We start from the raw sequence: 115,343 nt of genomic DNA, 5'->3' as shown, positions 1-115,343 counted from the left end.
TGAACCGGCGCGCCCGGCAGATGGGCGCCCACCACATCAGCACGGACACCTCCCGGGTGCGCCGCTGGCTCGACGGCGAACAGCCCCGCGAGCCCGTGCCGCGCATCCTGTCCGAGCTGTTCTCCGAACGGTTCGGCTCGGTCGTCGCCATCGAGCAGCTCGGCCTGCGCACCGCCCACCAGACCCCGTCCGTCTCCGGCGTGGACCTGCCCTGGGCCGGCCCGCAGACCGTCGAACTGCTCGGCGAGTTCTCCCGCAGCGACCTCATGCTCGCCCGCCGCGGCTTCCTCGGGACCTCCCTGACCCTCTCCGCGGGCCCCGCCCTGATCGAGCCGATGCAGCGCTGGCTGGTCCCGGTCCCGGCCGCCGAACCCGCCGTCCGCGAGCCCGGCCCCGGCGGCGCGCTGAGCGGCCACCGCCCGCCGCGGCTCTCCGAACCGGAACTGGACCTCCTCGAATCCACCACCGTGATGTTCCGCCAGTGGGACGCCCAGTGCGGCGGCGGACTGCGCCGCAAGGCCGTCGTGGGCCAGCTGCACGAGGTCACGGACCTGCTCCAGGAGACCCACCCGGCGCCCGTCATGAAGCGGCTGTTCAAGGTCGCCGCCGAACTCGCCGAACTCGCCGGCTGGATGAGCTACGACGTCGGGCTGCACCCCACCGCGCAGAAGTACTTCGTCCTCGCGCTGCACGCCGCCAAGGAGGCCGGCGACAAGCCGCTCGGCTCGTACATCCTCTCCAACATGAGCCGCCAGATGATCCACCTCGGCCGCCCCGAGGACGCCCTGGAGCTCATCCACCTCGCCCAGTACGGCAGCCGCGACTGCGCCGGCCCCCGCACCCAGGCCATGCTGTATGCGATGGAGGCCCGCGCCTACGCCAACATGGGCCAGCCCAGCCGCTGCAAGCGGGCCGTCCGCATGGCCGAGGACACCTTCAGCGACATCGCATTCGGCGACGAGCCCGAGCCCGACTGGATCCGCTTCTTCACCGAGGCCGAGCTCAACGGCGAGAACTCCCACTCCTACCGCGACCTCGCCTACGTCGCCGGCCGCAGCCCCATGTACGCCTCCCTCGCCGAACCCGTCATGGAACGGGCCGTCGAACTCTTCGGCAAGGACGAGGTCCACCAGCGCTCCTACGCCCTCAACCTCGTCGGCATGGCCACCGTGCACCTGCTCCAGCGCCAGCCCGAGCAGGCCGTCGCCTTCGTCGACCGCGCTCTCGAAGTGGCCGGAAAGATCCGGTCCGAAAGGGTGAACACCCGGCTGCGGAAGACCGTCGACACCGCCGCCCGTGAGTACGGCGACGTCTCCGAGGTCGTCCAGCTCACCGACCACCTCGCCGCCCGGCTCCCCGAGGCCGCGGAGGCCGTCTGACGGCCCCGCCCGGCCGCCCCCGAGGCCCCGGCCGCGGCAGACACCCCGTGAAGCCCGATCAGGCTCCCCCAGCCAGGACTCCCGGGTGCTGCCGCGGCCGGCCCCCCTGAACCGTTCCGTTCATGGACGCGTAACACGTCCGACCTCTTCGTCACGGTCGCGAAACATCGAGCGGCGCCGCCGGAAACCGGCCTGCGCGAATCTCATGGGCATTAACCGGCCAGCCCAGGTCCCGGGCCCACCCCGGCCCGCACCCTGCGCCGCTGAACGTTCAACGATCGCCCGCACGCGAACGTACCGACGACGAGGAGACGCCGATGGCATCAGCCATCACGACCCTCGCGGCAGACGCCCCGACGCTCTCCGCCGCGAACACCGGGTTCATGCTCATCTGCTCCGCCCTGGTCATGCTGATGACCCCGGGACTCGCCTTCTTCTACGGCGGCATGGTCCGCGTCAAGAGCAGCCTCAACATGCTGATGATGAGCTTCATCAGCCTCGGGATCGTCACGGTCCTGTGGGTGCTCTACGGCTTCAGCATCGCCTTCGGCGCCGACACCGGCGGAGTCGTCGGCTGGTCCCCCGACTACCTCGGCCTCAGCGGCATCGGCATCACCGAGCTCTGGGACGGCTACACCATCCCGGTCTACGTCTTCGCCGTCTTCCAGCTCATGTTCGCCGTCATCACCCCGGCCCTGATCAGCGGCGCCCTCGCCGACCGCGTCAAGTTCAGCGCGTGGGCCCTGTTCACGGCCCTGTGGGTGACCGTCGTCTACTTCCCCGTCGCCCACTGGGTCTGGGCCCCCGGCGGATGGCTCTTCGACCTCGGCGTGATCGACTTCGCGGGCGGCACCGCCGTCCACATCAACGCGGGCGCCGCCGCCTTCGCCGTCATCCTCGTCATCGGCAAGCGCGTCGGCTTCAAGCGGGACCCGATGCGCCCGCACAGCCTCCCCCTCGTCATGCTCGGCGCCGGCCTGCTGTGGTTCGGCTGGTTCGGCTTCAACGCCGGCTCCTGGCTCGGCAACGACGACGGCGTCGGCGCCGTGATGTTCCTCAACACCCAGGTCGCCACCGCAGCCGCCATGCTCGCCTGGCTCGGCTACGAGAAGCTGCGCCACGGCTCCTTCACCACCCTCGGCGCCGCCTCCGGCGCGGTCGCCGGCCTCGTCGCCATCACCCCCGCCGGCGGCTCCTGCTCCCCGCTCGGCGCGCTCGCCATCGGCGCCATCGCCGGCCTGCTGTGCGCCATGGCCGTCGGCCTCAAGTACAAGTTCGGCTACGACGACTCCCTCGACGTCGTCGGCGTCCACCTCGTCGGCGGCATCGTCGGCTCCCTCCTCGTCGGCTTCTTCGCCACCGGCGGGGTCCAGTCCGACGCGGCCGGCCTCTTCTACGGCGGCGGCCTGGAACAGCTCGGCAAGCAGGCAGTGGGCGTCTTCTCCGTCCTCGCCTACTCTCTCGTCGCATCCGCCGTGCTCGCCCTCCTCCTCGACAAGACGATGGGGATGCGGGTCACCGAGGACGACGAGGTCTCCGGCATCGATCAGGTCGAGCACGCCGAGACCGCCTACGACTTCAGCGGGGCCGGCGGCGGCACCTCCGCCCGGAGCACCGCCCCCGCCGCCGCCCCCGCTGCCGCCGCGAGCAAGAAGGTTGACGCATGAAGCTGATCACCGCGATCGTCAAGCCGCACCGGCTGGACGAGATCAAGGACGCCCTCCAGCGGTACGGAGTGCAGGGCCTGACCGTCTCCGAAGCCAGCGGCTACGGCCGCCAGCGCGGCCACACCGAGGTCTACCGCGGTGCCGAGTACACCGTGGACCTCGTGCCCAAGATCCGCATCGAGGTCGTCGTCGAGGACGACGACGCCGAGCCGGTCATGGAAATCCTGGTGAAGGGCGCCCGTACCGGCAAGATCGGTGACGGCAAGGTGTGGAGCGTCCCGGTGGACGCCCTGATCCGCGTCCGCACCGGCGAGCGCGGCGCCGAAGCGCTCTAGCGACGGGAGACCCTGGGTGACGAGCGTCGACGAGACCACGGACACCTCCGACCCGGGACCCAGCGGCTACGCCGCGGCCCGGCTGCGACTCCTCCAGCAGGAGTCGCGGTCCGGGCCCTCGCGGCGTTCCGCGCTGGCCGGGCTGACCGACGACTGGCTGAACGCCCTGTTCACCACCGCCGCGCGGGAGACCGGCGTACGCGGCGCCGCCCTCGTCGCCGTCGGCGGCTACGGGCGCGGCGAACTCTCCCCGCGCAGCGACCTCGACCTGCTCCTCCTCCACGACGGCAAGGCCGCCCCCGCCGACCTGGCCCGCCTCGCCGACCGCATCTGGTACCCCGTCTGGGACCTCGGCCTCGCCCTGGACCACTCCGTGCGCACCCCCGGCGAGGCCCGCCGGACCGCCGCCGAGGACCTCAAGGTCCACCTCGGACTGCTCGACGCCCGCGCCGTCGCCGGCGACCTCGGCCTCCTCACCGGCCTGCGTGCCTCCGTCCTCGCCGACTGGCGCAACCACGCCCCCAAGCGCCTGCCCCGCCTGCACGCCATGTGCCGCGAACGCGCCGACCAGGCCGGCGAACTCCGCTTCCTTCTCGAACCCGACCTCAAGGAGGCCCGCGGCGGCCTCCGGGACATCACCGCCCTGCGCGCCGTCGCCGCCTCCTGGGTCGCCGACGCACCCCGCGAGGGCCTCGCCGAGGCCCGCCGCCGACTCCTCGACGCCCGCGACGCCCTCCACCTCGTCACCGGGCGCGCCGGTGACCGGCTCGCCCTCCAGGAACAGGACCAGGTCGCCGCCCGGCTCGGCCTGCTCGACGCGGACGCGTTGCTCCGCGAGGTCTACGAGGCCGCCCGGACCGTCGCCTACGCCACCGACGTCACCTGGCGCGAGGTCGGCCGCGTCCTGCGCGCCCGCGCCGCCCGGCCCCGGCTGCGCGGACTCCTCGGCAGCCGCGGCCCCGCCGCCGAACGCGCCCCGCTCGCCGAGGGCGTCGTCGAGTCCGACGGCGAGGCCGTCCTCGCCCGCGCCGCCCGGCCCGAACGCGACCCCGTCCTCGCCCTGCGCCTCGGCGCCGCCGCCGCCCAGGCCGGGCTGCCCGTCTCGCCGCACGCCGTGCGCCGCGTCGCCGCCCAGAGCCGGCCGCTGCCGGTGCCCTGGCCCGCCGAGGCCCGCGAACAGCTCCTCACCCTGCTCGGGGCGGGGGAGCCGACCGTCGGGGTCTGGGAGGCCCTGGAGGCCGAGGGCATCGTCTCCGCGCTCCTGCCCGACTGGGAGCGGGTCCGCTGCCGCCCGCAGCGCAACCCCGTCCACACCTGGACCGTCGACCGGCACCTGGTGGAGACCGCCGTCCGGGCCTCCGCCATGACCCGCCGCGTCGGCCGCCCCGACCTGCTGCTGATGGCCGCCCTGCTGCACGACGTCGGCAAGGGCTGGCCCGGCGACCACTCCGTCGTCGGCGAGACCATCGCCCGCGACACGGCCCTACGCCTCGGCTTCGACGCCGCCGACGCCGACGTCCTGGCCACCCTGGTCCGCCACCACCTGCTGCTGGCCGAGACCGCCACCCGGCGCGACCTCGACGACCCCGCGACGGTCCGCTCCGTCGCCGAAGCCGTCGGCACCCCCGGCACGCTGGAACTCCTGCACGCCCTCACCGAGGCCGACGCGCTCGCCACCGGGCCCGCCGCCTGGTCGGCCTGGCGGGCCTCCCTGGTCGCCGACCTGGTCCGGCGGGTCGCCGCCGTCCTCGGCGGGGCCCCCGTCCCCGGACAGCCCGACCCGGCGCCCTCCGCCGAGGAGGAACGGCTCGCGGTGGAGGCCCTGCGGACCGGGGAACCCGTCCTGGCCCTGCACACCCGGCACGAGGAGGACGCCGTCGGGGTGGAACTCGCCGTCGCCGTCCCCGACCAGCCGGGCGTGCTCCCCGCGGTGGCCGGGGTCCTCGCCCTGCACCGGCTCACCGTCCGCGCCGCCGACCTGCGCGCGCTGGAACTCCCCGACCCGCTCGGCGAGGTCCTCGTGCTCCGGTGGCGGGTGGCCGCCGAGTACGGGCGCCTGCCCGAGGCCGCCCGGCTCCGCGCCGACCTCGTCCGGGCCCTGGACGGCTCCCTCGACGTCTCCGCGAAGCTCGCCGACCGGGAGGCGGCGTACCCGCGCCGGCGCGGGGTGGTCCCGCCGCCGCCCCGGGTCACCGTGGTCCCGGACGTGTCCTCGCTCGCCACCGTCCTGGAGGTGCGGGCGCCCGACGGGGTGGGGCTGCTGCACCGGATCGGGCGGGCGCTGGAGGGGGCGGGCGTCCGGGTCCGCAGCGCGCACGTCTCGACGCTGGGCGCGAACGCCGTGGACTCGCTGTACGTCACCACGGTCGAGGGCAAGCCCCTCGACCCCGGCGGCGCGGCCGCCGCGGCCGAGGCCCTCGCCACCGCCCTGTCCTAGCCGCGCCGCCGCCCGCCGCTGCGCGGAGCCGTTTCCCCGGCTTCGCCCCTTCCCGAAACCGGGGACCCGGCCCCGGCCCCGGCGCCTCAACTGCCGGCGGGCCCCAAACTCGGGGCTCCGCCCCGGACCGCGCCCGAAACGCCGGCAAGGCTGGAACGACACCGGAACCGCCGCGCAGCGGCACGATCCAGCCCGCGCGGCGTTTGAGCGCACCCGGCGCGAAGCGCCCGGAACGGCGTCCAGGGCGGAACCCCGGTTTCGGGAAGGGGCGGGGCGGTGACGAAAGTCGCCCGCAGGGCCGGGTAGGCGGCCGGGACCGATACCCTGGGGTACGACCACCACCGCCCCCGACCCGAGGAATCGCGACCACCGTGTTCGATACGCTTTCCGACCGCCTCAGCGCGACTTTCAAGAGCCTTCGCGGCAAGGGCCGCCTGAGCGAGGCCGACATCGACGCGGCGGCCCGGGAAATCCGTATCGCCCTCCTCGAGGCCGACGTCGCTCTCCCGGTCGTCCGCTCCTTCATCGCGAACGTCAAGGAGCGCGCCCGCGGTGCGGAGGTCTCCAAGGCGCTCAACCCGGGCCAGCAGGTCCTCAAGATCGTCAACGACGAGCTGGTCTCGATCCTCGGTGGCGAGACCCGCCGCCTGCGGTTCGCCAAGACCGCCCCCACCGTGATCATGCTCGCCGGTCTCCAGGGTGCCGGTAAGACCACCCTCGCCGGGAAGCTCGGCTTCTGGCTGAAGGGCCAGGGCCACACCCCGCTGCTCGTCGCCTGCGACCTCCAGCGCCCCAACGCGGTCAACCAGCTGGGCATCGTCGCCGAGCGCGCCGGCGTCGGCTTCTACGGCCCGCAGCCCGGCAACGGCGTGGGCGACCCGATCCAGGTCGCGAAGGACTCCATCGAGTACGCGCGCACCAAGCAGCACGACATCGTCATCGTCGACACCGCCGGCCGCCTCGGCATCGACGCCGAGATGATGCAGCAGGCCGCGGACATCCGGGACGCGGTCTCGCCCGACGAGATCCTCTTCGTCGTCGACGCGATGATCGGCCAGGACGCGGTCAACACCGCCGAGGCCTTCCGCGACGGCGTCGGCTTCGACGGCGTCGTGCTCTCCAAGCTCGACGGCGACGCCCGCGGTGGTGCCGCGCTCTCCATCGCGCACGTCACCGGCAAGCAGATCATGTTCGCCTCGAACGGCGAGAAGCTCGACGACTTCGACGCGTTCCACCCGGACCGCATGGCGGGCCGGATCCTCGACATGGGTGACATGCTCACCCTCATCGAGCAGGCCGAGAAGACCTTCTCGCAGGCCGAGGCCGAGAAGATGGCGGCCAAGCTCGCCAAGGGCCCCAAGGAGTTCACGCTCGACGACTTCCTGGCCCAGATGGAGCAGGTCCGCAAGATGGGCTCCATCTCCAAGCTCCTCGGCATGCTGCCCGGCATGGGCCAGATCAAGGACCAGATCAACAACATCGACGAGCGCGACGTCGACCGCACCGCCGCGATCATCAAGTCGATGACCCCGGCCGAGCGCCAGGACCCGACGATCATCAACGGCTCGCGCCGCGCCCGTATCGCCAAGGGCTCCGGTGTCGAGGTGAGCGCGGTCAAGAACCTGGTGGAGCGGTTCTTCGACGCCCGCAAGATGATGTCCCGCATGGCCCAGGGCGGCGGCATGCCCGGTATGCCGGGCATCCCCGGGATGGGCGGCGGCCCCGGCCGCCAGAAGAAGCAGCCCAAGCAGGCCAAGGGCAAGCGCAAGAGCGGCAACCCGATGAAGCGCAAGCAGGAGGAGCTGGAGGCGGCCACGCGGCGCGAGCAGGCCGCGCAGGGCGGTGTGCCCGGTGCCGCCGGCAGCCCGTTCGGCCTGCCGGCCGGGGGCCAGTCGGTCCAGGACTTCGACCTGCCGGACGAGTTCAAGAAGTTCATGAAGTAGCGCGACGAGCAGCCCGACGACCGGTCGAGCGCTGCTGTACGGGCCCCGTCCGCGAGATGCGGCCGGGGCCCGTCCGCGTCCGCGTGCGGTCCCGTGGACGTCCGGAAGCCGCCGTCCGGAATATCCCTTATGGTCGGCCGGGAGGACGGCAGTAAGGAGGCCACGGTGCCCAGCCCCACTCCCGCACCGCCCCGCGACCGGGCCGACACCCCCTGGCGGTCGGAGGGTGCGCCGCCCGGCCCGCAGCCGAGGAAGCGCATGCCCGGCGGTGGCTGGCGCGGGCTGGTGCTGGCCGCCCTCGTCGTGTTCCTGGTGACCAACCTGGTGCTGTCGTTCTTCAACGAGCCCGACGAGCCGACGATCTCCTACACCGAGTTCAGCAAGCAGGTCGCCGCCGGGAACGTCTCGAAGATCTACTCCAAGGGCGACGCCATCCAGGGCGAGCTGAAGGCGAAGCAGCCGCTGCCGCAGGGCGGCGAGGAGAAGGGCGACTACACCAAGTTCGTCACCCAGCGGCCGGCCTTCGCCGAGGACGACCTGTGGGCCGATCTCACCAAGCAGAACGTGACCGTGACGGCCTCCCCGGTCGTCGTCCAGCGCAGCTTCCTGGCCAACCTGCTGCTCTCGCTCGCCCCCATGCTGCTGCTGATCCTGCTGTGGGTGTTCATCGCCCGCCGGATGGGCTCGGCGATGGGCGGCGGCCTCGGCGCGCTGGGCCGCAAGGCGCCGCCCCGGCCCGTGGAGCTGGAGCAGGGCGCGAAGCGCACCACCTTCGAGGACGTGGCGGGCATCGACGAGGTCGCGGGCGAGCTGAGCGACGTCGTCGACTTCCTGAAGGACCCCCAGCGCTACCGGAGGATGGGCGCCCGGATGCCCGGCGGCGTCCTCCTCTCGGGCCTGCCCGGCACGGGCAAGACCCTGCTGGCCCGCGCGGTCGCCGGCGAGGCGGGCGTGCCGTTCTTCTCCGCGTCGGCCTCCGAGTTCATCGAGATGATCGTCGGCGTCGGCGCCTCCCGGGTCCGGGAGCTGTTCGCGGAGGCGCGCAAGGTCGCGCCCGCGATCATCTTCATCGACGAGATCGACACCATCGGCCGGGCCCGCGGCGCCGGGGGCGGCATCGGCGGCCACGACGAACGCGAGCAGACCCTCAACCAGATCCTGACCGAGATGGACGGCTTCTCCGGCTCCGAGGGCGTCGTCGTGATCGCCGCGACCAACCGGGCCGACGTCCTGGACCCGGCCCTCACCCGCCCCGGCCGCTTCGACCGCACGGTCACCGTCTCCCCGCCCGACAAGAGCGGCCGGGAGGCGATCCTGCGGATCCACACCCGCGAGATCCCGCTCGCCCCCGACGTGGACCTGGAGCACGTGGCCGCCACCACCCCCGGCATGACCGGCGCCGAGCTCGCCAACCTCGCCAACGAGGGCGCGCTGCTGGCGGTCAAGCGGGGGCGGGACGCGGTCACCCGGGCCGACCTGTCCGAGGCCCTGGAGAAGGTGCAGCTCGGCGCGGAACGGCCGCTCGTCATGCCGCAGGAGGAGCGCCGCCGCACCGCGTACCACGAGAGCGGGCACGCCCTGCTCGGCATGCTCCAGCCGGGCGCCGACCCGGTCCGCAAGGTCACGATCGTGCCGCGCGGGCGGGCCCTCGGCGTCACCCTGTCCACACCGGAGGCGGACCGGTACGCCTACACCGAGGAGTACCTGCGCGGCCGGATCATCGGGGCGCTGGGCGGCATGGCGGCCGAGCACACCGTGTACGACGTGATCACCACCGGGTCCGAAAACGACCTGGAGCAGGTCACCGGCATCGTCCGCGGCATGGTCGGCCGGTGGGGCATGAGCGAGCGCATCGGCCGGCTCACCGCGATCCCGTCCGACCCGCAGAGCCCGTACGGGCTGGTCGCGGCCCCGTCCACGCTCGACGCGGTGGACGTGGAGATGCGCCGGATCGTGGACGAGTGCTACATGGAGGCCTGCCGCCTGCTGCGCGAACACCGGCCGAAACTGGACGCCCTCGCCGAGGCCCTGCTGGAGCACGAGACCCTGGACGAGGCCGCCGCGTACGCCGCGGCCGGCGTCCCGCGCCTGGCGAAGTGACCCCCGGGGCCCCGTCGCCGGGGCCGTCCGAGCGGCCGCGCCCGCTCCCGGGCCCGTTCCCCCGTCAGGGCACCCGGGCGATCACGTAGCGGAAGATGTTCGGCAGCCAGACGGCGCCGTCCGCCCGCTCGTACGGGTGAAGTGCCTCGGTGAGCTCCTTCTCCACCTGCGCCGGGTCGCACGAGCGGTCGTACAGGCCGGTCGAGAGCAGACCCCGCACCGCACTGTCCGCATCGGCGTACCCGAAGGGGCAGAACACGCGGCCCGACCCGTCGGGCACCAGCCCGGCCTCCGCCACCAGCGCGTCCAGGTCCTGCGGGACCGGGCCGCAGCCCTGCACGGCCGGCACGGTGCACCGCTCCGCCGGGCCCCAGCCGGCCAGGACGACCGCCCCGCCGCGCCGGACCGCAGGCAGGGCCGCGGCCAGGGTCGCCGCCGACGTCGAGAAGCCGAGCAGTACGTCGTACGGCCGGACGGCCGCCGCCGGCGGGGCCGCCGCCACCTCCAGCAGCCGTTCGCGCGCCAGTGCCCGCCGGGCCGGATCCGCCTCCACGCCCGTGGTGGCCGCTCCCCGCCCCTCGGCCAGCAGCAGGGCCAGCCCGGCTCCGCAGTCCAGGCCGAGCAGCCGGTCGCCCGGCCCGATCTCCAGCCGGTCGAAGACCGCCTCGTACAGCGGTACGAGCATCCGCTCCTGGATCTCCGCCCAGTCCCGGGCGGCGAGTGTCGGCGTCGGCGTCGGTGTCATCGAAAGAGCGCTCCTGATTCCTTGTCGCCCCCTTGCCCCCGTTGCCAGAGAACTCCCCATTCGCCCCCGCGTCCAGAGGAGTGCGCCACCCGATTCACGGATCGAGCACCCGGCGCCGTACCATTCGCGCCATGGCAAAGGCTCCCGTTCTCACCCCCCAGGCGGAGGATTTCCCCCGCTGGTACCAGGATCTGATCAACAAGGCCGAACTGGCCGACAACGGCCCAGTGCGCGGCACGATGGTCATCCGACCGTACGGCTACGGGCTGTGGGAGCGGATGCAGCAGGAGATGGACGCCCGGATCAAGGAATCGGGCGCCCAGAACGCGTACTTCCCGATGTTCATCCCGCAGGCCTACCTGACCAAGGAGGCCGAGCACGTCGAGGGCTTCGCCCCCGAGCTCGCCGTCGTCACCCACGGCGGTGGCAAGGAGCTGGAGGAGCCGGTCGTCGTCCGCCCGACCTCCGAGACGATCATCAACGACTACTTCTCGAAGTGGGTGCAGAGCTACCGCGACCTGCCCCTGCTGATCAACCAGTGGGCCAACGTGGTCCGCTGGGAGATGCGCCCCCGCGTGTTCCTCCGTACGAGTGAGTTCCTCTGGCAGGAGGGCCACACCGCCCACGCCACGTACGAGGACGCCCGCGACTACGCCGCGCACATCCACCGGAACGTGTACGGCGACTTCATGACGAACGTGCTCGGCATCGACGTCGTGCTCGGCCGCAAGACCCCCAAGGAGCGCTTCGCCGGCGCCATCAACACCCTCACCCTCGAGGGCATGATGGGCGACGGCAAGGCCCTCCAGATGGGAACCAGCCACGAGCTCGGCCAGAACTTCGCCAAGGCGTTCAACACCTCCTACCTGTCCAAGGAGGGCAAGCAGGAGCTGGTCTGGCAGACCTCGTGGGGCGTCTCCACCCGCATGGTCGGCGGTCTGATCATGTCGCACGGCGACGACAACGGCCTGCGGGTCCCGCCGCGCCTGGCCCACGTCCAGGTCGTCGTCATGGCGATCAAGGGCGACGAGGCCGTGGCCAAGGTGCGCGAGCTCGGCGACCGCCTGAAGGCCGTCGGCCTGCGGGTCCAGGTCGACGACCGCGTCGACGTCCCGTTCGGCCGCCGCGCCGTGGACTGGGAGCTCAAGGGCGTCCCGGTGCGCATCGAGATCGGCCCCCGCGACCTGGAGGCCGGCACGGCGATGCTGGCCCGCCGGATCCCGGGCGGCAAGGAGCCGGTGCAGATCGACGCCCTGACGGACCTGCTGCCCAAGGTGCTGGAGGAGGACCAGGCGCAGCTGCTGCGGGAGTCCCGCGAGCGCCGGGAGTCCCGTACGACCGACGTGGCCACCATCGAGGAGGCCGCCGAGGCCGCGGTCGCCGGCGGCTGGGCGCGGATCCCGTGGGACGTGCTGGGCCCGGAGGGCGAGGCCAAGCTGGGCGAGCAGGCCGTGACCGTGCGCTGCCTGATCGCCGAGGACGGGTCGGTTCCGGAGTCGGACGACGCCCCCGGTACGCTCGCCATCGTCGCGCGGTCGTACTGATCGTCGACCGGTGATCGACGCAGGGTGACACTTGACGCGCCCCGGCGTGCGGCACGAGCCGCGCGCCGGGGCTGACGTCTTTCGGTCGTCGTTACGTACCGACTCCTCCTGGGATCGACGCACCCGTCCTCGTCGGGACGCATCAGGCTGAACTGACTGGTACGTGCAAAAAATTTGGAATGGCCCGGAATCGGAACACCGGGGCCCCTCGGCTCGTTGTCACGACGTGAGCACGACACCACCTGTTCTCGCCGCAGAGCTGGCGCAGGCGTGGGCCGACATTCAGCGGCACCACCCCGAGCTGCCCGATCTTGCCGCCCCCGAGTCCCTGATCGGAGAGTCCTCGTCCGCCTGCGGCGCCGAACTCTCCTTCGAGCGACTGCTGCACGAGGCAGTCCACGGCATCGCCGCCGCCCGCGGAGTGCGCGACACCTCCCGGGCCGGCCGCTACCACAACCGCAGATTCCTCGCGATCGCCGAGGAGATGGGGCTGGACCACTCCGACGAGCCGCACCCGAGCAGCGGCTTCTCCCTGGTCACGCTCAACGCCGAGGCGAAGAAGCGCTACCGGCCGACCATCGAGCGGCTGCAGCGCGCGCTCAAGGCGCATACGGTCGCGACGGCCGCGGACACCAAGCGCAGCTTCCGCGGGCCGGCCGCGCGGCACGGCTCCTCGGGCGGCGGCGTGCGTGTCAAGGCGGTCTGCGACTGCGGGCGCAACGTGCGGGTGGTCCCTTCCGTGCTGGCCCAGGCGCCGATCGTGTGCGGCGGCTGCATGAAGCCCTTCCGCATCCCCGAGGTCGCCGTCACCGCCGCCGCGTCCTGATCCGGCGGCGTACGGCGCCGCGGGCCGGTGCCACTGATCACCGGCCCCGGGGAGGAGGCGCCGTCGGCATGTGGCACAATGGCAAGCTGTACTCGACAGTCGCACAGGACCCCTCTCTCCTCCGGCTGACGCGTCCATCGGGCATCCGAGTACCGCAACCCCACGTGGCATCTCAAGTGCCCAACCACGTCAAGTTCAGGAGACACCACTCCAGTGGCAGTCAAGATCAAGCTCAAGCGCCTCGGCAAGATTCGCTCTCCGCACTACCGCATCGTCGTCGCCGACGCCCGCACCCGCCGGGACGGCCGCGCGATCGAGGAGATCGGCATCTACCAGCCGACCTACAACCCCTCGCGCATCGAGGTCAACGCCGAGCGCGCGCAGTACTGGCTGTCCGTCGGCGCCCAGCCGACCGACGCCGTGCTCGCCATCCTGAAGCTGACCGGCGACTGGCAGAAGCACAAGGGCCTGCCGGCCCCGGCGCCGCTGCTGCAGCCGGCCACCAAGGAAGACAAGCGCCGCTCCTTCGAGGAGTTCGCCAAGGCCCTCGAGGGCATCGGCGAGACCAAGGGCGAGGCCATCACGCAGAAGAAGAAGGCCGACAAGAAGGCGGACGAGGCTGAGGCCGCCGCCGAGTCGACCGAGGCCTGAGCATGCTCGAGGAGGCTCTTGAGCACCTCGTAAAGGGCATTGTGGACAACCCCGACGACGTGCAGGTCGCCTCGCGCAACCTGCGGCGCGGGCAGGTGCTCGAGGTCCGGGTCCACCCGGACGACCTCGGCAAGGTGATCGGCCGCAACGGCCGCACCGCACGTGCCCTGCGCACCGTCGTGGGCGCCATCGGCGGCCGCGGCATCCGCGTCGACCTCGTCGACGTGGACCACGTCCGCTGAGCAGTTGAATCACCGGCACGGGCCGGGGAGGGCATGCGTGCCCGCCCCGGCCCGTCGTCGTCTGGACAGGAGAGACAGACAGTGCAGCTGGTAGTCGCGCGGATCGGCCGCGCCCACGGGATCAAGGGTGAGGTCACCGTCGAGGTGCGGACCGACGAGCCGGAGCTCCGGCTCGCCCCCGGTGCCGTGCTGCTGACGGAGCCGGCCTCCACGGGCCCGCTCACCATCGAGACGGGCCGGGTGCACAGCGGGCGCCTCCTGCTGCGCTTCGAGGGAGTCAAGGACCGCAACGGCGCCGAGGCGCTGCGCAACACGCTGCTGATCGCCGAGGTGGACCCGACGGAGCTCCCCGAGGAGCCCGACGAGTACTACGACCACCAGCTGATGGACCTGGACGTCGTCCTGGAGGACGGCACCGAGATCGGTCGGATCACCGAGATCAGCCACCTGCCCTCGCAGGACCTCTTCATCGTCGAGCGGCCGGACGGCTCCGAGGTGATGATCCCCTTCGTCGAGGAGATCGTGGCCGAGATCGACCTGGAGGAGCAGCGCTGCGTCATCACCCCGCCGCCCGGGCTGATCGACGACCGCGCCGAGATCGTCTCCTCGCGCGACAACGGGGAAGAAGCCTGATGCGGCTCGACGTCGTCACGATCTTCCCCGAGTACCTGGAGCCGCTGGACGTCTCCCTCGTCGGCAAGGCGCGGGCCCGCGGGCAGCTCGACGTACACGTCCACGACCTGCGTGACTGGACCTACGACCGGCACAACACCGTCGACGACACCCCGTACGGCGGCGGCCCCGGCATGGTCATGAAGACCGGGCCGTGGGGCGAGGCCCTGGACGAGGCGCTGGCCGACGGGTACGAGGCCGGAGCCCACGGGCCGGTCATCGTCGTCCCCACGCCCAGCGGCCGCCCGTTCACGCAGGAACTGGCCGTCGAGCTCTCCGAGCGGCCCTGGCTGATCTTCACCCCCGCCCGCTACGAGGGCATCGACCGCCGCGTCATGGACGAGTACGCCACGCGCATGCCGGTCTACGAGGTCTCCATCGGCGACTACGTCCTGGCGGGCGGCGAGGCCGCGGTGCTCGTGATCACCGAGGCCGTGGCCCGGCTGCTGCCCGGCGTCCTCGGCAACGCCGAATCGCACCGCGACGACTCCTTCGCCCCCGGCGAGATGGAGAACCTGCTGGAAGGGCCGGTCTACACCAAGCCGCCCGAGTGGCGCGGCCGCGGCATCCCGGACGTGCTCCTCAGCGGCCACCACGGGAAGATCGCCCGCTGGCGGCGCGACGAGGCGCTGCGCAGGACCGCGCAGAACCGCCCGGACCTGATCGAGCGCTGCGAGGCGTCCGCGTACGACAAGAAGGACCGGGAGCTGCTCGGCGCCCTGGGCTGGAAGCCGACCGGGGACGGCCGATTTTGGCGCAGGCCCCGGAGCGTGGAAGAATAAGCGGCTGCTGTGTGCTCGCGTGCGCCCCTGCCACAGGGGGACAGTCGTGCGGCGAGTGGCGCAGCTCCCGAATTCTCTACGAAAACCCGCACCGGCGACCTGTGGCGTCGTGCGAAGAAAGCAGACGAAGAACATGTCTCACCTGCTCGACGGCGTCAACGCCGCCACGCTGCGCTCGGACGTCCCGGCCTTCCGCCCGGGTGACACCGTCAACGTCCACGTCCGCGTCATCGAGGGCAACCGCTCCCGTATCCAGCAGTTCAAGGGTGTCGTCATCCGCCGCCAGGGCGCCGGTGTCTCCGAGACCTTCACCGTTCGCAAGGTCTCCTTCAGCGTCGGTGTCGAGCGCACCTTCCCGGTGAACTCCCCGATCTTCGAGAAGATCGAGGTCGTCACCCGCGGTGACGTGCGTCGCGCCAAGCTGTACTACCTCCGTGAGCTCCGCGGCAAGGCCGCGAAGATCAAGGAGAAGCGCGACCGCTGATCTCCTCTCCGGATCCGGGGGGCGGCCGGATAGGCTCCCCCCAATGGACACCGAAGCAGAGCTCACTCGACGCGGCCACTCTTCCCCCGGTACGGGGGAGGGGCGGCCGCGTTCTGCTTTTCGGCGTTCCGCACGCGGACTCGCCGGGCGCGGCCTGCGGGCCCTGCCGACCTGGCGCGGGGCCGTGGTGCTCGGTGTGCTGTGCACGGTGTTCCTGCTGCTGCTCAGCAACTTCGTGGTGCAGCCCTTCCTCATCCCGAGCAAGTCGATGGAGCCGACGCTCCGGGTCGGGGACCGGGTGCTGGTCAACAAGCTGGCGTACCGTTTCGGCCATCAGCCGCGGCGCGGGGAGGTGGTCGTCTTCGACGGCACCGGTTCCTTCGTGCGGGCGCCGGCCGCGGTCGACCCGGTCGCGGGGCTCGTCCGCGGGGCGGCCTCCGCCCTCGGCATCGGCGAGCCGTCGGAGACGGACTTCGTGAAGCGGGTCATCGGGGTCGGTGGCGACGCCGTGGTGTGCTGCGACGCCGAGGGGCGGATCGAGGTCAACGGGGCGCCGGTGGACGAGCCCTACCTTTACCCCGGCGACACGCCTTCGAAGGTACCGTTCCGGATCGTGGTGCCGCTGGGCACCCTGTGGGTCATGGGCGACCACCGCTCCCAGTCCCGGGACTCGCGGGACCACCTGGGTGAGCCCGGCGGAGGGATGGTGCCTGTGGAGAAGGTGATCGGGCGGGCCGACTGGATCGGTTGGCCGGTTTCGCGCTGGGGTGCGACGGGCCCACCCGGGGGCGGTACGGCGGGCGGCGGTCATGGGTAGCCGCGGCCGGGCCCGCGGCGGGCGGGGTCGCGCGGACCGGGTCACCGCCGCCGACCTGCTGCGCGACGACGCCCTACGCGCCGAGCAGGAGCGCGCCGAGTGGGAACGCGCCGAGCGGGAGCGGGCCGAGTGGGAGCGGGCCGAGCGGCAGCGCGGTGAAGGAGCACGCGCTGAAGGGGCGCGTGGTGAAGGGGCGCGCAGCGGCGGCCGTGCCGAGCAGCGTCGTGCCGAGCGGCCGCGCCGTGGCCGTGGCCGTGCACCGGAGGCGGAGCCGGAGCCGAAGACGCGGGCCCGCAAGGCATCCCGCGCGCCGGCCGGCGGGCCGGAGGGCGGTGGCCGGGCCGAGCGGCGGCGGCTGGCGCGCAGGATCCGCAGGCGCCGGCGCACCCGCCGGGCGGGCGAGGTGCCGCTGCTGGTCATCGCGGCGCTGTGCATCGCGCTCCTCCTGAAGACCTTCCTGGTCCAGGCGTTCTTCATCCCGTCCGGGTCCATGGAGCAGACCATCCGGATCGGCGACCGGGTCCTCGTCGACAAGCTGACCCCGTGGTTCGGCTCCCCGATCGAGCGCGGCGACGTCGTCGTGTTCAAGGACCCGGGGGGCTGGCTCAAGGGCGAGGCGGCGCGCCCGCCCAAGGACCCCGTCGGCGTCAAGCAGATCAAGCAGGGCCTGACGTTCATCGGCCTGCTGCCGTCGGCCGACGAGCAGGACCTGATCAAGCGGGTCATCGGCGTCGGCGGGGACACCGTCGTGTGCTGCGACGTCAAGGGCCGCGTCACCGTCAACGGCGCGCCGCTGGACGAGCCGTACGTGAACCCCGGGAACGCCCCGTCGGAGATCCGCTTCGAGGTGCAGGTGCCGCCCGGACGACTGTTCGTCATGGGCGACCACCGTGCGAATTCGGCCGATTCCCGTTTCCACCTCGACGAGGACTTCCAGGGCACCATCGACGAGAAGGGCGTCGTGGGGGAGGCCGTGGTCATCGCATGGCCGTTCGACCACTGGCGCAAGCTGGAACAGCCCGCGACCTTCAACACGGTGCCCGATCAGCAACGCAGCGGGCGACGCGGCCGCCGCGGGCACCGCGGACGCCCACCCGTCGCATAGTGTGTCCTCGGTCTCCCGCGCCCTTGGGAACTCCCGCTCGTTAGGGGAGGGGAGGGCCCGTGCCGTATCCGGCGCGGGCGGCAATTCCGAGTGAGGAGTGGATGTGGGGGACGTGGCGGTAGGCGCGCGGTCCGGACGCGACGAGGGCGAGGAGCGGCCGGACGGCATCAAGCGCGATGCCGAGCGCGAGGCCCGCGAGGCCGAGGACGGCGAGGACGGTGCCGAGGAGCGCCCGCAGCGCTCGTTCTGGAAGGAGCTCCCGCTCCTCGTCGGCATCGCACTGCTGCTCGCCCTGCTGATCAAGACCTTCCTGGTGCAGGCGTTCTCGATCCCGTCCGACTCGATGCAGAACACCCTGCAGCGCGGCGACCGGGTGCTCGTGGACAAGCTCACCCCGTGGTTCGGCTCGGAGCCCGAGCGCGGCGAGGTCGTGGTCTTCCACGACCCGGCGAACTGGCTGGCCGGGGAGCCCACCCCGGAGCCCAACTTCCTGCAGACGATCCTCAGCAAGATCGGCCTGATGCCGTCCGCGGACGAGAAGGACCTGATCAAGCGGGTCATCGCCATCGGCGGGGACACGGTCGAGTGCAAGAAGGGCGGACCGGTCGTCGTCAACGGCAAGCCGCTGGACGAGCCGTACATCTTCCCCGGGAACACCCCGTGCGACGACGCCCCGTTCGGCCCGCTGACCGTACCCAAGGGCAAGATCTGGGTGATGGGAGACCACCGCCAGAACTCGCAGGACTCCCGCTACCACATGCAGGACTCCACCCAGGGCTTCGTGCCGGTCGACAAGGTCGTCGGACGGGCCGTGGTCGTCGCGTGGCCGGTCACCCGCTGGGCGACCCTGCCGGTTCCGGACACCTTCGACCAGCCGGGCCTCGGGGACCAGGCCGCGGCCAAGGCGATCGGCGCCGGCCCGGCCGCGCTGGGGCTCGTCGGAGCCGTGCCCGTGGTGGTGTGGCGCCGACGGAGGCTGACCAGCGGGACTACCGGCAGGTAGGGTGCCGCCCAGGTCGTCGATCCCGGATGTGGGGGCGCTGCTATGGGCGGAACGCAAACGAGCAGTACGCAGGGAATACGCAGTGGCAAGGACGGCCGCGGCGGTGTCGGCAACGTGTTGTCCGGGATCGCCGTGGCCGTCGGCTTCGTGCTCTTCCTCGGGGGGTTCGTGTGGGCCGCGCTGCTCTACCAGCCGTACACGGTGCCGACGGACTCGATGATGCCGACGGTGAAACCCGGTGACCGGGTGCTCGCACAGCGGATCGACGGCGGCGAGGTGCGCCGCGGGGACGTCGTCGTCTTCACTGATGCCATGTGGAGCGACTCCCCCATGGTCAAGCGGGTCGTCGGCATCGGCGGCGACACCGTGAAGTGCTGCGGGGAGGGCGGCCGGCTCACCGTGAACGGCAAGGAGCTCGACGAGCCCTACCTCGACCGCAGCCGGCCGGTGATGCTGGACGGCACGGCTCCCGGCGCGGGCTTCCCGGCCGGCACCCCGTTCGAGGTGACCGTGCCCCAGGGCAACCTCTTCCTGCTCGGCGACAAGCGCTCCAACTCGCTCGACTCCCGGGCCCACCTCCAGGAGGCCGGCCAGGGGACCGTGGCCCGCTCGACCGTCCGCGGCCGCGTCGACGCCCTCGCCTGGCCCTCCATGTCCATGGTCGGCCGGCCTGCGGCCTACGCCGACCTGCCCGGCGGGACCTCGGAGCCGGGGCCGCTGCGGCTCCAGGTCGCCGCCATCGCCGCCGGCGCCGCCCTGGTGGTGCTGGGAGCCGCGTACGGGCCGCTCGTCCGGGTCCTCGGGCGCGGACGCAGGCAGGAGCCCGCCGGTGCCCGCTGACCGGGCCGCGGACGGCCCCCGCAGGGTGTCCCGGGTGATCCTGCTGGACCCCGCGGACCGGATCCTGCTGCTGCACGGCTTCGAGCCGGACGACCCGGCGGTCGACTGGTGGTTCACGCCGGGCGGCGGGCTGGAGGGCGGCGAGAGCCGGGAGCAGGCCGCGCTGCGGGAACTCGCCGAGGAGACCGGGATCACCGAGGTGGAACTGGGGCCGGTGCTGTGGCACCGGTACTGCTCCTTCCCGTTCGCCGGGCGGCGCTGGGAGCAGGACGAGTGGTACTACCTGGCTCGGACCACGCAGACGCGGACCGAGCCGCGCGGGCTCACCGAGCTTGAACGGCGCAGTGTCTCCGGAGCCAGGTGGTGGCGGCCGGAGGAGCTCCTGGGGGCCCGCGAGACGGTGTACCCGACCAGGCTGGCGGAGCTGCTGAGGGCGCTGCTCGACGACGGCCCCCCGGCCACGCCGGTGCAGCTGGCGCCGGAAATCGTCTAGGGCCGCGCCGGCCTGCCGCACAATAGGGAGACGCACGGCTGAAGGGGAACATGCCATGAGCGCCGAGGACCTCGAGAAGTACGAGACCGAGATGGAGCTGAAGCTCTATCGGGAGTACCGCGACGTCGTCGGGCTGTTCAAGTACGTGATCGAGACGGAACGCCGCTTCTACCTCACGAACGACTACGAGATGCAGGTGCACTCGGTCCAGGGCGAGGTGTTCTTCGAGGTCACGATGGCCGACGCCTGGGTGTGGGACATGTACCGGCCGGCCCGCTTCGTCAAGCAGGTCAGGGTGCTGACCTTCAAGGACGTGAACATCGAGGAGCTGAACAAGACCGACCTCGAACTCCCGGGCAGCTGATCCTTCACTCCTGCGGGTGAGCGCGTCGTCCACAACGCCCCCGCCGTCCACCAAGATCCACAGGGTGGGTCGGTCCGCGGGATCGTCGGGGCCGGAGGTGGTGCCCGATGGACGCGAAGGACGTGGCGCGGCAGGCGCTGGGGCGGTACGGGGAGGATCTGGCGGCGCGGCGGCTGGCCGAGGCCGGCATGACGGTCATCGCGCGGAACTGGCGGTGCCGCGGCGGGGAGATCGACATCGTCGCGCGGGACGGTGACGCCCTCGTCGTGTGCGAGGTCAAGACGCGCCGGGCGGGGCGCTTCGAGCATCCCATGGCCGCGCTCCGGCCGGGCAAGGCCGAGCGGTTGCGCCGGCTCGCCGGGCGCTGGCTCGCCGACCACGGCGGGCCGCCCCCGGGCGGGGTGCGCATCGACCTGGTGGGGGTCGTGCTGCCGCGGCGCGGCGCGCCGGTGGTGGAGCACGTCCGGGGGGTGGCGTGATGGGCTTCGCACGGGCCTGCTCGGTCGCCCTGGTGGGCGTCGAGGGCGTGGTGGTGGAGGTCCAGGCCGACCTGGAGCCGGGCGTCGCGGCGTTCACGCTGGTGGGCCTGCCCGACAAGACCCTCGTCGAGAGCCGGGACCGGGTCCGGGCCGCCGTCGTCAACTCGGGCGCCGCCTGGCCGCAGAAGAAGCTCACGGTCGGGCTCAGCCCCGCCTCGGTGCCGAAGTCGGGCGCCGGTTTCGACCTGGCCGTGGCGGCGGCGGTGCTGGGCGCCGCCGAGGTGGTCGATCCCGCTGTCATCGCCGACCTGGTGCTCGTCGGGGAGCTGGGCCTGGACGGCCGGGTCCGCCCGGTGCCGGGCGTGCTGCCGGCGGTCCTCGCCGCGGCGGAGGCCGGGTACCGCAGCGTGGTCGTGCCGCACGCGTGCGCCCCCGAGGCGCGGCTGGTCCCGGACGTCTCGGTGCTCGGCGTACGCAGCCTGCGCGGCCTGATCGCGGTCCTCACCGGCGGGGCGGCCGCCGAGGACGAACCGCCGGAGGGGGCCGGGCCGCCGGGTCCCGGGCCGGGGCCGGCCGGCCTGCTGGTGCCGGGAGCCGGGCTGGGCACCGGGGTCGTGCCGGGCGGGGGAGCGGCGGGGCAGCCCCCCGACTTCCCCGACCTGTCCGACGTGGCCGGGCAGCACACGGCGCGCCGCGCCCTGGAGGTGGCCGCCTCCGGGGGCCACCACCTCTTCCTCAGCGGCCCCCCGGGGGCCGGCAAGACGATGCTGGCCGAGCGGCTCCCGTGGATCTTGCCGCCGCTCACCCGGCAGGACTCACTGGAGGTCACCGCCGTCCACTCGGTGGCGGGGATCCTGCCGCCCGGCGACCCGCTGGTCAGCAGGCCGCCGTACTGCGCGCCGCACCACTCGGCGACCATGCAGTCGCTGGTCGGCGGCGGGGCGGGCGTCCCCCGGCCCGGGGCGGTCTCGCTGGCCCACCGGGGCGTTCTCTTCCTCGACGAGGCCGCGGAGTTCGGCACCAAGGCGCTGGACGCGCTGCGCCAACCGCTGGAATCGGGGCGGGTGGTCATCGCCCGGGCCGCCGGGGTGGTGCAGCTGCCGGCCAGGTTCCTCATGGTGCTCGCGGCGAACCCCTGCCCGTGCGGGCGGCACGGCCTCCAGGGCGCCGGATGCGAATGCCCGGCCTCGGCCGTGCGGCGCTACCAGGCGCGGCTGTCCGGGCCGCTGCTGGACCGGGTGGACCTGCGCGTCGGGGTCGAGCCGGTCAGCCGCGCCGAGCTGCTCGGTGGCGGCGGCCGCGGGGAGGCCACGGCGGCGGTCGCCGCCCGGGTCCGGCAGGCCCGGGACCGCGCCGCGGCCCGGCTGGCCGGCACCCCGTGGCGGCTCAACGCCGAGATCCCCGGGCACGAGCTGCGGACCCGCTGGCCGGCGACGCCCGGGGCGCTGGCGCAGGCCGAGCGGGACCTGGAGCGCGGCCTGCTCACGGCCCGCGGGCTGGACCGGGTGCTGCGGGTCGCCTGGACCGTGGCCGACCTGCGGGGCAACGACCGGCCCGACGCGCTGGACGTGGCCGTCGCGCTGGAGCTGCGGACCGGGATCGGCCGCGGGGCCGTCCTGGCCGCGGGAGCCGGGCCGTGACCGCGGCGGGCGGTCCCGCACCGGGGCGGGGCGAGGTCCCGGGGGCGGAGCCGGACGGTGCGTCGACGGCGGACGTGGGGGACGCGCGGGAGGCACGGGACGCGTGGGAGGGCCCCGGGTCCGAGGTGGCGGCCCGCGCCGCGCTGACCCGGGTGCTGGAGCCCGGGGACGAGCACGGCGGGCGCTGGCTGCGCGAGCACGGCGCCGTCGGGCTGATGCGGCTGTTGACGGGCCCGGACCCGGAGCCGGCGGCCCTCGGCGGCGTCGGGTCCCGGCGGCTCGCCGGATACCGCGCCCGGGCCGCGGTCGCCGACCCCCGCCGGGACCTGGCGGCCGCCGCCGCGGCGGGCTGCCGGTTCGTCTGCCCCGGGACGGCGCAGTGGCCGACCCAGCTCGACGACCTCGGCGACGCCCGGCCCGTCGGCCTGTGGGTGCGGGGCACCCCCGACCTGCGGACCTGGGCGCTGCGCTCGGTCGCCCTGGTCGGTGCCCGCGCCTGCACCCCGTACGGCGCGCACATGGCCCACGCCCTGGCCGCCGGGCTCGCCGAGCGGGGCTGGGTGGTGGTGTCCGGGGCCGCGTACGGGATCGACGGCGCGGCCCACCGCGGGGCCCTCGGCAGCGGCGGGGCCACGGCCGCGGTGCTCGCCTGCGGGGTGGACGTCGCCTATCCGCGCGGACACGCGGGGCTGCTCGGGGCCATCGCCGGCCAGGGGTTGGTGCTGGGGGAGCTGCCGCCCGGCAGCCACCCCACACCCGCCCGGTTCGTGCTGCGCAACCGGGTCATCGCGGCCCTCACCCGGGGCACCGTGGTGGTCGAGGCCGCCCTCCGCAGCGGCTCCCTGGTCACCGCGCGCCGGGCCCGGGAACTGGGGCGGTTCACCATGGGCGTCCCCGGCCCCGCCACCAGCGGCCTCTCGGCCGGGGTGCACGAGCTGCTGCGGGGCGAGGCGGTGCTCGTCACCGACGCCGCCGAGGTCGTCGAACTCGTCGGCGGGATCGGGGAGCTCGCCCCCGAACGGCGCGGGCCCGTCCTGCCCCGGGACCTGCTGCACCCGGAGACGGCCCGGGTGCTCGAAGCGCTCCCCGCCGGCCGCCCCGCCCGGGTGGAGGAGCTCGCCCTCGCCGCGGCCACCGGAACCGATGAAGTCATCGGCAGACTGTACGAACTTCACTCCCTGGGGTTCGTCGAACGGCTGGGCGATGCCTGGCGGTTGACGCCGCAGACACGCCGATGAGCCACACGAACCGGTGGCACCCGGCGAGGCGTTCGCTGACCTGGGGCGTTCCGGTGAAAGAGTGAAGCCGATGAAAGACGCGGTCCTTCCGTCGGCAGCAGCCGGGACCGAGCGCCAGGCGCCGGTCCCGGGTCACCCGTGCGGGCCGGGTCACCCGTGCGGCCCGGGACGCGCCTGGGGCCTTATACGATCCCGTACTCTTCGCGCACCGCGACAATCCCGTCACGCTACGCTCCCAAGGAATCCCGCTCCGGCAAAGGCGAAGCATGCCCCAGCACATCTCAGGGTCCGACCGCGCCGCCGCGCCCCCCGCTGCCCGCGGCAGCGTGCGCGCCACCGCGCCCTCGTCCCTGGACGCGCTGTGGCGCTCGTACAAGGAGACGGGTGACGAACGCCTGCGGGAGCAGCTGATCCTGCACTACTCGCCCCTGGTGAAGTACGTCGCCGGCCGGGTCAGCGTGGGCCTCCCGCCCAACGTGGAGCAGGCCGACTTCGTCTCCTCGGGGGTCTTCGGGCTGATCGACGCGATCGAGAAGTTCGACCTCGACCGCTCCATCAAGTTCGAGACGTACGCGATCACCCGGATCCGCGGCGCGATGATCGACGAGCTGCGGGCGCTGGACTGGATCCCCCGCTCCGTACGGCAGAAGGCGCGGGCGGTCGAGCGGGCCTACGCCACGCTGGAGGCCCAGCTGCGCCGTACCCCGACCGAGCAGGAGGTCGCGGGCGAGATGGGCATCGCGGTGGAGGAACTCCACACGGTCTTCAGCCAGTTGTCGCTGGCGAACGTGGTCGCCCTGGAGGAGTTGCTGCACGTCGGCGGGGAGGGCGGCGACCGCCTCTCGCTGATGGACACCCTGGAGGACACCGCCGCCGACGACCCGGTGGAGGTGGCCGAGGACCGCGAGCTGCGCAGGCTGCTGGCCCGCGCCATCAACACGCTGCCCGAACGCGAGAAGACCGTGGTCACCCTGTACTACTACGAGGGCCTCACGCTCGCCGAGATCGGCAACGTGCTCGGGGTGACCGAGAGCCGGGTCAGCCAGATCCACACCAAGTCCGTGCTGCAACTGCGCGCCAAGCTTGCGGATGTGGGCCGCTGAGCCACCCCTGCCTCCGTACAGTGGGCGGGTGCCCAGGATTCGAGCGGCCTCCGTGGCCGAGCACCGGTCGATGCAGCGCCGCGCCCTGCTGGACGCGGCACGCTCCCTGCTGTCCGAGGGCGGGACGGAGGCGCTGACCTTCCCCGCCCTGGCGCAGCGCACCGGGCTCGCCCGGTCCTCCGTGTACGAGTACTTCCGGTCCCGCGCCGCCGTCGTCGAGGAGCTGTGCGCGGTCGACTTCCCCGTGTGGGCCGCCGAGATCGAGGCCGCCATGGAGCAGGCGCCGACCCCCGAGGCGAAGATCGAGGCGTACGTGCGCAGCCAGCTGGGCCTGGTCGGCGACCGCCGGCACCGGGCCGTGGTCGCGATCTCGGCGAGCGAGTTGGACGCGGGCGCCCGCGACAAGATCCGCGCGGCGCACGGCGGCCTCGTCGCGATGATCGTGGAGGCCCTCTCGGCCCTGGGTCAGGAGCAGCCCAGACTGGCGGCCATGCTGCTCCAGGGCGTGGTCGACGCGGCGGTGCGGCGAATCGAGCTCGGCGCCGCCGAGGACCCCGCCGTGGTGACGGAGACGGCCGTCGCGATGGCCCTGCGGGGCGTGCGCGGCTGACCCGCGGCGCAGCCCCCGCCGTCGCCCCGGCCCGGGGGTCCCCGGGCGGTCCGGCCGCCTCCGGCGGGCCGTCGGGCGTGTCCGCCGCGGGCAGCAGCCGCGGCGCGGGGCGCGGCAGCAGCGACAGCGGGTTGACGTACGTGTCGCCCGACAGCGCGCCCCAGTGCAGGCAGGGGCCGGCGCAGTGGCTCCCTTCCGTCAGGACCGCGACGACCTGGCCGGCGGTGACCGGCTCACCCTCGGCGACGAGCGGGCGCACCGGTTCGTAGGTGGTGCGCAGTCCGCCGGGCAGGGTCAGGGACAGCACCCCGCGCCCGGCCACCGGGCCCGCGAAGTGGACCCGTCCGGGCCCCACGGCCCGCACCCGCGTCCCGGCCGGGGCGGCGAGGTCCACCCCGCGGTGCCCCGCCGCGTACGGCGTCGGCGGTGGGTCCCACCAGCGGACCACCGCGAGCGGCGCGGGCAGCGGCCGCGAGACGTGCGGGACCGTGGCGGCGGGCCGGGCGGCCACCGCGGGCCGGGCGCCCACCGCGGGCCGGGCGCCCACCGCGGGCAGGGCGCGCACCGCGGGCGCGGCGGCCCCCGCGGGCATGGTGGCCGGCGCTGGCGGCGCGCCCGTCCGGGCCACCGCCAGCAGCAGCGCGAGCAGCAGTGTCGTCATGCCCGCAGCGTCCCGCACCCCCGCCGGGGGCGGCGGAGCCTGTGGACCGGCGGCCCGTTGTGGACAGCGGCGTCACCTGGCATACCGCCCGGTCCCGTACACTTCTTACGGCGATCCGGGTCACCGGGTCGACTTCGCGCGCCCCAGCACCGGCCGGAAAGGTCGGGTGGCAGCGTCTCTCGGTCCCTTTTCCGGGGGCAGGACGCGGTGGGGCGTCAGGACCAAACCGAGAAACCAAGGAGATGGCCATGGCCGTCGTAACGATGCGGGAGCTGCTGGAGAGCGGCGTCCACTTCGGTCACCAGACCCGTCGCTGGAACCCGAAGATGAAGCGCTTCATCTTCACCGAGCGCAACGGCATCTACATCATCGACCTGCTCCAGTCGCTGTCGTACATCGACCGCGCCTACGAGTTCGTCAAGGAGACCGTCGCGCACGGCGGCTCCATCATGTTCGTCGGTACGAAGAAGCAGGCCCAGGAGGCCATCGCCGAGCAGGCGACGCGCGTCGGCATGCCGTACGTCAACCAGCGCTGGCTGGGTGGCATGCTCACCAACTTCTCGACCGTCTACAAGCGCCTGCAGCGCCTGAAGGAGCTCGAGGCGATCGACTTCGAGGACGTCGCCGCCTCGGGTCTCACCAAGAAGGAGCTCCTGGTCCTCTCCCGCGAGAAGGCCAAGCTGGAGAAGACCCTCGGTGGTATCCGCGAGATGCAGAAGGTGCCGAGCGCCGTCTGGATCGTCGACACCAAGAAGGAGCACATCGCCGTCGGCGAGGCTCGCAAGCTGAACATCCCGGTCGTCGCGATCCTCGACACCAACTGCGACCCCGACGAGGTCGACTACAAGATCCCGGGCAACGACGACGCGATCCGCTCCGTCACCCTGCTCACCCGCGTGATCGCCGACGCCGTCGCCGAGGGCCTCATCGCCCGTTCCGGCGCTGCGACCGGTGACTCGAAGCCGGGCGACAAGGCCGCCGGCGAGCCGCTCGCCGAGTGGGAGCGCGACCTGCTCGAGGGTGAGAAGAAGGCCGACGCCGCCGAGGCCGCCCCGGCCGCCGAGGCCGAGCAGGCCTGACCCGCTGAGGGCGCCCGGAGTTCACCCTCCGGGCACTCGCAGGACGGACGATGACGGCGGGGGAGCCGCGCCACGAGCGCGCCTCCTCCGCCGTTCACCCGTAGATCTACGACTTCGAGAGAGAAGCAACAGACTCATGGCGAACTACACCGCCGCTGACGTCAAGAAGCTCCGCGAGCTCACCGGCGCCGGCATGCTGGACTGCAAGAACGCGCTCGTCGAGGCCGACGGTGACGTCGAGAAGGCCCAGGAAGCCCTGCGCATCAAGGGCCAGAAGGGCGTTGCCAAGCGCGAGGGTCGTTCCGCCGAGAACGGTGCCGTCGTCACCCTGATCGCCGACGACAACACCTCCGGTGTCATCGTCGAGCTGAAGTGCGAGACCGACTTCGTCGCCAAGGGTGAGAAGTTCCTCGCCGTCGCCAACCAGCTGGCCGCGCACGTCGCCGCCACCTCCCCGGCCGACATCGAGGCGCTGCTCGCGTCCGAGATCGAGCCCGGCAAGACCGTCACCGCTTTCGTCGACGAGGCCAACGCCAACCTCGGCGAGAAGATCGTCCTGGACCGCTTCGCGCAGTTCACCGGCGGTTACGTGACCTCCTACATGCACCGCACCATGCCCGACCTGCCGTTCCAGATCGGTGTCCTGGTCGAGCTGGACAAGGAGAACGCCGACGTCGCCCGCGGTGTCGCGCAGCACATCGCCGCGTTCGCCCCGCAGTGGCTGTCCGCCGAGGACGTCCCGGCCGAGAAGGTCGAGTCCGAGCGCCGCATCGCCGAAGAGGTCACCCGCGCGGAGGGCAAGCCCGAGGCTGCCATCGCCAAGATCGTCGAGGGTCGCGTCAACGGCTTCTTCAAGGAGGCCACCCTCCTGGGCCAGCCGTACGCCCTGGACAACAAGAAGTCCGTCCAGAAGGTCCTGGACGAGGCCGGTGTCACCCTGAAGCGCTTCTCGCGCATCAAGGTCGGCATCTGAGTCCGTCCGTACAACGACGGACACCGGACCCCGGTAGGGTCTGAGGCAGTCGTCCGCGTACGCGCGGAACGACCGCAGATCTGACGAGGAGGCCATTGCCGTAGAGGGAACCGCGAGGACCCACCGGCAATGGCCTTCTTCGTATGTGCACGAGGAGATCTCCATGAATCAGGGCGTGGACCCCCACAACGCTTCCGACGACAAGAGCGACCACGGGACGAAGGGCCGCCGATACCTGCTGAAGCTGTCCGGCGAAGCCTTCTCCGGTGGTGGCGGACTGGGCGTCGACCCCGACGTCGTCCATGCCATCGCGCGCGAGATCGGCGCGGTGGTCCGGGACGGCGCGGAGATCGCCGTCGTGATCGGCGGCGGCAACTTCTTCCGTGGCGCCGAACTGCAGCAGCGCGGCATGGACCGCGCCCGGTCCGACTACATGGGCATGCTCGGCACCGTCATGAACTGCCTCGCCCTCCAGGACTTCCTGGAGAAGGAAGGCATCGACTCCCGTGTCCAGACGGCGATCACCATGGGCCAGGTCGCCGAGCCGTACATTCCGCTGCGGGCCGTACGGCACCTGGAGAAGGGCCGCGTCGTGATCTTCGGCGCCGGTATGGGCATGCCGTACTTCTCCACCGACACCACGGCCGCCCAGCGTGCCCTGGAGATCGACGCCGAGGCCCTGCTCATGGGCAAGAACGGCGTCGACGGGGTCTACGACTCCGACCCCAAGAAGAACCCCGACGCGGTGAAGTTCGACGCGCTGGAGTACGGCGAGGTGCTGGCCCGGGACCTCAAGGTCGCCGACGCCACCGCCATCACGCTGTGCCGCGACAACAAGCTGCCGATCCTGGTGTTCGAACTGCTCGCCGAGGGCAATATCGCCCGCGCCGTCAAGGGTGAGAAGATCGGGACGCTCGTCAGCGACCAGGGAACCCGGGCCTGAGCGGTCCGCAGCCGGACCGGGCCCCGCGGGGCCCGGCCCGCACCGCTCGCCTGAACCATCCATTCAAGACATGCAGGAGCACGTGGTGATCGAAGAAATCCTCCTCGAGGCCGAGGAGAAGATGGAGAAGGCCGTCGTCGTCGCCAAGGAGGACTTCGCCGCGATCCGCACGGGCCGTGCGCACCCGGCGATGTTCAACAAGATCATGGCGGACTACTACGGCGCCATCACCCCCATCAACCAGCTCGCGTCCTTCTCGGTGCCCGAGCCCCGCATGGCCGTGGTGACCCCGTTCGACAAGAGCGCCCTGCGCAACATCGAGCAGGCCATCCGCGACTCCGACCTGGGCGTCAACCCGAGCAACGACGGCAACATCATCCGTGTGGTGTTCCCCGAGCTCACCGAGGAGCGCCGCAAGGAGTACATCAAGGTCGCCCGCGGCAAGGCCGAGGACTCCAAGGTCTCCATCCGTTCCGTCCGCCGCAAGGCCAAGGACCAGCTCGACAAGCTCGTCAAGGACAAGGAGACGGGCGAGGACGAGGTGCGCCGCGCCGAGAAGGAGCTCGACGACACCACCGCGAAGTACGTGGCGCAGGTGGACGAGCTGCTCAAGCACAAGGAAGCCGAGCTGCTCGAGGTCTGATGAACGACTCTCCCTGGGCCACGGAGCCGGTTCCGGCGGGTCCCGCATACGATGCGCTGGTGGGACCGCACACTCGGCCCATGCCCATCGTGCCCGATGCCGCCGGCCGTGACTTCGACGACCGGGAAGCACGCGATCGGGGGGCTGCCGCCGGCGGCCCCCCGTTCCGCGCCGAGACGCCGCCGCAGGAGCCCATGCCCAGCCCCCCGCCCCCGCCTTCCCAGGCACCGCAGGACTCCTCGCCCCCGCCGCAGAAGAAGAAGGCCGGGCGAGACCTGCGGGCCGCCATAGGGGTCGGCGTCGGCCTCGGTGCGGTGATCTTCGCTTCGCTCTTCATCGTGAAGGCGGTCTTCGTCGGCGTCATCGTCGTCGCGGTCGTCGTCGGCCTGTGGGAGCTCACCTCCCGGCTCCAGGAGAAGAAGGGCATCAAGGCGCCGCTCGTCCCGCTGGCGATCGGCGGCGCCGCCATGGTCATCGCCGGGTACGTGCGCGGTGCCGAGGGTGCCTGGGTGGCCATGGCCCTGACGGCGCTGGCCGTCCTGGTCTGGCGGATGACCGAACCGCCCGAGGACTACCTCAAGGACGTCACGGCGGGTGTCTTCGCGGCGTTCTACGTGCCGTTCCTGGCGACCTTCGTCGCGATGCTGCTCACGGCGGACGACGGCCCGCAGCGGGTGGTCACCTTCCTGGCGCTGACCGTGGTCAGCGACACCGGTGCCTACGCGGTCGGCTGGCGCTTCGGCAAGACCAAGCTCGCGCCGCGCATCAGCCCCGGCAAGACCCGCGAGGGGCTCTTCGGCGCGGTGGCCTTCTCGATGGGGGCCGGCGCACTGTGCATGGAGTTCCTGATCGAGGGCGGTGCCTGGTGGCAGGGCCTGATCCTCGGTCTCGCGGTCGCGGTCAGCGCCACGCTGGGTGACCTGGGCGAGTCGATGATCAAGCGGGACCTGGGCATCAAGGACATGGGCACCCTGCTCCCGGGCCACGGCGGGATCATGGACCGGCTGGACTCCCTGCTGCCGACCGCTCCCGTGGTCTGGCTGCTGCTGGCCCTGTTCGTCGGCACCGGCTGACCGCCGGGGCGCGACCGCCGGGGCGGACCGCCGCGAACGGACCGTCGGCACCGGCTGGGCCGACCGGGTTATCCTGAAGGGCGCACCATTTCCGTGGTGCGCCCTTTCCCCGTGATCGCGGGGATGCATCCCGTGAGGTCTCCGGGCGCGGACCGCGCCATCGCCATCGGCTCCGCCACGTGCGGAGCCCGTCGGACCTCGTCGCCTGAGGAAGGACCGATCATGGCACCCCGCCCCGCTCCGGGAGAGCTCACCTTCGTCGCGCCCAGGGGGGCGAAGAAGCCGCCCCGGCACCTCGCCGACCTGTCGCCGGCCGAGCGTCGCGAGGCGGTCGCCGCGATCGGCGAGAAGCCGTTCCGGGCGAAGCAGCTCTCGCAGCACTACTTCGCGCGTTACGCCCACGACCCGGCGGAGTGGACCGACATCCCGGCGTCCTCCCGCGAGAAGCTCCGCGAGGAGCTGCTGCCCGACCTGATGAGCGTCGTCCGGCACATCTCCTGCGACGACGACACCACCCGCAAGACCCTGTGGCGCCTGCACGACGGCACCCTCGTCGAGTCCGTGCTGATGCGCTACCCCGACCGGGTCACCATGTGCATCTCCTCGCAGGCCGGCTGCGGCATGAACTGCCCGTTCTGCGCCACCGGCCAGGCGGGCCTGGACCGCAACCTGTCCACCGCGGAGATCGTGCACCAGATCGTCGACGGCATGCGCGCCCTGCGCGACGGCGAGGTCCCCGGCGGCCCCGCCCGGCTGTCGAACATCGTCTTCATGGGCATGGGCGAGCCGCTGGCCAACTACAACCGGGTCGTCGGGGCCATCCGCCGCCTGACCGACCCCGAGCCCGACGGCCTCGGCCTGTCGCAGCGCGGCATCACCGTCTCCACCGTCGGCCTGGTCCCGGCGATGCTGCGGTTCGCCGACGAGGGCTTCAAGTGCCGTCTCGCCGTCTCGCTGCACGCCCCGGACGACGAGCTGCGCGACACCCTCGTGCCGGTGAACACCCGCTGGAAGGTCCGCGAGGTCCTCGACGCGGCCTGGGAGTACGCCGAGAAGTCCGGCCGCCGGGTCTCCATCGAGTACGCCCTGATCCGCGACATCAACGACCAGGCCTGGCGCGGCGACCTCCTGGGCAAGCTCCTCAAGGGCAAGCGCGTCCACGTCAACCTGATCCCGCTGAACCCGACGCCGGGCTCGAAGTGGACCGCCTCGCGCCCCGAGGACGAGCGGGCCTTCGTCGAGGCCATCGCCCGACACGGGGTGCCCGTGACCGTGCGTGACACCCGCGGCCAGGAGATCGACGGTGCGTGCGGCCAGCTGGCCGCTTCGGAGCGGTAACTTCCGCTTCCGTCGGAGCCGTTTCGGCCGCGGGGTACCCTGTGGCCGAACCAATTGCATATTCCGACAGGGGAGCGCCACAGCGCTGAGAGTGCGGCACCGTCAGCCGCAGACCCTCTGAACCTCGCCCCGGTCATTCGGGGTAGGAAGTTCGGTCACCACTCAAGCTGTTGCGCCCTGCCCCGGCGCCCGCTCCGACAGAGCGCCGGGGCAGGGCCGCGTCTTCTCCTGGTCATCCCAGGAGGAATTCACCAGTGAGCACCACCAAGAAGATCGCGGGCGTCGCGCTCGCGGCCGCCCTGGGCGTCACCACGCTCAGCGCCTGCGGCGGCGACGGCGGCAAGGGCGAGGCCGAGGGCACCCCCAGCGGGGCGCCGAAGTCCAAGACGGTCACGCTCGTCTCCCACGACTCCTTCAACGTGACCGAGTCGGTCCTGAAGGAGTTCGAGCAGCAGAGCGGCTACACCGTCAAGGTCCTCAAGTCCGGGGACGCGGGCGCCGCGCTCAACCAGGAGATCCTCACCAAGGGCTCCCCGCGCGGCGACGTGTTCTTCGGCGTCGACAACACGCTCCTCTCGCGCGCCCTCGACAACGGCATCTTCACCCCGTACGAGGCCAAGGGCCTGGCCGGGGTCAAGCCCGAGTACGTCCTCGACAAGCAGCACCGGGTCACCCCGGTCGACTCCGGCGACGTCTGCGTCAACTACGACAAGGCCTACTTCGCCGACAAGGGGATCGCCCCGCCGCAGACCCTGGACGACCTGCTCAAGCCCGAGTACAAGAACCTGCTGGTCACCGAGAACGCGGCCACCTCCTCCCCGGGCCTGGGCTTCCTGCTGGCCACCGTCGGCAAGTACGGCGAGGACGGCTGGAAGGACTACTGGAGCAAGCTCAAGGCCAACGGCGTCGAGGTCGTCGACGGCTGGGAGCAGGCGTACAACGAGCGCTTCTCCGGCTCCGCGGGCGGCAAGAAGGCCAAGGCCGACCGCCCACTGGTGGTCTCCTACGCCTCCAGCCCGCCGGTCGAGGTGCTGTACGGCGAGCCGCAGCCGGCCGAGGCCCCCACGGGTGTGGCCACCGGTACCTGCTTCCGCCAGGTCGAGTTCGCCGGCCTGCTCAAGGGCGCGAAGAACGAGGAGGGCGGCAAGGCGCTGATCGACTTCATGATCGGCAAGAAGTTCCAGGAGGACATGCCGCTCCAGATGTTCGTGAACCCGGTGGTCAAGGACGCCGCGCTGCCGGAGCTGTTCACGAAGCACGGCGTGGTCGTGGAGAAGCCCGAGACCGTGGCTCCCGAGACCATCGCCAAGAACCGTGAGCAGTGGGTCAAGACATGGTCCTCGCTCGTCGTGAAGTAGCCGCGGGCGGGAAAGGGCGCGGTGCGGCCGTCAGGCTGGCCCTGATGGCCGTACCGCTGGCCTTCTTCGCACTGTTCTTCGCCTACCCCGTCACCGCCATCGTCGGCCGCGGCATCAGGACCGACACCGGCTGGCAGTCCGGCCGCATCGGCGAGGTGCTGACCCGGCCCGACATCGCCGGGGTGCTCTGGTTCACCGCCTGGCAGGCGCTCGCCTCCACGGTGCTGACCCTGCTGGTCGCGCTGCCGGCCGCGTACGTCTTCGCCCGGCTGCAGTTCCCCGGCAAGCAGCTGCTGCGGGCCGTGGTCACCGTCCCCTTCGTGCTGCCCACCGTCGTCGTCGGCACCGCCTTCCTGGCGCTGGTCGGGCGGGGCGGGCTGCTGGAGGAGCTGTGGGGGGTCCGGCTGGACACCACCGTGTGGGCGATCCTCCTCGCGCACGTCTTCTTCAACTACGCCGTGGTCGTCCGCACCGTCGGCGGGCTGTGGGCGCAGCTCGACCCCCGCCAGGAGGAGGCCGCCCGGGTGCTGGGCGCCGGGCGGTTCGCCGCGTGGCGGCGGGTGACGCTGCCCGCGCTGGTCCCGGCGGTGGCCGCCGCCGCCCTCATGGTCTTCCTGTTCACCTTCACCTCGTTCGGCGTCGTGCAGATCCTCGGCGGGCCCTCGTACGCCACGCTGGAGGTGGAGGTCTACCGGCAGACCGCGCAGCTGCTGGACCTGTCCACGGCCGCCGTCCTGACGATGGTCCAGTTCGCCGCCGTCGCCCTGATCCTCGCCGTGCACGCCTGGACCGTGCGCCGGCGCGAGACCGCGCTGCGGCTGGTGGACCCGGCGCGGACCGCGCACCGGCCGCACGGGTTCGGGCAGCGCGCCCTGCTGGGCGGGGTGCTGTTGACGGTGGCGCTGCTGATCGTGCTGCCGCTGGGCGTGCTCGTGGAGCGGTCCTTCGACGCCCCGGGCGGGTACGGGCTGGGCTTCTACCGGGCGTTGCAGAGCGCGGGCTCGGGCGGCGGAACGTTTCTGGTGCCGCCGCTGGAGGCCGTCTGGAACTCCCTCCAGTACGCCCTGGCCGCCACCGCCATCGCCCTCCTGGTCGGCGGGCTCGCTGCCGCCGCGCTGACCCGGCGGGCGGGCCCCTTCGTCCGCGGCTTCGACGCCCTGCTGATGCTGCCCCTCGGGGTGTCCGCGGTGACCGTGGGCTTCGGGTTCCTGATCACCCTGGACGAGCCGCCGCTGGACCTGCGGACCTCCTGGATCCTGGTACCGCTGGCGCAGGCGCTGGTCGGCGTGCCCTTCGTCGTACGGACCATGCTGCCGGTGCTGCGGGCCGTGGACACCCGGCTCCGGGAGGCGGCCGCCGTGCTGGGCGCGTCCCCGCTGCGGGCCTGGCGGGAGGTGGACCTGCCGCTGGTGCGGCGGGCCCTGCTGATCGCGGCCGGGTTCGCCTTCGCCGTGTCCCTCGGGGAGTTCGGTGCCACCGTCTTCATCGCGCGGCCCGACCGGCCGACGCTGCCGGTGGCCGTGGCCCGGCTGCTGGGCCGGGCCGGGGAGCTGAACTACGGGCAGGCGATGGCCCTGAGCACGATTCTGATGCTGGTGTGCGCGGCCGCCCTGCTGGTGCTGGAGCGGCTGCGCCCCGACAAGACCTCGGGAGAGTTCTGATGACGTTGCTCGAACTGGCCGGGGTCTCGGTCCGCTTCGGCGAGCGTGCCGTCGTCGACCGGGTGGACCTCCGCGTCGCCGAGCACGAGATCGTGTGCGTCCTCGGGCCGAGCGGCAGCGGCAAGTCCACACTGCTGCGGGTCGTCGCCGGGCTCCAGCCCGTCTCGGCCGGCCGGGTCCTGCTGGGCGGCGCCGACCAGGCGCGGGTGCCCGTGCACCGGCGGGGGGTAGGGCTGATGTTCCAGGACCACCAGCTGTTCCCGCACCGCGACGTCGGCGAGAACGTGGCGTTCGGCCTGCGCATGCAGGACGCCGCGGCCGGTCTGCGCCTGCCGGGTCTGCGGCTGCCGGGTCTGCGCCGCGGATCCCGCGGCCCCGCTCAGGACCGGGTCGCGGAACTGCTCGAACTGGTCGGGCTGCCCGGGGCCGGGCAGCGCCCGGTGTCCTCCCTGTCGGGCGGCGAGCAGCAACGGGTCGCCCTGGCCCGGGCGCTGGCCCCGTCGCCGCGGCTGCTCATGCTGGACGAGCCGCTGGGCCAGCTGGACCGCGGACTGCGCGAGCGCCTCGTGGTGGAGCTGCGCGGGCTGTTCTCCCGGCTGGGCACCACCGTGCTGGCCGTCACCCACGACCAGGGCGAGGCCTTCGCCCTGGCCGACCGGGTCGTGGTGATGGGCGAGGGCCGCATCGCGCAGGCCGGGACCCCGCTGGAGGTGTGGCAGCGACCGGCCTCCGAGTTCGTGGCGCGGTTCCTCGGCTTCGAGAACGTCGTCCCGGCCACGGTGTCGGGCCGCGTCGCCGCGACCGCGTGGGGCGGGGTCCCGGTGCCGGAGGGCTCCCCGGAGGGCGAGCAGCGGGTGCTGGTCCGCCCGGCGGGCGTGGTGCTCGCGGCGGCCGGCCTCGGCTGCGAGGTGCTGTCCCGGACCTTCCGCGGCACGCACGTGGCGCTGCGGCTGCGTCCCGGCGCCGGTCCGGACCTGGAGGCCGAGTGCGGGCTGGCCGCCGCCCCGGCCGTGGGGGACCGGGTCGCGGTGGCGTTCACGCCGAGCGAGGTGGTCGTCCTTCCGGAGGCCTGACCGGGGCTTCGGGAGCCGGGCGGGGCCGGCGCAGCGCGCCGAGGTACACGCCGGCGAGGACGATCGGCGTGCCCAGCAGCAGCGAGGGGGTCAGCGGCTCGCCGTCCAGCCGGGCCGAGGCGAGGATCGCGACGACGGGGGCCATGACGAACGTGTACGCCGCCCGGGCCGCGCCCCAGTGCTGGATCACGAGCAGATAGCACACGAAGGTCAGCACGGAACCCGCCACGACCAGGTACGCCAGTGCCCACCAGGTCGCGGGGCGTTCCGGCGCCGCCCAGTGGTCGCCCGCGGCGGCCGACCCGGCGAACAGGGCGACCGCACCGGTCCCCATGCCCACCGCGTTCATGGCCACCGGGTGCACCGCCGGCAGCCGCTGCACCAGTACCGCGGCCTCGGCCAGCGACAGCACACCCCCGAGTGTGGCGAGCAGGGCCAGGGGCGGCACCGAGCCCTGGAGCGGGGCCCGGGAGACGACCGCGACCCCGGCCCCGGCGCACAGCGTGCCCAGGGCCGCCGTGGCGCGCAGCCGCTCCTGCCGCTGTGCGACGGCGAGCAGCAGGGTGGCCAGCGGGACGAGCGCGAGGAGCGTCTGCACGAGCCCTGCGTGGATGTGCACGAGGGCGTGGTAAAGGAGGGCGAACGTGACGCCGAAGTTGAGCAGCCCGTACAGGGCCGCCCCGGCCAGGGCCCGCCCCCGCGGGCGGGGAATCCGGAGGAGGGCCATCACGCAGGCCAGCACCAGCGCCGCGGCACCGAACCGCAGGGCGGCGCTCCACAGTGGGTCGAGCTCCCGCAGGCAGAACCTGACCCCGACGGCGTTGGCCCCGGCGAGGACGGCGCCGGCCGCGAACGCCGCCGTGGCCACCCGGTCGCGGCGGTGGTCCATCCCCCCACCGTAGGGGACCGCGCGGGACCCCGCCGGGCGTTACGGCGCTAGCGCAGCTGTGCCGGCTCCCGTTCCGGCTCCGGCTCCCGGCCCGGCTCCGGGGCGTCGGCCCCGTCGTGGTTGCCGTACCAGGCCACGGCCACGGCGCCGGCCACCGCGAGGACGAAGCCGAGTACGGCCAGCCAGGCCAGGCCCGGCCGGGACGCGTCGCCGAGCCACAGCACGCCGATCGCCCCGGGCAGCACGGTCTCGCCGACCACCAGCGCGGCGGTCGCCCCGTTCACCGAGCCGATCTGCAGGGCCACGGTGTGCAGGTACATGCCGCCGGCGCCGGCCAGCACGATGGCGTAGAGCGCCGGGTCGCCGAGCAGGGCGGCCGGGTCGAAGGGGTCGATGCCGTTCAGGATGCGTACGCCGACGCCGAGCGCGCCGAAGGCGAGGCCGGACAGCAGGCCCGCGAGGATCGCCGCCCGCCCGCCCAGCAGGCGTACGGCCACGGTGCCGCCCACGATGATCAGCGCGGTCACGGCGAACAGCCACCAGTGGGTGGCCATGGGGGCGTGGTGGCCGCCCTCGTGGCCGGCGGCCGTGGCCAGCAGCACCAGCGCCGTGCACACGACGCCGATGGACATCCACTCCTTGCGGGTGAGCCGCAGGCCCAGCATCCGCACGCTCAGCACCGCCGTGATCACCAGGTTGGCGCTGATGACCGTCTGGGACAGGAAGAGGGGGAGCAGGCGGGCGGCGAGCGCGCCCAGGCCGAAGCCCGCGAAGTCCAGGATGGTGCCGACGATGAATTCCCAGGTCATCGCGGCCTTCGCGGTGGACGACAGATTGGGGCCGCCGTGGGCGGTCACCCCGGCGGCGGCCGGGTTCGCCCGGGCGGCCCGGCGCGATCCGACGGCTTGCAGGACGGATCCCGTGCCGTAGCAGATGGACGCCGCTATCGCGGTCAGCAGGCCTATGAGCACCGGTGGCTCCGTTCACGTGTGACAGGTTGTGCCGTAAGTACCGCTTGTGCGGGTACGACTGCCAGACGTGAGAACGGGCCCGGAAGTTGCCTCCCGGGCCCGGCTTGTTGCGGCAATCAGCGGGTCAGGGCGAGCGAAGTCAGCTGGGCCACGCCCCAGCTGACGGGTACGCACACGGTGAGCAGCGCGCCGGCCCGGACGGTGGCGGCCGTCCGCAGGACGGTGCCGGGGGTGCCGAGGCCGAGCAGGGCGGCGCGGGCGGCGGAGCGGCTCTGGCGGACCTCGACGACTGCGGTGAGCAGGGTCGCGGCCGCGCACAGGGCCACGAGGGCGCAGGCCGGGGCCGTCAGCGGGCCGAGCGGTGCGCCGGGTCCGCCCCCGCCGGGCAGGGCGGCGGTGCTGAGGGCGGCCGCCCCGACCGCGCAGAGCACGCCGAGCGGGCGGCCGATGCGGGGCGCCTCCTCCTGCAGGGCCCGGCCGGCGAGCAGCCGGAGCGCGCCCGGGCGGGCCGCCTGGACCAGGGTGCCGCAGGCGTAGGCCAGTCCGGGGCCGGCGAGGGCGAGCCCGAGGGCGGTGAGGACCCAGCCGGCGGGCAGCACGGCCCCGGTGCGGCCGGCGTAGCCCTCGACGGCGAGTCCGCATGCGGTGAGGGCGACGCCCCAGGGCAGGCCGGCCTGCGGGGAGGGCGGGGTGTGCGCGCGGCGCAGGACGAGGGCGGTGGCGGCCGCGGCGGTCAGCGGGACGAGGGCCAGCAGGGTGAGGGCGGCGGCGACGGGCAGCGGCCGGTCTGCGTGCAGCAGTCGGGCGCCGGCCCCGTCGAGGGGGAGTCCGCCGAGGTCGCCGCGCAGGTGGAGGAAGGCGGCGAGGGCCAGGGCGCTGCCCAGGGTGCAGGAGACGGCGGTGGAGACGGCGGCGACGAGGCAGAGGCGTACGGGGCCCAGCCCGACGGCGTCCATTCCGGCGCGGGGCCGGGTGGCGGGGTCGGTCCGGGCGACGGCGACCGCGAGGTGGACGGTGGCGGCGAGCGGGACCAGCGCCCACAGCAGGCGAGGGAACGATCCGGCGGGCCGGGCGACGGCTTCGGCGAGCACGTACAGCAGGAGGAAGCCGGTCCCGGCGGCGGCCGCCGCGACCAGCAGACGGCGCAGCTGCACGAGTGGCCGGGAGCCGCGGGCTAGGCGGAGAGCGAGCACGCGGCCTGCTCCTCCGGGGTGTCGCCGGCCGGGCCGGCCGGGCCGGCCGGGCCGGACAGGCCGGCGGCCATGGCGGCGGGGCGGCCGTCGAGGAGGGCGAACCGGCGGTCGGCCACGGCTGCGGTGCCCTCGTCGTGGGTGGCCAGCACCACGGTGATCTCGTGTGAGCGGGCGGCGGCGGTCAGGGTGCGCAGGAGCAGGGCGCCCTCTGCGCGGGGCAGCGGCGCGGTGGGCTCGTCGGCGAAGATCACGGCGGGCTCGCTGATCAGGGCCCGGGCCAGGGCGACGCGCTGGGCTTCGGCGCGGTCCAGGGTGCGGGGGCGTCTGCGGGCGGAGCCGCCCATGTCGAGCCGGTCCAGCCAGGCGTGGGCGGCCCGTTTCGCGGTGCGGTGCGCGACGCCGGCGACGAGCAGGGGGAGGGCGGCGTTCTCCCAGGCGGTGAGCTCGGGCAGCAGGTCCGGTTCGGGGCCGATCCAGCCGAACCGGTCGCGGCGCAGCCGCTCGCGGCCGAGGGCACCGAGGGTGTGGACGGGCACGCTGTTGAACCAGACCTCGCCCTCGCGGGGGACGAGCTGACCGTTGAGGCAGCGCAGCAGGGTGGTCTTGCCGCTGCCGCGCGGGCCGGTCACGGCGAGGACCTCGCCCAGGCGGACGCCGACCGAGACCCCGACGATGCCGGGTGAAACGTTGTGGGAGTAGTGGACGGACCGTGCCCAGAGCACATCGTCGTCCGGTGGAGCCACCATGGCGTACACCTCCGTCCGGGGGAACGAAGCGGAGCCGCTTCGGTCACTGGCGCCCGCACTGAGATGTAAGGAGATGGACGTCCCGAAAGCCGACAGCACACGGCCCGGACCCCCTCGTTCCCACTCGAACGGGGTATCCGGGCCATGTGTTCGGCCTATTTACAGCTTGGTCCACGCCTCGGTGAGCACCGAGCGCAGGATCCCCTCGATCTCGTCGAAGGTGCCCTGGTCCGCGATCAGCGGCGGGGCCAGCTGCACGACCGGGTCGCCGCGGTCGTCGGCCCGGCAGTACAGGCCGTTCTCGAAGAGGGCCTTGGAGAGGAAGCCGTAGAGCACGCGCTCGGTCTCCTCGTCCGTGAAGGACTCCTTGGTGACCTTGTCCTTGACGAGCTCGATGCCGTAGAAGTAGCCGTTTCCGCGGACGTCGCCGACGATCGGCAGGTCGTGCAGCTTCTGCAGCGTCTTCAGGAAGGCGGACTCGTTGTCCAGCACGTGCTGGTTGAGGCCCTCCTTGTCGAAGATGTCGAGGTTGGCGAGGGCCACCGCGGAGGACACCGGGTGCCCGCCGAAGGTGTAGCCGTGCAGGAACGTGTTGCTGCCCTTGTAGAAGGGCTCGGCCACGCGGTCCGAGACGATGCAGGCGCCGATCGGGGAGTAGCCCGAGGTCATGCCCTTGGCGCAGGTGATCATGTCCGGTACGTAGTCGAACTTGTCGCAGGCGAACATCGTGCCGAGGCGGCCGAAGGCGCAGATCGTCTCGTCGGAGACGAGGAGCACGTCGTAGGTGTCGCAGATCTCGCGGACGCGCTGGAAGTACCCGGGCGGCGGCGGGAAGCAGCCGCCGGCGTTCTGTACCGGCTCCAGGAAGACGGCGGCGACGGTGTCGGCGCCCTCGAAGAGGATCTGCTGCTCGATCTGGTCGGCGCACCAGCGGCCGAAGGCCTCCGGGTCGTCGCCGTGGATCGGGGCGCGGTAGATGTTGGTGTTCGGCACCTTGTGCGCACCGGGCACCAGCGGCTCGAAGGGGGCCTTCAGGGCCGGCAGGCCGGTGATGGACAGGGCGCCCTGCGGGGTGCCGTGGTAGGCGACCGCACGCGAGATGACCTTGTACTTGGTCGGCTTGCCCTTGAGCTTGTAGTACTGCTTGGCCAGCTTCCAGGCGGTCTCGACGGCCTCGCCGCCGCCGGTGGTGAAGAAGACCTTGTTCAGGTCGCCCGGCGCGTAGCCGGCGAGGCGCTCGGCCAGTTCGACGGCCTTCGGGTGGGCGTAGGACCACACCGGGAAGAACGCGAGCTCCTGCGCCTGCCTGTACGCGACCTCGGCGAGCTCCTTGCGGCCGTGACCGGCGTTGACCACGAACAGTCCGGCGAGACCGTCGAGGTAGCGCTTGCCCTTGTCGTCGTAGATGTAGGTGCCCTCACCGCGGACGATGGTGGGGACGGGGGTGTTCTCGTACGAGGACATGCGGGTGAAGTGCATCCACAGGTGGTCGTACGCGGTCTTGGACAGGTCCTGGGTCACGGTTATCGGGTTCCCCACATGTAGGTCTGCTTCTTCAGCTTCAGGTAGACGAAGCTTTCGGTGGATCGCACGCCGGGGAGCGCGCGGATCTTCTTGTTGATCGTTTCCAGCAGGTGGTCGTCGTCCTCGCAGACGATCTCCACCATCAGGTCGAACGAGCCCGCGGTCATCACCACGTACTCGCACTCGGCCATCTGGGTCAGCGCATCGGCCACCGGGTCGACGTCGCCCTCGACGTTGATGCCGACCATGGCCTGGCGACGCAGGCCCACGGTGAGCGGGTCGGTGACGGCGACGATCTGCATGACGCCCTGGTCGAGCAGTTTCTGCACGCGCTGGCGCACGGCCGCCTCGGACAGGCCCACGGCCTTGCCGATCGCCGCGTACGGCCGACGGCCGTCCTCCTGCAGTTGCTCGATGATCGCGAGCGACACAGCATCGACCGAAGGGGACGGCTGCCTGTTCCTGGAATCTGCGCTTCGACTGACCACGACCTCACTCTGCACGAGGAGTCGTCTGTTCCGCAAGACGGATTCAATGAAATCCGTTGTCTTCGGATGTGGATCTCACTGATTTCGTAGGTGGCCGTGTCTGGCCCTGTCGAAAGCGTCCGCCCAGCAGCTAGGCTTGGGGAAGCGTCTCAATCATTGGACATGTGATCAGGAGTGTGGCTGTAGTGACCACCGAACTGCGTCGTCTGCGCAACTACATCGGCGGGGAGTTCAAGGACGCCGCCGACGGGCGGACCACCGACGTGGTCAACCCCGCCACGGGCGAGGTGTACGCCACGGCGCCGCTCTCCGGCCAGGCCGACGTGGACGCGGCCATGGCCGCCGCCGCTGCCGCCTTCCCGGGCTGGCGCGACACCACCCCCTCCGAGCGGCAGAAGGCCCTGCTCAAGATCGCCGACGCCTTCGAGGCGCGCGCGGACGAGCTGGTCGCCGCCGAGTCCGAGAACACGGGCAAGCCGCTGGGCCTCACGGCCAGCGAGGAGCTGCCCCCGATGGTGGACCAGATCCGCTTCTTCGCCGGTGCGGCCCGACTGCTGGAGGGCCGCTCCGCGGGCGAGTACATGGACGGGATGACCTCGATCATCCGCCGTGAGCCGGTCGGCGTCTGCGCCCAGGTCGCGCCGTGGAACTACCCGATGATGATGGCCGTGTGGAAGTTCGCCCCGGCCATCGCCGCGGGCAACACCGTGGTGCTCAAGCCCTCGGACACCACCCCCGCCTCCACCGTCCTGATGGCGGAGATCATCGACTCGATCCTGCCCAAGGGCGTCTTCAACGTCGTCTGCGGCGACCGCGAGACCGGCAAGGCCATGGTCGAGCACTCCACCCCGGCGATGGCCTCCATCACCGGCTCCGTCCGCGCCGGCATGCAGGTCGCCGAGAGCGCCTCGAAGGACGTCAAGCGCGTCCACCTGGAGCTCGGTGGCAAGGCCCCGGTCGTGGTCTTCGAGGACGCCGACATCGCCAAGGCCGTCGAGGACATCGCCGTCGCCGGCTACTTCAACGCCGGCCAGGACTGCACCGCCGCCACCCGCGTCCTCGTGCACGAGTCCATCCACGACGAGTTCGTGGCCGCACTCGCCAAGGCCGCCGCGGACACCAAGACCGGCCAGCCGGACGACGAGGACGTGCTCTACGGCCCGCTGAACAACCCCAACCAGCTGAGCCAGGTCGCGGGCTTCATCGACCGCCTCCCGGCGCACGCCAAGGTCGAGGCGGGCGGCCACCGGGTCGGCGACAAGGGCTACTTCTACGCCCCGACCGTCGTCTCCGGCCTCAAGCAGGACGACGAGATCGTCCAGAACGAGGTCTTCGGCCCCGTCATCACCGTCCAGTCCTTCACGGACGAGGCGCAGGCCGTGGAGTACGCGAACGGCGTCGAGTTCGCCCTCGCCTCCTCGGTGTGGACCAAGGACCACGGCCGGGCGATGCGCATGTCCAAGAAGCTCGACTTCGGCTGCGTGTGGATCAACACCCACATCCCGCTGGTCGCCGAGATGCCGCACGGCGGCTTCAAGAAGTCCGGCTACGGCAAGGACCTGTCCGCGTACGGCTTCGAGGACTACACCCGCATCAAGCACGTGATGACCTCGCTCGACGGCTGATCGCCCGGAGGCGGCGGGGCGCGGTCCGGCCGGGTGCGCGCAAGGGCCGCCTGAGTTGGATCAAGGGGCGGGCAGTGGACAATGTGTCCATTGCCCGCCCCCGTCACGTCCCCCGAGGCTCCTGTCCATGCCTGAACTCGCCTTCTCCCGCCGCACGGCGCTGCGCGGACTCGGTGCCGCCGGCCTCCTCGCGGCCCTCGCCGGCTGCGGCGTGCCGTCCGCGTACGTCCCCGAGGACCGGCGGGGAGGTCCGGACCGCTCGGGGCGGGACCGGAGCCTCACCTTCTCCAACTGGCCGCTGTACATCGACACCGACGAGGAGGACGAGGAGCGCCGCCCCACCCTGGAGGCCTTCACGCGGAAGACCGGCATCGAGGTCTCCTACAGCGAGGAGATCAACGACAACGACGAGTTTTTCGGCAAGCTCAGCCCCGCCCTGATGAACCACCAGGACACCGGCCGCGACCTGGTGGTGATCACCGACTGGATGGCCACCCGGTACGTCGAGCTGGGCTGGGTCCAGAAGATGGACCGCGCCGCGCAGCCGAACGTGGCCGCGCACCTCGACCCGCAGCTGCGCTCGCCCGGCTTCGACGAGGGGCGCCTGCACACCGTCCCCTGGCAGTCGGGGATCACCGGCATCGCCTACAACCGCAAGGCCCTCGGTCGGGAGGTCAGGTCCGTCAAGGACCTGTGGCACCCGGACCTGGCGGGCCGGGTCACCCTCTTTTCCGGCCTCGACGAGTCCTTCGCCCTGCTGATGCAGGGCAATGGCGTGGACGTCACCCGGTGGACCGAGGCCGACTTCCACCGGATGTGCGACCAGGTCGAGGAGCTCGTGCGCAAGAAGCACATCCGCCGCTTCACCGGCAACGACTACACCTCCGACCTCGCCAAGGGCGACGTGCTGGCCTGCCAGGCCTACTCGGGCGACGCCATCCAGCTCAAGGCCGACAACCCCGACATCGAGTTCGTGGTCCCCGAGGAGGGCGGCGAGCTGTGGTCGGAGAGCATGCTCATACCCAACCTGGCCCGGCACAAGGCCAATGCCGAGGCCCTCGTGGACTACTACTACGACCCGGAGGTGGCCGCCGAGCTCGCCGCCTTCGTCAACTACGTCTGCCCCGTGCCGGCCGCCCGCGAGGTGCTGGCCGCCTCACAGGACAAGGAGACGGCGGAGCTGGCCGAGAACCCGCTGATGTTCCCCGACGAGGGCATGCGGCGGCGCCTGGCCGTGGCCCGTGCCGTCACCACCGCCGAGCGCCGCTCCTTCGCCCGCCGCTGGAACGCCATCGCCGGGCTGTGATCATCACCACGGAAGTGAACACGTTCAGGAAATCTGCTGAACGTGTTCAACTCCGGGCGTAGGGTGCTGCCATGAGCGAGAGAAACGCCCTCCAGCGGCGTATCCGTGCCTGGCTGATCCTGTTCATCGTGTGCCTCGTCCTCAGCGGGCTCACGGCCTTCCCCCTGGTCACCGAACTGCGCTGGGCCAACTCCCTGGTGTCCCACGCCTGGCTGAGCCGGGTCGGGGAGGGCCTGGACCAGGCCGACGCGCAGTACCCGTTCCTCCTCTACGGCACCGACTGGCTCGCCTTCGCCCACCTGGTGATCGCCGTCTTCTTCTACGGCGTCCTGCGCGACCCCGTGCGCAACATCTGGATCATCGACGCCGGCATGATCGCCTGCGCCGGCATCATCCCCCTGGCCCTGGTCTGCGGGCCCGTCCGGGGCATCCCCTTCGGCTGGAGCCTCATCGACATCTCCTTCGGGGTCTTCGGGGTGATCCCGCTGCTCGTGCTCCGCCGCCTCGTCAAACGCCTGGAGGCGCTGCCCGCCACCGCCTGACGGGCCTCAGCGGCCGAACCGGGCGCGGACGGCGGTCAGGGCGTCGATCCGGTTGGTGGTGATCCCGTCCACCCCGGCCGCGAGCAGCCCGCGCATCGAGCGGCGGGTGTCGGCGGTCCACGCGGAGACCTTCAGGCCGTCCCGGTGCAGCGCGTCCACCAGCTCCCGGCCGACCAGCCCGAAGCGGTAGTTGAGCCAGGCCGGCGCCACCGCGTCGATCAGCACCCGGCGCGGCGGGGCCAGCGTCGTCCAGGTCAGCGCGATCTCCGCGTCCGGATCCGCGGCGCGGACGGCCAGCATGGTGTCCGGGCCCGCGCTGTAGTACGTGCGCTCGCGCGCCCCGCACGCGCGGACCACCCCGACCACCGTCCGCACCGCCTCGGCGGTCGCACCCGGCAGGTCGACCATCACCCGGCCCGTGCCCGAGGCCGCCAGGGCCTCGTGCAGGGTCGGCACCCCGCCCGCCGTCATCTCCCGCAGCTGGGCGGCCGTGACCGCGTCCAGCCGCACGTCGTTCCGCCACAGCCGCCACAGCGTGTCGTCGTGCAGGAGCACCGGCACCCCGTCACGGGTCAGCCGTACGTCGATCTCGACCGCATCCGCCCCGCGCGCGAACGCGGAGCGGACGGAGGGCACGGTGTTCTCGGGGAACCGGTAGGGGTCGCCGCGGTGGGCGACCGCCGTCAGGGCGCGCATGGCGTTCATTCTCCGGTGGCGTCAGCGCGCGAGCCAGGACTCGGTGTAGGCGTCGATCTCCGCGGTGATCCGCTCCTTGCCGGCCGGGTCCAGGAAGGAGGCCTCGACCGCGTTCTTCGCCAGCTGCGCGGTCCCGCGCTCGTCGAGGTCGAGGAGCCGGGCGGCGACCGCGTACTCGGTGTTGAGATCGGTGCCGAACATCGGCGGGTCGTCGCTGTTGATGGTGACGAGCACGCCCGCCTCGACCATCTCCCTGACCGGGTGCCGGTCCAGGTCGGCCACGGCGCGGGTGGCGATGTTCGACGTCGGGCAGACCTCCAGCGCGATGCGGTGCTCGGCCAGGTAGGCCAGCAGCTCCGGGTCCCGGACGGCGCTGGTGCCGTGGCCGATGCGCTCGGCGCCGAGCTCGCGGATGGCGTCCCAGACCGTCTCGGGCCCGGTGGTCTCGCCGGCGTGCGGCACGCTGCGCAGGCCCGCGGCCCGGGCGGCGTCGAAGTACGGCTTGAACTGCGGTCGCGGGACGCCGATCTCGGGGCCGCCGAGGCCGAAGGAGACCAGGCCCTCCGGGCGCAGGTCCACGGCGAGGCGGGCGGTCTCTGCCGCGGCCTCCAGGCCGGCCTCGCCGGGGATGTCGAAGCACCAGCGCAGGATGACGCCGAGTTCGGCCTCGGCGGCCTTGCGGGCGTCCTCGATGGCCGCCATGAACGCGTGCTCGTCGATGCCGCGGCGGGTCGAGGAGTACGGGGTGATGGTCAGCTCCGCGTAGCGGATGTTCTGCCGTGCCATGTCCCGGGCGACCTCGAAGGTGAGGGTCCGCACGTCGTCGGGGGTGCGCACCAGGTCCACGACGGAGAGGTACACGTCGATGAAGTGGGCGAAGTCGGTGAAGGTGAAGTAGTCGGCGAGCGCCTCCGGGTCGGTGGGGACCTTGGAGTCGGGGTGCCGGGAGGCGAGTTCGGCCACGATGCGCGGGGAGGCCGAGCCGATGTGGTGGACGTGGAGCTCGGCCTTGGGGAGCCCCGCGATGAAGGCGGTCGGATCGGGCACGGTAGGGCCTCCGGGATGATCGTGTGCGGACGGATCGGGCTTCATCGTAGGCAGCCCCCGGGCTGTCGGACGCAGCGCATAGCATGGCCGTACGAGAAGGGGGCGACGCATGACCGACCAGAGTCCCGAGCCCGGGGACCCGTGGGCGCCGCCGGAGCGGTCGCCGGGGGAGTACGGCGGGCCGCAGGGGCGACCGGTGGTGCCCGGGCCGCCGTCCGTGCACGACCAGATCACGATCGCCGGGATGCCGGGGGCGGGGGCCCAGGTACCGCCCGCGCCGATACCCACCGCGTACCCCGGGCCCGCGCCGGCCCCGGCGCCCGCCCCGCCCGGACCCGCCGCCCCGCCCCCGGCCTACGCCTACCCGGCCCCCGGCGGCTACGCACACCCCGGTCCGCCGAACGCCCCGTCCGGGTACGGCTACCCCGGCCATCCCGGCTACCCGGGCTACGCCCCGTACGCCCCCTACGGCGGGCAGCCGCGCAACGGGTTCGGCGTCACCGCGCTCGTCCTCGGCATCCTCTCGGTCGTCGGGTGCATCACCAGCCTGCTGGCGATCGGCATCGGCATCGGGGCGGTCGTCTTCGGTGCGCTCGGGCGCGGCAAGGCCCGCCGGGGCGAGGCCACCAACGGCGGCGTGGCCCTGGCGGGCATCATCACGGGCGCGATAGGCATCGCGCTGGGCGCGGCGGTCCTCGCGCTGGGGATCGTCGGGATCCTCGAACGCGACGCCGGGGGCGGCGGTTTCGACAGCCCCTACTCCAACTCGCGGATGCGCGAGAAGGTCTGACGCCCCGTCACCACGCGTGGTGGGCGTGCGGCCGGCCTCAGCCGACCGACGGCCAGTCGGCGTCCCGACCGGCCCCGATCAGCGGCACCCTGCGGACGGCCGCGTCGGTGAGCCCGCCGAAGGTGTGCCGGTTCGCGGCCCCGGAGGGCGCGTGCCCCACCCGAAACCGCACCGGGTCCGCGTGCTCGGCGCGCAGGGCCAGCGCCGTGCCGAACAGGGCCGCGGCGTCGGCCCGGTTGAGCTGCGAGCGCTCGGACAGCGGCGACCACATCGACCCGGACCGGTCGACGGGGACGAGGGGCGCCCCGGCAGCGCGGGCACGGACGCCAGCGAGTGCCCGAGGCCCTGCTGGAGCGGTTCCGCCCAGCGCAGCGAGGGCGCCGCTGGTGGGCGACCAGGTAGCCGAACGGGAACTGCCGCGACCGGGCGACCGCTTCCGGGTCGCAGAATCCGCGCGGCGACCTGCCCCGCCAACTCGTCCGAGACCCCGGCCCCGTCGACGTTGCGCAGGCCGCGCAGCAGCGCGTCGGCCGCTTCCGGGTGGTGGCGGGTCGAGGGCGTGGCGGAACAGCTCGCCCTGCCGCGGCTTGGCCGGTCCGGCGCGGCGTGCACGAGGTTCAGCACGTCGCCGAAGCGGAAGCCCTCGGACGCGGTGTCGTACTTCAGCAGCGAGGTGCCGGAAGGAGAGACGGCGCACGGCGCCCGCGTCCAGCCGTGCCTTGACCTCATCGGCGGCGGCGCCGACGAGCGAGGCGGTGCGCAGGTCGCCCTCGCCGCGCAGCCGGCCCGGCAGGCCGGCGGTCCCTGCGGGTCCTCGACGGCGAGGATGCGGACCAGGGCCGCGAAGCGGTCGTCGCGCTCCTGGGCGTCCTCGTGGGCGGTGCGCTGCGTCACGAAGTCGGCGACGGCGAGCAGGAACAGCTCGGAGCGCGGGCGGCTGAAGCGGGCCATGAGACCTCCCCCGAATTCCGTGCACGGGGGGAGGGCGTGACGTGCGGGACGCCCGAGGTCGAAAGGTCGGCGGCGGGCTGCATGCCATGCCGTCGCCTGCGCACCGGCCGTCCCGCACGCACCTCCGAGACCAAGGCGGGGGCGGCCCGCCTCCCACGCCGCCTACGCCTCCTGTGCCTCCGCGCGCAGCCGCTCCCGGGCCTCCATCAGCGCGAAGCCGAGCAGGTTCAGCCCGCGCCAGCGCGCCGGGTCGAGCGCCCGCGCGTCGTCGGCGGCCAGGCCGATGCCCCAGACGCGGTCCATCGGGCTCGCCTCGACCAGCACCCGGTCCCCGGTGGTCAGCAGGTACGAGCGCAGCTGCGGCGTGGAGCGGAACTTGTGCACGCTGCCCTCCACCACCAGGGCGAACCGCTCCCGCTCCCACACCTCGTCGTCGAAGCCGCGCACCAGCCGCCCGGCCTTCTTCGCCTCGGCCGGGGTCCCGGCCGCGAGGGCGGCGCGCTCCCCGTCGGTGTCCCCGAAGAGGCGCGCCTTCCCGGCCATCATCCAGTGCTCGGCGGTCTCGTAGCGGACGCCGTCCACGGTGAAGGGAGAGGGCCACCACTGGCTCAGACAGCTCGGCCCGAGCGTCCCGTCGGGCCGCGGCCGGTGTCCCCAGAAGGGCAGGAACTTCACCCGGTCACCGCGGCTGACCTGCTCGATCAACTTGTCGATCTTCTCCATGCACGGGAGTCTGGCAGTCGCCACGGACACTTCGTACGGGAATTGCCGGCTGCCTCGACACATGGTCGACCGATTCCGTCGCGTAATCAAAAGGCAACAACGGAATCCCTTGGCTGCGGGTAACACCTCTGCCAGGATCGGCACTCAATTCGAGCTGAAGCCACGAGGGCGTGAGAGCGTGATGGGTAGCTTCCAGGTCAAGGACCGCTTCGCGGACGGCGCGCAGTACATCGACGGCCGTCTGCGGACCGGTACCTCCGGACGGTCGCACACCGTGGTCGACCCCGCCACCGGTGAGGAGGTGCTCACCTACGAGCTGGCCTCCACCGCCGACGTGGACGAGGCCGTGGCCGCCGCCCGGCGCGCCTTCCCCGCCTGGTCCACGGCCACCCCCGCGGAGCGCTCGGACGCCCTGCACCGGCTGGCGGCCGTCCTGGCCGCGCAGGCGGAGGACCTCGCGTACGCCGAGTCGCTCCAGTGCGGCAAGCCGATCAAGCTGGCCACCGAGTTCGACGTACCGGGGACGATCGACAACACCGCCTTCTTCGCGGGCGCCGCCCGCCACCTCCAGGGGCAGGCGGCCGCCGAGTACTCGGGGGACCACACCTCGTACGTACGCAGGGAGGCGATCGGGGTCGTCGGCTCCATCGCCCCCTGGAACTACCCGCTCCAGATGGCCGCCTGGAAGATCCTCCCGGCCGTCGCCGCGGGCAACACCATCGTCCTGAAGCCGGCCGAGCTGACCCCGCTGACCTCCCTGATGTTCGCGCAGGCCGCCACGGAGGCGGGCATCCCCGACGGTGTGATCAACATCGTCACCGGCGCCGGCCGGGACGCCGGCGAGCACCTGGTCGGCCACCCGGACGTCGCCATGACCTCCTTCACCGGATCCACCGCAGTCGGCAAGCGCGTCGCCGAGATCGCCACCGCCACCGTCAAGCGGCTCCACCTGGAGCTCGGCGGCAAGGCCCCCTTCCTCGTCTTCGACGACGCCGACCCGGAGGCCGCCGCCCACGGCGCCGTCGCCGCCTCCCTGATCAACACCGGTCAGGACTGCACGGCCGCCACCCGCGCGTACGTCCAGCGCCCCCTGTACGAGGCCTTCACCGCCCGCGTCGCCGAGCTGATGGAGGGCGTCCGCCTCGGCGACCCCCTCGACCCGGCGACCGACCTCGGGCCGCTCGTCTCCCACGCCCAGCGCGACCGCGTCGCCGGCTTCGTCGAGCGCGCCCGCGGCTACGCCACCGTCGCCACCGGCGGCGGCGTCCCCGGCGGCGCCCTCGCCGACGGCGCGTACTACCGGCCCACTCTGATCACCGGCGCGCCGCAGGACAGCGAGATCGTCCAGTCGGAGGTCTTCGGGCCGGTCCTCGTCGTGCTGCCCTTCGACACCGACGACGAGGGCATCGCGCTGGCCAACGACACCCCGTACGGACTCGCCGCATCCGCCTGGAGCCGCGACGTCTACCGGACGGGCCGCGCCACCCGCGAGCTCAGGGCGGGCTGCGTGTGGATCAACGACCACATTCCGATCATCAGTGAGATGCCCCATGGGGGATACGGGGCGAGCGGCTTCGGAAAGGACATGAGCTCGTACTCCTTCGAGGAGTACACGCAGGTCAAGCACGTGATGTACGACAACACGGCGGTCGCCGCGAAGGACTGGCACCGCACGATCTTCGGGGACCGATAGCAGCAGCCGGCCGTCCGACCAGCGGCCCACCCATCCCGAAAGGGCACAGCCCATGGAGCAGTTCGAGCCCGAACGCCTCTCCGCGGCGCAGGTCGCCGCGATGCGGCGGAGCCTCACCGGCGGCCGCGGCGCCCTCACCCGCCGCTCGCTGCTGCGCGCCTCAGGCGCCGGCGCGCTCACCCTCGGCGGCCTGGCCTCCCTGAGCGCCTGCGGCATCCCGCCGGCCAGGCGCGACGGGGCGACGGCGGCCTCCGACGACCACTCGGACACGGAGAAGGTGATCAACTTCTCCAACTGGACCGAGTACATGGACGTCAGCGACGACGAGAAGACCCATCCGACGCTGGTGGAGTTCACCAAGCGGACCGGCATCCAGGTCAACTACACCGAGGACATCAACGACAACGTCGAGTTCTTCGGCAAGATCCGCCCGCAGTTGGCGGCCGGCCAGGACACGGGCCGCGACCTGATCGTCGTCACCGACTGGCTCGCGGCCCGCATCATCCGCCTGGGCTGGGCGCAGAAGCTGGACCCCTCCCACCTGCCGCACGCCTTCGCCAACCTGATCCCGCAGTACCGCAGCCCCGACTGGGACCCCGGCCGCGCCCACAGCTACCCGTGGACCGGCATCAACACCGTGATCGCCTACAACACCAAGGCGACCGGCGGGAAGAAGGTCGACTCCGTCACGCAGATGCTGGACGACCCCACCCTCAAGGGCCGGGTCGGCTTCCTCACCGAGATGCGCGACACCGTCGGCATGACCCTCCTCGACCAGGGCAAGGACCCGGCGACCTTCACCACGCCGGACTACGACGCGGCCATCGCCCGGCTCCAGAAGGGCGTGGACTCCAAGCAGATCCGCCGCTTCACCGGCAACGACTACACCGCCGACCTGGACAAGGGCGACCTCGCGGCCTGCCTGGCCTGGGCCGGTGACATCATCCAGCTGCAGGCCGGCAACCCGGACATCCAGTACGCGGTCCCCACCGTCGGCTACATCACCTCCAGCGACAACCTCCTCGTCCCGGCCCACGCCCGCCACAAGGCCAACGCGGAGAAGCTCATCGACTTCTACTACGAGCCCCCGATCGCCGCCCAGCTCGCGGCCTTCATCAGCTACGTGTGCCCGGTCGCCGGCGTCAAGGAAGACCTTGCGAAAATCGATCCTGCGCTCGCGGACAACCCCTTGATCATTCCGGACGAGGAGATGACCGCCAGGGCCCATGCCTTCCGCATGCTCACCAGCGAGGAAGAGACCGAGTACGAGGAGAAGTTCGCCAAGCTCATCGGAGCCTGACGAGCGCCCGCACCGGCACCGCCCCCCGCAACTCTTCCGAAGAACACCACCACCGAAGGCCGCGACCCATGACTGACAAGACCGCGGGCGGCGACGTCCGCCTCGCCGGGATCAGCAAGCACTACGGCACGTTCACCGCCGTGCACCCGCTGGACCTCACCATCCCCCAGGGCTCCTTCTTCGCCCTGCTCGGCGCCTCCGGCTGCGGAAAGACCACGACCCTGCGCATGATCGCCGGCCTGGAGGAGCCCTCCACCGGCACGGTGCACCTGGGCGAGCGCGACGTCACCCAGCTGCCCCCGTACAAGCGCCCCGTGAACACGGTCTTCCAGAGCTACGCGCTCTTCCCGCACCTGAGCATCTACGAGAACGTGGCCTTCGGCCTGCGCCGCCGCGGCATCAAGTCCGTCAAGAAGCAGGTCGAGGAGATGCTGGAGCTGGTCGAGCTCGGCCAGTTCGCCCAGCGCAAGCCCCACCAGCTCTCCGGCGGCCAGCAGCAGCGCGTCGCCGTCGCCCGCGCCCTGATCAACCACCCGCAGGTGCTCCTGCTCGACGAGCCCCTCGGCGCCCTCGACCTCAAGCTGCGCCGCCAGATGCAGCTGGAGCTCAAGCGGATCCAGACCGAGGTCGGCATCACCTTCGTGCACGTCACGCACGACCAGGAGGAGGCCATGACCATGGCCGACACCGTCGCCGTGATGAACGGCGGCCGGGTGGAGCAGCTCGGCGCGCCCGCCGAGCTCTACGAGAACCCGCGCACCACCTTCGTCGCGAACTTCCTCGGCACCTCCAACCTCATCGAGGCCGAGGTCGTCGAGACCGGAGGCTCCGACGTCGTCGTCAGCTCCGCCGGGACCAAGCTCCGGCTGCCCGCCGCCCGCTGCTCGACCACCCCCAAGGCCGGCGGGAAGCTGCTGGTGGGCGTGCGCCCCGAGAAGATCTCCCTGGTCCCCGCGGACGAGGAGCACACCGTCGCGGCCGGCCGCAACAAGGTCGTCGGCCGGATCGCCGACTCCTCCTTCATCGGCGTCTCCACCCAGTTCGTGATCGACAGCCCGGTCTGCCCAGAGCTGGAGGTCTACGTACAGAACATCGAGCGCGACCCCCGCCTGACGCCGGGCACCGAGGTGGTCCTCCACTGGAACCCGGAGCACACCTTCGGCCTGGACGCCGCCCAGTCCATGCTTGCAGGGACGACGGGCGACGCGGGCATCGAGACGGTCGAGACGGTCGAGGAGAGCGCATGACCGCCACCGCGGCCCCACCCGAGGCCCCCGCCCCCGCCGAGCCCCCGGTCCACAAGCCCTCCCTGCGCAGACGGCTGGTCCCGTACTGGCTGCTGCTGCCCGGCATCCTCTGGCTGCTCGTCTTCTTCGTGCTGCCGATGATCTACCAGGCCTCCACCTCGGTGCAGACCGGCTCCCTCGAAGAGGGCTTCCAGGTCACCTGGCACTTCGGGACCTACTGGGACGCCTTCACCGAGTACCTCCCGCAGTTCCTGCGCTCCCTGCTGTACGCCGGCACCGCGACCGTGCTGTGCCTGCTGCTCGGCTACCCGCTGGCCTACCTGATCGCCTTCCGGGCGGGCCGCTGGCGCAACCTGCTGCTGGTGCTGGTCATCGCGCCGTTCTTCACCAGCTTCCTGATCCGCACCCTGGCCTGGAAGACGATCCTGTCCGACGGCGGCCCGGTCGTCTCCTTCCTCAACGCGATCGGCTTCCTGGACGTCACCAGCTGGCTCGGCCTCACCGAGGGCGACCGGGTGCTGGCCACGCCGCTCGCGGTGGTCTGCGGCCTCACGTACAACTTCCTCCCCTTCATGATCCTTCCGCTGTACACCTCCCTGGAGCGCATCGACCCGCGCCTCCACGAGGCGGCCGGGGACCTCTACGCCCGCCCCGCCACCACCTTCCGGAAGGTCACCTTCCCGCTGTCCATGCCGGGCGTGGTCTCCGGGACCCTGCTCACCTTCATCCCGGCGAGCGGCGACTACGTCAACGCCGAGCTCCTGGGCTCCACGGACACCCGCATGATCGGCAACGTCATCCAGTCGCAGTACCTGCGCATCCTCGACTACCCGACGGCGGCCGCGCTCTCGTTCATCCTCATGGCCATCGTGCTGGTCATGGTCACCATCTACATCCGCCGGGCGGGGACGGAGGACCTGGTCTGATGCAGTGGCTCCGCCGCAACTTCGTGGTCATCGCCGGTCTCGGCACGCTCGCCTACATGGTGCTGCCGAACCTCGTCGTGACGCTGTTCTCCTTCAACAACCCCGCCGGGCGGTTCAACTACGCCTGGCAGGAGTTCTCCCTCGACGCCTGGAAGGACCCGTGCGGGGTCGCCGACCTCTGCGGCTCCCTGTCCCTGTCGCTCCAGATCGCCCTGTGGTCCACCCCCGCCGCCACCCTGCTGGGCACCGCCATCGCGTTCGCCCTGGTCAGGTATCGGTTCCGGGCGCGCGGCGCGGTCAACTCGCTGATCTTCATGCCCATGGCCATGCCCGAGATCGTGATGGCCGCCTCGCTGCTCGCGCTGTTCCTCAACATGGGCGTCCAGCTGGGCTTCTGGACGATCCTGATCGCCCACATCATGTTCTGCCTCAGCTTCGTCGTCGCCGCCGTCAAGGCGCGCGTGCTGTCGATGGACCCGCGGCTGGAGGAGGCCGCCCGCGACCTCTACGCGGGCCCGGTGCAGACCTTCGTACGGGTCACCCTGCCGATCGCGGCGCCCGGCATCGCGGCCGGCGCACTGCTGGCCTTCGCGCTCTCCTTCGACGACTTCATCATCACCAATTTCAACTCGGGCAACACCGTCACCTTCCCCATGTTCGTGTGGGGATCGGCCCAACGCGGTACGCCCGTGCAGATCAACGTCATCGGCACGGCGATGTTCGTCATCGCGGTGCTGGTGGTCCTCGCCGCCCAGACGGTCGGCAACCGCCGCAAGAAGGCACAGCCCAAGTAACTCTGTAGGGAGTTGGAAGACATGGCCCCAGTCGCCATGCGAAGCGTTGCGAAATCCCTTTCCGAAGCACTGCCGGTCTCGTACTGGCTGGACGACCCCGGCAAGCCCGCCGCACAGCCGGCGCTGACCTCCGACGAGGCCTGCGACCTGCTGGTCATCGGCGGCGGGTACAGCGGCCTGTGGACCGCGCTGATCGCCAAGGAGCGCGACCCCGCCCGGGACGTCGTCCTGATCGAGTCCAAGGAGGCGGGCTGGGCCGCCTCCGGCCGCAACGGCGGCTTCTGCGCCGCCTCCCTCACGCACGGCCTCGCCAACGGCCTGACCCGGTGGCCCGGCGAACTCGCCCGGCTGGAGGAGCTGGGCGCCCGCAACCTCGACGAGATCGAGGCGGCGGTCGCCCGCTACGGCATCGACTGCGACTTCGAGCGCACCGGCGAGATCGACGTGGCCACCGAGCCCCACCAGGTCGAGGAGCTGCGCGCACTCCACGAGGAGGCGCAGAAGCTCGGCCTGGCGGCCGGCTCGCGCTGGCTGGACCGCGACGAGGTGCGCGCCGAGGTCGACTCCCCGACCTTCCTCGCCGGCCTGTGGGACACCGACGGCGTGGCCATGCTCAACCCCGCCAAGCTCGCCTGGGGCCTGAAGCGGGCCTGCCTCGGCCTCGGCGTGCGCATCTACGAGAACACCCGGGGCCTGTCGCTGGCCTCCTCGGGCCCGGGGATGGCCGTGCGCACCCCGTACGGGCGGATCTTCGCCCGGCGGGTGGCCCTCGGCACCAACATCTTCCCCTCCCTGGTCAAGCGGATCCGCCCGTTCACCGTCCCGGTCTACGACTACGCGCTGATGACCGAGCCGCTGACCGCTGACCAGCTGAAGGCCATCGGCTGGCAGCGCCGCCAGGGCATGGGCGACAGCGCCAACCAGTTCCACTACTTCCGGATCACCCCGGACAACCGGATCCTGTGGGGCGGCTACGACGCCGTCTACCCCTACAAGGGCCGGCTCGACTCCGAGTACGACCACCGCCCCGAGACGTACCTGAAGCTGGCGCAGCACTTCTTCACCGCGTTCCCGCAGCTGGAGGGCGTGAACTTCAGCCACGCCTGGGGCGGGGCCATCGACACCTGCTCCCGCTTCTCCGCCTTCTTCGGCACCGCCCACTCCGGCCGGGTCGCGTACGCCGCGGGCTACACCGGGCTCGGCGTCGGCGCCACCCGCTTCGGCGCGGACGTGATGCTCGACCTGCTGGACGGCCTGCGCAGCGAGCGGACCGAACTGCAGATGGTCAGGTCCAAGCCGATGCCGTTCCCGCCCGAGCCGTTCGCCTGGACCGGCATCACCCTCACCAAGTGGTCCCTGGCCCGGGCCGACGCCCGCGGCGGCCGCCGCAACCTGTGGCTGAGGACGCTGGACAAGTTCGGCCTCGGCTTCGACAGCTGACGGCTCCGGGGGGCGCGCACCGGCGTATCCGCGTCTTCGGTGCGTGAGCCGGTTCACCTCCTCGTCCGAACCGAACCCGCGTCATCGTCGCGCCCGGCCCCGCTCTCTCCCGGTGAGGACCCCTCACCTACAGGGAACGGAGGCCGGGCGATGCAGGGCTCGGAGATCAAGACCGTGGTGGACTGGCTCGCGGCGGCGGCCCCGGATCCGGACGCCTTCCGGTGGGACTGGAAGCGCAGCCCCCGGGGGACCGCCCTGCTGCCGGCGGGCCGGCGGTGGGACGTGCTGATCCTGCCCGGGCGGCTGGGGCGGGCGACCCTCGCCGTGCTGCGCCGGCTGCGCGGCCGGCCCGGTCCGGTGCTGGCCGGACCGGGCGGTACCCGGCTGGGCTTCTTCGTGCCGCCGGGCACGGCCTCCGGCTGGATCGGCACCGGCGTACGGGGCGCGGGGCGCGGGACCTGGATCGCGGTCCCGCACCCCGGCCGGGCGGCGCCGGGCGTCCGCTGGCTGGTGGTCCCGGACGGCCGGGGCACGCTCACCGACCCGGCGGTGCTGGAACTCGCGATGCACGAGGCCGCGGCCGAGCTGGCGGCGCCGGCGGCCCGGGAGCCGGACCGCAGTCCGTGACGCCCCCGTGCCCTGCGGCACCCCGGTGCGCGGCGGACCCCCGGTGCCCGGTGGTCCCCGGGCTCAGGGCCCTTCCGGCCGACCGGGCCCGCCCCGCGCTCCGCGGCGGACCGCACGGGCGACGCCGAGCAGGAGCGGCGCGCACAGGAGCAGGCTGGCCAGCACGTCCAGGGGCCAGTGCCAGCCGCGCAGGATCAGGCCGACGGCCGTCGCGCCCGTCAGTACGACGGCCGCGGCCGCCGGCCACGGGCCGCGGACGTACGGGCGCAGCAGCAGGGCCGCCCCGAGGTAGGCGACGGCCGCGGTGGCGGTGTGGCCCGAGGGGAAGTAGCCGGCCGCCCACGGTTCCAGCGGGCCCGGGCGGGCGGTCCACAGTTTCAGCGGGACCACGAGGGCCGGGACCAGGGCCATGGCCAGGCCGGCCGCCAGTGCGCCGGTGCGGTTGCCGCGCCGGACCGCGTACGCCGTCGCCAGCGCCAGGACCGGCACGGCGACCTGGACGTTGCCGAGGTCGGAGAGGCGCTCGGTGACCGAGTCGGGCAAGCCCCGGACCACGGCCCGGCTGAGGGCCTCGTCCGGTGCGAGCAGCGGGCCCGAGACCAGCACCTGCCAGGTCGCGAGGGCGAGGGCCGGCAGGCACAGGAGGAGAAGGAGGAGGGTGGCCGGCCGTCCCGGAACAGGGGGGATGGTTCCGGGACGGCCGGCCGGATCGGGTTGCCGTGCGCCCCGGGGGGTTTGGGGCGTACGGCCGTCCGATCGGTGAGGAGTGCGCGCGAACGCAGGCCCAGTACGGCGCTGGGGAAGCCCGGTACCGGGATCGCCCCCGGTTTCCCGGGAGCGGGGTGTCTCACTCATCTGCAGAAACCGTACGGCAGCGGAAAGGGGACCGACAGCAGGAACGCGGTCCTGCCATCGGCCCCCCACATCTTCTTCACAGCGCCCGACCGTTACCGGCGGTACCGTCTGGGACGCGTGTTCGGAAGTCCGCTCAGATGCCCGCTCAGATGCCGGCGAACGCGGCCTCGATGATGTCCAGGCCCTCGTTCAGGAGGTCCTCGCCGATGACGATCGGCGGCAGGAAGCGGAGCACGTTGCCGTAGGTACCGCAGGTGAGGACGATCACGCCCTCGGCGTGGCACGCCTTGGCCAGCGCGGCGGCGGCCTCCGGGTTCGGGGTCTTGGACTCCGGGTCCTTGACCAGCTCGATGGCGATCATGGCGCCGCGGCCGCGGATGTCGCCGATGATCTCGTGCTTCTCCTGCATCGCGGTCAGGCGCGACTTCATGATGGACTCGATCTTCTTCGCCTTGGCGTTGAGGTCGAGCTCCTTCATCGTCTCGATGGAGCCCAGCGCACCGGCGCAGGCCACCGGGTTGCCGCCGTAGGTGCCGCCCAGGCCGCCCGCGTGCGGGGCGTCCATGATCTCGGCGCGGCCGGTCACGGCGGCCAGCGGCAGACCGCCGGCGATGCCCTTGGCGGTGGTGATCAGGTCCGGGACGATGCCCTCGTCCTCGCACGCGAACCACTGGCCGGTGCGGCAGAAGCCGGACTGGATCTCGTCCGCGACGAAGACGATGCCGTTGTCGTTGGCGAACTTCACGATCGCCGGCAGGAAGCCCTTGGCCGGCTCGATGAAGCCGCCCTCGCCGAGGACCGGCTCGATGATGATCGCGGCGACGTTCTCGGCGCCGATCTGCTTGGTGATCTGGTCGATCGCCTGGGCGGCGGCCTCGGGGCCGCAGTTCTCGGCACCGGTGGGCCAGCGGTAGCCGTAGGCGACCGGGACGCGGTAGACCTCGGGGGCGAACGGGCCGAAGCCGTTCTTGTACGGCATGTTCTTCGCCGTCAGCGCCATGGTGAGGTTGGTGCGGCCGTGGTAGCCGTGGTCGAAGACGACGACGGCCTGGCGCTTGGTGTACGCACGGGCGATCTTGACGGCGTTCTCGACGGCCTCCGCGCCGGAGTTGAACAGGGCCGACTTCTTCGCGTGGTCGCCCGGGGTCAGCTCGGCGAGCGCCTCGCAGACCTCCACGTAGCCCTCGTACGGGGTGACCATGAAGCAGGTGTGCGTGAAGTCGGCGAGCTGCGCGGTGGCGCGGCGCACGACGGCCTCGGCGGAGCCGCCGACCGAGGTCACGGCGATGCCGGAACCGAAGTCGATCAGGCGGTTGCCGTCGACGTCCTCGAGGATGCCGCCGTCCAGCCGCGCGGTGAAGACGGGCAGTACGGAGCCCACGCCGCCGGCGACCGTCTCCAGACGGCGGGCCTGCAGCTCCTGCGACTTGGGACCGGGGATCGCGGTGACGAGCTTGCGCTCCTGCGGGACAGCAGTCATGGAGGGCTCCTGGGGGTGTTTTCGGACGCACTTGTGTCTTTGTCCGCAGGCTAGGCCCGGGGGAGGGGGTAAGGCATGCTCCGTTCGGGAGTGGTCTGCGCGTGTCCTTGTCCGCGGCGGCCATAGGAAGGGTGCGGCGCACGCCCCGCGGTCGCGCGGCGACACCGGCCGGTACCGGCCCGGATCCGCCTCCGGGCAACTACATTGAGCGACGCAGCGCAGGCACGGGCAGGGGGGCAGGGTTTCATGGACACCGAGGGCACGCCGCACGGCACCGGCGAGAGGCGGCCGCCGCACGGCGGCCAGGTCCCGCGGCCCGCCGGCCCGCCGCCGGTCTCCGCGGTGCCGCCCGCCCCCGCGGCCCCGCCCGCCGCACCGCCCGCGCCACCCTCCGTGGCACCGCCCGCGGCGGTGCCAGCGCAGTCCGCGCCCGGGTTGCCGCCCAAGCCGGCCCGCGCCCCCGGCGCCGGGCCCTCCCTCGGCGACTGGCTCCGCACCCCCCGCGTCCCCGACGGGCCGGGGACGTGGTCGTACGGGCACCGGCCCCGCCCCGCCGAGGAGCCGGAGCGCACCCCGACCCGCCAGCTCGTCAGCGGGGCCCTGATCGCCCTGCTCGCCGGGCTGCTGCTGTGGTCCCTGCTGTGGAACGGATACCTGGGCGGCTTCTGGCTCTGGCCGCTCTACATGTTCACGCCCGACTCCTGGGCCGGGACGATGCCGTCCGTCGTCGCCGCCTACGTCTGGTACGGCCTCGTCGGCCTCACCCTCGCCGTGGGCTTCGGCCGCCTCGGCCGCTGGCCCGAGCTGGCCCGCCGCGTCCTCGGCAGCCGCCCCGTCAAGGCCGTCACCACCGTGCACACCGCCCCCGAGCGGCCCGAACCGGGCGGCCCCGAGGACCCGGCCTCCTGGCCCCAGCTGCGGCAGGCGGGGCTCCCGGACCTCGCCGACCGGCTCGCCGACGAGGTCGCCTCCGGCCGGATGAACGACGTGGACTTCACCCGCATCCGGCGCGCCTGGGACTCCGTGCGCGCCGACCCCTCGCGGGCCGTGGCCTTCGCCGCAGCCGTGCGGGACAAGGGCGCCGCCGCCTGCCTGCACCCCTCCGGCGCCCGCGACCTGCCCGTCCGGGCCGCCCGGCACGACCTGCTGGCCCGGCAGGTGCTGCTCGGCACCGTCGACCCCGGCGAGCGCAACCCGTACGCCCGCCGCGGCACCAGCCTCGCCCTCGACCCCTCCGTGCTCGGCACGTCGCTGCTCGCCGTCGGCCCCTCCGGCGCGGGCAAGACCGACCGGCTCGTGCGTCCCGTCGTCGAATCCCTCGCCCTCCAGGCCCTCGCCGGACAGGCCGCCGTCATCGCGGTCGCCTCGGCCGGCACCCGCCTGGGCCCCGACGACGGATTCGACGTCGTGGTCCGCGTAGGCGATCCCGACTCCGTCTACGACCTCGACCTCTACGGCGGCACCACCGACCCCGACGAGGCCGCGACCCTGCTCGCCGAGGCCTTCGTCGGCGACGTCCCCGGCCTTGAGGTGCGCCGCGCCGCGACCGCCCTGGCCCAGCTCCTCGGCCCGTTCCGGACCGCGTACGGCCGCTTCCCCGCCGTGCCGGAACTGCGCGAGCTCCTCGACCGGGTGCCCGGCGCCCTCGACGGGCTGCGCGCCGACCTCGACGCCGCCGGGCAGCACGTCATGCTCCGCGAGCTCGCCGCCCGCGACCGGCAGCACGGCACCCACGGCGACCCCGGACCGGCCCTCGCCGACCGGGTGGCCCTGCTGGACCGGCCCGCGTTCGCCGGCTTCTTCGACACCACCGGCCAGGGGCGGCCCTTCTCCCTGCGCACCCTGGAACACCCGCTGCGGGTCCGCATCGACCTGCCCGAGCGCGGGCACGCCGATGCCTCCCGGATCCTGGCCCGGCTGCTCCTCGCCCAGTTCAACGCCTCCGCCGCCGCCCGCACGGACCGGTCCCTGTTCGCCTTCCTCGCCTTCGACGACGCCTCGCACACCCTCACCCCGCAGACCGTCCGCGGACTGCAGCGGCTGCGTTCGGCCCACGCGGGCGTCCTGCTCGCCCTGCGCACCCTGGACGACGTGCCCGAGGCGCTGCGCACCCCGCTGCTCGGCGCGGTCGGCTGCCGGATGGCCTTCTCCGGCGTCACCACCTGGGACGGCAAGCGCTTCGCGGAGGCGTGGGGCACCGAGTGGGTGGAGACCCGCGACGTCACCCACCGGACCGTCTTCGCCGACCAGCCCCTCACCCGGGCCGTGCACGCCTTCCGCAAACTCGTCACCGGCAAGGCCGTCACCACGGACGCGGTGACCGTACGGCAGGTGGAGCGCGAGCGCTGGTCGGCCTCCGACCTCGCGCACGCCGTACCGCCGGGGCACGCGGTGCTGTCGCTGACGTCGGTGCGGGGCGAGCGGGCGGCCCCGCTCCTGGTCCGGCTCGCCGGGACCGGCTGAGCGGACCCGTACGGGGTGGCAGAATCGAGGAGAGCCGTTCGTACGGCACGGCGAAATCACCGGATCGTTCCCCTGCTCCCCCCCGCTCCCCCGTCTAAGGCCCCTGGTACCCGATGCCGCTCACCCTCGCCTCACTCGTCCAGCACTCGGCGCTCAAGCTCAGCGTCCGGGCCGGGGAGGGCCGCCTGGACACCCCGGTGCGCTGGGCCCACGTCAGCGAGCTCGCCGACCCCGTCCCCTATATGGAGGGCGGGGAACTCCTCCTCATCACCGCGATGAAGCTGGACGCCGACGATCCGCAGGAGATGCGCCGCTACGTCCGCCGGCTCGCCGCGGCCGGCGTCGTCGGCATCGGCTTCGCCGTCGGCGTGAACTACGAGGAGATCCCGCAGGCGCTCGTCGACGCCGCCCGCGCCGAGGACCTCCCGCTGCTGGAAGTGCCCCGGCGGACCCCGTTCCTCGCCATCAGCAAGGCCGTCTCCGCAGCCCTCGCAGCCGACCAGTACCGGGCGGTCACCGCCGGCTTCGAGGCGCAGCGCGAGCTGACCCGGGCCGCCCTCGCCGCCGACGGGCCCGCCGAGCTGCTGGCCCGGCTGGCCGCGCACGTGCACGGCTGGGCCGCCCTCTACGACACCTCCGGCGCCGTCGTCGCCGCCGCCCCGGAGTGGGCCGCCCGCCGGGCCGCCCGGCTCACCCCCGACGTGGAGCGGCTGCGCGAGCGCCCGGCACCGGCCAGCGCCGTGGTCGGCGGCGCCGAGGACCGCGTCGAGCTCCAGTCGCTGGGCACCGGTCGGCGGGCCCGCGGAGCCCTCGCCGTGGGCACCGGGGCGCCCCTCGGCACCGCCGAGCGGTACGCCGTCCACTCCGCGGTGGCCCTGCTCACCCTGACCACCGAGCGCTCGCGGTCGCTCCACGACGCCGAGTCCCGGCTGGGGGCGGCGGTGCTGAGGATGCTGCTGGCCGGGGAGGCCGAGCACGCGCGGACCGTGGCCGGCGACCTCTACGGCAGCCTGCTGGACGCGCCGTTCCGGCTGGCGGTGGCCGAGCCGGCACTGCTGGGCACCGCACAGCCCCAGGGCCTCGCCCAGCTGACCGACACCATGGAGTCGGCCGCCGCCCGGACCGGGGAGGCGCTGCTCGTGGTGCCCGAGGCGGGCCGGCTGCTGGTGCTCGCAGCCGACGGCGGCGCGGCGGTCCAGGCCTGCGCCGACCACGCCGAGGCCCTCGAATCGCGGCGCGGCCGCGAGGCCACCGGGCCGGAACCGGACGAACTGGTGATCGGGATGTCCGGCCCCGCCGACCCGTCGGGCGTGGCGGCGGCGTACAAGCAGGCCGACCAGGCGCTGGCCGTGGCCCGGCGGCGCGGCCGCCCGATGGTGGAGCACGAGGACCTCGCCGCCGGATCGGTGCTCCCGCTGCTCGCCGACGAGGCCGTACGGGCCTTCGCGGACGGCACGCTGCGGGCGCTGCGCGAGCACGACGAGAAGGGCCGCGGCGACCTGGAGGCCTCCCTCCAGGCCTGGCTGTCGCGGCACGGCCAGTGGGACGCGGCGGCGGCCGACCTCGGCGTGCACCGGCACACCCTGCGCTACCGGATGCGGCGGGTGGAGGAGATCCTCGGCCGCTCACTGGACGACCCGGACGTCCGCATGGAACTGTGGCTCGCCCTCAAGGCGTCCGCGCCGGTGTCGTAGCCGCCGCACGGGGCCCCGTGCGCGGGCTCCGGCGGAAAACACTGCCAAACCGGCGAAGCCGGACGCGGAGGTTCTCCACCACGGACAAGCCACAGAGCGGGCGCGCCGCCCTACCGTGAGAGGGACAGGCGGCGCTCCGCGCCGTACCGCACACATCCGAAGGGCCGGGATCCGCATGACCTCCACCCACGCCTTCTGGCTCGCCGGTCGCCCGGCCACCGGCGAGGACAGCTTCGACGTCCACAACCCGTGGGACGGCCGTCTCGTCGGCACCGTCAGCGTGCCGACCGACGCCCAGGTCGAAGAGGCCGTGGCCGCGGCCCACGCCGTGACGGCGGAGTTCTCCGCGACCCCCGCACACGTCCGCGCCGCCGCCCTGGACCACGTGTCCAAGCGACTCGTCGAGCGCACCGAGGAGATCGCCCAGGTGATCTCCGCCGAGAACGGCAAGCCCATCAAGTGGGCCCGCGGCGAGGTCGGCCGCGCCGTGTCCGTGTTCCGCTTCGCCGCCGAGGAAGCCCGCCGCTTCAACGGCGGGGAGGCCCAGCGCCTGGACACCGACGCCGGCGGCGTCGGCCGCCTGGCCCTGACCCGCCGCTTCGTCAAGGGCCCGGTCCTCGGCATCGCGCCGTTCAACTTCCCGCTGAACCTGTGCGCCCACAAGGTGGCCCCCGCCATCGCCGTCGGCGCGCCGATCATCCTGAAGCCGGCCCCGGCCACCCCGCTCTCCGGCCTCATCCTCGGCGAGCTGCTCGCCGAGACCGACCTCCCGGCCGGCTCCTGGTCGGTCCTGCCGGTCGCCAACGACAAGATGCCGGCCCTGGTCCAGGACGACCGCCTGCCCGTCATCTCCTTCACCGGCTCCGACAAGGTCGGCTACGCCATCCAGCAGTCGGTGCCGCACAAGCACTGCACCCTGGAGCTCGGCGGCAACGCCGCCGCCGTCGTCCTCGACGACTGGTCCTCCGAGACCGACCTGGACTGGGCCGCCACCCGCATCGCGACCTTCTCCAACTACCAGGCCGGCCAGTCCTGCATCTCCGTGCAGCGCGTGATCGCCGACGCCTCCGTCTACGACCGCCTCGTCGAGAAGGTCGTCGCGAAGGTCCAGGCGCAGGTCACCGGCGACCCCGCAGACGACGCCACCGACGTCGGCCCGCTGGTCTCCGAGGACGCCGCCAAGCGCGTCGAGTCCTGGGTCGACGAGGCCGTCTCCGCCGGCGCCAAGCTGCTCACCGGCGGCAAGCGCGAGGGCGCCTCGTACGAGCCGACCGTCCTCGCCGACCTGCCCGACGGCGTCACCCTCGCCTGCGAGGAGGTCTTCGGACCGGTCCTCACCCTGCACCGGGTCGAGAACACGGACGAGGCCTTCGCCAAGGTCAACGACTCCAAGTTCGGCCTGCAGACCGGCGTGTTCACCCACGACGTCCAGACCGCGTTCCGCGCCCACCGCGAGCTCGAGGTCGGCGGCGTGATCATCGGTGACGCGCCGTCCTACCGCGCCGACCAGATGCCCTACGGCGGCGTCAAGCAGTCGGGTGTCGGCCGCGAGGGCGTCCGCTACGCGATGGACGACTACACGTACGAGCGAGTCCTGGTCCTGACCGGCCTGAACATCTGATTTCGTACGTCCACCCGGCCGACGGCCGGAGCCCACTGTGCGGGGGCTCCGGCCGTTGCTCTTCCCGCGCGGCCCGACCCGGGCGGCGGCTCCTGGCTCGTGGCCCCGGACCCGACCTGCCAGGACGGCCGCACCGGCACACGGTCAGCAGGGCCCCGGCCGACCGGCCCGGGGCCCTGCCGTGCAGTGGAACGGACGACGGCGGTCGCTCAGGACTTGCCGCGGCTCTCGGCCTCGGCCCTGGCGATGGCCTCGGCCTCGGCCTCGGCCAGTTCGATGGCGACGCCGAACGCCTGCGTGATGTGACGTGCGGCCGACATGACGCGTGCCGTGCCCACGACGGGGGCGATCGCGACGAGGACGTCCTGCAGTTGCTCAACCGTCACGTTGGCCTTGATCGCGGGGTTGATGTGGGCCAGGTACGAGATCGCCGGCGCGTCCATCGCCACGAGCGCGGCGATGCGGGTGAGGAGCAGTGTCTCGTCGTCCATGCCGCACCGCTCGATGGAGTCGATGGTCATGGCGGCGAGCGTGTCGAGAACAGGAGCGTCAGACGCAGTGGCCATATCCGGACCGCCTTCTGGGCTGTGGGAGCCGCCGACGCGCCCCACCCTGGACGAGGACACCGAGGTCCACCTCGCGTCGACGGATTGCCCTCTCACCGTAGGGGCCTTCCGGCCCGCGCGCACTTCCGCCCGAGCAGGGCCGACCCGCTCGGCTTCTCCCGCCCGCCCGCCCGGTTTCTCCCGCCCGCCGCCCGGCTTTCCCCCGACCGGCCCACCCGAGCTTTTCCCGGCGGACGAAACGGGTACGACTGACAGGTAGCACCCGCTGGTAGTCAGAAGCGTCCCCCATCGGCGGCGAGGTGAGCCCCCTCATGTCCGCAACACAACCCGCACAGCCCAAGGTGACCGAGCGCGACGCACGGCAGGTCGCGGAGGCGGCCAGGGAACAGGACTGGCACAAACCGAGCTTCGCCAAGGAACTGTTCCTCGGCAGGTTCCGCCTCGACCTGATCCACCCGCACCCGCAGCCCTCCGACGAGGACGTCCGGCGCGGCGAGGCCTTCCTCGCCCGGCTCAGGGAGTTCTGCGAGACCGCCGTCGACGGCCCCCGCATCGAGCGGGAGGCGCGGATCCCCGACGAGACCGTGCGCGGGCTCAAGGAGCTCGGCGCCCTCGGCATGAAGATCGACCCCAAGTACGGGGGCCTCGGCCTGACCCAGGTGTACTACAACAAGGCGCTGGCCCTCGTCGGCTCGGTCAGCCCCGCCATCGGCGCGCTGCTCTCCGCCCATCAGTCGATCGGCGTCCCGCAGCCGCTGAAGATGTTCGGCACCCAGGAGCAGAAGGAAACCTTCCTCCCACGCTGCGCCACCACCGCCATCAGCGCCTTCCTGCTCACCGAACCGGACGTCGGCTCCGACCCGGCCCGGCTGGCCACCACCGCCGTCCCGGACGGCGACGACGCGTACGTCCTCGACGGCGTGAAGCTGTGGACCACCAACGGCGTCGTCGCGGACCTCCTCGTCGTGATGGCGCGGGTGCCCGTCTCGGAGAACCACCGCGGCGGGATCACCGCGTTCGTCGTCGAGGCGGACTCGCCCGGCATCACCGTCGAGCACCGCAACGCCTTCATGGGCCTGCGCGGCCTGGAGAACGGCGTCACCCGCTTCCACCGGGTCCGCGTCCCCGCCTCGCAGCGCATCGGCGCCGAGGGAGCCGGCCTGAAGATCGCGCTGACCACCCTCAACACCGGCCGGCTGTCCCTGCCCGCCATGTGCGTCGGCGCCGGCAAGTGGTGCCTGAAGATCGCCCGCGAGTGGTCCGGCGTCCGCGAGCAGTGGGGCCGCCCGGTCGCCCGCCACGAAGCCGTCGGCGCCAAGATCTCCTTCATCGCCGCCACCACCTTCGCGCTGGAATCCGTCGTCGACCTCGCCTCCCAGATGGCCGACGAGGACCGCAACGACATCCGTATCGAGGCGGCCCTCGCCAAGCTCTACGGCTCCGAGATGGCCTGGCTCATGGCCGACGAGCTCGTCCAGATCCGCGGCGGACGCGGCTTCGAGACGGCCGAGTCCCTCGCCGCCCGCGGCGAGCGCGCCGTCCCCGCCGAACAGATGCTGCGCGACCTGCGCATCAACCGGATCTTCGAGGGCTCCACGGAGATCATGCACCTCCTGATCGCCCGCGAGGCCGTCGACGCCCACCTGTCGGTCGCCGGCGACCTCATCGACCCCGACAAGGACCTCGGCGACAAGGCCAGGGCCGGAGCCCGCGCCGCCGGGTTCTACGCCCGCTGGCTGCCCAAACTCGCCACCGGCCCCGGCCAGGTCCCGGGCAGCTACCGGGAGTTCCACCCCGCCGACCACCCCGACCTCTCCGCCCACCTGCGCCACGTGGAGCGCAGCGCCCGCAAGCTCGCCCGGTCCACCTTCTACGCCATGTCCCGCTGGCAGGGCCGGATGGAGACCAAGCAGGGCTTCCTCGGCCGGATCGTCGACATCGGCGCCGAGCTCTTCGCGATGAGCGCGGCCTGCGTCCGCGCCGAGCACCTGCGCGCCACCGGCGACCACGGCCGCGAGGCCTACCAGCTGGCCGACGCCTTCTGCCGGCAGTCCCGCATCCGCGTCGAGGAGCTCTTCGGGCGGCTCTGGAGCAACACCGACGACCTGGACCGCAAGGTCGTCGCCGGGGTCCTCGCCGGCAGCTACACCTGGCTGGAGGAGGGCGTCCTCGACCCCTCCGGCGACGGCGCGTGGATCGCCGACGCCGCCCCCGGCCCGTCCACCCGGGAAAACGTGCACCGCCCCTTCCGCTGACCTGCGATCATCGCCGGGCGCCGGTTGAGGCGTACACGGCCGGCGACGGGGAATCGGATGCATGTGAACGCGGACAGGGAGAGCCGGCGGCTCGCCTGGTGCGTGGCGCTGCTGCTGCGCCACGCACCGGACGCCGTCGCCGCCGGGGTCCTCGGGCGGCTCGACGCCTCCACCCGCCGCTACCTGTGCCGGGACGAGTACCTTCCGGCCCCCGTCGTCACCCTGCTGCTGCGGGACGGCAGCGCCGAGGACCGCGCCACCGTCGCCCGCAACCCGCACGTGCTCGGCCGGCCGCTGCCCGGGCTGCCCGGCCCCGCCCGGTACGCCGCCCGCCCCGGCCCCCCGCCCGCCCTGCTCGCCACCCTCGGCGCCGAGCTCGGACGGGCGCCGCAGCCGCCGCTGACCGGCGCCGAGGTGATCGGCCTGCTGCGCCGGCACGGCCGCCGCCGGCCGCGGATCCCGCTCGACGTCCTCACCCTGGAACACGAGCTCGACCCCGCCCTGCTGCTGCGCGAGCACGCCCGCTCCCCGCTGCCGCCCGGATCCGCAGAGGCCCTGCTGCTGGTCGGCGGGCTCGACCGGCAGGCCTGCCTCGCCCTCCTCGACACCCGCGCGCAGGAGGCGCACGGACCGGGCTGGCACCGGCCCGCGGTCCGCGCCGTCCGCGCCGGCACCCTCACCTTCGACGAACTCGCGGCCGCCGTGGCACCGGCCCACCGCACCCTGCTCCTCGGACAGCAGCACGCCGCCGGAAGCCTGGGCTGGAACCTCGCCGAACGGGCCGGAATGCGCTCCGCCCTGACCCGGGTGCTGCGCCCGGCGCTCGGCGAGGACCCGCGGCTGTGGGCCGAACTCCGCCGCCACGCCCCCGGATTCCGCGGCACCCTGCCCGAGCTGGCCGCCGCGGTGACCGCCGGGGCCGCGCCCCGCCCGTATCCCGGGGGCGGGATACCCGGCCTCGCGCAGGCCGTCGACGCCCTCGCCCCCGGCTCCGCACGGCCGGCCGCCGACGGCGTCGACCGCGAGCTGGCCCTCGCCAGCCTCGGGGTGCCCAACGCCATGGGCGACCTGCGCGAGGACGTGCGCTGGGTCCGCGCCTGCCTGGACCGCGGCGTGCTCACCGGCACCGACGTCGTCCGCCACAAGGCACCCGCCGCCTGGGCCCTGGACGAGGACCACTGGCTCGGCGACACCGACCACCCCGACCGGCACGACCGGCCCGGGGCCGTCCTCGCCGCCCGCGCCGAGGCCGACCGGCTGTGCGACGCCGCCCTAGGAACCGACCCCGACGCCTGGTGGGCCGCCGCCCGCGCGCTGCCCGACTGCGTCGGCACCCTGCCCGAACTGCTCGCCGACGTGCTGCGCGGGGACCCGGGCGGGGACGCCCGCGGGGACTCCGTGTCCGAGCGCTCCTGAGTTGCCGCCACAATGGGGGAATGAGCGACAGTCCAGCCCCCCTCGCCGATCCGCACCTCCTCTTCGACGCCGCGGCCGGCCGCCGGGACGTCGTCGTCCTCGGCTCCACCGGGTCGATCGGCACCCAGGCCATCGACCTGGCCCTGCGCAATCCGGACCGGTTCCGGGTGACGGCGCTGTCCGCCGCCGGCGGGCGCCCGGGGCTACTGGCCGAGCAGGCCCGGCAGCTGCGGGTCGACACCGTGGCCGTGGCCCGCGAGGACGCCGTACCGGCCCTGAAGGAGGCGCTGAGCGCCGCCTACGGAGCCTCCGAGCCGCTGCCCGAGATCCTGGCCGGGCCGGACGCCGCGACCGACCTCGCCGGCTCCGCGTGCCACACCGTCCTCAACGGCATCACCGGCTCCATCGGCCTCGCCCCGACCCTCGCCGCGCTCCGGGCGGGTCGGACCCTCGCCCTGGCCAACAAGGAGTCGCTGATCGTCGGCGGCCCGCTGGTCAAGGAGCTCGCGCAGCCCGGGCAGATCATCCCGGTCGACTCCGAGCACGCCGCCCTCTTCCAGGCCCTCGCCGCCGGCACCCGGGCCGACGTCCGCAAGCTCGTCGTCACCGCCTCCGGCGGGCCGTTCCGCGGCCGGACCCGCGCCGAGCTGGCCTCCGTCACCGTCGAGGACGCGCTCGCGCACCCCACCTGGGCCATGGGCCCGGTCATCACGGTCAACTCGGCGACCCTGGTCAACAAGGGGCTGGAGGTCATCGAGGCGCACCTGCTCTACGACATCCCGTTCGACCGCATCGAGGTCGTCGTCCACCCCCAGTCGTACGTCCACTCGATGGTGGAGTTCTCCGACGGCTCCACCCTCGCCCAGGCCACCCCGCCCGACATGCGCGGCCCGATCGCCATCGGCATCGGCTGGCCGCAGCGGGTCCCGGACGCCGCCCCCGCCTTCGACTGGACCAAGGCGTCGACGTGGGAGTTCTTCCCGCTCGACACCGAGGCCTTCCCGGCCGTGGACCTGGCCCGGCACGTGGGCACGCTCGGCTCCACCGCCCCCGCCGTGTTCAATGCGGCGAACGAGGAGTGCGTGGACGCGTTCCTGGCCGGTCGGCTGCCGTTCACAGCAATCATGGATACGGTCTCTGCCGTGGTCGATGAGCACGGGACGCCGGACACGGGAACTTCCCTCACCGTGGAGGACGTCCTCGAAGCGGAGACCTGGGCCAGGGCCCGGGCACGGGAGATGGCGGCACGGGCCGCCGTGGAGGCGCGCGCATGACAGCACTCATGACGGTGCTCGGCATACTCATCTTCGTATTCGGGCTGCTCGTCTCGATCGCCTGGCACGAGCTGGGCCACCTCTCCACGGCCAAACTCTTCGGCATCCGCGTGCCCCAGTACATGGTCGGCTTCGGGCCGACCATCTGGTCCCGGCACAAGGGCGAGACGGAGTACGGCATCAAGGCCATCCCGATGGGCGGCTACATCCGCATGATCGGGATGTTCCCGCCCGGCGACGACGGCAAGATCACCGCCCGGTCGACGTCCCCGTTCCGCTCGATGATCGAGGACGCCCGCTCGGCGGCGTACGAGGAGCTCCAGCCGGGCGACGAGTCGCGGTTGTTCTACACGCGCAAGCCGTGGAAGCGCGTCATCGTGATGTTCGCCGGCCCGTTCATGAACCTGGTGCTGGCACTCGCGGTCTTCTTCGGCGTCTGGACGACCTTCGGCGTCAACCAGACCACCACGAAGATCGCCAGCGTCTCGCCGTGCGTCATCCAGCAGAGCGAGAAGCGGGAGGTCTGCAAGGCCGGCGACCCCGTCGCCCCCGCCAAGGCCGCCGGCCTGCGGGCGGACGACCGGATCGTCGCCTTCAACGGCCGCGTCGTCTCCGACTGGTCCGTCCTGCAGAAGCGCATCCGCGACACCGTCGGCCCCGCCACCGTCACCGTCGAGCGGGACGGGCAGCGCCTGACCCTGCCCGTCACGCTGATCGAGAACCGGGTCGCCAGGACCGACGGCCACGGCGGCTACGTCAAGGGCGAGTACGTCACGGCCGGCTGGCTCGGCTTCAGCCCGAAGAACGAGACCACGCCCCTGACCTTCGGCCAGTCCGTCAGCCACATGGGCGAGGAGGTCGACCGGAGCCTGGAGGGGCTGCTCAAGCTGCCCGCCAAGATCCCGGGCCTGTGGAACGCCGCCTTCGACGGCGCCGAGCGCGAACCCGACTCGCCGATGGGCATCGTGGGTGCGGCCCGGATCAGCGGCGAGATCGCCACCCTCGACATCCCCGCCACGGACCGGCTGGTGTTCTTCCTCCAGCTCGTCGGCTACTTCAACCTCTCCCTGTTCCTGTTCAACATGCTCCCGCTGCTGCCGCTCGACGGCGGGCACATCGCGGGCGCCCTGTGGGAGTCGGTGCGGCGCACCGTGGCCAAGGTGTTCCGGCGGCCCGACCCGGGCCCGTTCGACGTGGCCAAGCTGATGCCCGCCGCGTACGTGGTGGCGGGCGTCTTCGTCTGCTTCACGCTGCTCGTCCTCGTGGCCGACGTGGTGAACCCGATCAAGATCACCTGATTCGACCGCATGTGCGCCGGGTGCGCGACGGGCCGGGTACGTATCGTGCCCGGCCCGTCGCGCACGGGTGTCCGGGCCCCTCGGATGCAGGGGCGGCGGCCACGTTGGCGTAACCTCGAAGCCGGAGCCCGCCGATCTCGGGACCTCGATCCACACCTTGGGGTTGCACAGCAGATGACTGCCATCTCTCTCGGAATGCCGTCCGTGCCGACGAAGCTTGCCGACCGCCGGGTCAGCCGCAAGATCCAGGTCGGTACGGTGGCTGTCGGTGGCGACGCACCCGTGTCGGTGCAGTCCATGACCACCACCCGTACCTCCGACATCGGCGCCACGCTCCAGCAGATCGCGGAGCTGACCGCTGCCGGCTGCGAGATCGTCCGCGTGGCCTGCCCGACCCAGGACGACGCCGACGCCCTCGCCGTCATCGCGAAGAAGTCGCAGATCCCGGTCATCGCCGACATCCACTTCCAGCCCAAGTACGTGTTCGCCGCGATCGACGCCGGCTGCGCCGCGGTCCGCGTGAACCCGGGCAACATCAAGCAGTTCGACGACAAGGTCAAGGAGATCGCGAAGGCCGCCGGCGACGCGGGCACGCCGATCCGCATCGGCGTCAACGCCGGCTCCCTCGACCGCCGCCTGCTCCAGAAGTACGGCAAGGCCACCCCCGAGGCGCTGGTCGAGTCCGCGCTGTGGGAGTGCTCCCTCTTCGAGGAGCACGGCTTCCGCGACATCAAGATCTCGGTCAAGCACAACGACCCGGTCGTCATGGTCAACGCCTACCGCCAGCTGGCCGCCCGGTGCGACTACCCGCTGCACCTCGGCGTCACCGAGGCCGGCCCCGCCTTCCAGGGCACCATCAAGTCCGCCGTCGCCTTCGGCGCCCTGCTCGCCGAGGGCATCGGCGACACCATCCGCGTCTCCCTCTCGGCCCCGCCGGTCGAGGAGGTCAAGGTCGGCCGCCAGATCCTGGAGTCGCTGAACCTCAAGCCGCGCCGCCTGGAGATCGTCTCCTGCCCCTCCTGCGGCCGCGCCCAGGTGGACGTCTACAAGCTCGCCGAAGAGGTCACCGCCGGCCTCACCGGCATGGAGGTCCCGCTGCGCGTCGCGGTCATGGGCTGCGTCGTCAACGGCCCGGGCGAGGCCCGCGAGGCCGACCTCGGCGTCGCCTCCGGCAACGGCAAGGGCCAGATCTTCGTCAAGGGCGAGGTCATCAAGACCGTTCCCGAGTCGAAGATCGTCGAGACCCTCATCGAGGAGGCGATGAAGATCGCCGAGCAGATGGAGAAGGACGGCGTCGCCTCCGGCGAGCCCACCGTCGCCATCGGCGTCTGAGCTCCGCCAGCCCTCCGCACGCAACCGGCCACGGCCCCGTTCCCGCAGCTCGCGGGCGGGGCCGCGGCCTTTTCGTGACTCGTGCGACCAGGCATTCCACCGGTGCGGCGGGTACAGTTCGACAGATCAGCAGCCCTGTAGGTGAGGCCCCAGTGTTGACGCAGACCACCACGCGGGTCCTCGACCCCGGCGACCTCGACGCCGCACTCGCGATCCTGGAGCGCGAACCCGTCGAGAACGCCTTCGTCACCTCCCGGGTGCAGGTCGCCGGCCTCGACCCCTGGCGGCTCGGCGGCGAGATGTGGGGCTACTACGCGGGCGGCGTGCTGCGCTCCCTGTGCTACGCGGGCGCCAACCTCGTCCCCGTCTGCGCCGACCCCGACGCCGTACGGGCCTTCGCCGACCGCGCCCGGCGCACCGGCCGCCGCTGCTCCTCCATCGTCGGCCCTGCCGAGGCCACCGGCCTGCTGTGGCGGCTCCTGGAGCCCAGCTGGGGCCCGGCCCGCGAGGTCCGCGCCCACCAGCCGCTCATGGTCACGCGGCAGCCGTCCACCGAGGTGCGGCCCGACCCGCTGGTGCGCCGCGTCCGCAAGGACGAGATGGACCTGATCATGCCCGCCTGCGTGGCCATGTTCACCGAGGAGGTCGGCGTCTCGCCGCTGGCCGGCGACGGCGGGCTCCTCTACCAGGCCCGGGTGGCCGAGCTGGTGGGTTCCGGCCGCTCCTTCGCCCGCGTCGAGAACGGCAAGGTCGTCTTCAAGGCGGAGATCGGCGCCGCCACCGCCTCGGCCTGCCAGATCCAGGGCGTGTGGGTGGCCCCCGAGTTCCGCGGCCGCGGGCACTCCGAGAGCGGCATGGCCGCCGTCATCGCCTACGCGCTGCGCGACGTGGCGCCCGTGGTCAGCCTGTACGTCAACGACTTCAACACCGCCGCGCGGGCGGCGTACCGGCGCGTCGGCTTCCGCGAGGTCGGCGCGTTCATGAGCGTCCTGTTCTGAGCGGCCCGGGGGAGGCCCGGCGCGCCCCCCGCCGCCCGGCGCGACACCTCGCCGCACCGCAGCACCGCCGCACTTCCCCGGAGCCGCCCAGTCGGCGGGAACTCCCCCCTGGCACCCGCTCGGGCATACCGGCGGGGCGGGACCGCCGAGTAAGGTCACCGCATGCTGCCTACCCCCGAGGGCGACGTCCCCGCCCGGCCCGCCGGACTGAGCATCGGCCCCCTCGACCTCGCCGCGCGCGTCGACGAGGCCCTGCGCGTGCAGGCCGTCGCCTTCGGGCTCAGCGAGGAGGAGGTCGGCATCCGGCGCTACATCGTCCAGCGCCACATGACCTGCCGCGGCGCCCGGGCCCTCGGCGCGTTCACCGACGACGGGGCGCTGGCCGGGTTCGTCTACGGGATGCCGAACGACCGCGCCTACTGGTGGTCCTCGATCGTCGAACCGTACCTGCGCGCCGAGGGGCACGACGCCTGGCTCGACGACTCCTTCGTCATCACCGAACTGCACGTCCACCCCGGCTTCCAGGGCCGCGGCGTCGGCCGCGCCCTCATCACCCGGATCACCGACGCCGCCGGGGAGCCCCGCTCGATCCTCTCCGCCATCGACGCCGAGAGCCCGGCCCGCCGGCTCTACCACGCCCTCGGCTACACCGATCTCGCCCGCCAGGTCCACTTCCCGAGCGCGCGCCTGCCGTACGCCGTCATGGGCGCCCCGCTGCCGCTGCGCAGGCCCTGAATTCCGTTTCGGCGCGGCGGGGCCGCCCCGGTAGCCTCCCGTCATGGCAACGCAACACGTTCAGCGCATGTCCCGCCTCATGGCCAGGACCCTCCGGGAGGACCCGGCCGACGCCGAGACCCTCAGCCACCGCCTCCTCGTCCGCGCCGGCTACGTCCGCCGCAGCTCGGCCGGTGTGTGGACCTGGCTGCCGCTCGGCAAGCGGGTCCTGGACAACGTCTCGCGCATCGTCCGCGAGGAGATGGACGCCATCGGTGCCCAGGAGGTGCTGCTCCCGGCGCTGCTGCCGAAGGAACCGTACGAGGTCAGCGGGCGCTGGACGGAGTACGGCGACCTGCTGTTCCGGCTCAGGGACCGCAAGGGCGCGGAGTACCTGCTCGGCCCCACCCACGAGGAGATCTTCACCCTCGTCGTGAAGGACCAGTGCACGTCCTACAAGGACCTGCCGGTGATGCTCTACCAGATCCAGACCAAGTACCGCGACGAGGCCCGGCCCCGCTCCGGCGTGCTGCGCGGCCGCGAGTTCCAGATGAAGGACTCGTACTCCTTCGACGTCAGCGAGGAGGGGCTCGCCGAGTCCTACGCCCTGCACCGGGCCGCGTACCAGCGGATCTTCACCCGCCTCGGCCTCGACCACCGGATCGTCTCGGCGGTCTCGGGCGCGATGGGCGGTTCCGCCTCGGAGGAGTTCCTGGCGCCCGCGGCGGCCGGCGAGGACACCTTCGTGGACTGCCCCGCCTGCGACTACGCGGCCAACACCGAGGCGGTCACCTTCGTCCCGGACCCGGCGGCCGCGGAGGCGGGCGCCGAGCACCCCGCCCTGGAGGAGATCCCCACCCCCGACACCCCGACGATCGAGACGCTCGCCGCCCACCTCGGCGTCCCCGCGTCGGCCACGCTGAAGAACCTCCTGGTGAAGGTGGACGGCGAGATCACGGCCGTCGGCGTGCCCGGGGACCGGGAGGTCGACCTCGGCAAGCTGGGCGAGCACCTCGCCCCGGCGGTGGTGGAGTTGGTGACGGCCGAGGACTTCGTCGACCGCCCCGACCTGGTACGCGGCTACGTGGGCCCGCAGGGCCTCGACAAGGTCCCGTACATCGCCGACCCCCGTGTCACGCCCGGCACTTCGTGGGTGACGGGGGCCAACCGGGCCGACACGCACGCCCGGAACGTGGTCTGCGGCCGTGACTTCGAGGTCGACCGGTACCTCGACGTGGTCGTCGTGCAGCCCGGCGACCCCTGCCCGCGCTGCGGGGCCGGACTGCGGCTCGACCGCGCCATCGAGATCGGCCACATCTTCCAGCTGGGCCGCAAGTACGCGGACGCCTTCGGGCTGGACGTGCTGGGCCGCGAGGGCAAGCCGGTGCGGGTCACGATGGGCAGCTACGGCATCGGCGTCTCGCGGGCCGTGGCGGCGCTGGCCGAGCAGACCGCCGACGAGCGCGGCCTGTCCTGGCCGGCGGAGGTGGCCCCCGCGGACGTCCACGTCGTCGCGGCGGGCAAGGCCGTCCAGCTGGGGCTCGCGGAATCGGCGGCCACGGCGCTGGCGGAGTCCGGGCTGCGGGTCCTGCTCGACGACCGGGCCGGCCTCTCGCCGGGCGTGAAGCTCACCGACGCCGAGCTGATCGGCGTGCCGTGGATCCTGGTGGCGGGCCGCAGGTCCGCCGACTCCGTGGTCGAACTCCAGCACCGCGCCACCGGCGCCCGCGAGGAGCTCCCCCTGGACGAGGCCCTGGACCGCCTGCGCGCGGCCCGCTGACCCCGTCGCCGGCTGCCGGGCCCCCGTGACCCGGCAGCCGGGGCGACCTCAGCCGGCCGGACCGGCCGCCCGGCCGGTGTCGGCAGGGAACAGGGGCTCGGGGTCCTCCTCGATCGCGGGGGCGGACGGCAGCCCGGCGTCCACCGCGGGCAGCTCGGGCGCGGCGGGCGCGGGCGCGGCCGGGGTGCTGTATTCGACGACGGCTTCGTACCCGGCGTCGGCATCCGCGGTGCCGCCTCCCGCGGTGCCGCCTTCCACCGCGTCGGCTTCCGCGCCGGTCCCGGCCGCCGACGGCGCTCCGGCAGCGCCGACCCGCCGCGCTCCGGCAGCCGGCCTGGGCTGGGCCTCGCCCTCGGTACCACCCGGGGTCGCCCGCTCCAGGAAGCGCAGCAGCTCCACCGGGAAGGGCAGCACCAGCGTGGAGTTCTTCTCCGCCGCCACCGCCACCACCGTCTGCAGCAGCCGCAGCTGGAGCGCCGCCGGCTGGTCCGACATCACCGCCGCCGCCTCGGCCAACTTCTTCGACGCCTGGAGCTCCGCATCCGCGTTGATCACCCGGGCCCGGCGCTCGCGGTCGGCCTCCGCCTGCCGCGCCATCGACCGCTTCATCGTCTCCGGCAGCGAGACGTCCTTGATCTCGACCCGGTCGATCTGCACGCCCCACCCCACGGCCGGGCTGTCGATCATCAGCTCCAGGCCCTGGTTCAACATCTCCCGATTGGACAGCAGGTCGTCCAGGTCCGACTTGCCGATGATCGAGCGCAGCGAGGTCTGCGCCATCTGCGAGACCGCGAAGCGGTAGTCCTCCACCTCGATGATGGCGCTCGCCGGGTCCACGACCTTGAAGTACACGACCGCGTCGACCCGCACCGTGACGTTGTCCCGGGTGATGCCCTCCTGGGCGGGCACCGGCATCGTCACGATCTGCATGTTCACCTTGTGCAGCCGGTCGACGAACGGCACGACCATGGTGAAGCCCGGGGGCCGGACGCCCTCCCGCAGTCGGCCGAAGCGGAGGACCACGCCCCGCTCGTACTGCCTCACGACCCGGGCGGCGGCACCCGTGTACACCACCACCGCCAGTGCCGCCGCGACACCCGCTGCAAGCAGTTCCTGGACCATGACGGCCTCCTGCCGGGCATACGTTCGTACCTACCGTATGCCCTACAACCAGGCGGCGAACTCCAGCAGCAGCTCCGCGTCGCGGCGCCGCCCGGCGGCCAGCGCGCGGTTGCCCGACTCCACCGCCCGGAACAGCGTCCAGCCCCGCAGCCGGTCCCGGTCCACCTCCAGGCCGTCGGCCAGCTTGTTCACCCGGCGGCGGGCGCCCGCCGCGCCCGCCGAGGACGCGACCAGGTCCTCCAGCCGGTCCCGGACCAGCCGGGCCAGGTCGTACGCCCGCTCACCGACCAGCGGGTCCGGCCCCACCGTGAGCCACGGCGCCCGGTCGCCGGCCAGCACCTTGCCCTGCCGGAAGTTCCCGTGCAGCAGCAGTTCCTCGCCGGGCCCGGCGAGGAGTTCCTCGCGGGCCTCCAGCGCGGCCGACGCCAGCGCAGCGGCCTCCGGTGGGGCCTTGCGGAGCTCCTCGGCCTGCCCCGCCGTCCGCTGCGCGACCGTCTCGAAGGCGTGCCGCTCCGGCGGCTTCACCCACAGCCGACGCAGCGTGCCGCAGGCCTCCAGCAGGGCCTTCGCCTCCGGCAGCGAACGCAGCGACACCTCGGGGTGCAGCCGCTCCAGCAGCAGCGCCCCGTCCTCGGCGCTCTGGCGGGTGTCGAGCACCCGTACGGCCCCGAACCCGCCCCAGTGCGCCAGCGCGGCCAGCTCCAGATCGGGCCGGGCCTGAGGCGGAGCCAGCTTCAGTGCGGCCGGGGTGCCGTCGGCGTACCGGACCAGGACGACGAGGCTGCTGCGCCCGCCGGGCGCCTGGACCCGCAGGGCCTCCACCGCACGCCGGGCCAGCGCCGCTTCGGTGAGCCGGGGCAACCGCTCCAGCCAGGCCGCGCTCCCTGCCGGATCCGGCGTCTCGCCGAGCGCCCGTACGAGCCGCTGCGGCGGTTCGAAAGCCATGCGTGCACGATCCCTTTCAGCTTGACCGGGCCCCTGCGCGTGATCAGCGCTTTTCCGTGAGCCCAGGGAAGGCTACGCCGACTCCGCGCCAGCGTGCCGCGCGCACGGCCGCGGCACTCAGCGCGTCGGCCGCCTCCCGGCGCAGCCGGCCGTCCGCGGCCCGCACCAGATCGGAGTACGCGCCCGCCACCCGGTCCTCGATCTCGGCGGCCAGCCGCTCGGCGTCGGCCGCGGTGCGCACCTCGTAGGGCAGGGCGTACGCCGGCTCCGCGGCCCGCGGTGCGCCGCCGAGATCATGCACGGCGCGCGCCAGCGCGTCCCGGCGCGCTACGTGGGCGCCGTGCGCCTCGCGGGCCTCGTTCGCGCGGGCGGCCGCGGCCCGGGCACCGATCACCCCGTAGCCGTAGACGGCCGCGTGCTCGGCGGCGAGAGCGGACTGCGCGGCGTCCAGCGCCCGGTTGGCGGGGGAGGGCGAGGGCTTCACGGCGTGGCTCCCGGGGTCGAGGTCAGCAGGTGGGCGTGGACGGCGCCGCAGGCGGCCACCGAGGCGAGCAGCCGGGCCAGCTCTCCGGGTGCCCCGCCCAGGGCGACGGTCCGTGCTTCGGCCAGGGTGCGCTCGGCGTCCGCCAGGGCGGTCAGCGCGTCCTCGGCCTTCGGCGGCACCGGCTCGGCGCTCGCGGCGGGCGTGCCCGTCCGGGCCGGGGCGGCGGACCCCCGGGCGGATCCGGTCCCGGGGGTGCGCGTGGTGGTGGGGGAGGGGTCGGGGAAGGCCAGCGCCGCCGTGTGCGCGGCGACCGCGGCGCGCAGCGGGGCGAGGCGCGCGGCCAGGGCCGGATGGGTGACGGACGTGGTGTCGTAACGTTCCAGCAGTCGCTCACTGTCTCGAACGGCCGACTCGCGCATCCGCCGTTCGAGTGAAAACGCGGCGGTGGCGTGCGGTTCGGCGGCCCCGCCGGAGCACCCGGTCAGCAGGGCCGCGCCCGCTGCGCCGGCGGCACCGGCGAGCAGGCTCCTTCGCGAAGGCCTCAGGGGCGGGGTCCACGGCACGGCGACGTCCTCGGGGGTGGTGCGGGCAGGGTGTGATCACGGTACCCGGGGCGGTGTCCGCCCGGCGGACGGCAACACCCTCCGCGACCGGATACCCTTTGACCTGACACGCGACGTACACCACAACAGCACACGCGGCCGAGGAGTCACCCGGATGAGCACCACCCAGAGCGACAGGCTGCGCGGATTGCTGGAGCCGCTCGTCGCCGCCAAGGGACTGGATCTCGAGGACATCGAGCTGTCCAAGGCAGGAAAGCGCCGGATGCTGCGCATCATCGTGGACTCCGACGAGGGCGTGGAACTGGACGCGTGTGCGGAGCTGAGCCGCGAGGTCTCCGACAAGCTCGACGAGACCGACGCGATGGGCGAGGGCGAGTACGTCCTCGAAGTGAGCTCCCCGGGCGCCGACCGCCCGCTGACGGAGCACCGCCACTACGTACGGGCCGTCGGCCGCCTCGTGAAGTTCCAGCTGTCCGCCGAAGGTGACAAGGGTGCCGGGGAACTGGTCGCCCGCATCCTCGGCGTCGACGACGAGGGCATGGACCTGGAGGTTCCGGGCGTGAAGGGCCGCAAGGCGACCGCCCGCCGCATCGCGTTCGCGGACATCGCCAAGGCGCGTGTCGAGATCGAGTTCAACCGCAAGGACAAGAAGGAAGAGGAGGCGTAGCCGTGGACATCGACATGAGTGCCCTGCGGGGTCTGGTCCGGGAGAAGGAGATCTCCTTCGACCTGCTCGTCGAAGCGATCGAGTCGGCCCTCCTCATCGCGTACCACCGCACCGAGGGCAGCTTCCGCCGGGCGCGCGTGGAGCTGGACCGCACCAACGGCCACGTCGTCGTCTGGGCGACGGAGGACCCGCGGGACCTCGAGGAGGGGCAGGAGCCCAAGGAGTTCGACGACACGCCGTCGGACTTCGGCCGGATCGCCGCGACCACCGCCAAGCAGGTGATCCTCCAGCGTCTGCGTGACGCGGAGGACGACCTGACCTTCGGCGAGTTCGCCGGGCGTGAGGGCGACATCATGACCGGCGTCGTCCAGCAGGGCAAGGACCCCAAGAACGTCCTGGTCGACATCGGCAAGCTGGAGGCCATCCTGCCCGTGCAGGAGCAGGTCCCCGGCGAGGAGTACCCGCACGGCCTCCGCCTCAAGGCGTACGTCGTCCGGGTGGCGAAGGGCGTCCGCGGTGCGTCCGTGACCCTGTCGCGCACCCACCCGAACCTCGTCAAGAAGCTCTTCGCGCTGGAGGTCCCGGAGATCGCGGACGGCAGCGTGGAGATCGCGGCGATCGCCCGCGAGGCCGGCCACCGCACCAAGATCGCGGTACGGTCCACCCGTTCGGGCCTCAACCCGAAGGGTGCCTGCATCGGCCCGATGGGCGCCCGTGTGCGCAACGTCATGGCCGAACTGCACGGCGAGAAGATCGACATCGTGGACTGGTCGGACGACCCGGCGGAGATGGTCGCGAACGCCCTGTCACCCGCTCGGGTGAGCAAGGTCGAGGTCGTCGACTGGGATTCCCGCTCGGCCCGGGTGACCGTGCCCGACTACCAGCTGTCGCTGGCCATCGGCAAGGAGGGCCAGAACGCCCGCCTCGCCGCGCGCCTGACCGGCTGGCGCATCGACATCCGTCCGGACACCGAGCACGCGTCGGGTCAGGACGGGGAATAAAACCGGTACCGGGCGGCGCTGTCGCCCGGTACACAGGTTCAGGACAACAGATCAAGACAGCAGATCGCGACAACGTCCGTTCGATTTTTCGCCTGAAGGGGTGAGGTCGGTACGGGGAGGTAGACTTAGGCGTGTCTGGCCGGACGCAAGCCCGCGCATGCCCCGAACGCACCTGTGTGGGGTGCCGGGAGCGAGCGGCCAAGAGCGAACTGCTGCGCATCGTGGCGATCGGGGACGAGTGCGTCCCCGATCCACGCGGTACGCTGCCCGGCCGGGGTGCTTACGTGCACCCTGCCGAGGTCTGTCTCGAGAAGGCGGTCCGCCGCAGAGCGTTCCCCCGGGCCCTCCGGTCCCCGGGAGCACTCGACACGGCCGGGCTGAGCAGAGCCGTGGCCGAACAGGCCGGGGCGACACCGTAAGTAGCACAACGGCACGGATCCCCGTGCGGTCAGGTACCTCGCGAGTTGGAAGTAGGTCGAGATTGCGATGAGCACTCGATGAGTACGCGATGAGTACGCCCATGAAGTAGCGACGGTCCGGCGCAAACCCGGACCTAAAAGGAGCGAAGTGGCTAAGGTCCGGGTATACGAACTCGCCAAGGAGTTCGGTGTAGAGAGCAAGGTCGTCATGGCCAAGCTCCAGGAACTCGGTGAGTTTGTCCGTTCGGCGTCCTCGACGATCGAGGCGCCGGTCGTGCGCAAGTTGACTGACGCACTGCAGGGGCCCGGCGGCAGCGCCGGCAAGTCCGCTGCGAAGCCGGGTGCGCCTCGTAAGGCCGCCCCCGCCAAGCCCGGGGTTCCCACCCCGGGTGCCATTGCACGTCCCGCCGCCCCCAAGCCCGGCGCCCCGGCCCCCAAGCCGGCCGCCGCCGAGGCTCCGGCAGCGCCCGCCCCGGTGACCCCGGCAGCGCCCGGCCCGCGGCCCGGCCCGAAGGCTCCGGCCGCCCCGAAGCCCGCTCCGGCGGCGCCCGTGGCGACCGAGTTCACCGCGCCTCCGGCCGCTCCGGCGCGCCCGGCGGCGACCCCGGGCCCGCGTCCGACGCAGCAGCGTCCCGCGGCTCCCGGCCAGGGTGCCCGTCCCGGCGCTCCGCGTCCGGGTGGCTCGGCCCAGGGTGGCCAGGCCCCGCGTCCCGGCGCTCAGGCTCCGCGTCCGGGCGCCCGTCCGGCGGGTCCCCGTCCGGGCAACAACCCCTTCACCTCCGGCGGCTCCACCGGCATGGCGCGCCCGCAGGCGCCCCGTCCCGGCGGCGCCCCGCGTCCGGGTGCCCCCGGCGCCGGCGGCCCCGGCGGCGCTCCGCGTCCGCAGGCCGGTCCCGGTGCCCCGCGTCCGCAGGCCCCCGGTGGCCCGCGTCCGACCCCGGGCGGCATGCCCCGTCCGCAGGGCGGTCCGCGTCCGGCTCCGGGCGGTAACCGCCCCAACCCGGGCATGATGCCGCAGCGTCCCGCTGCCGGTGGTCCCGGTCCGCGTCCCGGTGGCGGCCCCGGCCGTCCCGGTGCCGGTGGTCCGCGTCCGGGCGGCGCCGGTCGTCCCGGCGGCGGCTTCGCCGGCCGTCCGGCCGGTCCGGGCTCCCGTCCGGCCGGTGGTGGCTTCGGCGGTCCGCGTCCCGGTGGCGGCGGCGGCTTCGGCGGCGGCCCCGGTGCCGGCGGCGGTCGTCCCGGCGGCTTCGGTGGTCGTCCCGGCGGTCCGGGTGCGCGTGGCGGTACGCAGGGTGCCTTCGGCCGTCCCGGCGGTCCGGCCCGTCGTGGCCGCAAGTCGAAGCGGCAGCGGCGCCAGGAGTACGAGGCCATGCAGGCCCCGTCGGTCGGCGGCGTGATGCTGCCCCGCGGCGGCGGCGAGACCGTTCGCCTGTCGCGAGGTGCGTCCCTCACCGACTTCGCGGAGAAGATCAACGCCAACCCGGCGTCGCTGGTCGCGGTCATGATGAACCTCGGCGAGATGGTCACTGCCACGCAGTCCGTCTCCGACGCGACCCTCCAGCTCCTCGCGGACGAGATGAACTACAACGTTCAGATCGTCAGCCCGGAGGAGGAGGACCGCGAGCTGCTCGAGTCCTTCGACATCGAGTTCGGCGAGGACGAGGGCGGCGAGGAGTTCCTCGTGGCGCGTCCGCCGGTCGTGACCGTCATGGGTCACGTCGACCACGGCAAGACCCGCCTCCTCGACGCGATCCGCAAGACCAACGTGGTCGCGGGCGAGGCCGGTGGCATCACCCAGCACATCGGTGCCTACCAGGTCGCGGCCAACGTCAACGACGAGGACCGCAAGATCACCTTCATCGACACCCCGGGTCACGAGGCGTTCACCGCCATGCGTGCCCGCGGTGCGAAGTCGACCGACATCGCGATCCTCGTGGTGGCGGCCAACGACGGCGTCATGCCGCAGACGATCGAGGCGCTGAACCACGCCAAGGCGGCCGACGTGCCGATCGTGGTCGCGGTCAACAAGATCGACGTCGAGGGTGCGGACCCGACCAAGGTGCGCGGTCAGCTGACCGAGTACGGCCTGGTGGCCGAGGAGTACGGCGGCGACACGATGTTCGTCGACATCTCCGCCAAGCAGGGTCTGAACATCGACAAGCTGCTGGAGGCCGTGGTCCTGACCGCGGACGCCGCCCTCGACCTGCGCGCCAACCCCGATCAGGACGCCCAGGGTATTGCGATCGAGTCCCACCTCGACCGTGGCCGCGGTGCCGTCTCGACCGTCCTCGTCCAGCGCGGTACCCTCCGCATCGGCGACACGATGGTCGTGGGCGACGCCTACGGCCGAGTCCGCGCGATGCTCGACGACAAGGGCAACAACGTCGAAGAGGCGACCCCGTCGACCCCCGTCCTGGTCCTGGGCCTCACCAACGTCCCGGGCGCCGGCGACAACTTCCTCGTCGTCGACGAGGACCGCACGGCCCGCCAGATCGCCGAGAAGCGTGCTGCGCGCGAGCGCAACGCGGCCTTCGCCAAGCGCACCCGTCGCGTGTCCATCGAGGACCTCGACTCCGTGCTCAAGGCCGGCGAGGTCCAGCAGCTCAACCTCATCATCAAGGGTGACGCCTCCGGTGCCGTCGAAGCCCTGGAGTCCTCGCTGCTCCAGCTCGACGTCAGCGACGAGGTCGACATCCGGGTCCTGCACCGCGGCGTCGGTGAGGTCACGGAGTCGGACATCAACCTGGCGATGGGCTCCGACGCGATCGTCATCGGCTACAACGTCCGCGCGGCCGGCCGTGCCACGCAGATGGCCGAGCGCGAGGGCGTCGAGGTCCGCTACTACTCGGTGATCTACCAGGCCATCGAGGAGATCGAGGCGGCCCTGAAGGGTCTGCTCAAGCCGGAGTTCGAAGAGGTCGAGCTGGGTACGGCGGAGATCCGCGAGGTCTTCCGCTCGTCCAAGCTGGGCAACATCGCCGGTGTCCTGGTCCGGTCGGGCGAGGTCAAGCGCAACACCAAGGCGCGCCTCATCCGCGACGGCAAGGTCGTCGCCGAGAACCTCACCATCTCGGGTCTGCGTCGCTTCAAGGACGACGTCACCGAGATCCGCGAGGGCTTCGAGGGCGGTATCAACCTCGGCAACTACAACGACATCAAGGTCGACGACGTCATCGCGACGTACGAGATGCGCGAGAAGCCGCGCGTGTAAGCGCCTGGCACATCGCACCGTGTCGTGACCGGGGCCGGTCGGCGGAATTTCCGTCGATCGGCCCCGGCCGTTGCGTGTACGGTTCTGGTGACCCTGTCGCGCGTCGGCCGGCAGGCCACCGAACCCGGACCGGCGGGATATCCGGAACTGCATGTACGTGGGGACTCTGTCCTTCGACCTGCTCCTCGGCGACGTCCACTCGCTGAAGGAGAAACGCTCCGTCGTCCGGCCCATCGTCGCCGAGCTCCAACGCAAGTTCTCCGTGAGCGCGGCAGAGGTGGGCGACCAGGACCTGCACCGCAGGGCCCGCATCGGCGTCGCCCTGGTGAGCGGGGACACGGGGTTCCTCTCGGACGTACTGGACCGCTGCGAGCGGCTGGTCGCGGCACGTCCGGAAGTGGAGCTGCTGTCGGTGCGCCGGCGGCTCCACGGTGATGAAGACTGAATGCAAGGAAAGAAGGAGACGGACCAGTGGCCGACAATGCGCGGGCGAAGAAGCTGGCGGACCTCATCCGGGAGGTGGTCGCCCAGAAGCTGCAGCGAGGCATCAAGGACCCGCGCCTCGGTACGCACGTGACGATCACGGACACCCGGGTCACGGGTGACCTGCGGGAGGCCACGGTCTTCTACACGGTGTACGGCGACGACGAGGACCGGGCCAGCGCGGCCGCCGGCCTGGAGAGCGCCAAGGGCGTCCTGCGCTCCGCGGTCGGCCGGGTGGCGGGCACCAAGTTCACGCCCACCCTGACCTTCGTGGCGGACGCCCTCCCGGACAACGCCCGGACGATCGAGGACCTCCTCGACAAGGCGCGGACCTCCGACGCCGCGGTGCGCGAAGCCTCCTCGGGCGCCGAGTACGCCGGCGGGGCCGACCCGTACAAGAAGCCCGGCGACGACGAGGACGCAGCCGCCGAATGAGCAGCAACGCAGGAAAGACGCCGGACGGCCTGGTCATCGTCGACAAGCCGTCCGGCTTCACTTCGCACGACGTGGTCGCCAAGATGCGCGGGATCGCCAAGACCCGCCGCGTCGGCCACGCGGGCACGCTCGACCCGATGGCGACGGGCGTGCTCGTCCTGGGTGTGGAGAAGGCCACCAAGCTCCTCGGCCACCTCGCGCTCACGGAGAAGGAGTACCTCGGCACGGTCCGCCTCGGCCAGAACACCCTGACCGACGACGCGGAGGGCGAGGTCACCAGCTCCGCGGACGCCTCCGGGGTCACCCGGGAGGCCGTCGACGCGGGCATCGCCAAGCTGACCGGCGAGATCATGCAGGTCCCGTCCAAGGTCAGCGCCATCAAGATCAAGGGCGTGCGCTCGTACAAGCGCGCCCGGGACGGCGAGGACTTCGAGATCCCGGCCCGGCCGGTCACCATCTCCTCGTTCCAGGTCTACGACATGCGCGAGGCCGAGGCCGAGGACGGCACCAAGGTCGTCGACCTCGTCGTCTCCGTCGTCTGCTCCAGCGGTACGTACATCCGCGCCCTGGCCCGCGACCTCGGCGCGGACCTCGGCGTCGGCGGGCACCTGACCGCGCTGCGGCGCACCCGGGTGGGCCCGTACAAGCTCGACCGGGCGCGCACCCTGGACCAGCTCCAGGAGGAGCTGACCGTCATGCCGATCGGCGAGGCGGCGGCCGCGGCGTTCCCCCGCTGGGACCTGGACGCCCGCCGGGCCTCGCTGCTCGCCAACGGCGTGCGGATCGAGATGCCGGACATGTACGAGGCCGGCCGCACCGTGGCGGTCTTCGGGCCGCAGGGGCAGCTGCTCGGACTCGTGGAGAGCAAGGGCGGCAAGGCGAAGTCGCTGGCCGTCTTCGCCTGATCCGCCGTGACGTGGAGCGGTGAGCGCGCATCGTCCGCTGCTCACCGCTCCACCACCCCCCTCGGGTAGGTCTCTATCCAGCCGAGCTCCGGTATTCACCCCTCCGAGCAGGCGCGCGGAGTGACTGGAGGGAGCACAAGGGGGCGCTTTTCCATCGCGGGCTCCTCGGCCCGCGCCCGTGGGCCCCCGGTGCGCCGGACGCCTCCGCCAGCCCGCCTCGGCGCCTTCCGGCCGAGATGACACAGAGCCCCCCGCAGCCCGACACCGATGCGGGGCCCCGGCCCCGGGCATGGCAGTCTTAGACGTGCAATCGGCAACGAGTACAGGGCCTACACGGTTCGGGCGAGGAGCGGTCACAGTGCAGCGCTGGCGTGGCTTGGAGGACATCCCCCAGGACTGGGGGCGCAGCGTCGTCACCATCGGCTCGTACGACGGTGTGCACCGGGGCCACCAGCTGATCATCGGGCAGGCCGTGGCCCGGGCACGGGCGCTCGGCGTCCCGTCCGTCGTCGTCACCTTCGACCCGCACCCCAGCGAGGTCGTCCGTCCCGGCAGCCACCCGCCGATCCTGGCGGGCTACGACCGGCGCGCCGAGCTGATGGCCGGCCTCGGCGTCGACGCCCTGCTGGTGCTGCCGTTCACGGCCGAGTTCTCACAGCTCTCCCCGGCCGACTTCATCGTCAAGGTGCTCGTCGACAAGCTGCACGCCCGCGCGGTCATCGAGGGCCCCAACTTCCGCTTCGGCCACCGTGCCGCCGGGAACGTCGACTTCCTCCGCGACCTGGGCGGCACCTACGACTACGAGGTCGACGTCATCGACCTGGTCGAGCGCGGCACGGCGGGCGGCGGCGTGCCGTTTTCCTCGACCCTGGCGCGCAAGCTCGTCGCCGAGGGCGACATGGCCGGTGCGGCCGAGGTCCTCGGCCGCCCGCACCGCGTCGAGGGCGTCGTGGTGCGCGGCGCACAGCGCGGCCGCGAGCTCGGCTACCCGACCGCCAACGTCGAGACCCCGCCGCACACCGCCGTCCCCGCCGACGGCGTCTACGCGGGCTGGCTGACGGCGAACGGCGAGCGCATGCCCGCGGCGATCTCGGTGGGCACCAACCTGCAGTTCGACGCCACCGAGCGGACCGTCGAGGCGTACGCGATCGACCGGGTCGGACTGGACCTGTACGGGCTCCACGTCACCGTGGACTTCCTCGCGTACGTGCGCGGCATGGCCAAGTTCGAGTCGCTGGAGGGCCTGCTGGAGGCCATCGCGGACGACGTGAAGCGCGCGCGGGAACTGACGCGCGCGTACGACGCGGAGCGCGCGCAGCAGCCCGCCGGGCGCTGAGCCGCCGCCCGACCTGAAGGAAGGGCCCGCATCGGCCCCCGGGATCCCCCGGGGCGGTGCGGGCCCTTCCGCTCGTTCCGCGTGACCCCCCTCGCCCCGGGTCAGCCCAGGCGCGGGTCGCGCGGGGGCTGCTGCCCGGGCTGCGGCTGCGGCTGCGGGTGTCCGGGCTGCTGCGGGTAGGGCTGGCCGGGCTGCTGCGGGTAGGGCTGGCCGCCGGCGTACGGCTGCGGGGGCTGCTGGTACGGAGCCTGCGGCTGGGGCTGGGCGTACGGCTGCTGACCCGGCTGCGGCTGGGGCTGGGCGTACGGGGGCTGCGCCTGCGGGGCCTGGGGCTGAGGCTGGACGTGAGGCTGGGGCTGCGCGGGCGCTCCCCAGTGGTTCTGCTGGGTCTGCTGGGCCGCCCGTACGAAGTCCTCGGCCACGAGGGCGGCGAGGTTGAAGTACGCCTCGCGCGTCTTCGGCCGCATCAGGTCCAGGTCCACCTCGGCGCCGGCCGCGAGGTGCTCGTCGAACGGCACCACGACGACACCGCGGCAGCGGGTCTCGAAGTGCTGCACGATGTCCTCGGTCTTGATCATCTTGCTGGTCTCGCGGACCCCGGAGATGACGGTGAGGGAGCGGGAGACGAGGTCCCCGTAGCCGTGCGCGGACAGCCAGTCGAGCGTGGTGCTCGCGCTGCTGGCGCCGTCCACCGAGGGGGTGGAGATGATGATCAGCTGATCGGCCAGGTCCAGGACGCCGCGCATGGCGGAGTAGAGCAGACCGGTGCCCGAGTCGGTGAGGATGATCGGGTACTGCCGGCCGAGGGTGTCGATGACGCGGCGGTAGTCCTCGTCGTTGAAGGTCGTCGAGACGGCCGGGTCCACGTCGTTGGCGATGATCTCCAGGCCGGACGGGGCCTGCGAGGTGAACCGCCGGATGTCCATGTACGAGTTCAGGTAGGGGATCGCCTGGACCAGGTCCCGGATCGTCGCACCCGTCTCGCGGCGGACGCGGCGGCCCAGCGTGCCGGCGTCCGGGTTCGCGTCGATGGCGAGGATCTTGTCCTGCCGCTCGGTCGCGAGGGTCGCACCGAGTGCCGTGGTCGTCGTGGTCTTGCCGACGCCGCCCTTGAGGCTGATGACGGCGATGCGGTAGCAGGACATCACCGGCGTGCGGATGAGCTCCAGCTTGCGCTGGCGGTCGGCCTCGGCGGCCTTGCCGCCGAAGCGGAAGCCGGAGCGCTGCGGCTTCGGCTTCTGCTTGCCGCGCAGCAGCCGGTCCGAGGACAGCTCGACCGCGGCCGTGTAGCCGAGCGGAGCTCCGCCGGCGGCAGGGCCGCCGGGCTGGTAGCGGGGGTCGTGCGGCTGCGGGCCCGGCTGGGCGGCGGCGGGCCACGGGGCGCCGGTACGGGGGTCGACGTGCGGCTGGGCCTGCGGCTGTGGCTGCGGCTGTTGGGCCTGGGCGGCCTGGGGCTGCGGTGGTACGGGCGCGGGGTGCGGGAAGCCGTAGCCGTCCTGCGGCGCGGCGGTGGGCGGCAGCGCGTACCCGGCCGCGTCGACGGGAGTCTGGGGCTGCGGGGGTACGGGGGCCGGGGCCGCCGGCGGGAACCCGTAGCCGTCCTGCGGCTGCGCACCGGCCGGCGCGACCGGCGGGAAGCCGTACCCGGCCTGGGGACCCTCCGGGGCGGGGGACGCGGCGGGCGGCTGCGGCGGTGCGCCGACGGGGGGCGCCACGGCCGGGTTCGGAACGGGCGGCGCGGTGTCGACGGGCACAGCGCCTGCCGGAGCGGGCGGCGCGGGCGGGGCATCCTGGGGTGCAGCCTCGACGGGGGCCTTCCCCAGCACGACACCGGAGCCGTGCCCCGCCGCGGGCGGGACCACGGGCACACCGTCCACGGGAGTGTCGGAGGGCGCGGGGGCGGCCGGCGCGGGCGCGGGTGCAGGCGGCGCGGTCTCGAAGTCGCCGGCAGCCGAATGGGACGGCAGCGCGGGCGCGGCCCCGACACCCGGAGCAGGAGCGCCGGTTGCGCCCTCGGCGGACGGCGCGGGCGCGAAGTCGGCGCCAGGCAGGTGGGGCGGCAGCCCCGGCGCGGAACCGGCACCCTGCGCGGGCGCGGCCGGTACCGCGTCGGCGGGCGGCGTCGGCGCCGGGGGTGCGGGGGTGGGTTCGAGGTCCGCCGGGGCGAGGTAGGACGGCAGTCCCGGGGCGGGCTCGGGCGCGGCCGGTACCGCGTCGGCGGGCGGCGTCGGCGCCGGGGGTGCGGGGGTGGGCTCGAGGTCCGACGCGGAGAGGTAGGACGGCAGCCCGGGCGCCGGCGCCGCAGGGGCCTGGTCGGACGGGCCAGTCGCCGGCGGGGTGGCGTCGGACGGGGTCCGCGGGGCCGGCGGCGCGATCCGCATCGTCGGCGGGGACGCCACGTCCGACGGGCGGTGGGGTTCAAAGCCGCTGCCCTCGGGCAGGGCCGGCACCGGCGCGGCCGGGGCCGCGCTCTGCGTGTACCAGGCCGGCGGCGTGTAGTCGATGGTGAACTGGCCCGTCATCTCGGGCTCCGCGTCGGACTGATCGTCCGTCGGGACGTCCCACGTCCCGCCGCGCCTCTCGTTCCGATCGCCGCTCACTCGTCCGTCCTCCTGGTCTGTCGAACACTGGTCCGGCGCCCTCGACGCCGCGCCCACGCTCAGCCTAATCGCGTGCCGACGCCCGTGTCGGCACCCCGCCGGACCGCCGGACCGCCCGGCGACCCCGACCGCCGGACCGCCCGACCGTCGGGCGGCGGTGGGCGACGGCGGACGGCGCGGGCACGGCGCGGCCGCGGCGCGCCGCCGGTACGGCACCGCGCACAGCGGGGTGGTGCCTCCTGCCTACCGGCCGCGGCAGCCCTGAGCAACCGTCACCGTCCGGCCCGCCCGCCTCCCGGGGGCGCGGGCCCGGTCAGTCGATGCGCCGGCACGGCCCCAGCAGCCCGGTCTCCGCCTCCGTGCCCTGGGTCATCACGAACTGCCGGTCCCGCGGCGTGCACCACAGGGTGACCCCGTCGCCCAGCGTCGGCAACGAATCCACCGTCTGCCGCGGAAGGTTCATCAGGCGGCCGACCTGCTCCGCCTCGTCGGGGGACACCCGCTGGATCCCCGCCAGGGAGGAGTTCTGCAGCAGCCGCGGTGCCGTCGGGCTCAGGTACGGCAGCAGCGTCACCACCGACTGCCAGGGCGCGGCTACGACACGGCCGCGCGGCGGCCGCATCCCGCAGTCGCGGACCACCAGCACCGGACTGCCCGCCGACGCGCCCTGCGGGGGTACGCGCCCCACGTCGTGCAGGGTGACGCACTGCTGCCCGCCGCCCGCCGCCCGGGCCAGCGCGGACCACACCTGCGCCCGCCCGGTCTCCACCGCGACGCGGGCGCCCGTGGCCGCGGCGCGCAGCGCCAGCACCTGGGCGGTCCACACGCCGCCGATGAGCGTCACCTCGTACGGGGTGGGCCGGTTGATGCCGAGCACCGCCGGCCGCCCCTGGGCGTCGACGCCGATGACGACCCCGTCGTCCCCGACCGGCAGGGCCAGGGCGTCCAGGTCCACCGCGGGGACCGTGTGCCGTGGCCGGCGCGGGCCGACGAGCCCGAAGCCGCCCCTGACCGCGTTCCTCATCGTGCGCCTCCCAGCGGCAGCGAGGCCAGCAGCCCCGGTACCTGTTCGCGGTCGAGCCGGACCAGCCCGGTGCGAACGCCGCGGGCCGTCCGCTCCAGTTCCCGGCGGGCCGCCACCAGCTCCTCGTCGCTGTGGCCGGTCACCCGTACGTGCCCGCTGAGGGTGACGCCCTGGCGTTCCGCCGGGGCCACCGTCAGGCTGAACGTGGTGGCGAGCGCCGGCAGCGAGGTCAGCAGTGCCACGAACTGCGGCAGGGAAGCCGTACCGGAGCCGCCCAGTTGCGGCCAGCGGCCGATCCAGTACGTGGTGTGGCGCCGGTCGTCGCAGCGCCAGGTCCGCGAGGTCTCCTCGGTGCGGCGGCCGGAGGCGGCCGAGCGGCCGGCCTGGGTGATCGCCCTCGGGTTCGCGCACGAGGAGGTGGCCAGCGCGGCCGTCAGCTCCTGCTCGGTGAGCACGGTGGCCCGGAAGCCGGCGCCGGCCAGCCGGCTCGTCAACTGGTCGGCCGCCCGCACCAGGCAGCGCTGGGCTCCCGCGAGCCCGCCGCCGCGCGCGGCGATCGCCTCGGGGCACAGTTCCGGGTCGAGCTTGAGGGCGATCCAGGTCAGCCGCACCGCCGGGGTGCCCGTCTGGGCCTGGAGCGGCGCGTAGTTGCGGGTGGCCATCGACTGCGGGGGCAGGTGCGGGGCGGGCGCGGGCTGGGTGTGCTGCACCAGCTGCGCGGACTCCAACCGGATGCCGTCCACCTCCAGGACGTCCCTGACGAGCGCCAGCGGGAGCGGCCGCGCCGTGCGGTCCGGCCGCAGCGCGGTGGCGTCGCTGTCGACCTGGACGAGGGCGGTCAGGAAGGTGCCGTCGCCGACCATGCCGACGGGCCGCCGGTCGCGGTCGCTGAACGTCATGGTGCGCAGCGCCGGGTCGGCCTCGACGAGCGGTGCCAACCCCGGCTCCGTGCCCGCGGGCACGGTGAACGCCGCGGCCCGCCGCCTGCGGGCGCGCAACGCGAGGGCGCCGCCGATCCACTCGGGCAGGGAGCGCTGGTGGCGGCGTACGACGGCGAGGACCACGAGGACCACGGCGAGCACGCCGGCGGGAACCAGCAGCAGCGGTTCGACCACCCAGGCCACCAGCAGCACGGCCGCTGCCACTTGGAGCAGGACCAGCTGTTGCAGTCGGAACGGGCCGAAGCGGCCGGGACTCGACTTCGGACTCGGCGTCACCCCGCTGCGCACGGGTGCGGGAGCGCCCGCCTGCGGTTCCGTCGCGGTGGCCGTCACTCGCCCACCTCCCCTTCCCGGGACCAGACCCCGTGAGTGCCGGGGCGGCGCGGTGCTGGCCGCGGGACCCCGGAATCTCCCCATTCCGCCCCAACAGGCCCTGATTACCCCGGTGTGGAAGGCTGTGGAAGGCACTGAGCGGCGGCCTCACCCTACCCGGCCCGTCCGCCCCCTCGATCAAGAGGCATAGTAGGTGCCCGGTCCGACAAACGAGGCCCGGGGACCGCGGTCGCCGACCGGGTCGTGCGGGGAGAAGCAGACGGTCATGGCATCACGGCGTGATGAACTCAACGCGTACACCTTTGCGAAGCGGCGGACGGTGGCCGCGTTCCTCCAGCCCACCGCGACCGGTTCCGAGGAGGGTGCGCCGCGGCCCCTGCGCGCGGTCGTCCCGGGGCTGGTGCTGGGGGCGGTCGTCCTCGCCGGGTTCGGCGCCTGGGGCATGTTCAAGCCGCAGGCCCCCAAGGGCTGGGACGAGCCGGGCACCAAGGTCCTCGTCGGCAAGCAGTCGACGACCCGGTACGTGGTCCTCACGACCAAGGTGAACGGCAAGGACCAGACCCGACTGCACCCGGTGCTCAACCTCGCCTCCGCCCGACTCCTCCTGGATCCGCAGAAGTTCAAGGTCCTGCAGATCGACGACAAGGTCCTCGACGCGGGCAGGCCGCCGCGCGGCCCCATCATCGGCATCCCCTACGCGCCCGACCGGCTGCCCGCCCCGAAGGACGCGGGCAAGGCCAAGCGCTGGGCCGCCTGCCAGGCGCCGGGCGGCAACGGGCAGACCGTGCAGACCGCCACCTTCGTCCTCGCCGACCGCGAGGCGGGCAAGATGGACGACGAGCGCCGGCTCACCGACAGCCAGATGCTGTACGTGCAGAACACCGGCGGGGCCAAGGAGCGTTACCTCGTCGACAGCACGGGGACCAAGTACAAGTTCCCCGAAGGCACGGCCGACGCGGGCAAGATGACCAACGCGCTGGTCGGCAACACCGGCGCCACCCCGCAGCAGGTCACCGAGCAGTGGCTGGCCACGCTCAACTCCGGTGATGACCTGGCCTTCCCGCAGCTGCCCGTCGCGGCCGGCACCAAGGCCGACGTACCGGGCCTGGGCACCGCCGACAACAAGGTCGGCATGGTGCTGCGGGCCCAGACCGGCTCGGGCGCCCAGCACTACGTGGTGCTGCCGGGCAAGGTCGCCCCGGTCTCCGACTTCGTGGCCTGGCTGCTGATCTCGGCGCCCGCCACGGACGGCCTCAACATGCACGGCAAGCCGCGCGAGGTCGACCTCCAGAGCCTCAACCCGGAGCAGACGCCGTTCAGGGGCGAGGCCCGCTGGCCGGCCCGCAAGACCGCCCGCATCAACCAGGCCCCGACCGGCGAGAACGCTTCCGCGCAGGGCGGCGGGCCGCGCGACACCATCTGCAACGTGCTGCGCTCGGTCGACGGCCAGGGCGGCCAGACCCTGAGCACCTGGGCCGGCACCGGATTCCCCGTCGACATGACCGCCAGCGGCACCAGCGCGTACGTCACCCCCGGCTCAGGGCTGCTCTACACCCAGGTCCAGGGCAAGCAGACCACGGCGGGCGGTGCCCTGTTCCTCGTCACCGACACCGGCCTGCGGTACGCCGTCCAGGCCAACGGGGACAGCGACGCCGAGAAGTCGAAGATCGGAGCCCCGGACCAGCAGGGCGGCGGCCAGGGCGCCGGCGAGGGCCGGCCCGAGGCCAGCCAGGCGCAGATCCGGCTCGGCTACGGCGGCATCACCCCCGCCCTGGTGCCCATCGCGTGGTCGGAGTTCCTCTCCAAGGGTCCCCGCCTGGACACCAACTCGGCCCGTCAGCCGCAGGGCTCGTGAGGAGGCCGCCGATGACCCGCTCCCCGTACGGGCGCCGCGCGCTCCTCACCGCGGCCGCCGCCCTGGCCGCGGCCTGCGGCACGACCGCGGCAGCCGCTCCTGCCACGGCCGCGCCCGCGGCGGCCGCCGCAGCCCCCGCCCTGCGTCCCGCCGGGGCGGGGGAGTGCACCTTCCCCATGAAGAAGCAGATCGCCGACCGCCCCTGGGCCCTCCAGCGGCTCCTGCTGGACACGCTCTGGGCCCGGACCAAGGGCAAGGACAAGGACGGCAAGCCGGTTCGCGTCGCCGTCATCGACACCGGCGTGGACCGGGTGAACCCGCAGCTCAGCGGTGCCCTCGACGTGGGCTCGGGCAAGGACTTCCTCGACCCCAGGGGCGGCGACGGCACGGCCGACACCGTCGGCCACGGCACGAAGGTCGCCGGGATCATCGCGGCCCGCCCGCAGGAGGGCACCGGCTTCGTCGGCCTCGCCCCGGAAGCCGTGATCATTCCGATCCGGCAGAACGACGGCCAGGGCAAGGGCAACGCCCTCTCCCTCGGTCAGGCCGTCGACCACGCCGTCGCCAAGGGCGCCCAGATCATCAACATCTCCCAGGACACCGACGCGCCGATGACCGCCGACACCGAGCTCGGCAAGGCGGTCCAGCGCGCCGTCGACGCGAAGGTGCTGGTCGTCGCCTCCGCCGGCAACGACGGCGCCAGCGGCCAGAAGCGCAGGACCTACCCGGCGGCCTTCCCCGGTGTCCTGGCCGTTGCCTCCTCGGACCGCAACAACGAGCGGGCGGTGTTCTCCCAGCCCGGCGACTTCGTCGGCATCGCCGCGCCCGGCGTCGACATGGTCTCCACCGTCCCCGGCTTCGGGCAGTGCATCGACAACGGCACCAGCTTCTCGGCGCCGTACGTCGCCGGCGTCGCGGCCCTGCTGCGCGCCGAGCACCCGGACTGGTCGCCGCAGGAGGTGGTCTGGCAGATCCAGAACACCGCCGAGCGCTCGGTCAACGGCCGTGACGACTACGTCGGCTGGGGCGTCGTCGACGCGGTGCGCGCCGTCACCCAGGACCACGAGCGGCCGAAGGCCCCCGTACCCGACCCGGGCCCGCCGCCGGCGGCCGCACCCGAGGCGGCGGCGATGCGGCTGACCGAGACCGCGCAGGAGCGGGACGAGCGGATCGGCACGTACGCCCTGGGAACCGGCGCCGTGTTGATCGCCGTCATCGGCGGGGCGGCGATCGTCGTCCGGGACGCCCGGCGGCGCCGCGGCCGTTTGCAGTGAACGGTCACGGTTCATCCACAGATGCAGGCCGTTGGTGTTGGGGCTGTGACATGAACTGGCTAGAGTGACACCAGGCTTCACGACTGTGATCGGGGGATCGCGTGAGGCGGAGGGGGAATTCCCCGGTGGGCGGAGCACATTCGCAGCCGGGACGTCCGCTCCGCTCCGCAATCCGCCGGTTCTGCCGGCGAATTGAGAAGTGAGGAGCTTCGGATGAGCAACAACTTCGGACTTGCGGACGATCCGATCGTCCAGGCGAAGAACAAGATCGAGACGACGGCCCACGCCGTCACCACCCAGTCCCGGGAGCTGGCCGACATCCTCGCCACGGTGAGCGCCGGCTGGACCGGTGTGGGCGCCTCCGGCTTCGTCGAGGCCCAGTCCGTCGTCAACGAGGACCACGACGAGATCCGCCGCCTGCTCAACATCCTGCACAACGCGGTCGCCCAGACCAAGAACCTGAGCAACGCCCAGGACGACGACGTGCGCGCTGCCTTCGCGACCATCCGGTCCGAGTCCGGCAACCAGAACACCTCCGGCCTCAACGGCGTCTGACCGGCCGCGTCGGTCCCCACCCAGTCCAGCCCAGCGCGCGAAGGAGAAGATCATGGCAGCCAACGACGGGGCGACCCGGGTACGGTACGAGAGCGTCCAGGAGATGGCCAACCGCATCCGCGCCGTCTCCAAGAAGATCATCACGGACCTCGAGGAGATGGAGCAGGCCCTGAAGGTCGTCACCGACACCTGGGACGGTGAGGCGCACAAGTCGTACGTCGACCTCCAGGGCAGGTACAAGGGCAAGGCCGAGCACATGAAGAACAAGCTGGAGCAGGTCGCCCAGCTGATCGAGCGCGGCAAGGGCGACTACCGCGCCACCGACGTGAAGGCCTCCCGCCTGTTCACCGAGGCCTACTGAGCCGCTCCGGGGCCGGTTCCGGGCCGGTTCCGGGCCGGTACGCACGGAAAGGGGCGCGCCCACTGCGGGCGCGCCCCTTTCCGTGCGTACCGGCCCGGAACCGACTCAGTGCGGGCCGCGGTCGAGGTCGAACTCCCCGTCCCGGGCGCCGAGGACGAACGCCTCCCACTCGGCCGCCGTGTAGCGCAGCACCGTGTCCCGGTCCAGCGAGGACCGCATGGCCACCGCGCCCTCGGGCAGCCGGGCGATCTCGACCCGCTCCTCGTCGGGGGTGGTCCCGGGCGGGCCCTCCCACTCCACGCCGCTGATGTCGAGCGCGTACAGCTCGTCCTTCTCCTGCTGGGTGCCCATGTGCGGCCTCTCCCTCGGCGGTCCTACGCTGCCGATTATCGGGGCTCCGGCCCGCACCGCGGGAGCGTTTCCGGCGGATCACCCTCCGCTCCCGCGGTGCCGGCCGGCTCAGGCCCCCGGCATCCGGCCCAGCTGGACCAGCGAAGTCCCCCGCCGGCGCGAGGAGAAGAACGCCCGGCCCGGCGGCATCGGCCGCGGCCGCACGGTGCCGATCAGGTCGCCCTCGGACGGATCGCCCGACAGCACCACGCCCTGCGCGCCCAGCTCCTTGATGCGCTGCATGAACGGCTCGTACAGCGACCGCGAGGCCCCCGCGGAGTTCCGCGCGATGATGAACCGGACGCCCGTGTCCCGGGCGAACGGCAGGTACTCCACCAGCGGCCCCAGCGGATTGCCCTGGCTCGTGGCCACCAGGTCGAAGTCGTCGATGATGATGTACACGTCCGGGCCCGTCCACCAGCTGCGGTCCCGCAGCTGCTGCGGGGTGACGTCCTCCGGCGGCTGCCGCCGGGCGAACACGCCACCCAGCGCCTCCATGTGCATCTGCAGGGAGCTCGCCATCGGCGCGTACTCCAACAGGTGCTCCTCCGGCAGCGCCCCCAGCAGGGTGCGCCGGTAGTCGCCGACGACCAGCCGGGCCTGGTCCGGGCTGTACCGCCGGGCGATCTGCTGCGCGACGAGGCGCAGCAGGTTCGTCTTGCCCGATTCGCTCTCGCCGAAGACGAGGAGGAACGGGTCCGTCTCGAAGTCGACGAACACCGGCTCCAGGTTCGTCTCGTCGATGCCGATCGCGATGCCGCGCTCGGGGAAGTCCCCGCCGCCCGGCAGCTGGTCCGCGTGCAGCAGCCGCGGCAGCAGCCGCACGCCCGGCGCCGCCGGACCCGACCAGTTCTCCTTCACCGCCGACACGAACGCGGCCGTCGCGTCCGACAGCTCCTCCACGTCGTGCGAGCCGTCGATCCGCGGCAGCGCCCCCAGGAAGTGCAGCTTCTCCGGCACCTGGCCGCGACCCGGCATGCCCGTCGGGACGTTCGCCGCGACCTTCCGGTCGAACTCGGAGTCCATGACGTCACCGAGCCGCAGCTCCAGCCGGCCCAGCATCTGGTCCTTCAGCGCGGCCCGCACCTCCATGTAGCGCGCCGCCGTGATCACCACGTGGATGCCGTAGCCCAGACCGCGCGACGCGATGTCCGTGACCACCGGCTCCAGGCCGTCGTACTCGCCGCGGAAACCACCCCAGCCGTCGATGACGAGGAACACGTCGCCCCACGCCTCGCCGGGCAGCTCGCCCGCGGCACGCTTGCGCCGGTAGGTGCCGATCGAGTCGATCCCGTGGGCCCGGAAGAACTCCTCGCGGCGGTTGAGGATGCCGGCCACCTCCGCGACCGTGCGCCGCACCCGCTCCGGGTCCAGGCGCGAGGCGATCCCGCCGACGTGCGGCAGCTCCGCCACCGCCGACAGACCGCCGCCGCCGAAGTCCAGCCCGTAGAACTGCACCTCGCGCGGGGTGTGCGTGAGCGCGAACGCGGAGATCAACGTCCGCATCAGCGTCGACTTGCCCGACTGCGGACCGCCGACCACCATCATGTGTCCCGCCGCACCCGAGAAGTCCCGGTAGAGCACCTCGCGCCGCTGCTCGAACGGCTTGTCGATCAGCCCGAGCGGCACCACCAGCCCGCCCGGCCGCGTGTAGCCGTCCGCGTGCAGCCCGCGCTCCGCCGACGCCGCCAGCGCCGGCAGCAGCTGGTCCAGCGCCGGAGCCCGGTCCAGCGGCGGCAGCCACACCTGGTGCGCCGGCACCCCCTGCCCCTCCAGCCGGGACACGATCACGTCCAGCACCGTGTCCGCGAGCGCGTCGTCCTCCTGCTCGGCCTGCGCCGCCAGGTACGCCGGGTCCGGGGCCGCGTACACCACCGGCACCGGGGCCGCCGTGAACAGCGCGGGCCGCCGCTCCACCGGGAACCGGCCCACCGACAGCTCCCGCCCGCCCGAGCGGTAGGTGCCCGAGACGTACGCCGCCTTGAAGCGCACCATTTCGTCCGTGCCGAACTTCAGGTAGCCCGAACCCGGCACCGAGGGCAGGTGGTAGGCGTCCGGCACGCCGATCGCCGTGCGCGACTCCGCCGCCGAGAAGGTCCGCAGACCGATCCGGTACGACAGGTACGTGTCCAGCCCGCGCAGCTTGCCCTCCTCCAGGCGCTGCGAGGCCAGCAGCAGGTGCACGCCCAGCGAACGGCCGATCCGGCCGATCTGGATGAACATGTCGATGAAATCGGGCTTCGCGGTGAGCAGCTCGCTGAACTCGTCGATCACCAGCACCAGCGAGGCCAGCGGCTCCAGCGGGGCACCCGCCGCGCGCGCCTTCTCGTAGTCGTGGATGTTCGCGTAGTTGCCCGCCGAGCGCAGCAGCTCCTGACGGCGCTGCAGCTCGCCGCGGATCGAGTCGCCCATGCGGTCCACCAGCGTCAGGTTCGCGTCCGCAGCAGCTCCTGACGGCGCTGCAGCTCGCCGCGGATCGAGTCGCCCATGCGGTCCACCAGCGTCAGGTCGTCCGCCAGGTTGGTGATGACCGCCGCGACGTGCGGCATCTGCCCCATGCCGGTGAACGTCGCACCGCCCTTGAAGTCAGCGAGGACGAAGTTCAGCGTCTCCGAGGTGTGCGTGACCGCCAGGCCCAGCACCAGCGTGCGCAGCAGCTCCGACTTGCCCGAACCCGTCGCGCCGACGCACAGCCCGTGCGGGCCCATGCCCTCCTGCGCCGCCTCCTTCAGGTCCAGCATCACCGGCGAGCCGTCCTCGCCCACGCCGATCGGCACGCGCAGCCGCTCACCGGCCGACCGCGGCCGCCAGGTCCGGGCCACGTCGACCGACGCCGCGTCGCCCAGGTTCAGCAGGTCCGTGAAGTCCAGGTTGGCCAGCAGCGGCTCGTCGTCGTCACCACCGCCGGTGCGCAGCGGCGCCAACTGGCGCGCGAGCGCCTCCGCCGCCGGCAGCGACAGGCTGTCCGGCAGGCCCTCGTACGCGACCCCGCCCCCCGACTCCAGGCGCAGCCTCCCCGGCCGCGCCACGACCGACAGCCCACCGCGCGGCTCGTCCAGCTCACCCGCGACCACCTCGACGATCGTCACGCCCTGCAGGCCCTCGGCCGCCGCGAACGCCGACTCGGCCGGCACCAGCCCGCCGCGGGAGTTGGCGTCCAGGACGATGACCAGGTGCGGCTGGTCCAGCACGGGAGAGGTGTCCCGGCTGAACCGCGGCCGCCCCTCCAGCCGCGGCGCCAGCAGCGCCTCCACCTCGGTCAGGTCGTCGCCGAACAGCCGCTTGCTGCCCGCCCCGTCGACCTGCCCCGGCACCTGGGTGTGCGGCAGCCACTTCACCCAGTCCCACGCCTCCACCGCGCCCGGCGCGGCCACCACGGCCACCACCATGTCGTCGGGCGAGTGCAGCGTCGCCAGCTGCGCCACCACCGCCCGGGCCGCACCGCGCGCCGACTCCGGTTCCCCGGAGACCGTCACGTGGTAGAAGGCCCGCAGCGACACCGCCACCGGCAGCCCGTCCAGCGAGGAGTGCACCTTCAGGAACCGCTGCATCGCGCCCGCCGTCAGCGGCTCCAGCTCGTCCACCGGCGCGGTGTCCGGCGCCACCAGCGGCGTAGCCAGCCGCTGCGCGCCCAGCCCCAGCCTGGCCTGCCCGAAGTCGGCGTCGCCCACGCGCCGTTCCCACAGCCGCGAGCCCTCGGCCACCACCGACCACAACTGCTCCGGCGCCGGGTGCAGGTACAACTGCGCGTCGCGCTGAGCCCGTGCGGTCCGGCGCACCTGACGGCGCGTCTGCGCGAGGTATTTCAGGTAGTCCCTGCGCACATCGGCCATTTGCCCCTGCGTACCGCGGCGGTGCCGGACCAGCTGCGCGATGACCATCGCCACCGTCGACACCAGCATCAGCACGCCCATGATGCGCATGAACGGCGCCGCGCCCGGCATGAAGAAGAAGACGACCGAGGAACCCATGCCCAGCATCGGCAGGAGCTGCATCAGCATGCCCTCCTGCTGCCCCCGGGGAAGCTCCGGCGGAGCCTCAAGCCTCAGTTCGTCCGAAGGGACTTCGGGCGGCAGGGACCGCGGCGGGCGTTTGACGACGATCTGACTCACCGGAGCATCAATCCCTCGAAAGCGGACCGGACGCTGCTGCGGCGCCCCAAGTCCCGGGCGCGAAGGGGCTCTCCGCGCGCGACGGTGATCCTACTTGCCGACTGTCATGCATACTCCCGGTAGGGTGGCCCGCGCAGTATGCGCATCCGCGAATCAGACACCGCCGCGGCGCGCACCCGCTCCGCCGATCAGGGGGTCCCACAGGTGAGTACGGCCGCAGCGACGGGCTTCTGCAGGGTCACCGTCGTGGCCCCCGACAGCCGCATCGACGTCGCCCTCCCCGAGGACATCGCCGTCGCCGACATCCACCCCGAACTGCTGCGCCTCACCGGCCAGACCCAGCCCGTCGGCACGCCCACCGGCTACCATCTCGTCCGCCGCGACGGCACCGTCCTCGACGGCGCCCGCAGCCTCGCCGCCCAACAGGTCCTCGACGGCGAGGTGCTCAGCCTCCGCCCGTTCGCCGAGTCGCTGCCGCCCGCCGTCTTCGACGACGTCTCCGACGCCGTCGCCTCCGCCGTCGTCCGCGACCGCCACCTGTGGAGCGACGACATGCTGCGCGGCGCGGGCCTGGCCGGCGCCGCCGTCCTCCTCGTCCTGCTCGGCTTCGTCCTCTGGTACGCCGACCCCGTCCGGCACGACATGCACGGCCTGCCCGGCATCATCGCCGGCGCCTTCGGCCTGCTGCTGACCGCCGCCGCCGGCGTCCGCGCCCGCGTCTACCGCGACCGCGGCTCCGCCGTCGCCCTCGGCCTCGGCGCCCTGCCGCAGCTGCTGATCGCCGGCTCCGGCATCGTCGCCCCCGCCGCCGGCCAGGGACCCGGCCGGCTGCAGTTCCTGCTCGGCTGCGTCTGCGTCCTGGTCGCCTCCGTCGCCCTGGTCGCGCTCACCCCGAACGGCGACGCCCCGTTCGTCGCCGCCACCTTCCTCGCCGCCACCGGCACCCTGGCCACCTTCCTCGCCGTCGTCACCGAGGCCTCCGCCACCGCCACCGCCGCCGGCTGCGCCCCCGTCGCCATCGGCCTCGTCGCCTTCCTGCCCGGCCTCTCCGCCCGCTTCGCCCGGCTGCCCATCGGCTACGCCGCCCCGCAGAGCGCCGTCGAGGCCTACGAGACCCCGGACCGCTACGAGACCGAGCCGTACGGCGACCCCGCCACCGGCCCCGACCAGGGCGACGCCGGCACCCCGCTCGACGCCGACGCCATCGCCACCCAGGCCCGCCGCGGCCACGAGATGCTGCTCGGCCTCGTCGCCGGCTGCGCCGCCGTCGCCGTCGGCTCCGCCGCCGTCCTCGGCTTCTCCGACAACACCTGGGGCCGGCTCCTGGCCCTGGCCACCGGCCTCGCCATGCTGCTGCGCGCCCGGCTCTTCCGCTACACCTCCCAGGTCGTGTGCGCCCTGGCAGCGGGCCTGGCCGCCGTCGCCCTACTGGTCCTGGGCCTGGCCCTGCACCCGCCGGCCGACCTGCTGGCGGAGCTCACCCGCTACCACGACCGCGGCGGCCTGGACCTCCGTACGATCTGGCTGTCCGCCGCGGTCGCCGCCGGTGCGGCCCTCCTCGCCGGAATTGCGCTGGTCATACCCCGCAAGGGTCTGTCACCCTTCTGGGGGCGGCTGCTCGACCTCACCGAGGCCGCCGTCCTGCTCAGCCTGGTCCCGCTGGCCCTGGCCGTCCTCGACGTCTACTCCCGGGCCCGCTCGCTCACCAGCTGAGACGCGCCGCGCGGGCAGCCTGGTACGCTGTGTGACGGCCGTCTGTGCACGCGGCCCCGGAACCCTCCGGGGACTGCGCCCGACGGACCCGCCTCCCGAGTAACGGAAGACCCCCAGAGACGACGACCTGGGGCACTCGGTGGCCACGAAACACCCAAGAGGAGTAAACGTGTCGCTCGACGCCGCCACGAAGAAGCAGATCATGGCCGAGTTCGGTACCAAGGAGGGCGACACCGGCTCCCCCGAGGTCCAGGTCGCGCTGCTTTCCCGCCGCATCTCGGACCTGACCGAGCACCTGAAGGCCCACAAGCACGACCACCACTCCCGCCGTGGTCTGCTGATCCTCGTCGGCCAGCGCCGCCGCCTGCTGCAGTACCTGGCCAAGAAGGACATCCAGCGCTTCCGTACGCTGGTCGACCGCCTCGGCATCCGCCGCGGTGCGGCCGGCGCCAAGTAAGTCGCTGAGAAGGGAGCGGTTCCCACGCTGAGGGGGCCGCTCCCTTCGCCGTACGTGCCGTGCGCCCGCTCTGCGTGCGCGACGTACCCGCCGCTTTGTAGTCTGGACGCACGTGCGCGTCGCACTGCGGTGCACAACTGAAGAAGGAGGAGCGCCCTCCTACGCCGCCGGTCCTCGGTAGTGGTACCCGGAAATGCCCCACGGGCGCCGAACCGGGTACTTCGATCGAAGACCGGCCCGCACGCAAGGAGCGCTTCTCCGGCCGTCCGCCGCCACACGGGCCGCGGACGGAGACGACGAAAATGGAGAAAACGCTAGTGGAGAACGAGACCCACTACGCCGAGGCCGTCATTGACAACGGTTCCTTCGGCACCCGTACGATCCGCTTCGAGACGGGCCGCCTGGCCCGCCAGGCCGCCGGCTCCGCCGTCGCCTACCTGGACGACGACACGATGGTGCTGTCGGCCACCACCGCGTCGAAGAAGCCCAAGGACCAGCTCGACTTCTTCCCCCTGACGGTCGACGTCGAGGAGCGGCAGTACGCGGCCGGCAAGATCCCCGGCTCGTTCTTCCGCCGCGAGGGCCGGCCCTCCGAGGACGCGGTCCTCACCTGCCGCCTGATCGACCGCCCGCTGCGCCCGTCCTTCAAGAAGGGCCTGCGCAACGAGATCCAGGTCGTCGCCACCGTCATGGCGCTGAACCCGGACCACCTGTACGACGTCATCGCGATCAACGCCGCGTCCGCGTCCACCCAGCTCGCCGGCCTGCCCTTCTCCGGTCCGATCGGCGGCGTCCGCGTCGCGCTGATCAAGGGCCAGTGGGTCGCGTTCCCGACCCACTCCGAGCTCGAGGACGCCGTCTTCGACATGGTCGTCGCCGGCCGCGTCCTGGAGGACGGCGACGTCGCGATCATGATGGTCGAGGCCGAGGCCACCGAGCAGACCATCACCCTCGTCAAGGGCGGCGCCGAGGCGCCGACCGAGGAGGTCGTCGCCGCCGGTCTCGAGGCCGCGAAGCCGTTCATCAAGGTCCTGTGCAAGGCCCAGTCGGACCTCGCCGCCAAGGCCGCCAAGCCCGAGGGCGAGTTCCCGGTCTTCCTGGACTACGAGGACGACGTCTTCGCCGCCCTGGAGCAGGCCGTCCGCGGTGAGCTGGCCCAGGCCCTGACCATCGCCGGCAAGCAGGAGCGCGAGACCGAGCTGGACCGCGTCAAGGAGCTCGCCGCCGAGAAGCTCCTCCCGGCCTTCGAGGGCCGCGAGAAGGAGATCTCCGCCGCTTACCGCAGCCTGACCAAGGCCCTGGTCCGCGAGCGCGTCATCAAGGACAAGGTCCGCATCGACGGCCGCGGCGTGACCGACATCCGCACCCTGGCCGCCGAGGTCGAGGCGATCCCGCGGGTCCACGGCTCCGCCCTGTTCGAGCGTGGCGAGACCCAGATCCTGGGCGTCACCACCCTCAACATGCTCCGCATGGAGCAGCAGCTGGACACCCTCTCCCCGGTGACCCGCAAGCGCTACATGCACAACTACAACTTCCCGCCGTACTCCGTCGGCGAGACGGGCCGCGTCGGCTCCCCGAAGCGCCGCGAGATCGGCCACGGCGCCCTCGCCGAGCGCGCCCTCGTCCCGGTCCTGCCGAGCCGCGAGGAGTTCCCGTACGCGATCCGCCAGGTGTCCGAGGCCCTCGGCTCCAACGGTTCGACGTCCATGGGCTCGGTCTGCGCCTCCACCATGTCGCTGCTGAACGCCGGTGTGCCGCTGAAGGCCCCCGTCGCCGGCATCGCCATGGGCCTGATCTCCCAGGAGATCGACGGCAAGACCCACTACGTCGCCCTCACCGACATCCTCGGTGCGGAGGACGCCTTCGGCGACATGGACTTCAAGGTCGCCGGCACCAAGGAGTTCGTCACCGCCCTCCAGCTCGACACCAAGCTGGACGGCATCCCGGCCTCCGTCCTGGCCGCGGCCCTCAAGCAGGCCCGCGACGCCCGCCTCCACATCCTCGACGTGATGATGGAAGCGATCGACACGCCGGACGAGATGTCCCCGAACGCCCCGCGGATCATCACCGTCAAGATCCCCGTGGACAAGATCGGTGAGGTCATCGGCCCCAAGGGCAAGATGATCAACCAGATCCAGGAGGACACCGGCGCCGAGATCACGATCGAGGACGACGGCACCATCTACATCGGTGCCGCCGACGGCCCGGCCGCCGAGGCCGCCCGCGCCACGATCAACTCGATCGCCAACCCGACCATGCCGGAGGTCGGCGAGCGCTACCTGGGTACGGTCGTCAAGACCACCACCTTCGGTGCCTTCGTCTCCCTGCTCCCGGGCAAGGACGGCCTGCTGCACATCTCGCAGATCCGCAAGCTCGCCGGTGGCAAGCGCGTGGAGAACGTCGAGGACGTGCTCGCGGTCGGCACCAAGGTCCAGGTCGAGATCGCCGAGATCGACCAGCGCGGCAAGCTCTCCCTGATCCCCGTGATCGAGGGCGAGGACGCCGACGCCGACGCCGACGCCGACAAGGACGACTCCGACAAGTGACGTCGCGTAGTTCCCGTGTGACGGCCCGCCCCTCTTCGGAGGGGCGGGCCGTCGCCCGTACCCAAACCCTGCTCAAGGGTCAGAACGGCATCGGCACCGTCCGGCGCACCGTCCTCCCCGGCGGACTGCGCATCGTCACCGAGACGCTGCCCTCCGTCCGCTCCGCCACCTTCGGCATCTGGGCGCACGTGGGCTCCCGCGACGAGACGCCCTCGCTCAACGGCGCCACGCACTACCTCGAACACCTCCTCTTCAAGGGCACCGGCAAGCGCAGCGCCCTCGACATCTCCTCCGCGATCGACGCGGTCGGCGGCGAGATGAACGCCTTCACGGCGAAGGAGTACACCTGCTACTACGCGCGGGTGCTCGACACCGACCTGCCGCTGGCGATCGACGTCGTCTGCGACATGCTCACCGGCTCGCTGATCCGCGAGGAGGATGTCGACGCCGAGCGCGGCGTCATCCTCGAAGAGATCGCGATGACCGAGGACGACCCGGGCGACTGCGTGCACGACCTGTTCGCGCACACCATGTTCGGCGACTCCCCGCTGGGCCGTCCCGTCCTCGGCACCGTCGACACGATCAACGCCCTCGGTGCCGAGCGGATCCACCGCTTCTACCGCAAGCACTACGACCCCACCCACCTGGTGGTGGCCGCCGCCGGCAACGTCGACCACGCCAAGGTCGTACGCCAGGTCCGCGCGGCCTTCGAGCGGGCCGGCGCCCTCGGACGCACCGACGCCGCGCCGATCGGCCCCCGCGGCGGCACCAAGCGGATCCGCACCTCCGGCAAGGTCGACCTGGTCAGCCGCAAGACCGAGCAGGCCCACGTCGTCCTCGGCATGCCGGGCCTCGCCCGCACCGACGACCGCCGCTGGGCCCTGGGGGTGCTGAACACCGCCCTCGGCGGCGGCATGTCCTCCCGGCTCTTCCAGGAGGTCCGGGAGAAGCGCGGCCTGGCCTACAGCGTGTACTCGTACACCTCCGCCTTCGCCGACACCGGCCTGTTCGGCGTGTACGCGGGCTGCCGCCCCAGCCAGGTCCACGACGTGCTCCGGATCTGCCGCGACGAGCTCGGGAAGGTCGTGGCGGACGGCCTCACGGACGAGGAGATCAAGCGGGCCATCGGCCAGCTGTCCGGCTCCACCGTCCTCGGGCTGGAGGACACCGGCGCGATCATGAACCGGATCGGCAAGAGCGAGCTGTGCTGGGGCGACCAGATGTCGGTCGACGACATGCTGGCCGAGATCGCCGCCGTGACCCCGGACGACGTCCGCTCGGTCGCCCGGGACGTACTCGCCCAGCGACCGTCGCTCGCGGTGATGGGCCCGCTGAAGGAGAAGCAGGCCGCCCGCCTCGACGAGGCGGTGGCCTGAGCCATGCGCGGCAGGGGCGCGGGCCGGTCCCCCTTCGGGGACGGCCGGCCGCCGCCCCGCCCGCACCCCCGGCGGCCTGGCCGCCACGTCCAGTGGAAGCGAAGGAAGTACGCATGAGCAGCAAGCTGCGGGTCGCGGTACTCGGTGCGCAGGGGCGCATCGGATCCGAAGCCGTCCGGGCCGTCGAGGCCGCCGAGGACATGGAGCTGGTCGCCGCGCTCACCCGCGGGGACAAGCTGGAGACGCTGGCCGAGACCGGCGCCCAGGTCGCCGTCGAGCTGACCACCCCCGGGTCCGTCATGGGCAACCTCGACTTCTGCCTGCGCCACGGCATCCACGCCGTCGTCGGCACCACCGGCTGGACCGAGGACCGCCTCGGCCAGCTGCGGGGCTGGCTCGCCGCGTTCCCCGGGACCGGCGTGCTCATCGCACCCAACTTCTCCATCGGCGCCGTCCTCACCATGAAGTTCGCCGCCCAGGCCGCCCGCTACTTCGAGTCCGTCGAGGTCGTGGAGCTGCACCACCCGAACAAGGTCGACGCCCCCTCCGGCACGGCCACCCGCACCGCCCAGCTCATCGCCGCGGCCCGCGCCGAGGCGGGCTGCGCCCCGCAGCCCGACGCCACGGCCACCGCGCTGGACGGCGCCCGCGGCGCGGACGTCGACGGCGTCCCGGTGCACGCGATCCGCCTGCGCGGCCTGCTGGCCCACCAGGAGGTGCTGCTCGGCGCGGAGGGCGAAACCCTGACCATCCGTCACGACTCCCTGCACCACAGCAGCTTCATGCCGGGCATCCTGCTCGGCGTGCGGCGCGTGGTGGAGACCCCGGGCCTCACCTTCGGCCTGGAAAACTTCCTCGACCTCGGCTGACGAGCAGGCGGCAACACCCCATGCGCGCGAAGATCACCTATTTCATCACGGCCGCCGTCCTGGTCGTCTACTTCGTCCTGGTCGGTAGCCGGGGCCTGCTGCTGATCGAGCAGGGCACCTGGCTGACGGTCACCTTCGGCACGGCCGTGCTGATCCTGCCGGTCATCGGCATCTGGTTCCTGTGGAAGAACACCCGGTTCGTCACCCGGGCCAACCAGCTGGCCGCCGAGCTGGAGGCCGAGGGCGGGCTGCCCGTCGACGAGCTGGAGCGGGACCAGTACGGGCGGATCCTTCGGGACTCCGCCGACGAGGTCTTCGCACGCCGCAAGGCCGAGACGGAGGACGCGCCGGGCGACTGGCGCAGCTGGTTCCGGCTCGCGGTCGCCTACCACGACGCCCGCGACACCCCGCGGGCGCGCAAGGCCATGATGCGGGCCATCGCCCTGCACGACAGGAAGCCCGTACAGGTCTGATCCCCGTACGGGCTCCCCGTGCGCGCCGTGCGCCTCAGGCGGCGGCGCGCACCGTCCGGTAGTCCTCGGCCCAGGCCTCGACCGTGTCGACGGCCCGTCGGAAGGCCTCGCCGCGGGACAGGAAGTCGGCGTTCTGGTCGGTGAGCAGCGCCGGCAGCTCCGCGCCGCTGCGGCACGTCGCGATCAGCGCCTGGCCCTGCACCGTCCTCGGCAGCCCGAGCCAGCGCACCGGCTGCTGCACCGTGCGGAGCTCCGTGATCTCGTCCCAGGGGACCGAGCGGGCGCTGAAGACCCCGACCCGGCGCAGCCCCGCACGGCTCACCCACACGCCCGTCATCAGCATCCGCAGCGCGGTGCCGACGACGCTGAGCGCGGCGACGAGGCAGACGGCGGCCCCGGCCCAGGTGCCCGCGAAGGCGATGATCATGGTGGCGAACAGCATGAACGCCGCGAGCAGCAGCAGTACGGCGGAGCCCGCCACCCGCCAGGGACCGGGCCGGTGGGGCCGGCGCCAGCGGTCGAGGTCGTGATGGGCGAGCGGGACGTCTTCCTCTTGCGCGTCGAACGCGCCGTCGGCCGTCAGGAAGGACAGGGGCACGGCGGGACCTCACTCACATGCACGTTCGGTTGGGCTTGCCCGTGAGGCTACCGCCCGTGGGAGGCCTCCGACTGCTGCGACTTGGCGGGCGCCTGCTGCGGCTGCAGTGCGGGAACGCCGAAGAGCAGGGAGCCGACGAGCCCCGCCACCACGGTCAGACCGACCAGACTACGGGCGGCCAACTGGGTTCTGCTCAGGCGCTCGCGCGGCGGCGGAGTGACATTGCTGCGGAAGCGGTCGGCCTCGGCGACGAAGGCGAACGGGACGGGCTCGCGCCGGGGGCTACCACCCGGCGGGAGCTGGGGGAGGGGCATGGGACGGCTCTCCTCGGGGTCGGGCCCCGGTGCGGGGCGGAGGTCGGACACGGGGGTGCTACCGGTAGGACGTACGAACCGCCCGATTGGTGCCGGAATCCGGGACGGCGGGGAGTATTGCGTGGCGCTCCGTCAGGCGCGTTGACGCCGGGGTGCCTCGGGGGCGCGTGCGAGAAGTGCCGTGACGGGCGCCGTAGAGTGGGCGCGCCCCCTGTAGGTCGTCCGGAAGGATCCCCGGTGAGCGAGACCGCCGCCCCCGCCCTGAAACCCATTTTCCGCAGTGATGTGACGGTGGAACTGGTCAAGCACACCGCCGCCGACTCGGACGTGCTGTGGGCCGCCCGGGTCTCGACGGCCGGCGAGATGTCGCTCGACGAGCTGCAGAAGGACCCGGAGCGCTCCAAGGGCCTCATCAACTACCTGATGCGGGACCGCCACGGCAGCCCCTTCGAGCACAACTCGATGACCTTCTTCATCAGTGCCCCGATCTTCGTGTTCCGCGAGTTCATGCGGCACCGCGTCGGCTGGTCGTACAACGAGGAGTCGGGCCGCTACAGGGAGCTCGAGCCGGTGTTCTACGTCCCGGACGCGGAGCGCAAGCTGGTCCAGGAGGGTCGGCCGGGCAAGTACGTCTTCGTCGAGGGCACCGAGGCGCAGCTGGAGCTCACCGGCCGGATCATGGAGGACTCGTACCGGCAGGCTTACGAGTCCTACCAGGAGATGCTGGCGGCGGGCGTGGCCCGCGAGGTGGCCCGCTCGGTCCTGCCCGTCGGCCTGTTCTCCTCGATGTACGCCACCTGCAACGCGCGCTCGCTGATGCACTTCCTGGGGCTGCGCACCCAGCACGAGCTCGCGCAGGTGCCGTCCTTCCCGCAGCGGGAGATCGAGATGGTGGGCGAGAAGATGGAGCAGCACTGGGCCAAGCTGATGCCGCTCACGTACTCCGCCTTCAACGCGAACGGCCGCATCGCCCCGTGAGCGGGGAGGGCCGGGAAGGGCCCGGCGGTCGGCCCACCGCCCGATCCGTATAGATGTACGGAACCAAGTCCGAAGTGTCCGTATTGCGACGTTTCGTGAAGTTCATCTAGGCTGATCAAACGGACCCGGCACTGCTTGAACCCCCGAGCAGGCAGTGCCGGGCTCCAAGCACCCTCCCGACCGCCACAGGAGGGCGCGCCTGGCGTTACGTCCCCCGAGGGGTCACTGCGAGCGTGGCAGCGAGTAGCGTGTTACCCATGGCTCCGATCTCGACTCCGCAGACCCCCTTCGGGCGGGTCCTCACCGCCATGATCACGCCGTTCACGGCGGATGGCGCACTCGACCTCGACGGCGCGCAGCGGCTCGCCGTCCACCTGGTGGACGCAGGCAACGACGGCCTGATCGTCAACGGGACCACCGGTGAGTCCCCGACCACCACCGACGCGGAGAAAGACGACCTCGTACGAGCCGTCCTGGAGGCCGTCGGCGACCGTGCCCACGTCGTCGCCGGCATCGGGACGAACGACACCCGCCACACGCTGGAGCTCGCCCGCCAGGCCGAGCGGACCGGCGCGCACGGCCTGCTGGCCGTCACGCCGTACTACAACAAGCCGCCGCAGGAGGGTCTCTACCGGCACTTCACGGCCATCGCCGACGCCACCGAGCTCCCGGTGATGCTGTACGACATCCCCGGCCGCAGCGGCGTCCCGATCAACACCGAGACCCTGGTGCGCCTGGCCGAGCACCCCCGCATCGTGGCCAACAAGGACGCCAAGGGCGACCTCGGCCGCGCCAGCTGGGCCATCGCCCGGAGCGGCCTCGCCTGGTACTCGGGCGACGACATGCTGAACCTGCCGCTGCTGTCGGTCGGCGCCGTCGGCTTCGTCTCCGTCGTCGGCCACGTGGTCGCTCCCGAGCTGCGCGCGATGCTCGAGGCCCACCTCGGTGGCGACGTCCAGAAGGCCACCGAGATCCACCAGAAGCTGCTCCCGGTCTTCACCGGCATGTTCCGCACCCAGGGCGTGATCACCACCAAGGGCGCCCTGAACCTCCAGGGCCTGCCCGCCGGCCCGCTGCGGCTCCCGCTGGTCGAGCTGACCCCCGAGGAGACCGCGCAGCTCAAGATCGATCTTGCTGCCGGCGGGGTAGAGCTCTGACAACGGACTTCACAACTGAATAGGCAAGACCCGAAACAGACAGACACATGCAAGTGCACGAATGCACGACTGACATGCGCGCCACGTGCCCCGTACGCACGTGGCGTGCGTGGTGAGGAGAGACTTTTGAGCCATCCGCACCCTGAGCTCGGCCCGCCCCCGAAGCTTCCCAAGGGCGGCCTGCGCGTCACCCCGCTGGGCGGCCTGGGCGAGATCGGCCGCAACATGACCGTCTTCGAGTTCGACGGCCGACTGCTGATCGTCGACTGCGGCGTGCTCTTCCCCGAGGAGGAGCAGCCGGGCATCGACCTGATCCTGCCGGACTTCACGTCCATCCGGGACCGGCTCGACGACATCGAGGGCATCGTCCTCACGCACGGTCACGAGGACCACATCGGCGCCGTCCCGTACCTCCTGCGCGAGAAGCCGGACATCCCGCTGATCGGCTCGAAGCTGACGCTGGCGCTCATCGAGGCGAAGCTCCAGGAGCACCGCATCCGCCCCTACACCCTCGAGGTGAAGGAGGGCGACCGCGAGAACCTGGGCGTCTTCGACTGTGAGTTCATCGCGGTCAACCACTCCATCCCGGACGCGCTGGCGGTCGCCATCCGCACGCCCGCGGGCCTGGTCGTCGCCACCGGCGACTTCAAGATGGACCAGCTCCCGATGGACAACCGTCTGACCGACCTGCACGCGTTCGCGCGGCTGAGCGAGGAGGGCATCGACCTCCTCCTGTCGGACTCGACGAACGCCGAGGTCCCGGGCTTCGTCCCGCCGGAGCGCGACATCTCGAACGTGATCCGCGGCGTCTTCGCCGGCGCGCAGCGGCGGATCATCGTGGCGAGCTTCGCCAGCCACGTCCACCGCATCCAGCAGGTCCTGGACGCGGCGCACGAGTACGGACGCCGGGTCGCCTTCGTGGGCCGTTCGATGGTCCGCAACATGGGCATCGCCCGTGACCTGGGGTACCTGCGGGTTCCGCCGGGCCTGGTCGTGGACGTGAAGACCCTCGACGACCTGCCGGACGACGAGGTCGTGCTGGTCTGCACGGGCTCCCAGGGCGAGCCGATGGCGGCCCTGTCCCGCATGGCCAACCGCGACCACCAGATCCGGATCGTCCCCGGCGACACCGTGATCCTGGCGTCGTCGCTGATCCCGGGCAACGAGAACGCGGTCTACCGCGTGATCAACGGCCTGACCCGCTGGGGCGCCAACGTCGTGCACAAGGGCAACGCCAAGGTGCACGTGTCCGGCCACGCGTCCGCGGGCGAGCTGCTGTACTTCTACAACATCTGCAAGCCGCGGAACCTCATGCCGGTCCACGGCGAGTGGCGCCACCTGCGCGCCAACGCCGAGCTCGGTGCGATGACGGGCGTCCCGAAGGACCGCATCGTGATCGCCGAGGACGGCGTCGTCGTGGACCTCATCGACGGCAGGGCCCGGATCGCCGGCAAGGTCCAGGCGGGCTACGTGTACGTGGACGGCCTCTCGGTCGGCGACGTCACGGAGACCTCCCTGAAGGACCGCCGGATCCTCGGCGAGGAGGGCATCGTCTCGGTCTTCGTCGTGGTGGACAGCACCACGGGCAAGGTCGTGAGCGGCCCGAACATCCAGGCCCGCGGCTCCGGCATCGAGGACTCGGCGTTCGCCGCGGTCCTGCCGAAGATCGAGGAGGCCATCGCCCGCGCCGCCGCCGACGGCGTCGCGGAGCCGCACCAGATCCAGCAGCTCATCCGCCGGACCATGGGCAAGTGGGTGTCGGACGGCTACCGCCGCCGTCCGATGATCCTGCCGGTCGTCGTCGAGGTCTGACCCCCGACGTAGCCGCTTCACCGGAGCGGGGCAACCCGATTTGCATCGGGGGCCCCGCTCCAGTACGTTTACGGCTCCACCTCGTACCAAGCCCGGGCACACTCCTGTGCCCGGACTCGTCGTGCGAGCGGGTGGTAATCAGACCCCAGGAAAGCCTGATAAGGTCTGATCCGCCCGAAAGGGAAAGGCCCTCCAACGGCCACCGAATTCAAATCCGGACCGGAAACGGAACGGAAAAGAGTCTGGTAAGGTTGGAATCGCCGGAAAGGGAAAGCGCGAAAGCGAAGAACCCGGAAAGCGAAGCGCGAAACACTCTGATAGAGTGGGAAACGCAAGAACGAAAGCCCGGAGGAAAGCCCGAGAGGGTGAGTACGAAGGAAGCGTCCGTTCCTTGAGAACTCAACAGCGTGCCAAAAATCAACGCCAGAAGTTGATACCCCGTCCACTTAGGTGGATGAGGTTCCTTTGAAAA

99 protein-coding genes and 3 pseudogenes (1 of these 102 cut by a window edge) are annotated in these 115,343 nt (G+C 72.6%); 76 read left to right on the top strand and 26 right to left on the bottom strand.

The annotated features are described in order from the left end of the window. The 6 genes from nsdA to ftsH all read left to right on the top strand — a co-directional run. A protein-coding gene (nsdA, locus tag ACSHWO_RS10280) for a transcriptional repressor NsdA (protein ID WP_438311327.1) crosses the window boundary here: on the top strand, window positions 1-1,379 show its 3' portion. Its footprint begins 127 nt before the window's first position; 1,379 of the gene's 1,506 nt are visible here — the last part of the coding sequence; the start codon falls outside the window, past its left edge; its stop codon occupies window positions 1,377-1,379. A gap of 317 nt (window positions 1,380-1,696) precedes the next feature. After that, complete coding sequence (locus tag ACSHWO_RS10275) at window positions 1,697-3,046, top strand: ammonium transporter (protein WP_438311325.1); 1,350 nt, start codon at window positions 1,697-1,699, stop codon at window positions 3,044-3,046. Further along, a complete protein-coding gene (locus ACSHWO_RS10270) occupies window positions 3,043-3,381 on the top strand; it encodes a P-II family nitrogen regulator (RefSeq protein WP_361095233.1) in 339 nt (112 codons plus the stop codon). Before ACSHWO_RS10275 ends, ACSHWO_RS10270 begins: the two co-directional genes overlap by 4 nt. A 16-nt stretch (window positions 3,382-3,397) precedes the next feature. After that, on the top strand, window positions 3,398-5,818 hold the full coding sequence (locus tag ACSHWO_RS10265; protein ID WP_438311322.1) for a [protein-PII] uridylyltransferase: 2,421 nt from the start codon (window positions 3,398-3,400) through the stop codon (window positions 5,816-5,818). Window positions 5,819-6,189: 371 nt separating this feature from the next. Next, window positions 6,190-7,761 (top strand): signal recognition particle protein, encoded by a 1,572-nt coding sequence (gene ffh / locus ACSHWO_RS10260; protein ID WP_361095238.1) that lies wholly within the window; start codon window positions 6,190-6,192, stop codon window positions 7,759-7,761. Window positions 7,762-7,890: 129 nt separating this feature from the next. Next, complete coding sequence (gene ftsH, locus ACSHWO_RS10255; protein WP_385843243.1) at window positions 7,891-9,861, top strand: ATP-dependent zinc metalloprotease FtsH; 1,971 nt, start codon at window positions 7,891-7,893, stop codon at window positions 9,859-9,861. Between the two features lie 64 nt (window positions 9,862-9,925). On the opposite strand, the gene ACSHWO_RS10250 is transcribed toward ftsH, so the two are convergent. After that, on the bottom strand, window positions 9,926-10,606 hold the full coding sequence (locus tag ACSHWO_RS10250; protein WP_361095243.1) for an SAM-dependent methyltransferase: 681 nt from the start codon (window positions 10,604-10,606) through the stop codon (window positions 9,926-9,928). Between the two features lie 131 nt (window positions 10,607-10,737). Between ACSHWO_RS10250 and proS the strand changes: the two genes are divergently transcribed. The 18 genes from proS to ACSHWO_RS10160 all read left to right on the top strand — a co-directional run bounded on the left by proS (window position 10,738) and on the right by ACSHWO_RS10160 (window position 25,499). Next, the gene (gene proS / locus ACSHWO_RS10245) at window positions 10,738-12,150 is read left to right on the top strand and encodes a proline--tRNA ligase (protein ID WP_438311318.1); all 1,413 of its coding nucleotides are present in this window, start codon (window positions 10,738-10,740) and stop codon (window positions 12,148-12,150) included. 226 nt (window positions 12,151-12,376) lie between these two features. After that, a complete protein-coding gene (locus ACSHWO_RS10240; RefSeq protein ID WP_361095249.1) occupies window positions 12,377-12,976 on the top strand; it encodes a hypothetical protein in 600 nt (199 codons plus the stop codon). A gap of 213 nt (window positions 12,977-13,189) precedes the next feature. Next, window positions 13,190-13,627: a 30S ribosomal protein S16 gene (rpsP, locus tag ACSHWO_RS10235; protein ID WP_179176226.1), complete on the top strand. Its 438-nt coding sequence runs from the start codon at window positions 13,190-13,192 to the stop codon at window positions 13,625-13,627. 2 nt (window positions 13,628-13,629) lie between these two features. Beyond that, entirely contained in the window at window positions 13,630-13,869 is a 240-nt protein-coding gene (locus ACSHWO_RS10230; protein WP_031107040.1) for an RNA-binding protein, read from the top strand. An 81-nt stretch (window positions 13,870-13,950) separates the two neighbouring features. Continuing rightward, entirely contained in the window at window positions 13,951-14,502 is a 552-nt protein-coding gene (gene rimM / locus ACSHWO_RS10225; RefSeq protein ID WP_385843226.1) for a ribosome maturation factor RimM, read from the top strand. Further along, window positions 14,502-15,323, top strand: a complete 822-nt coding sequence (gene trmD / locus ACSHWO_RS10220; protein ID WP_361095257.1) for a tRNA (guanosine(37)-N1)-methyltransferase TrmD — start codon at window positions 14,502-14,504, stop codon at window positions 15,321-15,323. Before rimM ends, trmD begins: the two co-directional genes overlap by 1 nt. Before the next feature lie 133 nt (window positions 15,324-15,456). Then, complete coding sequence (rplS, locus tag ACSHWO_RS10215; protein ID WP_361095260.1) at window positions 15,457-15,807, top strand: 50S ribosomal protein L19; 351 nt, start codon at window positions 15,457-15,459, stop codon at window positions 15,805-15,807. Between the two features lie 43 nt (window positions 15,808-15,850). Then, the gene (gene lepB / locus ACSHWO_RS10210; RefSeq protein WP_438311312.1) at window positions 15,851-16,624 is read left to right on the top strand and encodes a signal peptidase I; all 774 of its coding nucleotides are present in this window, start codon (window positions 15,851-15,853) and stop codon (window positions 16,622-16,624) included. Continuing rightward, window positions 16,617-17,729, top strand: coding sequence for a signal peptidase I (lepB, locus tag ACSHWO_RS10205; protein ID WP_438311310.1), 1,113 nt, complete (start codon window positions 16,617-16,619; stop codon window positions 17,727-17,729). Before lepB (ACSHWO_RS10210) ends, lepB (ACSHWO_RS10205) begins: the two co-directional genes overlap by 8 nt. A gap of 112 nt (window positions 17,730-17,841) precedes the next feature. Next, window positions 17,842-18,732 carry a signal peptidase I gene (gene lepB / locus ACSHWO_RS10200; RefSeq protein WP_438311307.1) on the top strand — a complete coding sequence of 297 codons (891 nt, stop codon included), beginning with the start codon at window positions 17,842-17,844 and terminating at the stop codon, window positions 18,730-18,732. Window positions 18,733-18,774: 42 nt separating this feature from the next. After that, complete coding sequence (gene lepB / locus ACSHWO_RS10195) at window positions 18,775-19,572, top strand: signal peptidase I (RefSeq protein WP_438311305.1); 798 nt, start codon at window positions 18,775-18,777, stop codon at window positions 19,570-19,572. Then, the gene (locus ACSHWO_RS10190) at window positions 19,562-20,065 is read left to right on the top strand and encodes an NUDIX hydrolase (RefSeq protein WP_438311303.1); all 504 of its coding nucleotides are present in this window, start codon (window positions 19,562-19,564) and stop codon (window positions 20,063-20,065) included. The genes lepB (ACSHWO_RS10195) and ACSHWO_RS10190 overlap by 11 nt, the downstream gene beginning before the upstream one ends. 55 nt (window positions 20,066-20,120) lie before the next feature. Next, window positions 20,121-20,429, top strand: coding sequence for a DUF2469 domain-containing protein (locus tag ACSHWO_RS10185; protein ID WP_179178094.1), 309 nt, complete (start codon window positions 20,121-20,123; stop codon window positions 20,427-20,429). A 107-nt stretch (window positions 20,430-20,536) separates the two neighbouring features. Further along, on the top strand, window positions 20,537-20,908 hold the full coding sequence (locus ACSHWO_RS10180; protein WP_438311300.1) for a YraN family protein: 372 nt from the start codon (window positions 20,537-20,539) through the stop codon (window positions 20,906-20,908). Next, window positions 20,908-22,548, top strand: coding sequence for a YifB family Mg chelatase-like AAA ATPase (locus tag ACSHWO_RS10175; protein WP_438311298.1), 1,641 nt, complete (start codon window positions 20,908-20,910; stop codon window positions 22,546-22,548). Before ACSHWO_RS10180 ends, ACSHWO_RS10175 begins: the two co-directional genes overlap by 1 nt. A 74-nt stretch (window positions 22,549-22,622) precedes the next feature. Beyond that, window positions 22,623-23,786, top strand: coding sequence for a DNA-processing protein DprA (dprA, locus tag ACSHWO_RS10170; RefSeq protein ID WP_438319033.1), 1,164 nt, complete (start codon window positions 22,623-22,625; stop codon window positions 23,784-23,786). Window positions 23,787-24,052: 266 nt separating this feature from the next. Then, complete coding sequence (gene whiG / locus ACSHWO_RS10165; RefSeq protein ID WP_361095282.1) at window positions 24,053-24,889, top strand: RNA polymerase sigma factor WhiG; 837 nt, start codon at window positions 24,053-24,055, stop codon at window positions 24,887-24,889. 52 nt (window positions 24,890-24,941) lie between these two features. Beyond that, a complete protein-coding gene (locus ACSHWO_RS10160; RefSeq protein ID WP_361095481.1) occupies window positions 24,942-25,499 on the top strand; it encodes a TetR/AcrR family transcriptional regulator in 558 nt (185 codons plus the stop codon). A 187-nt stretch (window positions 25,500-25,686) separates the two neighbouring features. Here ACSHWO_RS10160 and ACSHWO_RS10155 read toward each other — a convergent pair. Continuing rightward, window positions 25,687-26,091: pseudogene (locus ACSHWO_RS10155) on the bottom strand (peptidoglycan DD-metalloendopeptidase family protein); the annotation flags it as partial. 317 nt (window positions 26,092-26,408) lie between these two features. On the opposite strand from ACSHWO_RS10155, the gene rpsB reads away from it, so the two are divergent. The 9 genes from rpsB (at window position 26,409) to ACSHWO_RS10110 (ending at window position 36,301) form a co-directional block, all read left to right on the top strand. Beyond that, window positions 26,409-27,239, top strand: a complete 831-nt coding sequence (gene rpsB, locus ACSHWO_RS10150; RefSeq protein ID WP_385843183.1) for a 30S ribosomal protein S2 — start codon at window positions 26,409-26,411, stop codon at window positions 27,237-27,239. Window positions 27,240-27,375: 136 nt separating this feature from the next. Continuing rightward, window positions 27,376-28,212 carry a translation elongation factor Ts gene (gene tsf, locus ACSHWO_RS10145; RefSeq protein WP_438311296.1) on the top strand — a complete coding sequence of 279 codons (837 nt, stop codon included), beginning with the start codon at window positions 27,376-27,378 and terminating at the stop codon, window positions 28,210-28,212. A gap of 163 nt (window positions 28,213-28,375) precedes the next feature. After that, the gene (gene pyrH, locus ACSHWO_RS10140; RefSeq protein WP_438311294.1) at window positions 28,376-29,155 is read left to right on the top strand and encodes a UMP kinase; all 780 of its coding nucleotides are present in this window, start codon (window positions 28,376-28,378) and stop codon (window positions 29,153-29,155) included. Between the two features lie 85 nt (window positions 29,156-29,240). Continuing rightward, window positions 29,241-29,798, top strand: coding sequence for a ribosome recycling factor (gene frr / locus ACSHWO_RS10135; protein WP_360628482.1), 558 nt, complete (start codon window positions 29,241-29,243; stop codon window positions 29,796-29,798). Beyond that, complete coding sequence (locus tag ACSHWO_RS10130) at window positions 29,798-30,871, top strand: phosphatidate cytidylyltransferase (protein ID WP_385843167.1); 1,074 nt, start codon at window positions 29,798-29,800, stop codon at window positions 30,869-30,871. Before frr ends, ACSHWO_RS10130 begins: the two co-directional genes overlap by 1 nt. A 222-nt stretch (window positions 30,872-31,093) precedes the next feature. After that, window positions 31,094-32,209, top strand: coding sequence for a 23S rRNA (adenine(2503)-C(2))-methyltransferase RlmN (rlmN, locus tag ACSHWO_RS10125; RefSeq protein WP_361095295.1), 1,116 nt, complete (start codon window positions 31,094-31,096; stop codon window positions 32,207-32,209). A 254-nt stretch (window positions 32,210-32,463) separates the two neighbouring features. Continuing rightward, on the top strand, window positions 32,464-33,567 hold the full coding sequence (locus ACSHWO_RS10120; protein WP_438311290.1) for a thiamine ABC transporter substrate-binding protein: 1,104 nt from the start codon (window positions 32,464-32,466) through the stop codon (window positions 33,565-33,567). Continuing rightward, window positions 33,543-35,228: an ABC transporter permease gene (locus ACSHWO_RS10115; protein ID WP_438311288.1), complete on the top strand. Its 1,686-nt coding sequence runs from the start codon at window positions 33,543-33,545 to the stop codon at window positions 35,226-35,228. The genes ACSHWO_RS10120 and ACSHWO_RS10115 overlap by 25 nt, the downstream gene beginning before the upstream one ends. Then, window positions 35,228-36,301, top strand: coding sequence for an ABC transporter ATP-binding protein (locus ACSHWO_RS10110; protein ID WP_404242045.1), 1,074 nt, complete (start codon window positions 35,228-35,230; stop codon window positions 36,299-36,301). The genes ACSHWO_RS10115 and ACSHWO_RS10110 overlap by 1 nt, the downstream gene beginning before the upstream one ends. On the opposite strand, the gene ACSHWO_RS10105 is transcribed toward ACSHWO_RS10110, so the two are convergent. The 6 genes from ACSHWO_RS10105 to ACSHWO_RS10080 all read right to left on the bottom strand — a co-directional run bounded on the left by ACSHWO_RS10105 (window position 36,264) and on the right by ACSHWO_RS10080 (window position 42,127). After that, entirely contained in the window at window positions 36,264-37,190 is a 927-nt protein-coding gene (locus tag ACSHWO_RS10105; protein WP_438311284.1) for a DMT family transporter, read from the bottom strand. The two genes, ACSHWO_RS10110 and ACSHWO_RS10105, sit on opposite strands and share 38 nt — an antisense overlap. 47 nt (window positions 37,191-37,237) lie before the next feature. Continuing rightward, window positions 37,238-38,161, bottom strand: a complete 924-nt coding sequence (locus tag ACSHWO_RS10100; protein WP_438311282.1) for a hypothetical protein — start codon at window positions 38,159-38,161, stop codon at window positions 37,238-37,240. A 116-nt stretch (window positions 38,162-38,277) separates the two neighbouring features. Further along, on the bottom strand, window positions 38,278-39,354 hold the full coding sequence (locus tag ACSHWO_RS10095; protein ID WP_438311279.1) for a hypothetical protein: 1,077 nt from the start codon (window positions 39,352-39,354) through the stop codon (window positions 38,278-38,280). Continuing rightward, entirely contained in the window at window positions 39,336-40,100 is a 765-nt protein-coding gene (locus ACSHWO_RS10090; protein ID WP_438311276.1) for an ABC transporter ATP-binding protein, read from the bottom strand. Before ACSHWO_RS10090 ends, ACSHWO_RS10095 begins: the two co-directional genes overlap by 19 nt. A gap of 159 nt (window positions 40,101-40,259) precedes the next feature. Then, window positions 40,260-41,621, bottom strand: a complete 1,362-nt coding sequence (locus ACSHWO_RS10085; protein WP_385843126.1) for an aspartate aminotransferase family protein — start codon at window positions 41,619-41,621, stop codon at window positions 40,260-40,262. Between the two features lie 2 nt (window positions 41,622-41,623). Continuing rightward, window positions 41,624-42,127: an Lrp/AsnC family transcriptional regulator gene (locus ACSHWO_RS10080; protein ID WP_125543691.1), complete on the bottom strand. Its 504-nt coding sequence runs from the start codon at window positions 42,125-42,127 to the stop codon at window positions 41,624-41,626. Window positions 42,128-42,297: 170 nt separating this feature from the next. Between ACSHWO_RS10080 and ACSHWO_RS10075 the strand changes: the two genes are divergently transcribed. From ACSHWO_RS10075 to ACSHWO_RS10065, 3 genes are all read left to right on the top strand, one after another. Further along, window positions 42,298-43,737: a gamma-aminobutyraldehyde dehydrogenase gene (locus ACSHWO_RS10075; protein ID WP_385843118.1), complete on the top strand. Its 1,440-nt coding sequence runs from the start codon at window positions 42,298-42,300 to the stop codon at window positions 43,735-43,737. Window positions 43,738-43,864: 127 nt separating this feature from the next. After that, window positions 43,865-45,043: a polyamine ABC transporter substrate-binding protein gene (locus ACSHWO_RS10070; protein ID WP_438311272.1), complete on the top strand. Its 1,179-nt coding sequence runs from the start codon at window positions 43,865-43,867 to the stop codon at window positions 45,041-45,043. Between the two features lie 71 nt (window positions 45,044-45,114). Beyond that, window positions 45,115-45,585, top strand: a complete 471-nt coding sequence (locus ACSHWO_RS10065) for a hypothetical protein (protein ID WP_385843107.1) — start codon at window positions 45,115-45,117, stop codon at window positions 45,583-45,585. Window positions 45,586-45,591: 6 nt separating this feature from the next. On the opposite strand, the gene ACSHWO_RS10060 is transcribed toward ACSHWO_RS10065, so the two are convergent. Together ACSHWO_RS10060 and ACSHWO_RS10055 are read right to left on the bottom strand one after the other, a co-directional pair. Continuing rightward, complete coding sequence (locus ACSHWO_RS10060) at window positions 45,592-46,281, bottom strand: glycerophosphodiester phosphodiesterase (protein ID WP_404242037.1); 690 nt, start codon at window positions 46,279-46,281, stop codon at window positions 45,592-45,594. Window positions 46,282-46,302: 21 nt separating this feature from the next. After that, the gene (locus tag ACSHWO_RS10055) at window positions 46,303-47,373 is read right to left on the bottom strand and encodes an adenosine deaminase (RefSeq protein WP_438311269.1); all 1,071 of its coding nucleotides are present in this window, start codon (window positions 47,371-47,373) and stop codon (window positions 46,303-46,305) included. A 64-nt stretch (window positions 47,374-47,437) separates the two neighbouring features. On the opposite strand from ACSHWO_RS10055, the gene ACSHWO_RS10050 reads away from it, so the two are divergent. Continuing rightward, window positions 47,438-48,118 carry a DUF4190 domain-containing protein gene (locus ACSHWO_RS10050; RefSeq protein ID WP_438311267.1) on the top strand — a complete coding sequence of 227 codons (681 nt, stop codon included), beginning with the start codon at window positions 47,438-47,440 and terminating at the stop codon, window positions 48,116-48,118. Between the two features lie 37 nt (window positions 48,119-48,155). On the opposite strand, the pseudogene ACSHWO_RS10045 reads toward ACSHWO_RS10050, so the two are convergent. Further along, window positions 48,156-49,069 (bottom strand): annotated as a pseudogene (locus ACSHWO_RS10045) (TROVE domain-containing protein). A gap of 162 nt (window positions 49,070-49,231) precedes the next feature. Beyond that, complete coding sequence (locus tag ACSHWO_RS10040) at window positions 49,232-49,792, bottom strand: NADAR family protein (RefSeq protein WP_438311265.1); 561 nt, start codon at window positions 49,790-49,792, stop codon at window positions 49,232-49,234. A gap of 181 nt (window positions 49,793-49,973) precedes the next feature. Here ACSHWO_RS10040 and ACSHWO_RS10035 point away from each other — a divergent pair, with 181 nt between their 5' ends. The 7 genes from ACSHWO_RS10035 (at window position 49,974) to ACSHWO_RS10005 (ending at window position 57,819) form a co-directional block, all read left to right on the top strand. After that, entirely contained in the window at window positions 49,974-51,485 is a 1,512-nt protein-coding gene (locus ACSHWO_RS10035) for a gamma-aminobutyraldehyde dehydrogenase (protein WP_438311263.1), read from the top strand. Window positions 51,486-51,537: 52 nt separating this feature from the next. Beyond that, complete coding sequence (locus ACSHWO_RS10030) at window positions 51,538-52,785, top strand: polyamine ABC transporter substrate-binding protein (RefSeq protein WP_361095349.1); 1,248 nt, start codon at window positions 51,538-51,540, stop codon at window positions 52,783-52,785. Between the two features lie 68 nt (window positions 52,786-52,853). After that, entirely contained in the window at window positions 52,854-54,032 is a 1,179-nt protein-coding gene (locus ACSHWO_RS10025) for an ABC transporter ATP-binding protein (protein WP_438311261.1), read from the top strand. After that, a complete protein-coding gene (locus ACSHWO_RS10020) occupies window positions 54,029-54,958 on the top strand; it encodes an ABC transporter permease (protein ID WP_361095356.1) in 930 nt (309 codons plus the stop codon). Before ACSHWO_RS10025 ends, ACSHWO_RS10020 begins: the two co-directional genes overlap by 4 nt. After that, entirely contained in the window at window positions 54,958-55,752 is a 795-nt protein-coding gene (locus ACSHWO_RS10015) for an ABC transporter permease (RefSeq protein WP_438311259.1), read from the top strand. The genes ACSHWO_RS10020 and ACSHWO_RS10015 overlap by 1 nt, the downstream gene beginning before the upstream one ends. A 21-nt stretch (window positions 55,753-55,773) precedes the next feature. Further along, window positions 55,774-57,192: an NAD(P)/FAD-dependent oxidoreductase gene (locus tag ACSHWO_RS10010; protein ID WP_438311257.1), complete on the top strand. Its 1,419-nt coding sequence runs from the start codon at window positions 55,774-55,776 to the stop codon at window positions 57,190-57,192. A gap of 150 nt (window positions 57,193-57,342) precedes the next feature. Next, entirely contained in the window at window positions 57,343-57,819 is a 477-nt protein-coding gene (locus ACSHWO_RS10005; protein ID WP_438311255.1) for a hypothetical protein, read from the top strand. Between the two features lie 63 nt (window positions 57,820-57,882). Here the strand turns inward: ACSHWO_RS10005 and ACSHWO_RS10000 are convergent, their stop codons facing one another. Together ACSHWO_RS10000 and gabT are read right to left on the bottom strand one after the other, a co-directional pair. After that, on the bottom strand, window positions 57,883-58,425 hold the full coding sequence (locus ACSHWO_RS10000) for a phosphatase PAP2 family protein (RefSeq protein ID WP_404242027.1): 543 nt from the start codon (window positions 58,423-58,425) through the stop codon (window positions 57,883-57,885). Between the two features lie 394 nt (window positions 58,426-58,819). Further along, entirely contained in the window at window positions 58,820-60,154 is a 1,335-nt protein-coding gene (gene gabT, locus ACSHWO_RS09995) for a 4-aminobutyrate--2-oxoglutarate transaminase (protein ID WP_361095371.1), read from the bottom strand. 246 nt (window positions 60,155-60,400) lie between these two features. Here gabT and ACSHWO_RS09990 point away from each other — a divergent pair, with 246 nt between their 5' ends. The 3 genes from ACSHWO_RS09990 (at window position 60,401) to ACSHWO_RS09980 (ending at window position 65,932) form a co-directional block, all read left to right on the top strand. Next, entirely contained in the window at window positions 60,401-62,617 is a 2,217-nt protein-coding gene (locus tag ACSHWO_RS09990; protein WP_438311252.1) for an ATP-binding protein, read from the top strand. A gap of 113 nt (window positions 62,618-62,730) precedes the next feature. Then, window positions 62,731-64,311: a PucR family transcriptional regulator gene (locus ACSHWO_RS09985; protein ID WP_438311250.1), complete on the top strand. Its 1,581-nt coding sequence runs from the start codon at window positions 62,731-62,733 to the stop codon at window positions 64,309-64,311. A 175-nt stretch (window positions 64,312-64,486) separates the two neighbouring features. Further along, window positions 64,487-65,932, top strand: coding sequence for an aldehyde dehydrogenase family protein (locus ACSHWO_RS09980; protein ID WP_361095380.1), 1,446 nt, complete (start codon window positions 64,487-64,489; stop codon window positions 65,930-65,932). A 209-nt stretch (window positions 65,933-66,141) separates the two neighbouring features. Here ACSHWO_RS09980 and ACSHWO_RS09975 read toward each other — a convergent pair whose 3' ends face one another. Beyond that, the gene (locus tag ACSHWO_RS09975; protein WP_438311248.1) at window positions 66,142-66,498 is read right to left on the bottom strand and encodes a carboxymuconolactone decarboxylase family protein; all 357 of its coding nucleotides are present in this window, start codon (window positions 66,496-66,498) and stop codon (window positions 66,142-66,144) included. 311 nt (window positions 66,499-66,809) lie between these two features. Here ACSHWO_RS09975 and ACSHWO_RS09970 point away from each other — a divergent pair, with 311 nt between their 5' ends. The 8 genes from ACSHWO_RS09970 (at window position 66,810) to ACSHWO_RS09935 (ending at window position 77,565) form a co-directional block, all read left to right on the top strand. Further along, entirely contained in the window at window positions 66,810-68,753 is a 1,944-nt protein-coding gene (locus ACSHWO_RS09970) for an acyl-CoA dehydrogenase family protein (RefSeq protein WP_438311246.1), read from the top strand. A 63-nt stretch (window positions 68,754-68,816) separates the two neighbouring features. Continuing rightward, window positions 68,817-70,169, top strand: coding sequence for a hypothetical protein (locus ACSHWO_RS09965; RefSeq protein ID WP_438311244.1), 1,353 nt, complete (start codon window positions 68,817-68,819; stop codon window positions 70,167-70,169). Window positions 70,170-70,189: 20 nt separating this feature from the next. Then, a complete protein-coding gene (dxr, locus tag ACSHWO_RS09960) occupies window positions 70,190-71,443 on the top strand; it encodes a 1-deoxy-D-xylulose-5-phosphate reductoisomerase (RefSeq protein ID WP_361095389.1) in 1,254 nt (417 codons plus the stop codon). After that, complete coding sequence (locus ACSHWO_RS09955; RefSeq protein ID WP_438311242.1) at window positions 71,440-72,741, top strand: M50 family metallopeptidase; 1,302 nt, start codon at window positions 71,440-71,442, stop codon at window positions 72,739-72,741. The genes dxr and ACSHWO_RS09955 overlap by 4 nt, the downstream gene beginning before the upstream one ends. Window positions 72,742-72,915: 174 nt before the next feature. Then, complete coding sequence (ispG, locus tag ACSHWO_RS09950) at window positions 72,916-74,073, top strand: flavodoxin-dependent (E)-4-hydroxy-3-methylbut-2-enyl-diphosphate synthase (protein WP_361095395.1); 1,158 nt, start codon at window positions 72,916-72,918, stop codon at window positions 74,071-74,073. A gap of 152 nt (window positions 74,074-74,225) precedes the next feature. Next, complete coding sequence (locus tag ACSHWO_RS09945; RefSeq protein ID WP_361095398.1) at window positions 74,226-75,071, top strand: GNAT family N-acetyltransferase; 846 nt, start codon at window positions 74,226-74,228, stop codon at window positions 75,069-75,071. A 162-nt stretch (window positions 75,072-75,233) separates the two neighbouring features. Next, entirely contained in the window at window positions 75,234-75,806 is a 573-nt protein-coding gene (locus ACSHWO_RS09940; protein WP_361095400.1) for a GNAT family N-acetyltransferase, read from the top strand. Between the two features lie 43 nt (window positions 75,807-75,849). Beyond that, window positions 75,850-77,565 carry a proline--tRNA ligase gene (locus ACSHWO_RS09935; protein ID WP_438311238.1) on the top strand — a complete coding sequence of 572 codons (1,716 nt, stop codon included), beginning with the start codon at window positions 75,850-75,852 and terminating at the stop codon, window positions 77,563-77,565. A 48-nt stretch (window positions 77,566-77,613) separates the two neighbouring features. Here the strand turns inward: ACSHWO_RS09935 and ACSHWO_RS09930 are convergent, their stop codons facing one another. From ACSHWO_RS09930 to ACSHWO_RS09915, 4 genes are read right to left on the bottom strand one after another with little or no spacing between them, the layout of a single operon-like run. Further along, complete coding sequence (locus ACSHWO_RS09930; protein WP_438311236.1) at window positions 77,614-78,687, bottom strand: slipin family protein; 1,074 nt, start codon at window positions 78,685-78,687, stop codon at window positions 77,614-77,616. Window positions 78,688-78,729: 42 nt separating this feature from the next. Beyond that, complete coding sequence (locus ACSHWO_RS09925; RefSeq protein WP_438311233.1) at window positions 78,730-79,632, bottom strand: aminoglycoside phosphotransferase family protein; 903 nt, start codon at window positions 79,630-79,632, stop codon at window positions 78,730-78,732. A gap of 43 nt (window positions 79,633-79,675) precedes the next feature. After that, window positions 79,676-80,116, bottom strand: a complete 441-nt coding sequence (locus ACSHWO_RS09920; protein WP_438311231.1) for a ferritin-like domain-containing protein — start codon at window positions 80,114-80,116, stop codon at window positions 79,676-79,678. After that, on the bottom strand, window positions 80,113-80,535 hold the full coding sequence (locus ACSHWO_RS09915) for a hypothetical protein (protein ID WP_438311229.1): 423 nt from the start codon (window positions 80,533-80,535) through the stop codon (window positions 80,113-80,115). Before ACSHWO_RS09915 ends, ACSHWO_RS09920 begins: the two co-directional genes overlap by 4 nt. A gap of 298 nt (window positions 80,536-80,833) precedes the next feature. Here ACSHWO_RS09915 and rimP point away from each other — a divergent pair, with 298 nt between their 5' ends. The 8 genes from rimP to ACSHWO_RS09875 all read left to right on the top strand — a co-directional run bounded on the left by rimP (window position 80,834) and on the right by ACSHWO_RS09875 (window position 89,133). Continuing rightward, window positions 80,834-81,346 (top strand): ribosome maturation factor RimP, encoded by a 513-nt coding sequence (gene rimP / locus ACSHWO_RS09910; RefSeq protein ID WP_361095418.1) that lies wholly within the window; start codon window positions 80,834-80,836, stop codon window positions 81,344-81,346. A gap of 2 nt (window positions 81,347-81,348) precedes the next feature. Continuing rightward, complete coding sequence (gene nusA / locus ACSHWO_RS09905; RefSeq protein ID WP_361095421.1) at window positions 81,349-82,347, top strand: transcription termination factor NusA; 999 nt, start codon at window positions 81,349-81,351, stop codon at window positions 82,345-82,347. 131 nt (window positions 82,348-82,478) lie between these two features. Further along, a complete protein-coding gene (locus ACSHWO_RS09900) occupies window positions 82,479-82,766 on the top strand; it encodes a YlxR family protein (protein WP_361095424.1) in 288 nt (95 codons plus the stop codon). A gap of 148 nt (window positions 82,767-82,914) precedes the next feature. Further along, window positions 82,915-85,974: a translation initiation factor IF-2 gene (infB, locus tag ACSHWO_RS09895; protein ID WP_385842989.1), complete on the top strand. Its 3,060-nt coding sequence runs from the start codon at window positions 82,915-82,917 to the stop codon at window positions 85,972-85,974. A 151-nt stretch (window positions 85,975-86,125) separates the two neighbouring features. Beyond that, window positions 86,126-86,419 (top strand): DUF503 domain-containing protein, encoded by a 294-nt coding sequence (locus ACSHWO_RS09890; protein WP_030161467.1) that lies wholly within the window; start codon window positions 86,126-86,128, stop codon window positions 86,417-86,419. A gap of 26 nt (window positions 86,420-86,445) precedes the next feature. After that, window positions 86,446-86,892 (top strand): 30S ribosome-binding factor RbfA, encoded by a 447-nt coding sequence (gene rbfA, locus ACSHWO_RS09885; RefSeq protein WP_361095432.1) that lies wholly within the window; start codon window positions 86,446-86,448, stop codon window positions 86,890-86,892. Then, entirely contained in the window at window positions 86,889-87,797 is a 909-nt protein-coding gene (gene truB, locus ACSHWO_RS09880; RefSeq protein ID WP_385842978.1) for a tRNA pseudouridine(55) synthase TruB, read from the top strand. The genes rbfA and truB overlap by 4 nt, the downstream gene beginning before the upstream one ends. Window positions 87,798-88,155: 358 nt before the next feature. Beyond that, window positions 88,156-89,133, top strand: coding sequence for a bifunctional riboflavin kinase/FAD synthetase (locus ACSHWO_RS09875; RefSeq protein WP_438311225.1), 978 nt, complete (start codon window positions 88,156-88,158; stop codon window positions 89,131-89,133). A gap of 101 nt (window positions 89,134-89,234) precedes the next feature. Here ACSHWO_RS09875 and ACSHWO_RS09870 read toward each other — a convergent pair whose 3' ends face one another. The 3 genes from ACSHWO_RS09870 to eccE form a co-directional block, all read right to left on the bottom strand. Then, window positions 89,235-91,733 carry an SCO5717 family growth-regulating ATPase gene (locus tag ACSHWO_RS09870; RefSeq protein ID WP_438311223.1) on the bottom strand — a complete coding sequence of 833 codons (2,499 nt, stop codon included), beginning with the start codon at window positions 91,731-91,733 and terminating at the stop codon, window positions 89,235-89,237. Window positions 91,734-92,046: 313 nt separating this feature from the next. Further along, window positions 92,047-92,757: a hypothetical protein gene (locus ACSHWO_RS09865; RefSeq protein WP_438311221.1), complete on the bottom strand. Its 711-nt coding sequence runs from the start codon at window positions 92,755-92,757 to the stop codon at window positions 92,047-92,049. Beyond that, the gene (eccE, locus tag ACSHWO_RS09860; protein ID WP_438311219.1) at window positions 92,754-94,031 is read right to left on the bottom strand and encodes a type VII secretion protein EccE; all 1,278 of its coding nucleotides are present in this window, start codon (window positions 94,029-94,031) and stop codon (window positions 92,754-92,756) included. The genes ACSHWO_RS09865 and eccE overlap by 4 nt, the downstream gene beginning before the upstream one ends. Before the next feature lie 265 nt (window positions 94,032-94,296). Here eccE and eccB point away from each other — a divergent pair, with 265 nt between their 5' ends. The 4 genes from eccB (at window position 94,297) to ACSHWO_RS09840 (ending at window position 98,076) form a co-directional block, all read left to right on the top strand. Continuing rightward, window positions 94,297-95,886 (top strand): type VII secretion protein EccB, encoded by a 1,590-nt coding sequence (gene eccB / locus ACSHWO_RS09855; RefSeq protein ID WP_438311217.1) that lies wholly within the window; start codon window positions 94,297-94,299, stop codon window positions 95,884-95,886. A gap of 11 nt (window positions 95,887-95,897) precedes the next feature. Further along, complete coding sequence (mycP, locus tag ACSHWO_RS09850) at window positions 95,898-97,160, top strand: type VII secretion-associated serine protease mycosin (RefSeq protein ID WP_438311214.1); 1,263 nt, start codon at window positions 95,898-95,900, stop codon at window positions 97,158-97,160. Between the two features lie 213 nt (window positions 97,161-97,373). Next, entirely contained in the window at window positions 97,374-97,715 is a 342-nt protein-coding gene (locus tag ACSHWO_RS09845) for a hypothetical protein (protein ID WP_361095456.1), read from the top strand. A 52-nt stretch (window positions 97,716-97,767) separates the two neighbouring features. Next, the gene (locus ACSHWO_RS09840; protein WP_361095459.1) at window positions 97,768-98,076 is read left to right on the top strand and encodes a WXG100 family type VII secretion target; all 309 of its coding nucleotides are present in this window, start codon (window positions 97,768-97,770) and stop codon (window positions 98,074-98,076) included. A 105-nt stretch (window positions 98,077-98,181) separates the two neighbouring features. Here the strand turns inward: ACSHWO_RS09840 and ACSHWO_RS09835 are convergent, their stop codons facing one another. Both ACSHWO_RS09835 and eccCa read right to left on the bottom strand, forming a co-directional pair. After that, a complete protein-coding gene (locus ACSHWO_RS09835) occupies window positions 98,182-98,427 on the bottom strand; it encodes a DUF397 domain-containing protein (RefSeq protein ID WP_360628154.1) in 246 nt (81 codons plus the stop codon). A gap of 108 nt (window positions 98,428-98,535) precedes the next feature. Continuing rightward, window positions 98,536-102,578: pseudogene (gene eccCa, locus ACSHWO_RS09830) on the bottom strand (type VII secretion protein EccCa). Window positions 102,579-102,782: 204 nt separating this feature from the next. Between eccCa and eccD the strand changes: the two are divergent. From eccD to ACSHWO_RS09800, 6 genes are all read left to right on the top strand, one after another. Continuing rightward, a complete protein-coding gene (gene eccD / locus ACSHWO_RS09825; RefSeq protein WP_438311210.1) occupies window positions 102,783-104,291 on the top strand; it encodes a type VII secretion integral membrane protein EccD in 1,509 nt (502 codons plus the stop codon). Between the two features lie 169 nt (window positions 104,292-104,460). Then, window positions 104,461-104,748, top strand: a complete 288-nt coding sequence (gene rpsO, locus ACSHWO_RS09820; RefSeq protein WP_361102111.1) for a 30S ribosomal protein S15 — start codon at window positions 104,461-104,463, stop codon at window positions 104,746-104,748. 317 nt (window positions 104,749-105,065) lie between these two features. Next, entirely contained in the window at window positions 105,066-107,294 is a 2,229-nt protein-coding gene (locus ACSHWO_RS09815; protein ID WP_385843275.1) for a polyribonucleotide nucleotidyltransferase, read from the top strand. After that, window positions 107,291-108,670, top strand: coding sequence for a M16 family metallopeptidase (locus ACSHWO_RS09810; protein WP_361102108.1), 1,380 nt, complete (start codon window positions 107,291-107,293; stop codon window positions 108,668-108,670). Before ACSHWO_RS09815 ends, ACSHWO_RS09810 begins: the two co-directional genes overlap by 4 nt. 113 nt (window positions 108,671-108,783) lie before the next feature. Beyond that, window positions 108,784-109,539: a 4-hydroxy-tetrahydrodipicolinate reductase gene (gene dapB / locus ACSHWO_RS09805; RefSeq protein WP_361102105.1), complete on the top strand. Its 756-nt coding sequence runs from the start codon at window positions 108,784-108,786 to the stop codon at window positions 109,537-109,539. A 20-nt stretch (window positions 109,540-109,559) separates the two neighbouring features. Further along, window positions 109,560-110,012 carry a hypothetical protein gene (locus tag ACSHWO_RS09800; RefSeq protein WP_361102102.1) on the top strand — a complete coding sequence of 151 codons (453 nt, stop codon included), beginning with the start codon at window positions 109,560-109,562 and terminating at the stop codon, window positions 110,010-110,012. A 34-nt stretch (window positions 110,013-110,046) separates the two neighbouring features. On the opposite strand, the gene ACSHWO_RS09795 is transcribed toward ACSHWO_RS09800, so the two are convergent. Both ACSHWO_RS09795 and ACSHWO_RS09790 read right to left on the bottom strand, forming a co-directional pair. Then, window positions 110,047-110,610, bottom strand: a complete 564-nt coding sequence (locus ACSHWO_RS09795) for a hypothetical protein (RefSeq protein WP_385842914.1) — start codon at window positions 110,608-110,610, stop codon at window positions 110,047-110,049. Between the two features lie 47 nt (window positions 110,611-110,657). Further along, entirely contained in the window at window positions 110,658-110,924 is a 267-nt protein-coding gene (locus ACSHWO_RS09790) for a hypothetical protein (RefSeq protein WP_385842910.1), read from the bottom strand. Between the two features lie 237 nt (window positions 110,925-111,161). Here ACSHWO_RS09790 and thyX point away from each other — a divergent pair, with 237 nt between their 5' ends. The 3 genes from thyX (at window position 111,162) to ACSHWO_RS09775 (ending at window position 114,871) form a co-directional block, all read left to right on the top strand. Continuing rightward, a complete protein-coding gene (gene thyX, locus ACSHWO_RS09785; RefSeq protein WP_361102093.1) occupies window positions 111,162-111,902 on the top strand; it encodes an FAD-dependent thymidylate synthase in 741 nt (246 codons plus the stop codon). Window positions 111,903-112,159: 257 nt separating this feature from the next. Then, on the top strand, window positions 112,160-113,059 hold the full coding sequence (gene dapA / locus ACSHWO_RS09780; RefSeq protein WP_361102090.1) for a 4-hydroxy-tetrahydrodipicolinate synthase: 900 nt from the start codon (window positions 112,160-112,162) through the stop codon (window positions 113,057-113,059). 126 nt (window positions 113,060-113,185) lie between these two features. Beyond that, window positions 113,186-114,871, top strand: a complete 1,686-nt coding sequence (locus ACSHWO_RS09775; protein WP_361102087.1) for a ribonuclease J — start codon at window positions 113,186-113,188, stop codon at window positions 114,869-114,871. The last annotated feature ends 472 nt before the right edge of the window (window positions 114,872-115,343 follow it).

This window comes from Streptomyces pallidus (ex Mingjun et al. 2026), from assembly GCF_051550185.1.
In the GTDB taxonomy this organism is placed as follows: domain Bacteria; phylum Actinomycetota; class Actinomycetes; order Streptomycetales; family Streptomycetaceae; genus Streptomyces.
Note: the sequence above shows the minus strand (reverse complement) of the source record. Positions and strands in the feature narration are given on the sequence as shown.

Coding starts and splice junctions, on each gene's coding strand:
- ACSHWO_RS10040 (WP_438311265.1), bottom strand. CDS start 49,792: ATGGAGAAGATCGACAAGTTGATCGAGCAGGTCAGCCGCGGTGACCGG.
- ACSHWO_RS09915 (WP_438311229.1), bottom strand. CDS start 80,535: ATGCGCGAGTCGGCCGTTCGAGACAGTGAGCGACTGCTGGAACGTTAC.
- ACSHWO_RS10230 (WP_031107040.1), top strand. CDS start 13,630: ATGCTCGAGGAGGCTCTTGAGCACCTCGTAAAGGGCATTGTGGACAAC.
- mycP (WP_438311214.1), top strand. CDS start 95,898: ATGACCCGCTCCCCGTACGGGCGCCGCGCGCTCCTCACCGCGGCCGCC.
- ACSHWO_RS10250 (WP_361095243.1), bottom strand. CDS start 10,606: ATGACACCGACGCCGACGCCGACACTCGCCGCCCGGGACTGGGCGGAG.
- ACSHWO_RS09970 (WP_438311246.1), top strand. CDS start 66,810: ATGTCCGCAACACAACCCGCACAGCCCAAGGTGACCGAGCGCGACGCA.
- ACSHWO_RS09985 (WP_438311250.1), top strand. CDS start 62,731: ATGCCGCTCACCCTCGCCTCACTCGTCCAGCACTCGGCGCTCAAGCTC.
- ftsH (WP_385843243.1), top strand. CDS start 7,891: ATGGTCGGCCGGGAGGACGGCAGTAAGGAGGCCACGGTGCCCAGCCCC.
- ACSHWO_RS09935 (WP_438311238.1), top strand. CDS start 75,850: ATGGCAACGCAACACGTTCAGCGCATGTCCCGCCTCATGGCCAGGACC.
- ACSHWO_RS10020 (WP_361095356.1), top strand. CDS start 54,029: ATGACCGCCACCGCGGCCCCACCCGAGGCCCCCGCCCCCGCCGAGCCC.
- ACSHWO_RS10115 (WP_438311288.1), top strand. CDS start 33,543: ATGGTCCTCGCTCGTCGTGAAGTAGCCGCGGGCGGGAAAGGGCGCGGT.
- ACSHWO_RS10105 (WP_438311284.1), bottom strand. CDS start 37,190: ATGGACCACCGCCGCGACCGGGTGGCCACGGCGGCGTTCGCGGCCGGC.
- ACSHWO_RS10010 (WP_438311257.1), top strand. CDS start 55,774: ATGGCCCCAGTCGCCATGCGAAGCGTTGCGAAATCCCTTTCCGAAGCA.
- ACSHWO_RS09865 (WP_438311221.1), bottom strand. CDS start 92,757: ATGAGGAACGCGGTCAGGGGCGGCTTCGGGCTCGTCGGCCCGCGCCGG.
- tsf (WP_438311296.1), top strand. CDS start 27,376: ATGGCGAACTACACCGCCGCTGACGTCAAGAAGCTCCGCGAGCTCACC.
- ACSHWO_RS09840 (WP_361095459.1), top strand. CDS start 97,768: ATGGCAGCCAACGACGGGGCGACCCGGGTACGGTACGAGAGCGTCCAG.
- ACSHWO_RS10090 (WP_438311276.1), bottom strand. CDS start 40,100: ATGGTGGCTCCACCGGACGACGATGTGCTCTGGGCACGGTCCGTCCAC.
- pyrH (WP_438311294.1), top strand. CDS start 28,376: ATGAATCAGGGCGTGGACCCCCACAACGCTTCCGACGACAAGAGCGAC.
- ACSHWO_RS09890 (WP_030161467.1), top strand. CDS start 86,126: ATGTACGTGGGGACTCTGTCCTTCGACCTGCTCCTCGGCGACGTCCAC.
- proS (WP_438311318.1), top strand. CDS start 10,738: ATGGCAAAGGCTCCCGTTCTCACCCCCCAGGCGGAGGATTTCCCCCGC.
- ACSHWO_RS10055 (WP_438311269.1), bottom strand. CDS start 47,373: ATGAAGCCCGATCCGTCCGCACACGATCATCCCGGAGGCCCTACCGTG.
- ACSHWO_RS09845 (WP_361095456.1), top strand. CDS start 97,374: ATGAGCAACAACTTCGGACTTGCGGACGATCCGATCGTCCAGGCGAAG.
- dapB (WP_361102105.1), top strand. CDS start 108,784: ATGAGCAGCAAGCTGCGGGTCGCGGTACTCGGTGCGCAGGGGCGCATC.
- ACSHWO_RS10185 (WP_179178094.1), top strand. CDS start 20,121: ATGAGCGCCGAGGACCTCGAGAAGTACGAGACCGAGATGGAGCTGAAG.
- ACSHWO_RS10030 (WP_361095349.1), top strand. CDS start 51,538: ATGGAGCAGTTCGAGCCCGAACGCCTCTCCGCGGCGCAGGTCGCCGCG.
- ispG (WP_361095395.1), top strand. CDS start 72,916: ATGACTGCCATCTCTCTCGGAATGCCGTCCGTGCCGACGAAGCTTGCC.
- ACSHWO_RS10035 (WP_438311263.1), top strand. CDS start 49,974: ATGGGTAGCTTCCAGGTCAAGGACCGCTTCGCGGACGGCGCGCAGTAC.
- ACSHWO_RS10050 (WP_438311267.1), top strand. CDS start 47,438: ATGACCGACCAGAGTCCCGAGCCCGGGGACCCGTGGGCGCCGCCGGAG.
- ACSHWO_RS10060 (WP_404242037.1), bottom strand. CDS start 46,281: ATGCGCGCCCTGACGGCGGTCGCCCACCGCGGCGACCCCTACCGGTTC.
- rlmN (WP_361095295.1), top strand. CDS start 31,094: ATGGCACCCCGCCCCGCTCCGGGAGAGCTCACCTTCGTCGCGCCCAGG.
- lepB (WP_438311305.1), top strand. CDS start 18,775: ATGGGCGGAACGCAAACGAGCAGTACGCAGGGAATACGCAGTGGCAAG.
- whiG (WP_361095282.1), top strand. CDS start 24,053: ATGCCCCAGCACATCTCAGGGTCCGACCGCGCCGCCGCGCCCCCCGCT.
- ACSHWO_RS10275 (WP_438311325.1), top strand. CDS start 1,697: ATGGCATCAGCCATCACGACCCTCGCGGCAGACGCCCCGACGCTCTCC.
- rpsB (WP_385843183.1), top strand. CDS start 26,409: ATGGCCGTCGTAACGATGCGGGAGCTGCTGGAGAGCGGCGTCCACTTC.
- lepB (WP_438311310.1), top strand. CDS start 16,617: ATGGGTAGCCGCGGCCGGGCCCGCGGCGGGCGGGGTCGCGCGGACCGG.
- eccB (WP_438311217.1), top strand. CDS start 94,297: ATGGCATCACGGCGTGATGAACTCAACGCGTACACCTTTGCGAAGCGG.
- ACSHWO_RS09940 (WP_361095400.1), top strand. CDS start 75,234: ATGCTGCCTACCCCCGAGGGCGACGTCCCCGCCCGGCCCGCCGGACTG.
- rplS (WP_361095260.1), top strand. CDS start 15,457: ATGTCTCACCTGCTCGACGGCGTCAACGCCGCCACGCTGCGCTCGGAC.
- ACSHWO_RS10130 (WP_385843167.1), top strand. CDS start 29,798: ATGAACGACTCTCCCTGGGCCACGGAGCCGGTTCCGGCGGGTCCCGCA.
- ACSHWO_RS10070 (WP_438311272.1), top strand. CDS start 43,865: ATGCCTGAACTCGCCTTCTCCCGCCGCACGGCGCTGCGCGGACTCGGT.
- dxr (WP_361095389.1), top strand. CDS start 70,190: ATGAGCGACAGTCCAGCCCCCCTCGCCGATCCGCACCTCCTCTTCGAC.
- ACSHWO_RS09990 (WP_438311252.1), top strand. CDS start 60,401: ATGGACACCGAGGGCACGCCGCACGGCACCGGCGAGAGGCGGCCGCCG.
- ACSHWO_RS10005 (WP_438311255.1), top strand. CDS start 57,343: ATGCAGGGCTCGGAGATCAAGACCGTGGTGGACTGGCTCGCGGCGGCG.
- gabT (WP_361095371.1), bottom strand. CDS start 60,154: ATGACTGCTGTCCCGCAGGAGCGCAAGCTCGTCACCGCGATCCCCGGT.
- ACSHWO_RS10175 (WP_438311298.1), top strand. CDS start 20,908: ATGGGCTTCGCACGGGCCTGCTCGGTCGCCCTGGTGGGCGTCGAGGGC.
- ACSHWO_RS09975 (WP_438311248.1), bottom strand. CDS start 66,498: ATGGCCACTGCGTCTGACGCTCCTGTTCTCGACACGCTCGCCGCCATG.
- ACSHWO_RS09800 (WP_361102102.1), top strand. CDS start 109,560: ATGCGCGCGAAGATCACCTATTTCATCACGGCCGCCGTCCTGGTCGTC.
- ACSHWO_RS10015 (WP_438311259.1), top strand. CDS start 54,958: ATGCAGTGGCTCCGCCGCAACTTCGTGGTCATCGCCGGTCTCGGCACG.
- rimP (WP_361095418.1), top strand. CDS start 80,834: ATGAGCACCACCCAGAGCGACAGGCTGCGCGGATTGCTGGAGCCGCTC.
- ACSHWO_RS10180 (WP_438311300.1), top strand. CDS start 20,537: ATGGACGCGAAGGACGTGGCGCGGCAGGCGCTGGGGCGGTACGGGGAG.
- ACSHWO_RS10025 (WP_438311261.1), top strand. CDS start 52,854: ATGACTGACAAGACCGCGGGCGGCGACGTCCGCCTCGCCGGGATCAGC.
- trmD (WP_361095257.1), top strand. CDS start 14,502: ATGCGGCTCGACGTCGTCACGATCTTCCCCGAGTACCTGGAGCCGCTG.
- ACSHWO_RS09835 (WP_360628154.1), bottom strand. CDS start 98,427: ATGGGCACCCAGCAGGAGAAGGACGAGCTGTACGCGCTCGACATCAGC.
- ACSHWO_RS09925 (WP_438311233.1), bottom strand. CDS start 79,632: ATGGCTTTCGAACCGCCGCAGCGGCTCGTACGGGCGCTCGGCGAGACG.
- truB (WP_385842978.1), top strand. CDS start 86,889: ATGAGCAGCAACGCAGGAAAGACGCCGGACGGCCTGGTCATCGTCGAC.
- ACSHWO_RS09790 (WP_385842910.1), bottom strand. CDS start 110,924: ATGCCCCTCCCCCAGCTCCCGCCGGGTGGTAGCCCCCGGCGCGAGCCC.
- ACSHWO_RS09980 (WP_361095380.1), top strand. CDS start 64,487: ATGACCTCCACCCACGCCTTCTGGCTCGCCGGTCGCCCGGCCACCGGC.
- ACSHWO_RS10270 (WP_361095233.1), top strand. CDS start 3,043: ATGAAGCTGATCACCGCGATCGTCAAGCCGCACCGGCTGGACGAGATC.
- ACSHWO_RS09955 (WP_438311242.1), top strand. CDS start 71,440: ATGACAGCACTCATGACGGTGCTCGGCATACTCATCTTCGTATTCGGG.
- ACSHWO_RS10065 (WP_385843107.1), top strand. CDS start 45,115: ATGAGCGAGAGAAACGCCCTCCAGCGGCGTATCCGTGCCTGGCTGATC.
- ACSHWO_RS09930 (WP_438311236.1), bottom strand. CDS start 78,687: ATGGTCCAGGAACTGCTTGCAGCGGGTGTCGCGGCGGCACTGGCGGTG.
- ACSHWO_RS10110 (WP_404242045.1), top strand. CDS start 35,228: ATGACGTTGCTCGAACTGGCCGGGGTCTCGGTCCGCTTCGGCGAGCGT.
- lepB (WP_438311312.1), top strand. CDS start 15,851: ATGGACACCGAAGCAGAGCTCACTCGACGCGGCCACTCTTCCCCCGGT.
- dapA (WP_361102090.1), top strand. CDS start 112,160: ATGGCTCCGATCTCGACTCCGCAGACCCCCTTCGGGCGGGTCCTCACC.